This is a genomic window from Acidovorax sp. NPDC077693 (assembly GCF_044542805.1).
In the GTDB taxonomy this organism is placed as follows: domain Bacteria; phylum Pseudomonadota; class Gammaproteobacteria; order Burkholderiales; family Burkholderiaceae_C; genus Acidovorax.
The window spans coordinates 1-109,987 of sequence record NZ_JBITVD010000023.1 but is presented as its reverse complement, the minus strand read 5'-3'; the positions used below and the strand labels follow the sequence as shown (position 1 = coordinate 109,987).

Here is a 109,987-nt window from a genome sequence, read left to right as displayed (position 1 = left end):
TTCTCGCCTCCCATGGCCTGGTCTGCAGCGCAGGCCATGTGGTGCAACTGCGCGCGGTCATTGCCGACGTTAGTGACCTCGTGCGCGACGATCAGGTGGTGCCTGACATCGACAGCGGTCTGCACGTTGTAGCCCACCAGGCCTGATCCCTTGGCCTGAGTGGCCATCGACCGTGCATCAGGATCGGTGAGGGAGACCTGGCCATCGGGCAGGCCCTTCAATTGCTCTTTGAGCCCATCGAGTTGCCGCATCTGCTCACGCAACTTTCTTAGCTTCTCTTGCAGTCGTTCGGTCTTGGCTTCAACCTCTGTAGGCTGCGTGCGGTCGGCAGTCTCCAGCGCGTCTAGGTAACGCTGGATACTCTGCTCGATCTGCTGCTGGCGGGCTTCGATCTTGCCGGTTGTGAAGTGGCAGTCACGGCTGTTGACGGCCTTGAATTTGCTGCCATCGATCGCCACGATGGCCTGTGAGAAGAGGTCCAGTTGTCGGCACATGGCGATGAAGCGCTTGCAGACGTTGCGGATGCCAGCGCCGTTGCTTCGACGGAAGTCGGCGATGGTCTTGAAGTCTGGTGCAAGGCGCCCGGTCAGCCACATCAGCTCGACATTGCGCTGGGCTTCGCGCTCCAGGCGGCGGCTCGACTGGATGCGGTTCAAGTACCCGTAGATGTAGAGCTTGAGCAGTACGGCCGGGTGGTACGCAGGCCGGCCAGTGACCGCAGGATTGATCCCATCGAAACCAAGTGCCCGAAGATCCAGTTCGTCGACAAACACATCGACAACGCGCACCGGGTTGTCTTGTGCGATGTAGTCGTCCAGGCACTCCGGTAGCAGGGTGACCTGTTGTCGGTCTTCGCCTTCGATGAATCGCTTCATGGGCACCTCGCTCGGATCAGGTTCCGCAATTTTAGTTTTGGGTAGCGGTTTAGGGTTGGGTTTTCACACAGCCTCGGCCCGTTGCAGACTTTTGGCTTCCCCCCGGGAGCAGCCGTCTATGAGGCAGACGCCAGCTTGCCCGTGTCTATCCTCTCGATCGAACGGTTAGGCGTCACCGAGGTAACCCCTCTCCACCTGCTGCTGCTGATTCTTAAAGATGGCCATAGCAGTCTTCATCCGCATGAAGCCGAACTTACTATAGAAAGGCTCCTTGCCGGGGACCGCGTACAAGACGATTTTCTTGTGGTCGCACGACATTTCCACTAGGGCACTGACAACCTGTTTGCCAAGCCCTGTGCCTTGATGGCTCGGCAATACCGCAATGTCGCAGAGGTACGAGCAGTCTCCGCCATCAGCCAGCGCACGCCCCACCGCCACGAGCTTCGTATTCTCGTAAACGAAACACTTGAACATGCTGTTTGAGAAGATCTTCTGCAGGTAGAGCGGCTCCTTCTCGCCCAATGGGGCGGCCCGATACAAGGCAGAAAGTTCTTCCCAGTCGATTCCATCGGTGGAGTGTTTCCATTTGAATGTCACTTGTGGCTCCAATGTCAGCTTCTGGCCGGGTTGCGCCGCTAAAGCTCAAACGCCCCTTTGAACTGCTCAGGCCAAACAACAACGTACTTCTCGCTGGTCTTTAGGCGCTTTGCGACCACCGTATCGTTCAACACTCCCCTCAGCTTCAGAAATGCATAGACGCGCTCAAGAACCGGCGCCCACGTGCTCGTAGGGTAGATGAAAATGTTGAACTTGCTTGGCCCGATGTCATGGCCGTCGACCAAGGCAAAACTATTCTGGGAGAACGCCTGAATCAGCGTCTCTTCGATATGCAGCAACGAATCGAGGCTGGTGGACTCAGTTATCGGAAGCTGAACGATGAGCTGATTTCTAGGCATGTTGTTTTGCGTTGCGAGCGAGCTAGGCACCGTAGTGAATGACCGATGGTGGCCGGTTGGTGGCGCCGCCTTTATCACATGCAAGCGTCGTGCACCTCTCGCCCCAATGCCAAGCTCATCCTCGCACACAAGACTGTAAGCCATCCAATCCACAAATCCGTCTCGACCACTCCGGAAAATTGCATTCCGCCGGGCTCGACTGAGGCCCATATATGCCGGGCATCGCCCTCCCGACCGTACCAAGCGGGTCCATTCGTACTGTCTAGCCAGCCATCCATCGACTCATACACGGTAGTAACTTTGTCCCAGTTTTTCTGGGCGAGGTCGTACGAAATATTCAAAGTAATGTCTTGCTGCAATATTTCCCCCCTCTTTAAACAATGGCCGATAGCGGAAGTCTAGCCCTGTCGCCCGCCTGCCAGGCGGGAACAACTGTGCGCCGCCACCTCGCGAGGTACCTTTTTTCACGGTATGCCATCGCCAGCATGGATGTGGCCAGATGTGTGGGGCTGTTGTCGTTGCAGCCATCCAGGCAAACACCGACACTGGTTCCATGCCCCCATCCATCCGCACAGTCGCCTGCCTGATCTACCCCGACGTCATGAGCCTGGATGCGGTCGGGCCGTTGCAGGTCTTCGGCTCGGCCAATGCCGAGCGCGCGGGCCACGGCCTGCCGCCGGCGTATGCGCTGTGCCTGGTGGCGGAGGCCGCCGGGCCTGTCACCACGTCGGCAGGGTTTGCGCTGGTGGCCAATGCCGGCTGGCGCACGCTGGACGCGGCGCAGCTGGACACCGTGCTGGTCGCTGGCGGCGATGGCGTCATGGCGCAATTGGGCAACACCGCGCTGCAGCAATGGCTGCGCGGCGCAGAGCCGCAGGTGCGCCGCATGGGCTCGGTGTGCTCGGGCGCGCTGCTGCTGGCGCATGCCGGGCTGCTTGATGGGCTGCATGCCACCACCCACTGGTGCCGCACCGACTTGATGCGCCGCAACTATCCCGCGGTGAAAGTGGACGATGACTGCCTGCACACCTACGATGCGGCCAGTTCGGTGTACGGCCACCTGTTCACGTCGGCTGGTGTCACGGCGGGCATCGACCTTGCGCTGGCGCTGGTGGAGGCCGACCTGGGCCGGCCCATGGCGTTGGCCGTGGCGCGGCGGCTGGTGATGTTCATGCGACGCCCGGGCGGGCAGGCGCAGTTCAGCGCGCTGCTCGCGCCCGAGACTCGGCATGCGCCGCGGCTGGCGGCGCTGCTGGAATGGATCCCTTCACAGCTGGGCGGCGACCTGTCGCTGGATGCACTGGCCGAGCAGGCCTGCATGCCGCCGCGCACACTGACGCGCGTGTTCCAGCGCGAGCTGGGTACCACGCCCGGGCGGTATGTGGAGCGCGTTCGCGTCGAGGCCGCCTCAAACCTGCTTTCGCAGGCCCAGGCATCGGTCTCCACCGTCGCGCGGTTGTGCGGCTTCGAGCACCCCGAGAACCTGCGCCGCAGCTTTCACAAGCACCGCGCCGTGAGCCCGCAGGCGTATGCGCAGCGCTTTGGCGCGGGTGCGCTGCTCGACTGACTCTCGCCCCATCGCGCCCTCTCTCTCACCCACCGCCCTTGCTTTGCGCCCGTACGGCGCGCCATCGAAAGTCGATCCATGCTGCTCTTGCGCAATGCGTCTGTTCGCCTGCTGTTCGCGGGCCAGGCCCTGTACTGGGGCTGCTCCATCATCGGCATCACGCTGACCTCCATCGTGGGCGCGCGGCTGGCGCCCTGGCCGGTGCTGGCCACGCTGCCGCTGGCGCTGCTGGTGCTGGGCAACCTGGTGGCGGTGCAGCCGCTGTCGCTGTTCATGCAGCGCCGGGGGCGGCGTGCGGGGCTGCAGGCCGGCGCGCTCTTTGGCGTGGCGGGCGGGCTGGTGAGCATGGTGGGCGTGCAGTGGGGCAGCTTTGCCGTGTTCTGCGCGGGCACGCTGGCCATCGGCGCGTATCAGGCCTCGTCGGGCTACTACACCTATGCGGCGCTGGAGGCGGTCGACCCCATGCAGAAAGGCCGTGCCGCGGCCTGTGTGGTGGCGGGTGGCCTGTGTGCGGCGGTGTTTGCGCCGCCGCTCGCGCTGTGGTCGCGCAATGTGCTGGCCACGCCGCTGGCGGGCGCGTACCTGGCCATTGCGGTGCTGGCCGCGCTGGGCTGGGCGGTGATGGCGCTACTGCGCGAGGGCGTGGCGCCCAAGCCGGCGGCGGGCGGCATGGCAGCCATGCGCAGTCTGCTCGTGCGGCCCGGCCTGCGGGCAGCGGTGGTGATGACGGCCATCGGCCACGGATTGATGATTCTGGTGATGAACGCCACGCCGCTGGCGATGGAGGTGTGCGGATTTTCCGCAGCATCGGCGGCGCAGGTGATCCAGTGGCATGTGATCGGCATGTTCGCACCTGCGCTGTTCTCGGGTGTGCTGGTGGACCGCTTCGGCAGCCGCAGCGTGGCGGCGGTGGGCGCGGCGTGCCTGGCGGCCAGCGCGGTGGTGGCGCTGTCGGGCCTCTCGTTCACCGAGTTTTTGGCCAGCTCGTTCCTGCTGGGCACGGGCTGGAACCTGATGGTGATCTCGGGCACCACCCTGCTGGCGGAGAACCACGCACCCGGGGAGCGCGGGCAGGCCCAGGCGCTGATGCAGCTGGCCAACGGCATCGTGGCGGCGATGATGTCTTTTGCCTCTGGCGCGCTGCTCAGCGGCGTGGGCTGGACGGCCATCAACGCGGTGGCGCTGCCGCTGCTGGCCGTGGCGGCGGGCCTGCTGTTCGTGCGGGGGCGCGGCGCACCGGCTGCCGCGGGCTGATCAGGCCGCCATCGAACGCTCGCGCACGAAGTCGATGAAGCGCGCGAGGGCCGGGTTGTTGAGCGCGGCGGGCCACACCAGGCTGGTCTCGCACACGGGCAGCAGCGGCTCGGCTAGGGATTTCGCTGCGTTGACCCTGGTCTTGGTCTTGGCGGTTGCAGGCCCAAAAGCATCGGCCGCGCGGTACACCACGCCCTCGCGGCGGAACTGGGTCACGCTCTCGGGCACCCAGGCCACGCCCAGGCCGCCCCACACCAGGTTGACGATGGTCTGCATCTGGATGGCCTCTTGCGCCACCACGGGCACGCGGCCAGCCGCGTGGTACAGCGCGAAGACGGCATCGTGCAGCGAGGGGACGATGCGGCGCGGAAAGATCACCAGCGGCTCGGCCAGCACCTCGGGCAGATCCAGGCGCGGCGCCAGCGCCAGGGGGTGGCTGGCCGGTATCGCCAAGACCAGGGGCTCCTGCGCCACGGCCAGGCGCGCGAGTTCGGGCGGCGCGAAGCCCGGCGAATGCAGCATCAGCCCCGCGTCGAGTTCACCGCGCGAGAACAGCGCACGCTGCACGTCGCCTGTGGCCTCCACCAGCTCCAGCGACACCTGCGGGCACAGCACCCGAAAGTCGCGCACCCATTCGGGCAGCCGCTCAAAGCCGATGGTGGAGACGAACGCCAGCCGCACCCGCCCCACCTCGCCCGCCGCTGCCGCACGCGCGCGCACCGGAAGCGCCTGCGCGCGCTCCAGAAAGTCGCGCACATCGGGCAGCAGCGCCTCGCCCGCCGGTGTCAGCGCCACGCGGCGGCGCGTGCGGTCGAACAGCATCACGCCCAGCGACCGCTCCATCTGCGCGATGGCCTGGGTCAGCGGCGGCTGGGTCATGTGCAGGCGGATGGCCGCGCGGCCGAAGTGCAGCTCTTCGGCCACGGCCACGAACTGGCGCCAGGCGCGCACGTCGATGAGTGGTTCTTTCATTGCGCTGGTGATCGATTGATATGTTTTATATATTACTGAAGCCCGCGAAAGGGATTGGAAACACCCGTCCAAACCTCGCATACTTGCACCCCGACAGCCGAAGACCCGTGCGCCCGTCCCTGCGGCGTCTTCCCATTACAACGACTCACCCCCCACCAGGAACAACGCCATGGCAGACAGCAAGACCATTCCGATCCAGCCCATCAACCACCGCAGCGCCAACATCACGCAAGGCAAATCGCGCGCGCCCAACCGGTCCATGTACTACGCCATGGGCTACGAAGAGGGCGACTTCGTCAAGCCCATGGTCGGCGTGGCCAACGGCCACAGCACCATCACCCCGTGCAACAGCGGCCTGCAGAAGCTGGCCGACGCGGCCATCGCAGGCATCGAGGAAGCAGGCGGCAACGCCCAGGTGTTCGGCACGCCCACCATCTCGGACGGAATGGCCATGGGCACCGAAGGCATGAAGTACAGCCTGGTGAGCCGTGAAGTCATCAGCGATTGCATCGAGACCTGCGTGGGCGGCCAGTGGATGGACGGCGTGCTGGTGGTCGGCGGCTGCGACAAGAACATGCCCGGCGGCCTCATGGGCATGCTGCGCGCCAACGTGCCTGCCATCTACGTGTACGGCGGCACCATCCTGCCGGGCCGCTACCAGGACAAGGACCTGAACATCGTGAGCGTGTTCGAGGCCGTGGGCGAGAACGCCGCCGGCAAGCTCAGCGACTTCGACCTCAAGGAGATCGAAAAGCGCGCGATCCCCGGCACCGGCTCGTGCGGCGGCATGTACACCGCGAACACCATGTCCAGCGCCTTCGAGGCCCTGGGCATCAGCCTGCCGTATTCGTCCACCATGGCCAACCCGCACGACGAGAAGATGAACTCGGCCAAGGAATCGGCCAAGGTGCTGATCGAGGCCATCAAGATGGACCTGAAGCCCCGCGACATCGTGACCAAGAAGGCCATCGAGAACGCCGTGGCCGTGATCATGGCCACCGGCGGCTCCACCAACGCCGTGCTGCACTTCCTGGCCATCGCGCACGCAGCGGGCGTGGAATGGGACATCGACGACTTCGAGCGCATCCGCAAGCAGACCCCCGTGCTGTGCGACCTCAAGCCCAGCGGCAAGTACCTGGCTGTGGACCTGCACCGCGCAGGCGGCATTCCGCAGGTCATGAAGGTGCTGCTCAATGCTGGCCTGCTGCATGGCGACTGCATCACCATCAGCGGCAAGACGATTGCCGAAGTGCTCAAGGACGTGCCCGATGTGCCGCGTGCCGACCAGGACGTGATCCGCAACATCGACAACCCCATGTACGCGCAGGGCCACCTGGCCATCCTGAAGGGCAACTTGAGCCCCGAAGGCGCTGTCGCCAAGATCACCGGCCTGAAGAACCCTGTCATCACTGGCCCGGCCCGCGTGTTCGACGACGAGCAATCGGCCCTGGAAGCCATCCTGGCCGGCAAGATCAAGGCGGGCGACGTGATGGTGCTGCGCTACCTGGGTCCCAAGGGCGGCCCCGGCATGCCCGAGATGCTGGCCCCCACGGGCGCGCTGATCGGCGCCGGCCTGGGCGAAAGCGTGGGCCTGATCACCGACGGACGGTTCTCCGGCGGCACCTGGGGCATGGTGGTCGGCCACGTGGCGCCCGAAGCGGCAGCGGGCGGCACCATTGCCTTTGTCAACGAAGGCGACAGCATCACCATCGATGCGCGCCAGTTGCTGCTGGAGCTGAACGTGCCCGAAGAAGAAATCGCCAAGCGCCGCGCCGCCTGGACGGCCCCCGCTCCGCGCTACACACGCGGCGTGCAGGCGAAGTTTGCCTTCAATGCATCGAGCGCGAGCAAGGGTGCTGTCCTGGACGCCTATTGAGCGTTTATCGATGGATGGGCGGGTAGGCAGGCCTCGGGGCCAGCCCGCCGTGCACACCGGAAACAAAAAAACGCCCACGGCACGTTGCCATGGGCGTTTTGTTTTCTAGCGGTTGTTCGCGGCAGCCTTGCGCACTGCAACGGTAAGCAAAACTGCCCGACGGACGCGCGGCCCCGGGGCGAGACCGCAGCGCGCCTCAGCGAGGCTTGCGTGGACGAATGCCCAGGGCTTCCTTGTTCTTGTTGATCCGGTCCTGCTTGCGCTGGTCCATCTTTTCCATGGCTTTACGTTTGGTATATCCGGTGGAATCAGCCCAGGCCCACCATAGGACAGTGGCACCGAAAGGCGCCATGATCCACCACCAGGACCAGTTGGCGACAGGGCCGATTTCGAAGTATTTCAGCGCCAGCAAAATCAGTGAAAGGCCCAGCAGATACATCGCAATCTCCAGAAAATGCCATCAAAGGCTCGATTGACCGGGCACGCAGGCATGTCAACCCAAGTCACTACAATCCCATTAAAAGAACTGTAACCCAACCCACAGGAAAACCCACCATGAAGCGCACCCTGATCACACTCGCGATGACACTGTCGGTTGCGGCCCCCGCGATGGCCGACCAGGCGCTGGCCACGGCCAAGAACTGCATGGCCTGCCACGCGGTGGACAAGAAGCTGGTGGGTCCGTCGTACAAGGACGTGGCAGCCAAGTATGCAGGCCAGAAGGACGCCGTGGACAAGCTGGCGGCCAAGATCATCAAGGGCGGCGCGGGCGTGTGGGGCCCCGTCCCCATGCCCGCCAATGCGCAGGTCAATGATGCCGATGCCAAGAAGCTGGCGGCCTGGGTGCTGACGCAGAAGTAACCACCACTGCCGGTTTGACGGCCATCTTGAGCCCGATGGCCTGAGTTAAAAAACAGCCGCGTCACTTGAAAAGGTGACGCGGCTGTTTTCATGGTGGTTGGCCCTGTTGAGGTGGCTGGCCTCTGACCAGCCACACTTGCGGCTACACGATGGGCGTGACCACCTGATGGGCTTGATCGCGCGTGCGCAGTTGATGCTCCAGCTGGCCCACATAGGCGGCCGTGGCGTTGTCCGACTCTTCGACGCGGGTGGCCAGGCGCTGCTCCAGGGTGTCGAGCCGCGCGAGCACGGCCGTGTGGGCCTGGCCCTGCTGGATTTCCAGGAAGTGCCGCAGTTCAGTGAAGCGCGAGGCCTCGGCCTTGTCGGCCAGTTCACGCTGGACCTGCATTTCCTTGGTGTGGCGGCGCGTCTCCAGCAGCACGGAGCCCTGCAGCGACAGCACGTAGGCCACGAAGAAGATGGCAAGCAAGGTGGTGAGGCCGAGCATCAGCAGGCCCAGGGGCGCCTCGACCGTGGTCAGCCCGAGCGACACCGTGGTGGGGACGGCCAGCATCGGCCAGTTGAGGAAGGCCAGTGCGGCGATGGCCAGCACGACGAGAAACAGGACGGCAGAACGAAAGTGCATGGTGAAATCTCCGGTAGGCAGCGTGCGGCCTTGCCAGAATGGGCGGGCCGGTCACGCGGTGCCGCCGTTGTAACGCATGCCAATGGGGTTGGCGCGGCCGGGCCGGCGATTTCAGATGGTGTCCTACAGGGGATCCATGGGCTGCGGCTTCGATCACGTCCAGTAGGTGATTGACCCGGGTTTTGTGGCGACATCACATCGCTGCGCGATATGAGTGTCCACGAATCCTGCAAGCGCTGCGCGCGGGCGCTGTTGCACGGCGCCCTTCTCGATCAGTTGGCCTTGGCCAACTGATCGAGAATTGCAGGATTCTCCAACGTACTGGTGTCCTGCGTGATGGCCTCGCCCTTTGCAATGCTGCGCAGCAGCCGGCGCATAATCTTGCCGCTGCGGGTCTTGGGCAGGTTGTCGCCGAAGCGGATGTCCTTGGGCTTGGCAATCGGGCCGATTTCCTTGGCGACCCAGGCGCGCAGTTCGTTGGCGATCTGCTTGGCCTCCTCGCCGGTGGGGCGCGAGCGCTTGAGCACCACGAAGGCGCAGATCGCCTCGCCGGTCACGTCGTCGGGGCGGCCCACCACGGCCGCTTCGGCAACCAGGTCGGTCTTGGAGACCAGGGCCGATTCGATCTCCATCGTGCCCATGCGGTGACCCGACACGTTGAGCACGTCGTCGATGCGGCCGGTGATGCGGAAGTAGCCGCGGTCCGCACTGCGCACCGCGCCGTCGCCGGCCAGGTAGTAGCCCTTGAGCTCTTCGGGGAAGTAGGCCTTCTTGAAGCGCTCGGGGTCGTTCCAGATGGTGCGGATCATGCTCGGCCAGGGCTTCTTGATGACCAGGATGCCGCCCGCGCCGTTGGCGACGTCGTTGCCGGTTTCATCCACGATGGCGGCTGCGATGCCGGGCAGGGGCAGCGTGCAGCTGCCAGGCACCAGCGGTGTGGCCCCGGGCAGCGGGGTGATGACGTGGCCGCCGGTTTCGGTCTGCCAGAAGGTATCGACGATGGGGCAGCGCTCGCCGCCCACGTTCTTGTGGTACCACATCCAGGCTTCGGGGTTGATGGGCTCGCCCACGCTGCCCAGGATGCGCAGGCTCGTCAGGTCCGAGCGCGCGGGGTGCACCGCGGCGTCGCCTTCGGCGGCCTTGATCAGCGAGCGGATGGCCGTGGGTGCGGTGTAGAAGATCGAGACCTTGTGCGTCTCGATCATCTGCCAGAAGCGGCCTGCGTTGGGGTAGGTGGGGATGCCTTCGAAGACCACCTGCGTCGCACCCGCCGCCAGCGGACCGTAGGCCACGTAGGTGTGGCCGGTGATCCAGCCGATGTCGGCCGTGCACCAGAACACATCGTCGGGGCGCAGGTCGAAGGTCCAGTCCATCGTGAGCTTGGCCCACAGCAGGTAGCCGCCCGTGGCGTGCTGCACGCCCTTGGGCTTGCCGGTGGAGCCGCTGGTGTACAGGATGAACAGCGGGTGCTCGGCACTCACGGGCACGGGAGCGCACGCGGTGCTTTGCCCGGCCAGGATCTCGTCGAAGGTCTTGTCGCGCCCGGCCACCATGTTGCATGCGGTGGCAGTGCGCTGGTAGACGAACACGTTGCGGATGGTGTCGCAGCCGCCGGCAGCCAGGGCCTCGTCGATGATGGCCTTGAGCGGCAGTTCCTTGCCGCCGCGCATCTGGTAGTTGGCAGTGATCACGGCAACCGCGCCCGCGTCGATGATGCGCTCCTGCACGGCCTTGGCACTGAAGCCGCCGAACACCACGCTGTGCGTGGCGCCGATGCGCGCGCAGGCCTGCATGGCGATCACGCCCTCGATGGTCATGGGCATGTAGATCAGCACGCGGTCGCCCTTGGCCACGCCATGGGCCTTGAGCGCGTTGGCGAACTGGCTCACGCGGGCCAGCAGTTCCTTGTACGTGATCTTGGTGACCGTGCCGTCGTCGGCCTCGAAGACGATGGCGGTCTTGTTCTCGGTGGGCGTACCGATGTGGCGGTCCAGGCAGTTGGCGCTGGCGTTGAGTTCGCCGTCGTCGAACCATTTGAAAAACGGGGCGTTGGATGTGTCGAGCGTGCGGGTGAAGGGCTTGCTCCACTGCACGTTCTCGCGCGCCAGGCGGGCCCAGAAGCCTTCGAAGTCCTTGTCGGCCTCGGCGCACAGGGCGTCGTAGCCCGCCATGCCCGAGACGCGGGCGGCTTTGACGATGGCGTCCGACGGCGGGAACACGCGGTTCTCAACCAAAACGGATTCGATCGCGGATGTGGGCGCACTCATGGTGTTGTCTCCTGGTTTTTGATGGAATGGTCTGACAGGCACCGGCCGGCGGGAGCGGCTTTGCGCGCCCCGCGTCGCCCGCCCGGCCTGTCTTTTCTGTGAATTGGGCGGTACTGTCGGACGCCGCACTTACAAGCCACTGACTGGCACGAAGCTTACAGAAAGAGCGCCCCCTGCGCGCCGCGCCGCCATGAAAACTGCGTTGTGGCCTTCGCTGCCTGCGCCTTCGCCTCCAGCCGCTATCCCAAGGCCGGCGAGCGGTCATGCGCTTCTTCTAGAATCGCGCGACCCGATCCAACCCCACCGCCCATGTCCCTCCCCAAAAAATCCGGCACGCCGGTCGCTATGCGTCCCCTTCCTTCCTTGATCTTTGCCAGCCGCTGGCTGCAGCTGCCCCTGTACCTGGGGCTGATCCTGGCGCAGGCGGTGTATGTCTTTCACTTCTGGGTGGAACTGGTGCACCTGATCGAGGCGGCGTTCGGCAACACCGCCGCGCTCAAATCGCTGGTCTCCAGCATTGGCTACAAGAGCGACTTTGAAGTCACCGCGCTCAATGAGACCATCATCATGCTGGTGGTGCTGGCGCTGATCGACGTGGTGATGATCTCCAACCTGCTGATCATGGTGATCGTGGGCGGGTACGAAACCTTCGTGTCGCGCCTGCACTTGGAGGACCACCCCGACCAGCCCGAGTGGCTCAGCCACGTGAACGCCTCGGTGCTCAAGGTCAAGCTGGCCACCGCCATCATCGGCATCAGCTCCATCCATTTGCTCAAGACCTTCATCAACGCCGCCAACTACGACGTCAAGGTGCTGATGTGGCAGACCATCATCCACGTGGTGTTCCTGCTCAGCGCACTGGCTATCGCGGCAACCGACCGGCTGATGGCGCACTCCACACCGCCGGTTCGCCACTGAACGGCTGCTGCAGGCCGAGGCGCCTGCGTCTTCAACGCCTCCGGCGCGCTGGTGCGGCCCCAGGCGCTTTCCCCCGCGCGAAACTGCAACAGAACGCTTCGCCTTCCCGAAGCGTCGATCTCGACCTGAGCGCCCCGGACCGAACCGCCAATGCTGCTGACATGCAGCATCGGCCGGGATACCGGGGCGTTTTGTCGTCTCCGCAGCTCCTTGCCAAGCGCAGGCAACGCGCGGATTGCCGTACATCTGATTACGCATTGGCAGCGGTCGAGAGGAACTTTGAGCCTTCCTCAACGCAGAATTCTGGCGCCACGCCCATGACCATTGGACCTGGGCACGAGGCACCCGCCACCCTTTTCTGCGCTTTTCCTTGAATCCCATGCACACCAAGTTCTCTGCCCAGCGTTTCCTGGGTTTAGCTCCGCTTTTGCTGATCGCCTTGATGGGATGCGGCCCCAAGCCGGACGCGGCCACAGCCGACGCCCCGGCGGCCCCTTCCGCCAACCCAGCCGTTGCCAATTCGGCCACAGCCAACACCGCCGCCGAGCCCGCCCCGCCCGCTGCGGCAGACAACCTCAACGCCAAGCTGCAGACCTACATCAACTGCTACAACCGGCTGGACGAGCGCGCCCACCGCACCATCAGCCGGTATGCCAGCTGGGTCAAGAACATGCAGGCAGGCCCCACCGGCAACGAAATGGTGGTCTACGGGCTGTACTCCATCTCCAGCGACGACGTGACCGCCTGCGCGGCCCAGTTCACGCAAGCGGCCGCCCTGTCCCCGGCCCTGCCCGCACTCGACGCCGCTGGCAAGAACTACATGGCCTCGCTCTCGGCCATGGACAAGCTCGTGGCCGACGCCTACACCTACTACGACCGCGAAAACTACAAGGACGACAAGTTCGCCAAGGGCAAGGCCATCCACGGCCCCCTGGTGGCCAGCTTCGAAAGCTTCGACCAGGCCAGCACCGTGTTCTCGAAAGCGCTGGATGCCGAAAACGACAACCTGCTGGCCGCGCAGCTCGCGCAGATCGAAAAGACCCAGGGCCGCAAGCTGCCGTACTACCAGATGGCGTTGATGAACAAGGCCAAGGGCCTGGCCGATGTGCTGGGCGACGAGACCTTCGATGCCGCCGCTGCCGCACCGCGCCTGCAGGCCTACGAGGCCATGGCCGATGAAGCCATGGCGTTCGCCAAGCCGATCAAGGACGAGGTGCCGCACGGCTGGTCGAGCTTCGAGCGCAGCGCCGAAGAGTTCCGCAAGGCGTCCAAGGAGCGCTTTCGGCGCGTGCGCGACAAGGTGCCCTACAACGACGGCGAGCGCATGATGCTCAAGCCCGGCAGCGGCTGGATGGTGGAAGGCAGCAGCGAAAAGCTGGTCAAGGCCTACAACGACCTCGTGAACGCCAGCAACGCGCTGTAGCCGCAGCACCCGGGCCGGGCACCTGCGCACGCGGGCGGCCCGGCTCCCAGATTTCTCCGCAATCGGTGGGCACAGTGCAGGCCATACCCACTTGCAGGAGAACTACCATGGCCCGATTTTCTGCCGCCATTGCGCCCACCGCCACTTCGTCATCGCCGGCCGCGACAGTCGCACCACCGAGTTCAACACCCGCCAGCCGCCGTTTCGCCCTGAACGCCCTGGGCTCGCTGGGCATGGCCACCTTGCTGGGCTGCGGCGGCGGGGGCAGCGACAGCGAGTCCACCGACACCGCCGGTAGCGGTAGCGGCACCAGCACGGGCACCGGCACGGGAACGACCACCGATACGGGCACCGGCACGACAGGAACGGGCACCACGACCACCTGCTCGGTCGTGCCCGAAGAGACCGCCGGCCCCTACCCGGCCGATGGCTCCAACGCCAGCAACAACACCTACAACGTGCTCGCGCTCAGCGGCATCGTGCGCTCGGACATCCGCTCCTCCATCGGCTCGTCCACGCAGGTCAGCGGCGTGCCGTTCACCATCACCATCACGCTGACCAACACCAACGCCAGCTGCGCCACGCTGTCGGGCTACGCCATCTACCTGTGGCACTGCACGCAGGACGGCAACTACTCGGTCTACAGCTCCAACAACATCGCCGACAACTACCTGCGCGGCGTGCAGGCTACCGATGCCAACGGCACGGTCACCTTCACCACGATCGTGCCGGGCTGCTATGCGGGCCGCATGCCGCACATGCACCTGGAGGTCTACCGCAGCCTGTCTGCGGCCAGCAATGCCAGCAACAAGATCAAGACCACGCAACTGGCCTTCCCCACCGCGCTGCTGAGCACCATCTACAACGCCAATTCGGGCTACAGCGCCAGCGTGCGCAACCTCGCGTCCATGTCGTTCGCCACCGACAACGTGTTCAGCGACGGCACCACGCTGGAGATGACCACCATGCAGGCCAACAGCGGTGGCGGGTACTCGGCCCATATCACGATCTCTGTGGCTGCATAGGCTCCCCCTGAGTCGCCTTCGGCCCCCCCGGAGGGCGACGCGCCCGATCGCCCGGCAAAGCCGTTTCAGTCCCTGACCGCCCTGAGTCGCCTTTGGCGCCTTCCCCCGAGGGGACGCACCCGATGGCCCGGCGAAGCCGGTTCCATGGGTGCACGTGGCTGGGGCGCGCCGGTTTCGACCAGTGTGCGGAGCGTGCGGACCGTCGCTCCTCGCCAAGCGTCGCCAGCGCCGCTGCCGCCCACAACGGCTCACCAGTCACCAGTCCATGCGGGCCGCAACGGACTCGCTTTTTTCTTTTCTTCAACCACCTCAAGGAATCTGCACCATGCTTCTTCGTTCTCTTCACCACTGCAGCCTCGCACGCGCAGCGCTCGTGGCCGTGCTCGCCGCAATGTCCGCGACACCGGTGCTCGCGCAACCCCAGGGCCGCCAAGGTCCGCCCGCGCCGCCGCCCGAGGCGTATGCCGCCTGCCAGGGCAAGGCCGAGGGCGCCAGCGTCACGCTGACCATGCCGGACGGCAAGTCGCTCGCGGGCACATGCCGCACAATGGACGGCACCCTGGTGGCCATGCCTGCGGGCGGGCCCGGCGGTGCAGGCGGCCCGCCGCCCGCACGCTGACCTCCCTTTGAAGCCGTTTCGCTGTCCCGATGCCTTCACTCACCCTGCACCGCAAAGCCTTTCTGGCCCTGGCCGCCTTGCTGGTGGCCCTGCTGCTGATCTTTGCGGGGTTTTCGCGGCTGGGGCTGCAGCGCGGGCTGGGGCCGTACGTGGCCGAGATCGAACTCGCACGCATGGACTGGCTGGCAGAGCGCCTGCAGGCACACTACCTGCAGGTGGGTGGCTGGGACACGCTGCGCAACCAGCCCGGCCTGTGGGGCCGGCTCAGCCACCCGGGCGGCGGCCAGCGCAGGGCGGGTGGTGGCGCGGCCGACGGCTTCGCCCCGCCCCCGTCCATGGGCAACGCGCCCTCCGGCACCACTTCGTCGGCCGAGAGTGCCAACCCATTTGCGGGCCCGTACGGCGGCCCTCCCCGCGCCGTCACCGGCGAGCGCAGCGGTGGCTGGCAGCCCCCACCCCAAGGCGCCGCGCCGCCGGACGGGCCACCGCCCGACCAGCGCGGCAACAGCATGGGAATGACGGGCCCGTCGGCCGACGGCCGCCCGCCCCTGCCGCCGCAGCGCCACCCCGACGACCTCTACCCCCGCCTGGGCTTAGTGGATGCGCAGGACCGGCTGTTGGCGGGCACCGCACCACAGCCCGGCGGCGCACGCCTGGCCTTGCGGGGTGCCAACGGCGCCACCATCGGCCACCTGGTGCTGGCGCCACCCCAAGGCGTGCGCAGCGAAGCCGACCAGGCCTTTCTGGCGCAGCAGCTGGGCTTTGTGGTCTGGACGGGCCTCGCTGGGCTGGTGCTGGCGCTGCTGCTCTCGGGCTGGCTGGCACGGCGGTGGCTGGCACCGGTCGATGCGCTGGCCAGCGGCGCACGCGAGATCGCACAGGGCCACCTGCACACCCGCGTGCCGGTGCACGGCCACGACGAAATGGCCCAACTGGCCCGCACCTTCAACACCATGGCCGAACAGCTCGGCAGCATCGAGGCCTCGCGCCGCCAGTGGCTGGGCGACGTGGCCCACGAGCTGCGCACACCCCTGGCGGCGATGCGCGCAGAGATCGAGGCCGTGCAGGACGGCGTGCGCACCTTCGACGACAAGACCGCGCTGCGCCTGCACCGGCAGGTGATGCGCCTCATCCAGCTGGTGGGCGACCTGCGCGCCAGCCTGGACGCAGCGGGCACCAGCGCGCCGTCGGCCCAGGTGCCGGTGCACCCGCTCTCGCTGCTGTCCGAAGCCCTGGCCTCGATGCGCCCGCGCCTGGCGCAGGCCCGCATCGCCGTGGACACCATGGGCCTCGACGCGCTGGCCACGCAGTCGCCCGCGCCGCTGGTGCGGGGCGACGCGCAGCAACTGCACCAGGTGTTCCTGAACCTGCTGGAAAACAGCCTGCGCTACACCGATGCGGGGGGCCTGCTGCGCATCGCGGCGTTCGAAGCCGAGGCCCCGGGCGGCGCACCGCTGCTGCGCGTGCAACTGGACGACAGCGCGCCGGGCGTCGCCGCACACGAGCTGCCCCGCATCTTCGAGCGCCTGTACCGGGCCGACACCTCGCGCAACCGCGACCACGGCGGCTCAGGCCTGGGCCTGGCCATCTGCCGGGCCATCGTGCTGGCGCATGGCGGCACCCTGGCGGCCGAGGCGTCGCCCCTGGGCGGCCTGCGCATCACGCTGGACCTGCCCCTGCTGGACAACTCCCCATCCACCCCGTGACATGACCCACCGCATCCTCGTCGTTGAAGACGAACCCGACATCGCCACCATCGTGGTCGACTACCTGCGCCACGCGGGCTACGCCGTCGAGCACCACGCCGACGGCCGCACGGCGCTGGCCAGCATGCTGGCGGCGCCGCCCGCGCTGACCCTGCTGGACATCATGCTGCCCGGCATGGATGGCCTGGAGGTGCTGCGCCAGGCCCGCCGCCACACACAGCACCCCATCATCATGCTGACCGCCCGCGTGGAAGAGGTGGACCGCCTCATCGGCCTGGAGCTGGGCGCCGACGACTACATCTGCAAGCCGTTCTCGCCGCGCGAGGTGGTGGCCCGCGCCAAGGCCGTGCTGCGCCGCGCCGCGGCCGCGCCGCCGCCGCCGCCGGGCACCACCACCACCGTGGCGGCGCTGGTACTCGACGAGCTGCACTGGCAGGCCACGCTGCACGGCACGCCGCTGGGCCTCACGCGGCGGGAGTTTCGGCTTCTGCAGGTGCTGGCCCGCCACCGCGGCCGCATCTTCTCGCGCGCGCAGCTGCTGGACCAGGCGTACGACGACACGCTCGATGTGAACGAGCGCGCCATCGACAGCCACATCAAGAACCTGCGCAAGAAGCTCAAGGCCGCCAGCGCCGACGGCAGCGACTGGATCCGCTCGGTGTACGGGGTGGGCTTTGCGCTGGACCCGAGCGCGACTGCGGGTGACTGACAGGACGCGCATCAGGACGCACAGGCCGCGGCGTGCAGGCAGGAGCGCCTGCGCAGGGGCTGCTTGCGCAGACCCGCCCACACAGCACGCATCCCATCGACGCTGCCGCATCCAGGTTTGCTATCAATTAAATAGCTGGTAGCGCCCGTCCATCAAGCGGCAGGACCATTTTTTACTCGAATGGATGGCGCCATCAGCCAAGAGTCCGGCCGATGTCTCACTTTGCCGCACGCAGCGCACCTACACCGCCGCAGACCAGGCACGGGTCTGATCGGGCCACCCATTGGTCCATCCTCCATACCGCCCCGATGCCCGCTACATCCTCTTCGACCCGCGCATCTGCGCCCCCCAAAGCCACAACCCCCCGCCAGCCCAGGCTACCCGGTGGCCTGGTGTACGTCACGCCCGACATGCCCGGTCTGTCGCGGGTGCCCAGCGGCGAAAAGGCGTTTCGCTACCGCCAGCCCGACGGGCAGTGGCTCAAGGATGCGGAAGAGATCGCCCGCATCCAGCGCCTGGCCATCCCGCCGGCGTACACCGACGTGTGGATTTGCCCGCGGCCCAACGGCCACCTGCAGGCCACCGGGCTCGACGCGCGCGGACGGCGCCAGTACCGCTACCACGCGCAGTGGCGCGCGCAGCGCGACGAGGGCAAGTTCGAGCACATGCAGGCCTTCGGGCGTGCGCTGCCGCGCATCCGCGCCCGCGTGGCACGCGACCTGGCCGCGCACCGCAGCGGCCAGCCGCTGTCGCGCACGCTGGTACTGGCCACACTGGTGCGCCTGCTGGACACCACCTATCTGCGCGTGGGCAACGAAGAATACGCCGCCACCAACAAATCGTACGGCCTGACCACGCTGCGCACGCGGCATGTGCAGGTCAAAGGCAGCCAGCTGACGCTGCGGTTTCGCGGCAAGAGCGGCGTGCAGCAGGAGGCCGAACTCAGCGACCCCCGTGTGGCCCGCGTGGTGCGGCACTGCCAGCAGTTGCCGGGGCAGGAGCTCTTCCAGTACGAAGATGAGGACGGCACCCCGCGCACCGTGGGCTCGGGCGACGTGAATGACTACCTGCGCGAGATCACGCACGGCGCGTCCGACACCGACGGCGATCACTTCACCGCGAAGGACTTTCGCACCTGGCACGGCACCACGCAGGCGCTGGAGCTGACGCGCCTGGCGTGCACACAGGCCGACGCCGCAGACCCCACCGACAAGAGCGTGCGCTACACCGCCAAGACCATCCTCGCCGAGGTGGCGCGCCAGCTGGGCAACACGCCCGCCGTGTGCAAGAAGTCGTACGTGCATCCCGCGGTGCTGGAGCTGGGCTCGCGCCTGGCATCCGACGCCGGGCCCGGCATGCAGGACGTGTGGGACCGCATCGGCGGCAGCGCGTCGCCACGCGGCCTGAGCGCGGCAGAGCGCCGCTTGCTGGCGTTCTTGCGCAAACCGCGCAAGACACCCAAGACGCCGAAAGCCTCCAAAGCCGGCAAGGTACAGGTGCGCGCACAAGCCAAGGCATAGGTGACACGCGGGAGGCAGGCACGCAGGCAATTTTCGTCAACAGGCTGCGGGGTGTCGCGCAGGTGCCGCGCGCCCCCTGATGCCGCAAGCCGCATCGCTAAACTGCGAAGCTGCGCTTTTCTCCACCGCCCTTCAGCCCGGCCCTGCGCACAGGCCGGCTCCGTTCATCTGCAGCCTGCCGCCATGTCCACAGACACGCTTTCCACGCCAGAGTCCGCGAATCTCCTGGCCGACCGCCACCAGCAACGCCCCTTCCTGAGCCTGCCCGAACGCGAAGCCATCAACCGCGGCCGCTGGTTCGCCGCGCTCACGCCATCGCTGCGGCACGACATCTTTCGGCTGGGCCGCGTCACACGCTACACCCACGGCCAGATGATCGTAGAGCAAGGCGACCTGGCGCAGGACTGGTTTGCGTGCGCAAGCGGCGCCATCCGGTTTCGGCGCACCACGCCGTCGGGCAAGCAGGTGACGCTGGCCTATGTGGAGCCCGGCATCTGGGTGGGCGAGGCCGAGGTGCTGCACCGCGGCCCCAACACCTACGACGCGCACGCCCATGGCCCCACCACGGTGCTGAGTGTGGCCGAGGACGTGTTCCGCCAACTGCTGCGCGAACATTCGGAGTTCGGTGAGGCGCTGCTCACGCTGCAGGCGCGCCGCATGCGCTACCTGTACTGGATGATGGAAGACATGGCCACCGTGCCCCTGCGCGCGCGGCTGGCCAAGCAGTTGCTGCACGTGCTGCGCCGCTTTGGCGAGCGCGCCGCCGTGCCCGGCCAGCGCGGCGCCATCGGGCTGTCGCTGGTGCAGGACGAGCTGGCGCAACTGCTGGGCGGATCGCGCCAGCGCATCAATGTGGAATTGAAGTGGATGGAGCGCGAAGGCATCATCGGCATCCACCAGCGCAGCATCGTGGTCTACCAGCAGGAGCAGCTCGAAGCGCTGGCGCAGCAGGAAGCGTCGCAGCACGGTGACTGACGGTCACGGCACTGCACGAACGCAGGACTGGCGAGGATGGCGGATATCGGGCCAACAGTGTTCGGCTCCGATACTCTGGCGCTTGTTGCGTCCCCCGGCCTGCGATCAACGCCCGACCATGTGGCCCGGCACCACCCACTGGTCGAACTGCTCGCCCGTCACGTGGCCCGAGGCCACAGCCGCTTCGCGCAGGCTCGTGCCTTCCTTGTGCGCCTTCTTGGCAATATAGGCCGCCTTGTCGTAGCCGATGTGGGTGTTGAGCGCGGTCACCAGCATGAGCGAGCGGTCCACCAGCTCGGTGATGCGCTCGCGGTTGGGCTCGATGCCCACGGCGCACTGGTCGTTGAAGCTCACCATGCCGTCGGCCAGCAGACGCACGCTCTGCAGGAAGTTGTGGGCCACCATGGGGCGGAAGACGTTGAGCTCGAAGTTGCCCGAGGCACCGCCGAAGTTGATGGCCACGTCGTTGCCGAACACCTGGGCAGCCAGCATGGTCACCGCCTCGCTCTGCGTAGGGTTGACCTTGCCGGGCATGATGGACGAGCCAGGCTCGTTCTCGGGGATGCTCAGCTCGCCGATGCCGCTGCGCGGGCCGCTGGCCAGCCAGCGCACGTCGTTGGCGATCTTCATCATGCTGGCCGCCAGCGTCTTGAGCGCGCCGTGGGCGTGCACCAGGCCGTCCACCGAGGCCAGGGCCTCGAACTTGTTGGGCGCGGTGACGAAGGGAAGGCCCGTCAGGCGCGCCAGCTCGGCTGCGGACTGCTCGGCATAGCCCTTGGGCGCGTTCAGGCCCGTGCCCACCGCGGTGCCGCCCAGGGCCAACTCATACAGGTGGGGCAGCGCGGCGCGCACATGGCGCTCGCCATGGTCCAGTTGCGCCACGTAGCCCGAGAACTCCTGGCCCAGCGTGAGCGGGGTGGCATCCTGCAGATGGGTGCGGCCGATCTTGACGATGCCGTCGAAGTCCTGCGCCTTCTTCGCCAGCGTAGCGCGCAGCTTGGCGATGGCGGGCAGCAGCTTGTGCGTGAGCGCCTCCACCGCGGCCACGTGCATGGCGGTCGGGAACACGTCGTTGCTCGACTGGCTGCGGTTCACGTCGTCGTTGGGGTGGACCAGGCGGCCTTCGCCGCGCTCGCCGCCCAGGATCTCGCTGGCGCGGTTGGCCAGCACCTCGTTGACATTCATGTTGGTCTGCGTGCCCGAGCCCGTCTGCCACACCACCAGCGGGAACTCGCCCGCGTGCTGGCCGGCGATGACCTCATCGGCCGCAGCCACGATGGCGTCGGTCTTCTTCGCATCCTGCAGGCCCAGGGCCTGGTTGACCACGGCCGAGGCACGCTTGACCTGGGCCAGCGCCTTGATGATCTCGCGCGGCTGCTGCTCGCCCGAGATGTCGAAGTTCTGCAGCGAGCGCTGCGTCTGCGCGCCCCAGAGCTTGTCGGCAGGGACCTCGATAGGGCCAAAGGTGTCGCGTTCGGTACGGGAGGTCATGGGCAGCGGTTCTCCAAGAAAAAAACAGAAAGCGGGCGGGCAGACGGCGCGGCCCCGGCGAGGCCGCGATGGGGACCGGGGGGAGGGCTTGCGTCTGACGCCCAAGAGCAGCCGGAACACCGGCGCGCCCGGCAGCATAATGCAAAAACGAACCATTCTCATTTGTTAGCCTGGATGGCCTGTGCACGAGCATGGCGCGGCCAGTGTGCGTCAAGCCCCGCCGCAGCGGGCAGCCGACCGCGCCGCCACCACTGCTGGTGGGGGCATGGCCGGCGAACGGTCCCTTCAGCACCACCCAGCCCGCCAAGCCCGCCAAGCCCGCCAAGCCCTCAAGCCCCCACGCCAGCGCGCCTTGGCACCGGTCGATACACTTCGACGCGCGCGGCCGTGCCCTGCCCCCTGCATGGCGCTGCCGCTGCGTATCTGCCCTGGGCCCCTTGACGGCGCCGCGCGCCCGATGCACCCTGCCCACTCCATCACAGCTTTCTTCGCACCATGAACGCGTTCATGCCCTCCAGCTACAACCTGTTCGTGGTGGCCGCCTCCTTTGCCATTGCCATGCTGGCGTCGTACGTGACGCTGGACCTGGCGCGCCGTGTGCGCACGGCACAGCGCCGCGTGGGGCTGGCCTGGTGGGCCGCAGGCTCCATCGTCATGGGCACGGGCATCTGGGCCATGCACTTTTTGGGCATGCAGGCGTTTCGGCTGCCCATCGAGATCGGCTTTGCCGGCGGCCCCACCCTGCTGTCGTGGCTGGCCGCCGTGGCCGCGTCGGCCATGGCCCTGCAACTGGCCAGCCGCGAAAACTTTGGCCGTGTTCAACTGGCCATGGGTGCGCTGGTGATGGGCGCGGGCATCAGCGGCATGCACTACATCGGCATGGCGGCGATGGAGATGGCGCCGGGCATCGTGTGGGACCCGCTGCTGGTGGCGTTGTCGGTGCTGATCGCGGTGCTGGCATCGGCCACGGCCTTGCTGATCTTCAAGCTGCTGCGCCGCGTGCAGCCCGGGCAGCGCCTGGCGTACCAGATGGCCGCATCGTTCGTGATGGCGGTGGCCATCTGCGGCATGCACTACACCGGCATGGCGGCGGCCAACTTTGCCAAGGGTGCGGTGTGCCTGAGCGCGGGCCAGCTCGGCGGCCCGGGTCTTACGGCCATGGTGCTCATGGCCACGGGCATGCTGTTGGTGAGCACGCTGTTCACCTCCATCCTGGACGCGCGCCTGCAGGCCACGGCCGAGCGCCTGACGAAGTCGCTGACCGACAGCAACACCCGCCTGCAGGCCGCCAATGACGAGCTGCAAAAACGCGCTTTCGCCGATGCGCTGACCGGCCTGCCCAACCGGCTGCTGTTCGAGGACCGCTTGATCCACGCGCTGCTGCGGCTGGACCGCACCAACCACCACCGTGTGGAAGACCGCCTGGCGGTGCTGTTCGTGGACCTGGACGGCTTCAAGCCCATCAACGACTCGTTCGGCCACGCGGCGGGCGACGTGATCCTGCGCAGCGCGGCCGAGCGGCTGCAGCGCCAGGCGCGCGAGTCCGACACGGTGGCCCGCGTGGGCGGCGACGAATTTTTGATCCTGCTCGAAGACGTGACCGACGTGGCCGCCTGCGTGACCATGGCCAACCGGGTGCTCGCGGCCCTGTCGGAGCCGTTCGAGGTCTCGGGCAAGAAGGTGCAGATCGCGTGCTCCATCGGCATCGTGGTGCATCCCGACCATGGCGAGCGCGGCAAGCTGGTCGCCAATGCCGACGCGGCCATGTATGCGGCCAAGCGCGCCGGCGGCGGCTGTTATGCGCTGTTCGAGCCCCACATGGGATCGGACGCGTCTGAACAGCTGGAGCTGCAGAACGACCTGCGCCAGGCCATCGACCGCGGCCAGCTGGCCCTGCACTACCAGCCCAAGATCGACGGCACGCGCGGCCAGATCAGCGGGGTGGAGGCCCTGCTGCGCTGGAACCACCCCAAACACGGCATGGTCAGCCCGCTGGTCTTCATCGCGCTGGCCGAACGCTTCGGGCTGATCGGGCGGCTGGGCAACTGGGTGATCAACGAAGCCTGCCGCCAGACCGCAGAGTGGGCCGACAGCGGCCTGCGCATGCGCGTGGCCATCAACCTGTCGGTGCACCAGCTGCGCGAGGCCGGGCTGGCCGAGCGCATCGAGCAGGCGCTGCTGCGCCACGGGCTCGACGCCTCGCAGCTGCTGTGCGAGATCACCGAATCGGTGGCCATGGAGGACATCAAGGCCACGCAGCGCACCTTCGAGGGGCTGGCGCGCATCGGCGTGTTCCTGTCCATCGACGACTTCGGCACCGGGTATTCGAGCCTGAACTACCTGCGCCAGTTGCCGGCGCAGCAGCTCAAGATCGACCGCAGCTTCGTGAACGACCTGGAAAGCAGCGAAGACGCCCGCGCCGTGGTGGCGGCGGTGGTGAGCCTGGCGCATGCCCTGGGCTTGCGCGTGGTGGCCGAGGGCGTGGAGACCAGCGGCCAGCGCGACATTCTGCTGGGCATGGGCTGCGATGAACTGCAGGGCTTCTTCTACGCCCGCCCCATGCCGGCCGACACCCTGCTGGCCTGGTCGCAAGGCGACAAGCCTGCCGGCGGTGCGGACTTCACGCCATCCGTCATCGGGTCGCTGCCGGACCTGTAACCCGCCCTGCCCCGGGTCTGGCGGAGGCTCCGGCGAAGATGGACGACGCCCATGTCAGCGGCGCCTGACATGGCGCGGCGCGTGGCAGACCGACGATGAACTGATGGCGGTTTTCCCGCCCCGCAGCGCGCCCTACCCGGGCCCGCGGCGCATCACCCATCCATCGGAGCACACCATGGCCACCAGCAGCCTTCTCGGCATCGACAGCGACAACCTTCCGCCCGCGCACAGCGCGACCGGCATCGACAGCCTGGGGCCCAGCGATGCGTCCGATTCGGGCAGCGACAGCGCAGGCGCCTACAGCGCCGACTCCGACAGCGACACCGACCGATTCGGCACCGGTGAGCGCAGCAGCGTGAACCCCGACACCGAAGCCACGGCCCGCGACATCCTGCCCGACCATGTGGAATCCATGGCCACCGGCGGCCCCGGTGAAGACGACGCCGATCCCGATGACGGCATGGTCGGCGACGACGAGGGCCAGGACGTGGACACCGAGCGCGGCGGCCGCGAGGCCCAGGCCCCCTTGAGCGCGGACGACCTGCCCGGCGGCAACGACACCGATGACGCGGTCGAGGCCGACGAGGACGACGCCAACGGCACCGCCTGAAGCCCCGCCCGGCGCGGTGGCAAGGGCCACCGGCGACCACCGTGGGATCTCACCAAAGGCCGAACGCAGGCGGCGGCCTTTGGCATCGCGCAGGGCGCCTGCGGTGGGGTCTGTCAAAATACGGTCCGCCTGCCTTCGGCAGTGCGGTCTGCGGCCCAGCGCTGGTTGCCGGACGGCGCTTGCGGGGGGTGGGAGAGGGGTGCGTCAGCGCCCTCCATAAAAGACTCCCCACGAACCGCCATGACCACCTCCATCCGCCAGGACGATCTCATCGAATCCGTAGCTGCCGCGCTGCAGTACATCAGCTACTACCATCCCACCGACTACATCGCCCACCTGGCCCGCGCCTACGAGCGCGAGCAAAGCCCCGCGGCCAAGGACGCGATCGCGCAGATCCTCACCAACAGCAAGATGAGCGCCACCGGCCAGCGCCCCATCTGCCAGGACACCGGCATCGTCAACGTGTTCCTGAAGGTGGGCATGGACGTGCGCTGGGAAGGCTTCACGGGCAGCCTGGACGACGCCATCAACGAAGGCGTGCGCCGCGGCTACAACCACCCCGACAACACCCTGCGCGCCAGCGTGGTGGCCGACCCGCAGTTCGACCGCAAGAACACCAAGGACAACACGCCCGCAGTGATCTTCACCGAGATCGTGCCCGGCAACACCGTGGAAATCACCGTGGCGGCCAAGGGCGGCGGCTCGGAGAACAAATCCAAGATGTACATGCTCAACCCCAGCGACAGCGTGGTGGACTGGGTGCTCAAGACCGTGCCCACCATGGGCGCCGGCTGGTGCCCGCCCGGCATGCTCGGCATCGGCATCGGCGGCACGGCGGAAAAGGCCGTGCTGATGGCCAAGGAAAGCCTGATGGACGACCTGGACATGTACGAGCTGCAAGCCAAGGCCGAAGCCGCCAAGACCGGCGGCCCCGCGCTCGACAAGGTCGAGGCGCTGCGCCTGGAGCTGTTCGAGAAAGTCAACGCGCTGGGCATTGGCGCACAGGGCCTGGGCGGCCTGACCACCGTGCTGGACGTCAAGATCAAGATGTACCCCACGCATGCGGCCAGCAAGCCCATCGCGATGATCCCCAACTGCGCCGCCACGCGCCACGCGCACTTCGTGCTGGACGGCTCCGGCCCCGTGTACCTCACGCCCCCCAGCCTGGACCTGTGGCCCAACGTGAACTGGGCGCCCGACTACAACAAGAGCAAGAAGGTCAACCTCGACACGCTGACCAAGGAAGAAGTGGCCGGCTGGAAGCCCGGCGACACGCTGCTGCTCAGCGGCAAGATGCTGACCGGCCGCGACGCCGCGCACAAGCGCATCCAGGACATGCTGGCCAAGGGCGAGAAGCTGCCCGTGGACTTCACCAACCGCGTCATCTACTACGTGGGCCCCGTGGACCCGGTGAAGGACGAGGCCGTGGGCCCGGCCGGCCCCACCACCGCCACGCGCATGGACAAGTTCACCGACATGATGCTGGAGCAGACCGGGCTGATCGCCATGATCGGCAAGGCCGAGCGCGGCCCGGTCGCCATCGAGTCCATCAAGAACCACCAGAGCGCCTACCTCATGGCCGTGGGCGGCGCCGCCTACCTGGTCAGCAAGGCCATCAAGACCGCCAAGGTCGTGGGCTTCGAGGACCTGGGCATGGAAGCCATCTACGAGTTCGACGTGGTGGACATGCCCGTGACCGTGGCGGTGGACTCCGGCGGCACCAGCGCACACATCACCGGCCCGGCCGAGTGGCAAAAGCGCATCGCATCCGGCGAGTTCAAGGGCATCGGGGTCGCCGCCGCCTGACGCCTGACGCCTGGCGCGTGACGCTTGGCGCTTGGCGCTTGGCGTCGCTGTATTGCAGCGAGCCACCACCTTGCGCAGCCCGCACGCAGCGCGCAGACCAAAAGACCGCCTTCGGGCGGTCTTTCTACTTGTGGCCGCTCCAGGCCGCCGTGCCGGCACGGGGCCGGTGCCAACCTTCTGCGCTGCCCCGTGGGCCCCGCCGGTCAATCCATGCTGCCGTGCTCGCCGGGCCTGTCTTTTCTACAATCGTGCGTTATGTCCCCCCTTTGCACCATGCCATGCCGCTGACCTCTTCTCCCATCGGTGTGTTCGACAGTGGCGTGGGCGGGCTGAGCGTGCTGCGCGCCCTGCGGGCTGCCCTGCCCCATGAAAGCTTCGTGTACCTGGCGGACAGCGCCAATGCCCCGTACGGCGAGCGCGGCGATGCCTACGTCAGCGCACGCACGCACGCCATCACCCGGTACCTGCGCGAGCAGCACCACATCAAGGCGCTGGTGGTGGCCTGCAACACCGCCACGGCGGCTGCCATTCATGAAGTGCGCAGCAGCTACCCCGACCTGCCCCTGGTGGGGCTGGAGCCGGCCATCAAACCCGCGCTGGCTGTGACCCAGACCGGCCGCATAGGCGTCATCGGCACCCGGGGCACGCTGACCAGCAGCAAGTTCGGCAAGCTGCTGGCATCGCTGGACGGGCAAGCCCAGTTCGTGGTGCAGCCGTGCGACGGCCTGGCCCATGCCATCGAGCGGGGCGTGGACCTGCTCGAGCCCGCCCCGGGCAGCGCAGTCGGTGCCACCGAGACCGGCGCCCTGTGCGAACGGTACATCCACGCGATGGGCGCGTTCGGCACCGCGCCGGGGCAGATCGACACCTTGGTGCTGGGCTGCACGCACTACATCTTCGTGGCGCACGAGTTGCGCACGCTGGTGGGGCCTGGCGTGCAGTTCATCGAAACCGGCGAACCCGTGGCACGGCAGACCCGGCGGCTGCTGGAGGCCGCGGGCCTGCTGCGTGCGCCGGTGCAGGCCTTGGCGGGTGCGGGGGCCTCCGGCACCGAAGACGACGCGCAGGACGCACCCGAAACACGCCTGCTGACCACCGGGCCCGTGGCCATGCTGCAGGCCGGCGCGCGCCGCTGGCTGGGGCTGCCTGCGGATTGCTGCGAGACGGTGTCGGTGCCCTGAGCCTGAGCGCCCGGCCAGGGTCCGCACAGCGACCGGACTCCAAGGCTTTTTCAGCACCTACCGCTCGATGGACGGACGCAAGCAGCTATTAAATTTATAGCAATACGTAGGGCGTCGCTTTGATGTGATGCCCGTCGCTCACGCAGCAGGCTCCGCCGCGCCCCACAGCCGCTCCCCCGACTGCTCCACGTGCGTGAGGTACAGCCGCAGGTCGAACTCGTACTGGTGGTAGTTCGGCTCCATGTGCGCGCACAGCTGGTAGAAGGCCTTGCCGTGGTCCTTTTCGCGCAGGTGGGCCAACTCGTGCACCACGATCATGCGCAGGAACTCGTCCGGCGCCTGCTTGAACATCGCCGCGATGCGGATCTCGTGCTTGGCCGCGAGCTTGTTGCCCTGCACGCGGGACACCGCCGTGTGCAGGCCCAGGGCGTGGCGCACCACATGGATCTTGTTGTCGAACAGCACCTTGTTGATGGTGCCCGCGTTGCGCAGATAGCGCGCCTTGAGCTCCTGGGTGTAGTCGTACAGGCCCTTGTCGCTGCGCACCGCATGGGGCCGCGGGTACTTGCCCAGCAGCACGGCGCCCAGCCGGCCCTGCACCAGCAGCGACCGTGCCTGCTCCTGCAGGGATTCGGGGTAGGCGCGCAGGTAGGGAAGATCAGTGGTCATCGTAAAAAAACCTCGGGCTGTGCAGGGGCGATCAGGGGCCATCAAGGGCCATCAGGCGCCATCGCCAGAGCGGCCCGGGGACTCCGACGATTCATCGCCAGGCCGCTGCACGGCCCCACAAAGCACAATGGCGCTGCCTGTCGCAACGCCATCGTTGGGCGGCCCGCGCTGTCGTGCGACGGGTCAGCGCAGCGCAGCTCAGCTCAGTGCAGATGCCGCGGACGGCGGCCACCGCCGCCGTGGCCGCTGCCGCCCGCGCCGCCACTGCCGGGGCCACGCGGTGGCTTGCCGATCTCCAGCGAATTCACGAGCGCATCGAAACGCTGGCTGAAGAGCTTGTCGATCTCGGCCACCACGCCGCCGAGCTCGGCGCCATCGAAATGGCGCTCCATCATGTTCACCACGTCCTGCACCAGCAGGTCTCGCTGCACCTGCATGATGGCGGCGGGCGTGGGGCCCACGAACAGCATCACGAAGTCGTCGCGCGACTCGGCGCCCTCGCCCTCTTCTTCCTCGTCGAAGTCGGCGTCGTAGAACGTGACCTCGATGGCCGCGCCCAGCTCGGCCAGCTCGTTGAGCGACATGCACATCTCGTCCAGCGACTGGCGAAAGTCCTCGTCACCGCGCACCGTCCAGCAGATCTGCAGCAGATGCTCCTGCGCGTCGAACTTGATGCCAGGCTCTTCCTCGTAAGCGCTGGCGGCACCATCGGCCAGCGAGCGGGCTCCGGCGTACTTCCACAGGGGCTTGAGCGCCTCCTGCAGCTGCTCGAAACTGGTATCGGCCCGCAACTGGACCTGCCCGTGGACATGGATTTCGAAGGGAGCGTTGTAACTTGACATGGGTTTAGCCTAGAAACGGCAGTGGGGTGCGCGAGCCGGTACGGCTGTCGGAATGCAGGCGAGGCACAGGCACCACGGCGCGGCGGACGGCGCCGCGCGAAGAGGCGCAACACCGCTGCAGGGCGCCATGTGCTTCACGGAGGAAGGCGATCGACACAGGCGAAATGGGCAGCCATGCGGCCTGTGGGAGGTGAGCAAGCAAGCGGTCCATTGCCATTTTCAGGTTCATCGTCGTGGTGCCCCGAGCCGGGGTCGAACCGGCACGCCCCTTTTCAGGAAAGCGGCGGATTTTAAGTCCGCAGTGTCTACCAATTTCACCATCGGGGCGCCGGTTGCCCAACGCACACCTGCGTTGCAGCGTAACCCGGGCGACGCATGCGCGCAATGCCCTGTTTCTTGGAGTTGCAGGTCTGTAGCAACATGCCAGGACCTGCACCGACCAAGAAAAAAGGGAAGCCGAAGCTTCCCTTTGGAATATGGAGCGGGAAAAGAGTCTCGAACTCTCGACCTCAACCTTGGCAAGGTTGCGCTCTACCAACTGAGCTATTCCCGCATTTGCTGTGATTCTTGACGCTTCCGTCAGTGCGAATCAGCAAGCCTCAAATTATATCGCCATTTTTCAGCACTGCAAATCTGCCTGCCAAAAAATTTTCCAATCTCTTTCTCCGACCAGCTCCTGCCTGAGGCAAGGGCCAGATCCGACCCGCACAGCGAACGCTGCAGAGCCCGGAATATCTGGAGGCGCGGTCCGGAGTCGAACCGGACTAACCGGATTTGCAATCCGGGGCATAACCGCTTTGCTACCGCGCCAGGAATTCGCATTCCTCTGACAAAAAAGGGAAGCAGATGCTTCCCTTTTTGTGGAAATTGGAGCGGGAAAAGAGTCTCGAACTCTCGACCTCAACCTTGGCAAGGTTGCGCTCTACCAACTGAGCTATTCCCGCATTTACCGAAGCCTAACATTCTACAACGTTTGCTGCGATGGAGTGAATTGTAGCGCATTTTTTGGGGCTCTCCAAAAAATTTGCATCAATGTTTGAGTCCATCGCCTGCAGGTGCCGGAGCACGGGCTTTTTCGGCCGCTGCGGCGGCCACTTCGGCCACCTCTTCGTCCGTCAGCGGCTCGGGCTTGCGCTCCAGGGCCACTTCCAGCACCTTGTCGATCCAGCGCACCGGCACGATCTCGAGACCGCTCTTCACGTTGTCTGGAATCTCCTGGAGATCCTTCACGTTCTCTTCGGGGATCAGCACGGTCTTGATACCGCCGCGCAGCGCGGCCAGCAGCTTTTCCTTGAGGCCACCGATCGCGGTCACTTCACCGCGCAGCGTGATCTCGCCGGTCATCGCCACATCGCCACGTACCGGGATGCCGGTCAGCGCAGACACGAACGCCGTGGTCATGGCAGCGCCGGCACTTGGGCCGTCCTTGGGCGTGGCTCCGTCGGGCACGTGGATGTGGATGTCGCGCTTCTCGAAAATGTCGTCCTTGATGCCGAGCAGCCGGGACCGGCTGCGCACCACGGTGCGGGCGGCCTCCACCGATTCCTTCATCACATCGCCCAGCGAGCCGGTGCGGGTGATCACGCCCTTGCCGGGCATGGTGGCGGCTTCGATGGTCAGCAGATCGCCGCCCACCTCGGTCCACGCCAGGCCCACGACCTGGCCCACCTGGTTTTGCAGCTCGGCGCGGCCGTAGGTGTACTTGCGCACACCCAGGAAGTCGGGCAGGTTGTCGGCCGTCACCACCACCTGGGGCGTGAGCTTCTTGAGCTGCAGGCCCTTGACGACCTTGCGGCAGATCTTGGACAGCTCGCGTTCCAGCGACCGCACGCCCGCTTCGCGGGTGTAGTAGCGCACCATGTCGCGCACGGCAGGCTCGGTGATCAGCAGCTCTTCGTCCTTCACGCCATTGTTCTTGAGCTGCTTGGGCAGCAGGTACTTCATGGCGATGTTGGTCTTCTCGTCCTCGGTGTAACCCGACAGGCGGATCACTTCCATGCGGTCGAGCAGGGCCGGCGGAATGTTCATCGAGTTTGACGTGGCGACGAACATCACATCAGACAGGTCGAAGTCCACCTCGACGTAGTGGTCGCCGAAGGTGTGGTTCTGCTCGGGGTCCAGCACCTCCAGCAGCGCACTCGATGGGTCGCCCCGGAAGTCCGTGCCCAGCTTGTCGATCTCGTCCAGCAGGAACAGCGGATTGCGCGTGCCCACCTTCGACAGGCTCTGCAGCACCTTGCCCGGCAAGGCGCCGATGTAGGTGCGGCGGTGCCCGCGGATCTCGGCCTCGTCACGCATGCCGCCCAGGGCCATGCGCACATACTTGCGGCCGGTGGCCTTGGCGATCGACTGGCCCAGCGAGGTCTTGCCCACGCCAGGAGGGCCCACCAGGCACAGGATGGGCGCCTTCACCTTGTCCACGCGCTGCTGCACTGCAAGGTACTCAAGGATGCGGTCCTTGACCTTGTCGAGGCCGTAGTGGTCTTCGTTCAGCACGTCCTCGGCGTTGAGCAGGTCGTGCTTGATCTTGGTCTTCTTGCTCCAGGGCAGGCCCGTGAGTACGTCGATGTAGTTGCGCACCACCGTGGCTTCGGCCGACATGGGCGACATGAGCTTGAGCTTCTTGAGCTCCGCATCGGCCTTCTTGCGCGCCTCTGCAGACATCTTGGCGAGCTTGATCTTCTTCTCGATCTCCTCGATGTCGGCGCCTTCGTCGCCCTCGCCCAGTTCCTTCTGGATGGCCTTGACCTGCTCGTTCAGGTAGAAGTCGCGCTGGTTCTTCTCCATCTGGCGCTTCACGCGGCCGCGGATCTTCTTGTCGACATTGAGGATGTCGACTTCGCGGTCCAGTTGCTCGAACAGGTTTTCCAGGCGCGCCTTCACGTCGGCCAGATCCAGCACCACCTGCTTGTTCTCGAGCTTGAGCGGCAGATGGGCGGCAATCGTGTCGGCCAGGCGGCCCGGGTCGTCGATGCTGGAGATGGAGGTGAGGATCTCGGGCGGGATCTTCTTGTTCAGTTTGACGTACTGGTCGAACTGCTGCATCACCGCGCGGCGCAGGGCCTCGATCTCGCTGGGCTTGTTGGCGTCGGGAGTGGCCTCGACCGGCGTCACCGTGGCGGTGAAGTGGGTCTCGCCGTCCTCGATGGATGTGACCACCGCGCGCTGCTGGCCTTCGACCAGCACCTTGACGGTGCCGTCGGGCAGCTTGAGCATCTGCAGGATGGTGGAGACGCAGCCCACATCGAACATGTCCGAGACGGAAGGCTCGTCCTTGGCGGCGGCCTTCTGGGCCACCAGCATGATGCGGCGGTCGGCCTCCATGGCCATCTCAAGCGCCTTGATGCTCTTGGGGCGGCCCACGAACAGCGGGATCACCATGTGGGGGAACACGACCACGTCACGCAGCGGCAGCAGCGGCAGGTCGAGTGGGGTGGCAGGCAGGGGGGTATGTCCGGACATGGAAATCCTCAGTTAACTCAGTGGAATATGGTCCACCAGTGGGGATTTTCAACCCCTTCTTCCGGCCGTACCGCAAGAAGGGTTGAAGGGCAGCACCAGCGGCCACCCCGTGCAGTGCATGCCTTCGATGGCGTGCACCGCGGAGACGTCAGACATGAAGGACGCCGCGCGTCATTCATCACAGCGCGTGAGCCTGGCGCGAAGCAGGCCATTGGCCGCCGCGCCAGGGCTGCCCCGCCGCGTTGGCGGGGTTCCCTGGAGGGGAACGCCGCTGCGCGACTCAGGGCGGGCGCCATGTCTTTCAGGCCTTCTTGGCCGCCTCGCGGTACACGAGCAGCGGCGGCTTGTTTTCTTCGATGGTGGACTCGTCCACCACCACCTTCTCGACGTTGCTCGTATTGGGCAGGTCGAACATCGTGCCGATCAGCGACTGCTCCAGGATCGAGCGCAGACCACGGGCACCGGTCTTGCGGGCCAGTGCCTTGCGGGCGATGGCCTTGAGCGCCGCAGGACGGATCTCCAGGTCCACGCCTTCCATGGACAAGAGCTTGCTGTACTGCTTGACCAGCGCGTTCTTGGGCTCGGTCAGGATCTCGACCAGCGCGTCCTCGCTGAGCTCGGCCAGTGCCGTCACCACGGGCATGCGGCCCACCAATTCGGGGATCAGGCCGAACTTGATCAAGTCCTCGGGCTCTATCTCGGTGAACACTTCGGTCAGCGAGCGCTGCTTCTTGCTCTTGACCGATGCGCCAAAGCCGATGCCCGATGCCTCGGTGCGGTTCTCGATGACCTTCTCCAGGCCCGCGAAAGCGCCGCCGCAAATGAACAGGATGTTGGTCGTGTCGATCTGCAGGAAGTCCTGGTTCGGGTGCTTGCGCCCGCCCTGGGGCGGCACGCTGGCCATGGTGCCTTCGATGAGCTTGAGCAGCGCCTGCTGCACGCCCTCGCCCGACACGTCGCGGGTGATGCTGGGGTTGTCCGACTTGCGCGAGATCTTGTCGATTTCGTCGATGTAGACGATGCCGCGCTGCGCGCGCTCGACTTCGTAGTTGCAGCTTTGCAGCAGCTTCTGGACGATGTTCTCCACGTCCTCGCCCACATAGCCGGCTTCGGTCAGCGTGGTGGCGTCGGCCATCACGAAAGGCACGTCCAGCATGCGCGCCAGCGTCTGGGCCAGCAGCGTCTTACCCGAGCCCGTGGGCCCGATCAGCAGGATGTTGCTCTTGGACAGTTCGACATCGTCCTTGTGGGCCTTGTCCTTGTGGCGCAGGCGCTTGTAGTGGTTGTACACCGCCACTGCCAGCGTGCGCTTGGCGACGTCCTGGCCGATCACGTAGTTGTCCAGGTTGGTCTTGATCTCCACCGGCGTGGGCAGATCGCTGCGGCCTTCACGCGCCACGTCACCGGCCGGCAGCTCATCGCGAATGATTTCGTTGCACAGGTCAATGCACTCGTCGCAGATAAAGACGGACGGACCGGCGATCAGCTTCTTCACTTCATGCTGGCTTTTGCCGCAGAAAGAGCAGTAGAGGGTTTTTTCGCTGGAAGAGCCTTTTTTCTCGGCCATGGGGGCAATGCCTTGTTACGTACGGAAAGTTGTCGGGATGATAACCAAATAAAAAACGGCGTCTTCCCCGGGGGAAAACGCCGCCGCGCCGCCTGGGCGAATCAGGAACGCTTGTTGATCACCTGGTCGACCAGGCCGTATTCCTTGGACTCCTCGGCCGACAGGAAGTAGTCGCGCTCGGTGTCGCGCTGGATCTTTTCCAGCGGCTGGCCGGTGCGCTCGGCCAGGATCTTGTTGAGCTGCTCGCGGGTCTTCAGGATCTCGCGCGCATGGATCTCGATCTCGGTCGCCTGGCCCTGCATGCCGCCCAGGGGCTGGTGGATCATGACCTTGGAGTTGGGCAGCGCGAAACGCTTGCCCTTGGCGCCTGCGGCCAGCAGGAACGCGCCCATGCTGGCGGCCATGCCGGTGCACAGCGTCGACACGTCGGGCTTGATGAAGTTCATGGTGTCGTAGATCGCCATGCCCGCGCTCACCGAGCCACCGGGGGAGTTGATGTAGAACGACACGTCCTTGTCGGGGTTCTCGCTTTCGAGGAACAGCAGCTGCGCCACGACGAGGTTGGCGGTCTGGTCATTGACCGGGCCCACCAGGAAGATCACGCGCTCCTTGAGCAGGCGCGAGTAGATGTCGTAGGACCGTTCGCCACGGCCCGACTGCTCGATGACCATCGGGACCATGCCCAGGCCTTGTAATTCCAATGCGCTCATTTTTTCTCCAGTCAAGCAGGTACTGTACCCAGAAATGAATTGGGGCTTGTGCCCGAAAGCACAAGCCCCTGGTGTGTCGCCCACCACCGGAAACTCCGACAAGGAGACACCGGCGGGGTGTGGCACAGGCTATCAGCCTTGTTGAGCCATCAGTTCGTCGAAGGATACGGCCTTTTCCACCACCTTGGCCTTGCCCAGCACGAAATCGGTCACGTTGTTTTCGATGACAACGGCTTCGACTTCAGCCAGGCGCTGACGGTCGCCGAAGTACCAGCGCACGACGTCTTCGGGCTTCTCGTAGCTGGCAGCCAGCTCGTCGATGTGGGCCTTGAGCTGCTCGGGCTTGGCCTGCAGGTTGTTGGCGCGCACCAGTTCGGCCACCACCAGGCCCAGGCGCACGCGGCGCTCGGCTTGGGGACGGAACACGTCTTCAGGGATCTCGGCCTTGTCGGCGTCCTTGATGCCGCGCTGCTTGAGCTCGGCACGGGCGCCTTCCAGCAGGCGGGCGATTTCAGCCTGCACGCTGGCGTTGGGCAGATCGAGTTCGGCCTTGCCGACCAGGGCGTCCATCACGGCCTGCTTGTTGCGGGCCAGCAGGCGGAACTTGACTTCGCGCTCCAGGTTCTTCTTGATGTCGGCGCGCAGGCCGTCCACTGAACCGTCGGCGATGCCCAGCGACTTGGCCAGGGCATCGTTCACTTCGGGCAGGTGGGCGGCTTCGATCTTCTTGACGGTCACGAGGAAGTCGGCGGTCTTGCCGGCGACGTCCTTGCCGTGGTACTCAGCGGGGAAGGCCAGGGGAAAGGTCTTGCTTTCGCCCGACTTCATGCCACGCACTGCGTCTTCGAATTCCTTGAGCATCTGGCCTTCGCCGACCAGGAACTGGAAGTCTTCTGCCTTGCCGCCGTCGAAGGGTTCGCCGTCGATCTTGCCTTCGAAGTCCACGGTCACGCGGTCGCCGTCTTGCGCAGCGGCGTCGATGGCGCGCTGGGCGAAGCTGCGGCGCTGCTTGCGCAGGATGTCGATGGTCTTGTCGATGGCGGCATCGGTCACTTCGGCCGACAGCTTTTCGACTTCGGCGTCCGACAGGTCGGCGATCTGGACTTCAGGGAACACTTCGAAGATGGCATCGAACGTGACCTGGCCTTCGGGAGCGCCTTCCTTTTCGGTGATGCGGGGCTGGCCGGCCACGCGCAGGTTGGCTTCGTTGGCAGCCACGGCAAAGGCTTCACCGACCTTGTCGTTGAGCACTTCGTACTGCACCGAGTAGCCGTAGCGCTGGGCCACCACATTCATGGGCACTTTGCCGGGACGAAAGCCATCCATCTTGACCGTGCGGGCCAGGCGCTTGAGGCGCGTGTCGACTTCGGACTGGATCAGGGTGACGGGCACGCTCAGCGTAATCTTGCGCTCGAGCTTCTCAAGGGTTTCAACAGTAACGGCCATGGCTATTCCTCTTATGGATGTGGATCGTGCTGGCTGCAGCGCAGCAGCGCCGTGTTCCGCAAAGTCTCACAGGGGTGGTGCGCGGGGGGGGACTCGAACCCCCACAGTATTGCTACCGTCAGGACCTAAACCTGGTGCGTCTACCAATTTCGCCACCCGCGCGGTTCTACAACAAACAAACAGGCGGCAACCGGAGCTGCCGCCTGTGTGAAATCGGTCAACCTTCTATTTTACCCTGATGCGGGCAGGCTGGGAATCATCTCCCTCCAAGAAGCTCCGGCGCGGGTCGTTTCACACGGAACCACGCAGCGTACATCGCAGGCAGCGCGAGCAGGGTGAGCACGGTGGCCACCACCAGCCCGCCCATGATGGCCACGGCCATCGGGCCCCAGAACACGCTGCGCGACAGCGGGATCATGGCCAGCACCGCGGCGGCCGCCGTCAGCACGATGGGACGCAGGCGGCGCACGGCCGACTCGACGATGGCGTCCCACGCGGGGATGCCCTTGGCGCGGTCCTGCTCGATCTGGTCGATCAGGATCACCGAGTTGCGCTGGATCATGCCCATGAGCGCGATCACGCCCAGCAGCGCCACGAAGCCGAACGGACGGTTGAGCAGCAGCAGTGCGGCCGAGACCCCCGCGATCCCCAGGAACCCGGTGATGTACACCAGGAACGCACGGCTGAAGCTGTGCAGCTGCAGCATCAGCAAGGTGAACACCAGGAACAGCATGACAGGCACTCCCGCCATGATGGAGCTGGTGCCCTTGGAGCTTTCCTCCACCGCGCCGGCCACTTCGATGCGGTAGGCGCCCTGCCCTGCAGCGTGCCATTTGTCCTCGATGGCCTTGAGTGCCGGCTGCAGCGCCGCCGTCACGGTGGCGCCCTGCAGGCCTTCGGTCACGTCGCCCTGCACGGTGATGGCGTAGTCGCGGTTCTCGCGCCACATCACGCCTGGCTCCCAGGTGAACACGGGCTTGGCGATCTGCGTGAGCGGGATCGACTTGCCCGAAGCCGTGGGCAGGTAGGCGTTGGCGATGTCGGTGATCGCGTTGCGCTCGTCCAGCGGCTGGCGCAGCACGATGTCGATCAGCTTGTCGCCCTCGCGGAACTGGCCCACCTGCGTGCCCGACAGGATGGTCTTGGAGGCCTGCGCGATGGACTGGCTCGTCACGCCCAGAGCGCGCGCCTTGGCCTGGTCGACCTCCAGGCGCAGCACCTTCACGGATTCGTTCCAGTTGTCGTTCACGCCACGCATGTCGGCGTTCTGGCGCAGCACGGCCTTGACCTCGTCGGCCCGCTCGCGCAGCACCAGCGGCTCGGGGCCCACCACGCGGAACTGCACGGGGTATGGCACTGGTGGCCCGTTGGGCAGCAGCTTCACGCGGCCGCGCACTTCAGGGAACTCCTCGGCCAGCAGGGCCGGCAGCTTGACGCGCAGCGATTCGCGCAGCGCCAGGTCCTTGGGCAGCACGATGAACTGCGACACGTTGCTTTGCGGGAACACCTGGTCCAGCGGCAGGTAAAAGCGCGGCACGCCCGACCCCACCCAGGTGCTGACCGACGTCACGCCGGGCTCGGCCATCAGGCGCTGCTCCACGCGCTTGGTGACCTCTTCATTGCCCGCGAACGACGTGCCCTCGGGGAACCAGATGTCCACCAGGATCTCGGGCCGGCTCGAATCCGGGAAGAACTGCTGCTGCACCTTGCCCATGCCGACGATGCCCAGCACGAAGATCAAAATGGTGATGCCGATGGTGATCCAGCGGTGCAGTACGCACCAGTTCACCAGCCGGCGGAACGCGCGGTAGAACGGGCTGTCGAACACCTCGTGCGCGCCCTCGGCGGTGCCGTGGTGCTCCTGCGCATGCAGCACGTGCTCGGGCACCTTCAGCAGCAGCGTCCCCAGGTAGGGCACGAAGTACACCGACACGATCCAGCTCAGGACCAGCGCGATCACGGTCACGGCGAAGATGGCGAAGGTGTATTCGCCCGTCGTCGACTTGGCCAGGCCGATGGGCAGAAAGCCCGCGGCGGTGATCAGCGTGCCGGTGAGCATGGGCATGGCGGTGATCTCGTAGGCGAAGGTGGCGGCGCGCACCTTGTCGTAGCCCTCTTCGAGCTTGAGCACCATCATCTCGACCGCGATGATCGCGTCGTCCACCAGCAGGCCCAGCGCGATGATGAGCGAGCCCAGCGAGATCTTGTGCAGGCCGATGCCCCAGTACCACATGGCCAGGAAGGTCACGGCCAGCACCAGCGGAATGGTGATGCCCACCACCATGCCCGGGCGCGGGTCGATGTACCAGCGCTTCCACAGCGGCTGCTTGCCCGGCCGCCGGTGAAAGCCCAGCGCGATGAAGCTCACGGCCAGCACGATGACCACGGCCTCGATCAGCACCTTCACAAACTCATTGACCGACGTGGAGACCGCCGTAGGCTGGTCCTGCACATTGACCAGCTTGACCCCGGCGGGCAGCGACGCGGCGATGCGGTCGGTGGCCGTGTGCAATGCCTTGCCCAGGGCGATGATGTCGCCGCCCTTGGTCATGGAGACACCCAACGCGATCACCTCGCGTCCCTGGTGGCGCACCTTCACGGTGGCCGGGTCCACATAGCCGCGCTTGATCTCGGCGATGTCCGACAGGCGCAGCTGCGCGCCCGAGGGGCCGCGGATCGGCATGGCGGCCAGGTCTTCCACCGCATTGAACTGCCCCTCGACCCGCACCTGCACCTGGTCCTGCGGCGTCTGGATGGCGCCGGCGCTTTCCACGGCGTTCTGCTGGCCCAGCTGCGACAGCACCTGGTTCATGTCCAGGCCCAGCTGCGCCAGGCGCTTTTGCGAGATCTCGATGAAGAGCTTCTCGTCCTGCACGCCGAACTGCTCCACCTTGGCCACGTCGGGCACGCGCAGCAGCTGCTGGCGGGCGTCGTCGGCAAATTGCTTGAGTTCGGCGTAGCTGAAGCCCTCGGACTCCAGCGCGTAGATCACGCCGTACACATCGCCGAAGTCGTCGTTGAAGAACGGGCCCTGGAGCCCCTCCGGCAGGGTGTAGCGCATGTCGCCCACCTTCTTGCGCACGCTGTACCAGACATTGGCCACGTCGCCGGGCTTGGAGGAGTCCTTGATCTGGAAAATGATCTGCGACTCGCCGGGCTTGGAATAGCTGCGGATCTTGTCCGCATACGGCACCTCTTGCAGCGTGCGCTCGATCTTGTCGGTGACCTGCTCGGCCACCTGCTGCGCCGTGGCGCCGGGCCAGTAGGTGCGCACCACCATCGCGCGGAAGGTGAACGGAGGGTCTTCGTCCTGCCCCAGCTGGAAGTAGGCCATGAAGCCCAGCAGCATCAGCACCAGCATCAGGTAGCGCGTGAGCGCGGGGTGGTCGAGCGCCCACTTGGAGAGGTTGAACCCCTCCTTCGGTTGTACTTGCGTCATGGCAGCGGCCCTTACTTGGCGTTCGCGCTGGCGGCGGGCGCCGTGGCGGGAGCCGCGGCCGGGGCCGGCACCGCGGCCGGTGCAGGGGCTGCTACGGTATTGGTAGCTGTTTGCGCTTTACTGGCGGGCGCTGCAGCCGTTTTTGGCTGGTACACCACCACTTTCTGCCCCGGCGACAGCACGTGCACGCCCGTGGCCACCACCTGCATGCCCGGGGTGAGGCCGCCGGCCACCACCGCCTCGTTGCCATCGGCCGTGGCGATCTGCACCGCCTGCGACTTGACGGTGCCGCTGGCGGCGTCGTAGACCCACACCGCCGTGGTCTGGCCCTCCTGGCGCAAGGCGCTGGTGGGCAGCTTGATGGCGGGAATGCCCACATGGCTCAGCGCCTTGGGCTTCACATACACGGTGGAGCCCAGCGGCGGCACGTCGGCGCCGTCGATGGCCACCTTGACCTGGTAGGTGCGGGTGGCAGCGTCGGCGCTGGCGGCCACTTCGCGCACGCGGCCCACCAACTCGGCCCCGGTGGACCAACCGCGCACCGTCACCTCGGAGTCCGGAGCGATCACGCCGACCTTGTCCTCGGGCACCGCAAACACCACATCCCGCGGCCCGTCCTGCGCAATGCGCACCACCGGCGTGCCGGCGGTCACCACCTGGCCCGGCTCGGCGTCGATGCCGGTGATCACGCCCGACACATCGGCCACCAGCGTCGTGTAGGCGGCCTGGTTGCCCTGCGACGACAGTTGCGCGCGCGCCTGGTCCAGCGTGGCCTGCGCGGCCTTGAGGGTGGCATCGCGGCGCTCCAGCTCGGCACCGCTGATGAAGTTCTGGTCCTTGAGCGCCTGGTAGCGCTTGTAGTCGGCGGCGGCCAGGTCGCGCTGCGTGGTGGCCGATGCCAGTTGCGCCCGCGCGGCGTCGGTGGCCAGTTGGTAGTCCTTGGGGTCCAACTGCGCCAGCACCGCGCCCGCGCGCACCCGCTGGCCCAGCTCGGCCTGGCGCTTGACGATCTTGCCCGCCACCCGGAACCCCAGGCGCGACTCCACGCGCGCGCGCACTTCGCCCGAATACTCGAGGCTCGACTGCAGCGCCCCCACACCCACCGTCAACAGCTTGACGGAGCGCACAGGCTCCTCAGGAGGGGCCGGGCGTGAGCAAGCGGCTAGCAAGGCCGCGGTGGCCAGCACCAGCAGCGACCTGCGGGGCCATGGGGAAGACCGCTTGGCGGAGGGAGTGCGCATGGGAGATCCGTTGAAATTGATGAAAGCAGCCAGGAATTGCACGCACAGCGCAAAGCAGACAGCCCGCGCCGAAGGGCGGACGAACGATCCGCTCAGGATGTGTTTTTGTTTAATGACTGACCGGTTAGTAATCTATGAGAACCGCCCCCGTCTTGTCAAGCGACAATTCGGGGTGTGAACGACCGCCCCAGCCCTCCCCCCTCGCCCGCCCAGGCCGCAGCCACGATTGCGGCCTCGCCATCTGCGGCCAACGCTGCCGACGCCGTGGCAGCCCCCGTCACGCACTACGAGAACTTCCCCGTCGCCTCGGTGCTGTGCCCGCCCCACCTGCGCCAGCCGATTGCCGCCATCTACGGTTTTGCCCGCACGGCCGACGACATCGCCGATGAAGGCGACGCCCCCGCCGCCGACCGCCTGGCCGACCTGGCCGCTTTTCACGCAGACCTGATGGCGATTGCACAGGGCCAGCCGGCATCGCCGCGCTGGGCCAGCGTCTTCCTGCCGCTGCAGGCCGTGCTGCGCAGCCACCAGCTGCCAGTGCCGCTGTTGGCCGACCTGCTCAGCGCCTTTGCGCAGGATGTGGAAAAAACGCGCGACGCCGAGGGCTACGCCGACCGTGCAGAGCTGCTGGACTACTGCCGCCGCTCCGCCAACCCGGTGGGCCGGCTGCTGCTGCACCTGTACGGCGTGCACGGCGACGAGGCGCTGCGCGAGAGCGACGCCATCTGCACCGCCCTGCAGCTCATCAACTTCTGGCAGGACCTGTCGGTGGACATCCCCCGGGGCCGCCACTACCTGCCGCGTGCCGACTGCGTCACCCACGGCGCCAGCCAGGCCGACCTGCTGGCACTGCGCAGCACGCCCGAAAACGTGCGGCTCATCGTGAACAGCGCCCGGTGGGCCCGCGCCAGCATGCACAGCGGCGCGCCCCTGGTGCACCGGCTGCCCGGCCGCGCGGGCTGGGAGCTGCGCCTGGTGGTGCAAGGCGGCCTGCGCATCCTCGACAAGGTCGACGCACTGCAGGGCGGCAGCCTGCACACCCGCCCGCGCCTGAATGCGTGGGACTGGTGCGTGATGCTGGCGCGCGCCGTGGTGATGTGATGGGACCGGAGGCGGCGGCTCGGCGCAGGGCCGCGCCCGCAGCCTCAGGCTGCCGACAGCCAGTCGCAGAACGCCACCGACGCCGGGTCCTGCGCGGCGCGGGCGGGCCGCAGCCAGTAGTACTTCTTCTCGCCCGACAGCACGTCGGCGAACGGCATCACCAGCAGCCCGCTGGCCAGCGCGTCGCCCAGGAAACGCGGGTTGCCCAGCGCCACGCCCAGGCCCTGGATGGCCGCCTGCACGCTCAGGTGGGCATGGTCGAACACCAGGTCGCCCGCGGGCTGCAGGCCGGGCGCGCCCGCCTCGCCCAGCCACTGCTGCCACACCAGCGGCGTGGAGCGGCTGTGCAGCAGCGTGAAGCGCGCCAGCCCCTCGGGCGACGCCACGGCCCGGCCGTCCGCCAGCAGCGCGGGGCTGCACACGGGCGTGAGCGCGTCGGGGATGAAGGCGCCCAGGCTCACATCCCGCCACCCGCTACGCTCGGGCAGCGCCGCCAGGTCGGCATCGGCAAAGCAGCGGATCGACACGTCGTACTGCGCCGGCTCGAAATCCATGAACCCCACCGTCGTGACCAGTTGCACATCCAGCCCCGGCATCTGCGCGCAAAAGCCCGCCAGGCGCGGAATGAGCCACTGCGACGCCAGCGTGGCCGTGGCGTTCACCACCAGCGTGTTGCGGCGGGTGAGCCGCTCGATGCCGGCGGTGGACTGCGCCATCAGGTCGAGCGCGCTGGTGATGCCCGGCAGCAGCGCGGCGCCCGGCGTGGTCAGCGCCAGGCGCCGGCCGTCGCGCCCGACCAGCGCCACGCCCAGCCACTCCTCCAGCGCCTTGATCTGGTGGCTGACGGCGCTTTGCGTCACGCTCAACTCGCGCGCCGCGTGGGTCACGCTGAGCAGCCGCCCGGCAGCCTCGAAGGCGCGCAGCATGTTCAGCGGCGGCAAGCGGCGTGCGGCGCTGCCTGCAATCGGGGTGTACGCGGCAGACCCAGCGGCCAGCCGCGCGTCGGTCACATGAGATGAATTCATGATTGACGGAAATATTGTCGATAGTCGCGCGCCGCACTGCTTCGTACGATGAGGCCCATGCATGGAAACACGCCGACCGACTGGATAGATTTACTCATTATGTGCCGTGCCTGCACGGCCCCGCTGCGGCCGGCCCGCAGTCCGAGCGGGCCCGGCCCCGCGCAGCGTGCTGCAGGCCCTGATCAGCGCACACGGCCTGTGGGTTGGGCGATGTGGGCGATGTGGGCGGGGGCGGTGCGCACGCCGGCAGCCATGCCCCGGGCCCCTGCTGCATGACGGGCATCGCAACGCCCCTGCCCCCAAGCGCGGCCCGGGTACCGCTGTGCGTGGGCGTGCGGCACACGCCCGGTGCGCTGTCCGTGCGCGTGGCGTACATCGCAGGGGGCGCACCGGCCGGGGCGGACCCGCAGGATGCCCCGCGCCAGTTCGCCCAGGTGCTGGCAGCCACGGAGCGCCTGGTGCACGAGGCCGGCGCCAGCCTGGACCGGATCGTGTCGTGCGAAGTCTTCGTGCGCGAGCCTGCCGCCTGCCCGGCGGTCGAGGCCTTGCTGCGCACCTGGGCCGCACGCCGCTCTGGCTGCGCCCGCCTGGTGCGGCAACCACCCTGCGCCACGCCGCACGCCGACCTGGGGATGGCCCTGGTGGTCGCCCGGCCCGCCACCCCGGCGGACTGACCGGCTGCTGACGGCTGAACGACCGATCAGCGTCCCCGCCGGCCGACTGTAAGAAACATTCATGGGCGGCAAGCGCGGCCATTCGGCGGCCGATTTGCGCTGGAAATATTGATCAAAAACCGCCGCTACCGCGCTCCTGGAAAGCGCTAGCTGCTATCATTTTTGACATTTTGATGGGATGCGCTAACAGCATCCGGCGGAACGCCTGCGCCCCACTCAGGGTTTGCGCGTGTGCCGGCCAGCCCCGGCGCAGTTAGCCTCGCGCCCACTCCAGCACCAAGAGCGCTGGCGGTACGAAGGATGTTGTTTCAGACCCTGTTCTCAATGACAGACAGACAGACCGGCGGTGGCGCCACCCGCGCCACCGCTGCTTTCCATGCCCGGCATGGCATCCACGCAGCCTCGGCCCTACCCGGACCCCCCGGACACCCGCACACCACCATGTCTGTCAGCGTTTTCGACCTCTTCAAGATCGGCATCGGCCCGTCCAGCTCCCACACCGTGGGGCCCATGATCGCGGCGCGGCAGTTTGCGTGCAACCTGCAGGCCGGCCCGGGCTTGGCCGCGGTGCAGGGCATTGCGGTCGAACTGTTCGGCTCGCTGTCAGCCACCGGCGTGGGCCACGGCACCGACAAGGCCGTGCTGCTGGGCCTGGCGGGCTTCGAGCCCGACACCATCGACCCCGACCAGATCGACCCGACCATCGCCGCCATCCGGGCCAGCCAGACGCTGAACCTGCTGGGCGAGCGCACCGTGCCCTTCATCGAAAAAGAGCACCTGCTCTTTCGCCGCAAGAGCCTGCCCCTGCACCCCAACGGCATGTGCTTTCACGCGTTCGATGCCCAGGGCACGGAGATCGCCCAGCGCGAGTACTACTCGGTAGGCGGCGGCTTCGTCATCGACGCCGCTGGTGAACGGGTGCTGAACCAGGCCGGCAGTGCACAGCCCGGCAGCGCCGGCCACGCGCAGGGCCTGCCCCACCCCTTTCGCACCGGCGCCGAACTGCTGGCCCAGTGCCAGGCCACCGGCCTCACGCCGGCGCAACTCATGGCCGTCAACGAAGCGCACTGGCGCAGCGCCACCGAGGTGCGGCGCCAACTGCTGGCCATCTGGCGCACCATGGCCGGCGCCGTGCAGCGCGGCTGCGCCAGCACCGGCCACCTGCCCGGGCCGATGCGGGTACGCCGACGCGCGGCCGAACTGCACCGCAACCTGAAGGCCCACCCCGAGGCCGCGCTGCGCGACCCGCTGTCCATGCTGGACTGGGTGAACCTCTACGCCATGGCCGTCAACGAAGAAAACGCCGCGGGCGGCCGCGTCGTGACCGCCCCCACCAACGGCGCCGCGGGCGTGATCCCGGCGGTGCTGCACTACTACGTCAACTTCTTGCAAGGCGCCCGGGAAGGCAGCGCCGCCAACGAGGACGGCATCGCCACGTTTTTGCTCACCGCAGGCGCCATCGGCATCATCTACAAGGAAAACGCGTCCCTGTCAGGTGCCGAGGTGGGCTGCCAGGGCGAGGTGGGCGTGGCCTGCTCGATGGCCGCAGGCGCCCTGGCCGCCGTGATGGGCGGCACGCCCGAGCAGATCGAGAACGCCGCCGAGATCGGCATGGAGCACAACCTGGGCATGACCTGCGACCCCGTGGGCGGCCTGGTGCAGATCCCCTGCATCGAGCGCAACGCCATGGGTGCCATCAAGGCCATCAACGCCGCCCGCATGGCGCTGCGCGGCGACGGCCAGCACGTGGTGTCGCTCGACAAGGTCATCAAGACCATGATGCAGACCGGCGCCGACATGAAGGTGAAATACAAGGAGACCTCGCGCGGCGGCCTGGCGGTGAATGTTGTGGAATGCTGACGCCCGCCACCGGCCACGCATACAACTGACGCGGCGCCGGTACACAATCCGCGCTCAGCACACCGGTCACTCGGGCGCAGGGTGTCCCATCAGGCGCCCTGCGGCGCCGTTCACAGCTTCGCTGCTTCTTCTGCTTCTTCTGCTCCTTTTTCCTCCGTTGGTCTCCTTCATGAAAATCTCCTCGATGCTGCGCCCGTGGGCGCTGATGGCCGCCCTGGCGTGCGCCGCCGCCGCACCCGCCTGGGCCGAAGACACCCTGGGCCGCATTGCCAGCGCGGGCGAACTGCGCCTGGGCCACCGCGAAAAGTCCCTGCCGTTCTCGTACAAGGACGCCAACTCGGGCAAGGTGCAGGGCTACACGGTGGACATCTGCCTGCAGATCTTTGAAGAGATCAAGAAAGAGCTCAAGCGGCCCGACCTCAAGCTGACCTACCTGCTGGTGGACGGCAAGAACCGCATCACCGACGTGAAGAACAACGTCGTGGACCTGGAGTGCGGCGGCACGGCCAACACCGCCGCGCGCCAGAAGGAAATCGCCTTCAGCCACCACATCTTCGTGGCGTCGTCCGCGTTTTTGGTGAAAAAGACCTCCGGCATCAAGACGCTGGACGACCTGCAGGGCAAGAAGATCGCCGTGCAGGGCAAGACCACCAACGAAAACCTGCTCAAGGCCAACGAACGCACCTTTGCGCGCAAGTTCAACTACGTGCCGGTCGACAGCACGCTCGACGCAGTGAACGCCCTGGTCAAGGGCGACGCCGACGCCGCGTTCGCTGACGACGCGGGCATCTGGATTCCGCTCACCCGCCTGGGCAAGTCCATGGACGAGTACCAGTTCCTGGAAAAGCGCCTCTCGGTCGAGCCCTACAGCATCGGCCTGCGCCGCGAAGACCCCAAGTTCAAGGAACTCGTGGACCGCGTCACCCGCCGCATGATCCAGAACGGCGAGTTGACCGCGCTGTACAAGAAATGGTTCAGCTCGGAACAGGGCACGCTGCTGCCCATGAGCGTCTTCATGAAGGAAGCCCTGCGCCGGCCGAGCGACATCGGGGTGGAGCAGATCGCGTTCTGAAGCCCCCCTGAAAGGCGTCGACTCCCCCTGAGTCGCTTCGCGCCTTCCCCCGGGGGGGACGCACCCGGTGGCCTGGCGAAGCCAGTTCCACGGGTGCACTGGCCTGGAGAGTGCCAGTTTCGTAGGCGGCGCGCTGAACGAAGCCTCCGCCACCAAACGGGACGCATCCTGTCTCTGGCACCGCCTCCTTTCCCACGAGAACACGGGCTGCCGGCAATTTGGCTCACCAGCCGCCGCGCCGGCCCATGGGACAATCTCACCCCATGACCCCACAGCAATACGTACAGCAAAAAGCCGTGGCCTCGGGCAGCAGCTTCTACTACGCCTTCCTGTTCCTGCCGGCGCCGCGCCGCGCCGCGATCACGGCGTTTTACGCGTTCTGCCGCGAAGTGGATGATGTGGTGGACGAAGTCTCCGACCCGGGCGTGGCCCGCACCAAACTCGCCTGGTGGCAGGCCGAAGTGGCCAAGTCCTATGCCGGCCAGCCCACCCACCCCGTGATGCAGGCGCTGATGCCGCACACGGCCGAATACGGCATCGAGCAACGCCACCTGCAGGCCGTCATCGACGGCTGCCAGATGGACCTGGAGCAGACGCGCTACCTCGACTTTGCAGGCCTCAAGGGCTACTGCCACCTGGTGGCCGGCATCGTGGGCGAAGTCACGGCGCGCATCTTCGGCCAGACCGACGAGCGCACCACGCAGTACGCCCACACCCTGGGCCTGGCCTTCCAGCTCACCAACATCATCCGCGACGTGGGTGAAGACGCCATGATGGGCCGCATCTACCTGCCCGTCAGCGAACTGCAGCAGTTCGACGTGAAGGCGCACGAGATCTTGAAGCGCACGTATTCCGACCGCTTCACCGCGCTGATGCGCTTTCAGGCGGAGCGTGCGCACCGCCTCTACGACGAGGCCCTGGCCCTGCTACCCACTGCCGACCGCCGCGCGCAAAAGCCCGGCCTCATGATGGCCAGCATCTACCGCACGCTGCTGCGCGAGATCGAGCACGAAAACTTCCAGGTGCTGCACCAGCGCATCCGCCTCACCCCCCTGCGCAAGTTCTGGCTGGCGTGGAAGGTGCAGGCCCTGGGCCGGATGTGAGCGCGTCCCCTCCATCTGAACGACTGGAAGTACTGAGATGAAAGTCGCCGTCATCGGCGCCGGCTGGGCCGGCATGGCTGCGGCCATCGCGCATGCGCAGGCGGGGCGCGATGTCACGGTGTTCGAAGCCGCTCGCACCGTGGGCGGCCGGGCGCGTGCCGTGCCCGCCACCCTGCCAGGGGGCAAGGCTGCCACGCTCGACAACGGCCAGCACATCCTCATCGGCGCCTACGCTGAAAGCCTGCGCCTGATGCGCTTGGTGGGGGTGGACGCCAGCACCGCACTGCTGCGCCTGCCGCTCACGCTGCAGTTCCCAGACGGCCAGGGGCTGCAGTTGCCCGACCTGCCACCACCGCTGGACGCGCTGCTGGGCATCGTGCGCGCCAAGGGCTGGAGCCTTGGCGACAAGCTGGCGCTGCTGCGCACTGCCACCGCGTGGCAGTTGAAGGGCTTCCGCTGCGCGCCCGCGACCTCGGTGGCCGACCTGTGCGCGCCGCTCACGCCCCGCCTGATGGCCGAGTTCATCGACCCGCTGTGTGTGTCGGCCCTGAACACCCCCGCGCACCAGGCCAGCGGCCAGGTGTTTCTGCGCGTGCTGCAAGACAGCCTGTTCAGCGGGCGCGGCGGCTCCAACCTGCTGCTGCCACGCGTTGACCTGGGCGCGCTGTTCCCCGAGCCTGCCGCACGCTGGCTGACGGCGCAGGGCCGCCACCAGGTCATCACCGGCCAGCGTGCACTGCGGCTGCAGCCGCAGCCCGGCGGACGCTGGCAGGTCATCGGCGCGGCCGGCCTCTTGGGTGCCGCTGACGACGCCCCCGACGTGTTCGACCACGTGACCCTCGCGTGCCCGTCGTGGGAGGCCGGCAGGCTCGTGGCGGCTGTCGCCGGTGAGGCCGGTTTGGCGAGTGCCCGCCCGTGGAGCACGTTGGCAGGCGCCCTGCTTTTTGAGGCCATCACCACGGTCTACGCCCATGCCCCAGGCGCACGCCTGCCCCAGCCCATGCTGGCATTGCGCAGCACGCCGCACAGCCCCGCGCAGTTCGTTTTCGACCGCGGCCAGTTGGACGGCCAGCACGGGCTGCTGGCCTTCGTGGTGAGCGCCAGCGACGGCGAGCGCTCTCACATCGAGCAACAGGTGCTGCAGCAAGCCGCCGCGCAGCTGGGCATCAGCGCCTTGCAGCCCGTGCAGACCGTGGTGGAAAAACGCGCCACCTTCGCCTGCACCCCCGGCCTCGCGCGCCCGGGCCTGCAGGTGCTGCCCGGCCTGACGGCCTGCGGTGACTATGTGGACGGCCCCTACCCCGCCACGCTGGAAGGCGCGGTGCTCAGCGGCACTGCGGTGGCGGCCAGCGTCTGACGGCCGCGCCCCCCGGGAAAACCCCAGGCCGACTGACAGCATTCCGAAAGCCCGCAGCGCGCACCATCGCGTTCTGTCATGCCTACCTGGCTTTCTCGGAGACACACATGCCCATCGACCCACAATTCCCCCACCACCTGCACCCCACCCGGCGCCACCTGCTGGGCGCTGGCGGCGCCCTCGCGCTCGGCGGCATGCTGCCCACGCTGGCATCGGCCCAGGCCGCCTGGCCCGCCAAGTCGATCCGCTTCGTCGTGCCATTTGCACCGGGCGGCAGCTCCGAGATCGTTGCGCGCTCCACCGCGGCCGAGCTGACCAAGACGCTGGGCCAGAGCGTGTTCGTGGACAACAAGCCCGGCGCCGCCGGCAACATCGCCATGTCGGAAGTGGCGCGCGCAGACGACCAGCACACGGTCATCCTGGGCCACATCGGCACGCTGGCCGTGAACCCCTACATCTTCGACAAGCTGCCCTACGACGCCAACAAGGACTTCAAGCCTGTGAGCCTGCTGGCCAAGGTGCCCAGCCTGTACGTGGTGCACCCCGATGTGCCGGCCAAGAACCTCAAGGAGTTCATCGCCTACGCCAAGAAGAACCCCGCCAAGCTCAGCTACGGCTCGGCAGGCAACGGCAGCGCGGGCCACCTCGCGTTCGAATACCTCAAGATGACGGCCGAGATCTTCATGCTGCACGTGCCCTACCGCGGCACTGGCCCCATGATGACCGACCTGCTCTCGGGCCGCCTCGACGCCGCCGCCGTGGGCGCCGCGGCCCTGCTGCCTTTCATCAAGTCGGGCAAGGTGCGCTGCATCGCCACCGGCTCGGCCCAGCGCCTGCCCCAGCTGCCCGACGTGCCCACCGTGGCCGAGCAGGGCTTCCCGGGCTTTGAGATGACGCAGTGGTACGGCATGCTGGCCCCGGCCACCCTGCCCAAGGAGCACCTGGACAAGCTGGCCATCGAAACCGCCAAGGCCGTCAAGGCGCCCGACTCGCTCAAGCGCCTGAACGGCGACGCGGCAGAAGCCATCGGCGGCACGCCCGCACAGTTTGCGCAGTTCATCGCGGCCGAGCAGGCCCGTTGGCAAAAGGTGCTCAAGCGCGCGCAAGTGAAACCAGACTGACCCGGGGCCTTGGCAGTGCCCTGGCCTCAACGCAGCAGAGTCCAGAGAATGCTGAGCGCCACCGCATACAGCGCACCGAAGACGGCGCAGGCCGTCAACCAGCCATCGTTGCGCGGCGCCTCGGGCGGTTCACCACCGCCCCAGGCCGCGATCCACCCCATCAGAAAATACGACAGGCCCGCGATGGCTTTGATCAGCATCTCGGGCGCTGCCGCACCGCCTGCGGCGCCGGCCAACGCACCAGCGAGCAACAACGACTGCATCCGCGCAAAAGACTGACCGATGCTCATCCCTACGGCGACGATCAACAACGCCATCACCAACCCGCACGCCAGCCCCAACAGGCTGCAGGCAGCGCGGAACACCAGGCCCGATGCCCACCAGGTCGCGGTGTCAACCTCACCCGGTACCGCCGACTGGCGCCGCCGAACCTTCGATACCAATCCGTCTTCCTTGCCCATCCGCTGCTCCTGCGCCGTGATCGACAGAGTATGTCCGGTCTCGGCTTTCATGGGCTGCGGTTTCAAGGTGCCGCGTTAGCATCCCACCCATGCGCATCCTCCTGGCCGAAGACGAACACAGCCTGGGCACCTGGCTCAGCCGGGCGCTGGAGCATGCGGGCATTCAGGTGGAATGGGTGAGCGACGGCCGCGTGGCCGACAAGTCGCTGCAGCAGCACGACGACTACGACGCACTGGTGCTGGACCTGGGCCTGCCGGGCATGGACGGGCATGCGGTGCTGCAGCGTCTGCGCGACCGGGACCAGCGGCTGCCCACGCTGATCCTCACCGCGCGCGATTCGCTGGACGAGCGCGTGCGGCTGCTCAACGCGGGGGCCGACGACTTTCTGGCCAAGCCCTTCGAGCTGGCCGAGCTGGAGGCCCGGCTGCACGCGCTGGTGCGCCGCGCGCGCGGCACCGACCCACCACGCCTGGCCTGCGGCCCGCTGGCCTACGACACCGCCCGCAAGCAGTTCGTGCTGCACGGAGAGCCTCTGGCCCTGTCGCCGCGCGAGCAGGGTGTGCTGCGGGTGCTGGTGCAGCGCAGCGGCGAGCCGTTTTCCAAGCAGCAGATCCTGGACCGCGTGTTCGTGGGCGATGAAGACGTGCACCCCGAGGCGGTGGAAGTGTTCGTGCACCGCCTGCGCAAGCGGCTCGACGGCAGCGGCGTGCGCATCGTCACGCTGCGGGGCCTGGGCTATGCGCTGGAGGCTGGTGATGTTCCCCCCTGAGCCGCTGCGCGTCTTCCCCCCTGGGGGTGGACGCCACCGGTGGACTGGCCGAGCCAGATCCACGGTGGCGCTCGCAGGGACTGCGCGCGCATCGACGGCTGCTGCTGATCGCCATCACGGGGCGTCGCTGTGCCCCTGATGCAGCGCCTTCGCCGTGCCAGCCTCTGGCGCCTTCTCGCCTGCCTGCTGCTGCCGCTGCTGGCGGTGGTGACCGGCGTGGAGCTGTGGATGACGCGGCACGACGCGCTGGAGGCCGCCAACGCGGCGTACGACCGGTCGCTGCTGGGGGCGCTCAAATCCATCGATGCCAACATCTCCACCGCGTCCGGCGGCCTGTCAGCCGAGCTGCCCTACACCATGCTCGAATTCTTTGAGCTCACGGCCAGCGGGCGCGTGTACTTTCGTGTGGCGTCGTCCGATGGACTGGTGGAGCTGGGCAACGCCGACCTGCCCCTGCCGCCGGGCGCGCTGGAGACCGGCGTGCCGCGCTTTTACGACGCCACCTACTTCGGCGAGTCGGTGCGGCTGGCCGCGTACCGCCGCGCGGTGGACGGGCCTGCCGCAGCCACGGGCTCGAACCCCGGCGCGACCACCGCGTCGCCCCCTGAGTCCGCCAGCGTGCTGGTGCAGGTGGCCGAAAGCACGCAGTCGCGGCAGGACTTCACCCGCCGCTTCGTGCGCCGCGCCGCGCTGCGCGATGGCCTGGTGCTGGCGCTGATGGTGCTGGGCACAGGGGTCACGCTGGCCCTGGCGCTGCGTCCCCTGGCCCGCCTGGCCCGCGAGGTCCAGGCCCGCAGCCCCGACGACATGACGCCCATCGCCGGCGATGACCTGCCCGCCGACATCCGCCCGCTGGTCACCGCCGTCAACGCGCAGATGGGCCGCACGCAAGGCCTGGTGGCGCAGCAGCGGCAGTTTCTGGACGACGCATCGCACCAGTTGCGCACGCACCTGACCACGCTGCAGATGCAGATCGACTACGCGCGCCGCGAGCCCGACGCGGCCCGGGTGCAAGACACGCTGGCGGCCCTGGGCAACGAGATCGCGCGCGCCACGCGCAGCACCCAGCAACTGCTGGCCCTGGGCCGCAGCGACACCGCCGCCGTGGACCTGGCCCCGTGCGACCTGGCCGCGCTGCTGCGCACCGTGGCGCTGGAGCTGCTGCCGCAGGCCCGCGCCAAGCAGATCGACTTCGGCATCCACACCGCCACGGCCGACATCGCCGCGGTGGCCGACAGCGGCCTGCTGCGCGAGGCGCTGACCAACCTGGCCGCGAACGCCATCGCCTACACCCCGCAGCGCGGCACCATCACGGTGTCGGCCGCCGGCGACAGCCTGGGCTGGAGCCTGAGCGTGGAAGACAACGGCCCCGGCCTGTCGCCCGAAGAACGCGACGCGCTGGGCCACCGCTACCGGCGCGGCTCGCAGGCCGTGGCCGGCGGATCGGGCCTGGGGCTGGCCATCGCCCGCTCCATCGCCGAGCGCCACCGCGGCCGCCTGCGGCTGGAGGCGCGCAGCGACGGCCCAGGCCTTTTGGCCATACTCTGGTGGCCACGTTCATGAAACATATGGCCCCCACGCTCCCTACCCTGTCGGATTCGCTGCCCGCGAGGACGCCGTTTTCATCCTGGGGCGGGCCGAACCCGGGCGATACCACCGCGCTGCCGAGCCGCCGGCAGGTGCTGGTCGCAGCGCTGGCTGCGGGCGCAGGCGCCGTCGGCGCCGTGCCGGCCCTGGCGGCGGTGGCCGACGCCTCCACCGAGCCCGCCGAATGCATCGCCCCGTCGCGCCCCGGCGGAGGGTTCGACCTGACCTGCGGCCTGGCCGGGCAGGCGCTGCAGGCCGTGCGGCCCACGCGCACGCCGCTGCGCACCCGCTACCTGCCCGGCGGCATCGGCGCGCTGGCGTTCGACCAGGTGGCCACCGGGCGGCTGGGCGGGCCCGGCACGCTGGTGGCTTTCTCCAGCGGGTCGCTGCTCAACATCGCGCAGGGCCGGTTCGGCCCGCACCCCGTCAGCGCCGTGCGCTGGATCGCCACGCTGGGCACCGACTACGGCGTGGTGGCGGTGCACCGCGATGCGCCCTACCAGCGCCTGCAGGACGTGGCCGCTGCGCTGCGCCGCGACACCAACCGCGTCGTGTTCGGCGCGGGCGGAACGCTGGGCAGCCAGGACTGGATCAAGGCCGCCCAGCTGGTGCGGTCTGCGGGGCAGGACCACAAGCGCATGCGCTTCGTGTCGTTCGAGGGCGGCGGCGAGGCGCTCAAGGCCCTGCGCGGCGGGCACATCGACGTCTTCACCGGCGACGCGGCCGAGGCCATGCAGGCCGCGGCACAGGGCGCACCGCTGCGCGTGCTGGCCGTGTTGTCGAAAGAACGGCTGGCGGGCAACCTGTCGGGCCTGCCCACGGCCCGCGAGCAGGGCGTGGACCTGGTCTGGCCCACCGTCCGGGGCGTGTACATGGCCGCCAGCGCACCAGACGCCGCGGTGCGCGCCTGGACGGCGGCACTGCACGACGCCCTGGCCGCCCCGGGCTATGCCGCCCTGTGTGCCCAGTACGGGCTGTACCCCTTTGCGCTCACGGGCGCAGACCTCGAGGCCTTCGTGCAGCGCAGCCTGGCGGACTACCGGCGCCTGGCGCAGGACCTCGGCCTGCGGACCTGGGTGCGCTGAGGCCGCGCGATGGCAGCCGTGTAGCGGCGACGTCGCGGCGGCGTGGCAGCGTGGCGGTGCGCAGCCGCAGCCCTGAAGGACTGCGCCTGCACGGCACTACAGGCTTTTCCTACCTGCCGCCTGGGCGCACCGGGCGAGGCTGCAAGCACAGACAGCCCCACGCACACGCCGACCACCGGAGACGCCCATGTCCGACCATCTGACGCCGGCCACCGAACTGGCCCGCCACGCCCACACCCCCTTCCCCGGCGCATCGCCGCAGTACGAGTCAGCGCGCCGCGCCCTGCTGGCCGACGAGATCGAATTGCGCCGGCACATGACGCGCGTGGCCGAGCAGCGGCGCGCCCTGCCACCCGGCCCGGTGATCCGCAAGGACTACCGCTTCAAGAACGAGCATGGGGCCGATCAGGGCCTGGCCGACCTGTTCGGCGACAAGACCACCCTGATCACCTACTTCTGGATGTACGGACCGCAGCGCGAAAGACCCTGCCCCATGTGCACCAACTGGCTGGGCGCGGTCAACGGCAATGCCGCCGACGTGCAGCAGAAGGCGGCCCTGAAGGTGCTGGGCCGCTCACCGGTGGAGCGCCAGCTGGCGTTTGCGCAGGAGCGCGGCTGGCGGGACCTGCGCTTTGTACAGACCGTGGGAGACGACTACGCCCAGGACCTGGGCATCTTGCTGCCGGACGGCAGCGAGTACCCGGCGCTCATCGTGTTCCAGCGCACAGGCAGCGAGGTGCGCCTGTTCTGGGCCAGCGAAATGACGCGTGAGATGGCAGACCCCGGCCAGGACCCGCGCGACGCGCCGGACATCGCTGCGCTGTGGTCGCTGCTGGACCTGACGCCCGAAGGGCGCGGCACGGACTGGTACCCCAAGCTCAGCTACTAGCGAACTTGACTGCCTGCCCTCAGCCACCGTCCACCCGCCGTTCACCGGCCTCTCGCTTGCCACACCACCCCACCACCGGCACCGCACTACGTCGCCGGAGCCCGCACCCGCCATGCCAAGAATTCGCTACCTGCCCCCCACCCTGGCAAGGCTCCACGGCCCGCCCGGCCGCCGCCGTGAACGACCGCGCGGCCAGGTACCGCAGTCGCACCTGGGCGCGGGCTGGTGGGCACCCCGCACCAGCCAGTTGGCACGGCACGCAGTGCATGCCGACGGGCTGCCCGCCAGCGCCTACTGGCCTGCGCCCCAAGGATGGCGGGGCCCTGCCCAGCCGCGGGTGGCCGCGACGGCCGGGCTGTTGCGGCAGGCCGCGCGCCAGGCACACCATCGGCATGTATCCACCCAGAGCCCGTCCTCCAGCCGGCCGGTGCGTGCCGCACTGCGCAGGCCCCGGGTCGCCTGAGTACAGCCTGCGACGGGGTGCAGGGCCGGCCTACCTTTCAAGCCACCACTGAATCACCACCTTGGCCAGGAAGCCGATGAAGCCCACGCCCAGCCCCAGGAAGAGCACGAAGGTGCCGAACCGGCCGGCCTTGGACTCCCACGCCAGCTGCCCAATGATGAACAGCATGTACGCGATGAACGCGCCCACGCCGTAGGTCAGAAAGAAGCCCGAGATCTGCGCCTCGGTGAAGCCGAAGATCACGGTGCCACCCCGCCGCCGCGTGCTGCACTGGGGGCGGCATCCCGCTCGGGCAGGCTCGACGCATCGACCAGGTCCCGGTACGCATGCCAGCTGGCGTGGCCCAGCATGGGCATCACCGCCACCAGGCCGAGCAGCAGCGAGCCCAGCCCCAGCAGCGTGAAGCCCAGGATCAGCGCCGCCCAGAACGCCATGGGCAGCGGGTTGCACAGCACGGCCTGCCAGCTGGTCAGCACCGCCTGCCGCAGCGTGGCGCGCCGGTCCAGCAGCAGCGGCATGGCGACCACGCTGGACGCGAAAATCGGCGCCGCCATCAGGCTGCCCAGCGCCAGCCAGATCTCGAACAGCCAGCCCTCGCGGGCCAGCACCACATGGCGCAGAAAGTCGAGCGGCGTGGCGATAGGTACCGGCGCCAGCAGCGTGATGAGCGCGGCCGACGTCATCACCCAGCCCGTGGCCGCCAGTGCCAGCAAGGCGCCAAACTGCAGCATGCACCAGTAGTCGCTGCCCCACTTGTTGACGTGGTGGTTCTGCCAGTGGAGCCAGGTCTTGAGCACCACGCCCCGGTCAGCGGGCTCGCCCCGCTCCAGCGCGCGGCTCAGCGCATACAGGCTGGTGGCCAGCACCGGCGCCACCACCAGAAAGCCCGACAGCGCCCCGGCCAGCAGCCAGAACCGGTGGTGGCCCACCGCCAAGATCGCGGCGCCGAACAGTGCCAGCACCAGCCCATGCGCAAAGCTCACCCAGCCCGCGCGGGCCATGTCGCGCCAGGCCAGCACCAGCCAGGTCATGGGCTGCATGAGCCCGATGGTGCGCACGGCAGGCAAGGCAGGCTGGTCAGGGGGGTTTCGCGGCATGGCCTGCAGTGTGGCCGGGCCGGTGACCGCGATCAAGGCGGCGGATACGGCGTCTGGCGTGTTCTTGACCTGGGACAAGAAAATGCCCCGTCGCGCGGGGCATGGTGCATTGACGGCGCAGCTACAGCGTCACGCCAGCAGCCGGCACAGTTCGGTCAGGCTGCTCACCGTGGCGTGCGGCGGCGTGTCGTACGGCCAGGCGGCCTCGGCGGGGTTGAGCCACACGGCCTGCATGCCGGCATCCATGGCGCCGCGGGCATCCAGCGTGGCGTCGTCGCCCACGTGCAGCACCTCGTGCGGCTGCACCTGCACGGCCTGCGCAGCCGCCTGGAAGATGCGTGCATCGGGCTTGGCCACACCCAGCACCGATGCGCTCAGGCTGTCCTTGAAGTACTGGCCGATGCCCACCTTGTGGATGTCGGCATTGCCGTTGGACACCGCCACCACCGGGTAGCGCGACGACAGGAAGGCCAGCGTATCGTGCGCATCGTCGAACAGCGTCACGCGCTGGCGCTCGGCAAAGAACAGATCGAACGCAGGCTCGGCCAGTGCGCCATCGTCGCCCGCCTGGGTCAGTGCCAGGCGGATGGATTCGCGGCGCAGCGCGCTCAGGTCGTGCTGCAGGTCGGGCCGCAGGTTCACCATCTGGTTGCGGATGGCGCGCAGCGCCTCGGTGCTCTGAAACAGGCGCGCCGTGGCGGGCGCGTGCTCGGTCATCCACTGCAGCAGCACGGCTTCGGCCCGCTCGATGGTGGGCCAGATGGGCCACAGCGTGTCGTCCAGGTCGATGGTGATGGCACGGATGCGGGGGATGTCCAGGGAGGGGGTCAGCACGGGGGCGCACCTGCAGAAAATCAGCGTGGGTGGAGGGCCCGGCGGGGGGCCGGACTGCGATGGCACAGCATAACGCAGCGATTTGCTGCGGCGGATGGACTGCGCTGTGCGAGGCTTCGACCAGCTCAGCCCGAACGGTATGGGGTGAACGGTATGGGGCGGTGGTATGGGCCAAGCTGGCACCGGGTAGGCGGTATGCAATCGAATGACGGACCGCCAATCCCGATCACACGCCCAGTGACGAACCCCGCACGATCAGCGTGCCCGGCAGCAGGTTCTCACGCACGGCGCCCTGCAGCCCGCCGATGCGCTCCAGCAGGCACTGGGCGGCGCGCTGGCCGATGGCGTCGGTCGGCTGGGCCACGGTGCTCAACCCCGGGCGAATCAGCGGCGCCCATTCGGGGTCGTCGAAACCCACAAAGCCCAGCTCCTGCCCGAAGGTCCACTGCAGCCTTGCCACCGCCGCCGCCACGCGCAGCGTGACGACCGAGTTGCCGGCCACCACGGCGCAGCGCCCCTTTGCAACGTTTGCAACGTTTGCACCGGCACGTTCGCGAAAGTCCGCCAGCGCCCGGGCCAGGGCGTCCTCGCCCTGCTGCGCGTCGATCTCCAGCACCTCGCCGCGCACCTTTGGACCCTGCGCCGAAATGCACGCCCGAAACGCCGCGGTGCGCTCCAGCCGCGAGCTCACGCCCTGCAGGGGCTGGGTGACGTACAGCAGGCTCTGCCAGCCCTGCGCCACCAGGTGCGCGCAGGTTTCGCGCATGGCCGCTTCATTGTCCAGCGCCACAAAATCCGCGTCGAGGCCCGCGTGCCGGCGGTCCACCAGCACCGCGGGCTTGCCGTGCAGCGTGTTCACGTCGGCCAGGCCCTCGCCCTGCCCCAGCGTGTTGAGGATGAATCCGTCCACCTGGTAGCTCGCCAGCGCATCGATGGCCGCGCGCTCGCGTTCGCGGTCGTTGCCCAGGTTGAACAGCATCACCAGGTAGCCTGCCTCCTGGCACGCCTTTTCGGCGCCGCGCAGCACGGCCACCGAATAGGGGTTGGTGATGTCGGCCACCACCAGGCCGATGAGGCGCGAGCGGCCGTGGCTGAGCGCCTGGGCCATGGGGCTGGGCACGTAGGCCAGCTTGGCGATGGCGGCCTCGACGCGGGCTGCGATGTCGGGACTGAGCAGGCGCTCGCGGTGGTTGAAGTAGCGCGACACCGTGGCCTTGGACACGCCCGCCTCGGCCGCGACATCGGCGATGGTGGGGCGGGCGCGGGGCGTGGTCGATGCTGCGGGTGTCGGTGAGGTCATGCTTGCGCGGCGTTATACACGGCGGCGGGCCGCTCACCGGCCAGCGCCTGCAGCAAGCTGGTGGTGGCCAGCACGGCCATGGCGTGCCGCGTGCCGTGCGTGGCCGAGCCGATGTGCGGCAGCGGCGTCACCCGCGGGTGGGTGCGCAGGGGCGAGTCGAGCGGCAGCGGCTCGGTGGCAAACACATCCAGGCCCGCTGCGCGCAGCGTGCCGTGGTCGAGAGCGTGCAGCAGGTCCTGCTCGACCACCGTGGCGCCGCGCCCGCCGTTGATGAAGATGGCGCCGGGCTTCATGGCGGCAAAGACGTCGGTATTGACCAGGCCCCGCGTGCTGCCAGACAGCGGCAGCATGGCCACCACAAAGTCGGACTGCGCCAGCAGCTCGGCCAGCGGCAGGTGCGCAGCCTTGCCCACCAGTTCAGGCGCAGTGGCGGCCAGGTCCACCGGCCGGCGCGCGTGGTAGACCACGGGCATGCCAAAGCCCAGCGCCGCACGGCGCGCGATGGCCTGGCCGATGCGGCCAAAGCCCAGCAGCCCCAGCGTCTTGCCATGCACGTCGCTGCCGAACAGGTCTTCGCCGATGTTCTTGGTCCAGCGGCCCTCGCGCACCAGTTGCGCCAGCTCCACCATGCGACGGCTGGTGGCCATGAGCAGGGCGAACACGGTGTCGGCCACGGTTTCGTCCAGCACGCCGGGCGTGTGGCACAGCACGATGCCGCGGGCCTGCAGTGCGTCGAGCGCATAGTTGTCCACGCCCACGGACACGCTGGAGACCACCTCCAGCCGGGGCGCCCGCGCCAGCAGCGCGGCATCGACGGGGTAGCTCGACCCGATCAACCCCTGCGCCTGGCCCAGCGCTGCGTCAAACAGTGCGCGCTCCTCGGGCTTGCGCGGGTTGGCCTCCGTCACGTCGTGCAAGGCCTGCAGGCGCGCCAACTGGTCGGGCGGCAGTTCACGAAAGACCAGCACCTTCTTGCGCTCGGGCCTGCCCTGCACCGCCGGTGCGGACACGTTCACAGGCCGGCCTCCTGCAGCTGCGCCCGCGTGGGCAGGCCTTCGGTGTCGCCCAGCACCTGCACCGCCCGCGCGCCAATCCAGGCGCCGCGGCGCACGGCGGCGGGCACGGGCAAGCCTTCGAGCAGTGCGCTGATGACGCCCACCGCAAAGCCATCGCCCGCGCCCACGGTGTCCACCACCTGGGCCACGGGCACGCCGGGCACGCGGCCGGTGCCGGCCACGTCGCTGTCGTAGTAGGCGCCCTCGGGCCCGAGCTTCACGACCACCAGCCTCGCGCCGCGCTCGCGGTAGAAGCGCGCCACGCCTTCGGGCGTGGTTTCGCCGGTCAGGAACACGCCCTCTTCCAGGCCCGGCAGCACCCAGTCGGCATAGCCGGCCAGGGTGTTGATCCAGTGGCGCATGGCCTCGGGCGACGCCCAGAGCGTGGGGCGCAGGTTGGGGTCGAACGAGATGGTGCGACCCGCGGCGCGCGTGACCTCCAGCGTGCGGATGGCCGCCTGCAGGCTAGTGTCCGAGATGGCCGCGAACACGCCCGTGGCGTGCAGGTGGCGCGCAGACCGCAGCCAGGGCTCGTCCACATCGGCCGGCCCCATCTGGCTGGCGGCCGAGCCCTTGCGGTGGTATTCGACCTGCGGGTCGCGCCCGTCGGTCACGCGTTCCTTGAACTGAAAGCCCGTGCGCTGGGCCGCATCGCACACCACGTGCGAGCAGTCGATGCCTTCGCCGCGCATGGCGGCCAGCAGCGCGCGGCCCATGGAGTCGGTGCCCAGGCGGCTGGCCCAGCCCACCTTCAGCCCCAGGCGCGCCAGGCCAATGGCCACGTTGGTCTCGGCCCCCGCGGTGCGCTTGTGAAAGCCCGTGGCGTTCTCCAGCGGGCCGGGCTCGTTGGCCACCAGCAGCAGCATGGCCTCGCCGAACAGCGCCACGTCGAAAGCGGTGTCGCCGGATTTGGAAACAGCGTCGCTCATGCAGCACCTCGCACGGCACGGATGAAGTCCACCTGCTCGCGCGTGACGGCCACCAGGTCGTCGCCCACCAGCGGGTATTCGATGGCATGCGGCGCATCGGCCGGCAGCGCGCGCAGCACGGCGCGCCAGGGCGCCACCGACTCGGCCAACGGCACCGCGATCCACTTGGCCGGCAGGCGCTGCACGCCCTTGCAGTGCACGTAGCGCACATGGGGCGCCAGGGCCTGCGCGGCCTGCAGCGGGCATTCGCCCTGCCAGTGCCAGTTGCCCATGTCGAAGGTCATGCCCAGGTCGAGCCCGGCCTGCGCCTGCGCGGCAAAGAACGCCTGCAGGGCGGCCAGGGTGCCGGCCGTGGCGGTCTGGTCGTTCTCGATGACCAGCTCCACCTGCGGGGCCGCTGCCAGCAGCGCCTTCAGCTGCTGCAGCGATGTCTGCGATGTCTGCGATGTCTGCGATGTCTGCGATGTCTGCAAGCTCGCACCAAAGCCGCCGATGGACATCTTCAGCCGCGGTGCGTGCAGCACGCGCGATGCGTGAATGCCGCGCTGCAGGGCGGCCTCGTCCAGCAGACCGTCATGGGTCCACAGCCCTTCGGGGCTGGAGTACACCGCGGCCCGGCCGGCCAGCGCGGGCAGCTCGGTGGCTGCGTCGCGCAGCAGCTCGCCGCGCACTTCCACGCCGTCGGCGCCCGCCTGGCGGGCCAGGTCGGTGCACCACAGCTGGCCGTGGCGCCCGGTTTCGGCCGCGCCGAAGGAGGACAGGGAAATCAATACCTTCATGGGTGTTCTTTCAAGCCCGTGGATCGGGCTTTCACAGGGCTTGGCGTCTGTCGGGACTTGCGCCACCAACGCTCAGCCCATTCAGTGGGCGTTGTGCGAGCTCAATATCTGGCCCAGGAACTGGCGGGTCTTCTCATGCTGCGGCTGGCCGAAGAACTGCGCAGGCGGGGCCTGCTCCAGAATTTTTCCTTCGGCCATGAAGATCACGCGGTCGGCCACGCTGCGCGCAAAGCCCATCTCGTGCGTCACGCACAGCATGGTCATGCCGTCCTCGGCCAGGCCGATCATGGTGTCCAGCACTTCCTTGACCATCTCCGGGTCCAGCGCCGACGTGGGCTCGTCGAACAGCATCACCTTGGGGGCCATGCACAGCGCGCGCGCAATGGCCACGCGCTGCTGCTGCCCGCCCGACAACTGGCTGGGGTATTTGTGCGCCTGCTCGGGGATGCGCACCCGCGTGAGGTACTTCATGGCGACCTCTTCCGCTTCCGCCTTGCCCATGCCGCGCGAGCGCATGGGCGCCAGCGTGCAGTTCTCGAGGATGGTGAGGTGCGGGAACAGGTTGAACTGCTGGAACACCATGCCCACCTCGGCACGCACCGCGTCCACGTTCTTGCCGCCAGCGGTCAGCTCGATGCCGTCGACCACGATGCGGCCCTTTTGCACCGTCTCCAGCCGGTTGATGCAGCGGATCAGCGTGGACTTGCCCGAGCCCGACGGCCCGCAGATCACGATGCGCTCGCCGGCGCGCACCGACAGGTCGATGTCGGTCAGCACCTGAAAGCTGTCGTACCACTTGTTGACACCCTCCATCGTGATGATGGGGGTTGCATCGGCGATGGTCGTCGTCGTGGCTGCGTCCGTCATTGTCAAAGGCTCCTGGGGTGGCTGGGGCTCACGCTCAAGCGATATGGATTACTGAAGCTTGGGCAGATCCGCGCCCAGCCACTTCTGATACAGCTTGTTCAGCTCGCCGTTGGCCGTGTTGCGCGCCACGAAGTCGTTCACTGCGCGGGTCAGCTCGTCCTGGCCGGGGCGCAGGGCGATGCCCATGGCCTGCTGCAGCAGGTTGAACTTGTTCTCGAAGGTGTTGGCGGGCACGCGCTTGGCGATCTGTGCTGCCACGGTGACCGAGCAGCCGATGGCATCGACCTGGCCGGAGATCAGCGCCTGCATGGCCGATGCGTCGTCGTCGAAGCGGCGGATCTCTGTGCCCTCGGGCGCGGCCTTGGTCACGGCCACATCCTGCGTGCTGGCACGGGCCACGCCCACGCGCACGCCCTTCAGGTCCGCCGCGCTCTTGATGGCGCTGCCGGTCTTGCCGTACAGCACGATGGTGGCGGCCGCGTAAGGCTGCGAGAACTGCACCTGCTTGGCGCGCTCGGGCGTGATGGCGAGCGACGCCACCAGCACGTCGACCTTGTTGGTCAGCAGGAAGGGAATGCGGTTGGGGCCGGTGACGGGCACGATGTTGGCTTTGACGCCCAGCTCCTTGGCCAGCAGCTTGGCCACGTCGGCGTCGTAGCCGTCGGGCTGGTTCTGCGCGTTGGTCGTGCCGTAGGGCGGAAAGTCCACCAGCATGCCGATGGTGAGCTCACCCTTTTTCTTGATGTCGGCCACGGACTGTGCCGAGGCCAGCGGCGCAAACGCCGTGAGCGCGGCGCCCAGGCCCAGTGCGGCCAAGGCGGTGGTGACGGTGCGGCGGTGCAGAGAAAAGGTCATGGCATGTCTCCAGGTAGTGGTTATGAACGAGAGATAAAAAAGCAATGAATGAACGAAGGCGCTGTTGGCGTTGGCGGCGCTGCCGTCAGCGCGCGAGCGCCCGGGCCCGCTTGCGCTCCATGCGCGCCGCCAGCAGCGACAGCGGCCAGCAGATCACGAAGTACAGCGCCGCCACGGTCGTGAACACATGCAGCGGCTGGAAGGTCGCGTTGTTGATGATCTGCCCGGCCCGCGTGATCTCGGTGAAACCGATGATGGCGGCCAGCGAGGTCCCCTTGATGATCTGCACCGTGTAGCCCACGGTGGGCGGCAGCGCGATCTTGAAAGCCTGCGGCAGCACCACGAAGCGCATGCGGTTGATGTAGCTCAGGTTCAGGGCCTGCGCGGCCTCCCACTGGCCGCGCGGCACCGCTTCGATGCAGCCGCGCCATATCTCGGCCAGGAACGCCGCGCTGTTGAGCACCAGCGCCACACCCGCCGCCACCCAGGGGTTGATGTCCAGGCCCAGCACCGGCGCGCCGAAGAAGATCAAAAACAGCTGCAGCAGCAGCGGCGTGCCCTGAAACACCTGGATGAACACCCGCGACGCATTGCGCGCCAGGGCGTTTTCAGACGTGCGCGACAGCGCCACCACCAGGCCCAGCAGCGCGCCGCCCACGAACGCGATGGCCGACAGCGCCAGCGTCCACTGCGCGGCCTGCACGATGAAGAGGAATTCGGAGAGTCCGAAGGTACGCATGACTAATTTCCTCAGCGACGGTCGGGGTAGTTGAGCGCGCGCTGGTAGATCAGCTTGAACAGCGCCGAGAACGACAGCGCCAGCGCCAGGTAGATCACCGCCACCACGATGTAGATCTCGAAGCTGCGAAACGTCTGCGACTGCAGGTTGGCCGCCACCGACGTCAGGTCGTCCGCCGAGATCACCGACACCACGGCCGAGCTGAGCATCAGCAAAATGAACTGGCTGGTGAGCGCGGGGTAGATGGCCTTGAGCGCGGGCTTCAGGATGACGAAGCGAAAGATCTCCCAAGGCTTCAGGTTGAGCGCCTTGCCCGCCTCGATCTGCCCCTTGGGGATGGACTCGATGCCCGCCCGCACGATCTCCGCCGCGTACGCCCCCAGGTTGACCACCATCGCGGTCAGCGCCGCCGTGTAGGGCGACCAGCGCAGGCCGATGGAGGGCAGCGCGAAGAAGAAAAAAAACAGCTGCACGATGAACGGCGTGTTGCGGATGACCTCGATGTACGCATTGATCAAGAACCGCAGCCACGCGGGCCCGCCCGTCTTGCCCCAGGCGCAGAACACGGCCACCACCAGCCCCAGCACCGTGGCGGTGAGCGACAGCTGCACGGTGATCCACGTGCCTTTGAGCAGCAGCGGCCATGCGGCAAAAACGGCGTCGAACTGGAACTGGTAATTCACGGCGTGGGTGGTTCGGATGGGATGCGCAGAGTTTATGAAACCGGTTTCATAGCCGCATCGGGGATTACCCGACTGCCGTCAAAACGGCCCCTGCGATGACGTTGAAGCCCTGTTGGACACCAGGCACCACGCGTGGGCGAAAATGCCGCATGCCCTCCTTCCGCCCCGAACCCCCTTACACCCACGGCCAGGCCGAGCGAACCGCAGTGCTGCTGTGCAACCTGGGCACGCCCGACGCAGCCACCGCGCCCGCCGTGCGGCGTTACCTGGCGCAGTTCCTGGGCGACCACCGCGTGGTGGAGATCCCCAGGCTGGCGTGGCTGCCCATCCTGCACGGCATCATCCTTCGCACCCGCCCCGCCAAGTCGGCCGCCAAGTACGCCAGCGTCTGGACGGCCGAGGGCTCGCCCCTGGCGGTGTGGACGGCCAGGCAGGCCACGCTGCTGCGCGGCTGGCTGGGCGAGGCCGGGCACGCGGTGCTGGTGCGCCACGCCATGCGCTACGGCAACCCCTCCATCGACAGCCAGCTCGACGCCTTGAAGGCCGAAGGCGCCACGCGCATCCTCATCCTGCCGCTGTACCCGCAGTACTCCGGCACCACCACCGCCAGCCTGTTCGACGCGGTGTACGCCTGGGCCGCACGCACCCGCCACGTGCCCGAGCTGCGCTTCGTCAACCGCTACCACGACGCCCCCGGCTACATCGACGCGCTGGCCCGCACCATCGAAACCCACTGGAAGCACCACGGCCAGCCCGACCAGCTGGTGATGAGCTTTCATGGCGTGCCCGAGCGCACCCTGCACCTGGGCGACCCCTACCACTGCGAGGCGCGCAAGACCGGCCGCCTGCTGGCCGAGCGCCTGGGCCTGCGCGAAGAGCGCTACCGCATTACCTTCCAGTCGCGCTTTGGCAAGGCCAAGTGGCTGGAGCCCTACACCCAGCCCACCATCGAGGCGCTGGGCAAGGCCGGCACGCGGCGCGTGGACGTGGTGTGCCCGGGCTTTACCAGCGACTGCCTGGAGACGCTGGAAGAAATCAACATGGAAGTGCGCGAGGCTTTCCTGCACGCGGGCGGCCAGGAGTTTCACTACATCCCGTGCCTGAACGACAACAACCACTGGATCACCGCCCTGTCGCGCATCGCCCAGCAGCATCTGGCGGGCTGGCCCACCGAGATGCCCGGCGCCGCAGCCCTGGCCGACGCTAGAAGCCGTGCGCTGGCCGGTGGCGCCCCTGCGGGCCAATGCCCGGTGGCGCGCGGCTGAGGTCCAGGCCCGCACGCGGTCTGACCGTGGCCCGCTCAGACCAGCGCCCAGACCGCCCTTCGGATTACTATTATTTTGATAGCTGCTACCGCCCTACCATCCAGCGGCAGGCAGCTATTTGACTTCATAACCCCAAGCAGGCACCGTGTGACGCACCTACCTGCCGCCCGCCCGCCCCCATGCCCGCCTTGCCCCTTGCTCCCCACCAGCTGCGGCTGACCATCGACCCCTCCACCCTCGGCTTTGCCAGCACCGCCGAGCTGCAGGACCTGCCCCTGCCCTGGATCGGCCAGGAGCGCGCCCACGCCGCCGCGCAGTTCGGGCTGAACATGCTGCAGCCCGACTACCACCTGTTCGTGCTGGGCGAAGTGGGCAGCGGCCGCGCGTCGCTGCTGCGCCAAGCCATTCAGACGGCCGCCGCCGCGCGGCCCGTGCCGCCCGACCTGTGCTACCTGCACAACTTCGACCAGCCCGACCGCCCCCGTGCCCTGCGCCTGCCGCCCGGCCAGGGCCGCGTGCTGCGCCAACGCATGGCCGACATGGGCAAGAACCTGCAGGCCGACATCCCGCGCCGCCTGGCCAGTCCCGACTTCAAGGCCGACGCCGAACGCATCGAGCAGGCCTGGCAAGAGCAGGAGCGCAGCGCGTTCGCCACGCTCGACGCCTTTGCCGAAGCCCGCCAGGTGCGCCTGTCGCGCGAGAACGGGCAGATGGTGTTCACCCTCATCGGCCCCGGCGGCCTGCCGCTGTCCGAAGCCGAAGCCCGCGCCCTGCCCCGCGAGCGCCGCGCCGAGATCGACACCGCCGAACACGCGCTGCGCGCCGAGATCACCCGCTTCATCGAGACCACCCGCCCGCTGGAGCGCGCCCGCGACGAGGCCCTGGCCCAGCTGCGCCGCCAGACCGTGCAGCCGCTGGTGCAGCACGCCCTGCACGACATCCGCCAGGGCCTGAGCGAGCCTGTCATCAAGGACGCCGTGAAGCTGGGCCAGTGGCTGGACCAGGTGGAGCACGCCGTGCTGCAGAACATCGACCTCTTCGAGAGCGGCGACGACAGCGATGCCGGCGACGACCGCAATGACCGGAACGGCAACGACGGCAGCAGCAGCAACAACAGCGAAGACACCGAGCAGGACCGCCAGGACGCGCTCGACGACCTGCTGGCGCGCTGCAGCGTGAACCTGGTGGTGGACCACCACGGCCAGACCACCGCCCCCGTGCTGGTCGAAGACCACCCCACCCAGCGCACCCTGTTCGGCGGCATCGAGCACGGCAGCGAGTCGGACACCGTGCAGGCCGACCACGCCGCCATCCACGCGGGCAGCCTGCTCAAGGCCCACGGCGGCTTCATCCTGCTGCACCTGTACGACCTGGCCGCCGAAGAAGGCCTGTGGGCGCGCCTGCGCCGCTTTCTGCGCTGCGGCCGGCTGCAGATCGACGAGGGCAGCCCCGGCGCCCACGCGGGCGGCGGTGGCGGTAGCGGCGGTGCTGCCGCGGCCCTGCAGCCCGAGCCCGTGGATGTGGACGTCAAGATCGTGCTCATCGGGTCGGTGGACGAGTACTACGCCATGCAGGAGTCCGACCCCGACGCCGCACGCCGCTTTCGCGCCAAGGTGGACTTTGCCGAGCGCTTTGCCGCCACGCCCGCCACGCGCCAGGCCACCGCGATCTTCGTGGCGCACAGCTGCCAGCGGCGCGGCCTGCCCCACTTTGCGGCCGGCGCCGTGGCCCTGCTGCTGGAGCAGACCCACCGCGACGCCGACGACCAGGGCCGCCAGAGCGCGCTGTTCGCCCACACCGAGGCCCTGCTCATGGAAAGCGCCGCGCTGTGCCGCGCCCGCGGCGGCGCGCTGGTGGAGGCGCCCGACGTCGCGGCCGCGCTGGCCGCCCAGCGCCTGCGCCACAACTACCCCGAAGAGCAGCTGCACGAATCCATCATCGAGGGCGAGCGCCTGATCACCCTGCAGGGCGCCGTCACCGGCCAGATCAACGCCATGACGCAGATCGACCTGGGCGACTACCGGTTCGGCTTTCCGGTGCGCATCACCGCGCGCACCTTTGCCGGTCAAGAGGGCCTGCTCAACATCGAGCGCGAGGTCGACATGTCCGGCCCCATCCACGACAAGGGCGTGCTCATCCTGCACAGCTACCTGACCGCGTTGTTCAGCCACGTGGCGCCGCTGGCGCTCAATGCGTCCATCGTGTTCGAGCAGGAATACAGCGGCGTGGAGGGCGACTCCGCATCGTGCGCCGAGCTCTACGCCCTGCTGTCCAGCCTGTCGGGCCTGCCCCTGCACCAGGGCATTGCAGTGACCGGCGCGCTCAACCAGCACGGCGAGGTGCTGCCCGTGGGCGGCATCAACGAAAAGATCGAAGGCTGGTTCCAGGCCTGTGTGGCCGCCGGCCTGGACGGCACCCAGGGCGTGCTGATCCCCAGCCGCAACCGCCGCCACCTGATGCTGGACCGCAGCGTGCTCGACGCCGTGGAGCGCGGCCTGTTCAGCGTGTACACCATGGGGCATGTGAGCGAGGGCATTGCGTTGCTGACCGGCGAGGCATCGGGGATGAGCCCGGCGGAGTTGCTGAGCCCCGTGGCCGATGCCCATGGGAATGCCCGTGAGAATGCCGCCCATGCCCCCCAAGCTGCGGGCGCTGCGGGCGCTGCGGATGTGCAGGCGACGGCCGTGGAAGCCACGGTGCTGCAACGGGCCGAGCAGACGCTGCGGGCGTACCGGCGGGCGTGCCAGACTGCGGGGTACACCCGGCGGGCAAGGGGCCAGGGACGGTGAATGGATGCCCGGCGTGTGCGATAAAGTCGTCACTCGACCTTCCCGATACGCCATGAGACCCACACCCCTCGACGCCCCAGCGCGGGACACCGCGCGTGAGCAGGAGCGCATCTACGTCCTCGAGTGCACGCAGCTTCTGGACACGGAAGACAGCGAGACATTCGATCGCATCACCCGGCTGGCAACGCATGTGTTCGACGCGCCCATCGCCCTGGTGTCCCTGGTGCATCAAGACCGCCAGTGGTTCAAGTCACGCTGCGGGTTCGACCTGAGAGAGACGGACCGAGACTCCGCGTTCTGCGACCGCACCATCGAGCTGGGCAGCGTGCTGGTGGTGGAGGACACGACCCAGGACGCGCGCTTTCACGACAACCCGCTCGTCGTGGGCCGCCACGCCATCCGCTTTTACGCCGGGGCGCCCCTGGTGCTGAACTCCGGCCACGCCCTGGGCAGCCTGTGCATTCTCGACCGGCGGCCCCGCACCTTCGACCGTGCGCAGCGCCAGCGGTTGGCAGAGATGGCCGCCATGGTCGTCACGCAGATCGAGCTGCACCAGCGCGCGGGCCGCGTCAACGAAGTGACCCGGCTGCCCAACCGCGCACAGCTGGTGGACGACCTGGAGCACCTGTGCCGGGACTACCCCGGGCAGCAGCGCGTGCTGATGCTGGTGGACGTGATTGGGCAGGCAGCACTGCACGCCGCCGTGCGGGCCATGGGCATCGAGCCCCTGGAGCATGCCCTGCGCAACATCGCGGCACGCCTGGCAGCTGCGCTGCCGCCCGGCACCATGCTCCACCACGTCAGCGAAACCCGGTTCTCGATCCTGCTCGGCGCCGGGCCGCGCGAGTCCAGCGAGCGCGCCGCCATCGACCTGCTCAACCACATGCGGGAGCGGTTTGACAGCGGGGGCGTGTCCATCGAGCTGCGCGTGCAGGCGGGCCTGGTCGAGTTCGACCTGAACGCCGCCAGCGCAGCCGACGCCCTGCGCAAAGCCAGCTCGGCCATGCACGAGGCCGCGTCCAGCGAGCAAAGCCACATGTGGCACGACCCGTGTTTCGACACCGCACACCGGCGTGCCTTCAATCTGGCCCGGGGCGTCTCGGCCGGGTTGGTGCGCGGCGAATTCCGGCTGGTCTACCAGCCCAAGCTCAACCTCTCCCTGGGCGCCTTCTCTGGCGTGGAAGCCTTGGCGCGCTGGACCCACCCCCGGTACGGTGTCGTGCCCCCGGGCGACTTCGTGCCGCTGGTGGAAGAAACCGCCCTGATCCACGAATTCACCGAATGGGTCTTGAATACCGCCCTGGCGCAGCTGGCCCTGTGGGAGCGCAGCGGCATCTCGCTGACGATGGCAGTGAACGTCTCGTCGAAGAACCTGGAACGGCCCGGTTTCGTGGACTTTGTCCGCGAGGCCTGCGCACGCCACGCGGTATCGCCGACGCATCTGCACATCGAATGCACCGAGAACGCGATCATGACCAGCCAGGCGACGCTGGATGCCCTGGGGCGCCTGAAGGCCCTGGGAATCCAGATTTCGCTGGACGACTTCGGCACGGGCTACTCCAACCTGGCGTGCCTGTTCGATTTGCCCGTGGGCATGTTGAAGCTCGACCAGTCGCTGGTCATGCCGATCGAGACCAGCCCGAGGGCGCTGAAGCTGGTGCGATCGCTCATAGACCTGGGCCACTCGATGGGCTACCGCATGCTGGCGGAGGGCGTCGAGACACAAGGCGTCCTCGACCTGCTGGTGGCGGCCGGGTGCGACGCCATCCAGGGCTACTTCCTGTCCAAGCCATTGGAGGCAGACAGCATTCCCACGTTTCTCGGCACCCACCGGGTGGGCGACCTGCTCCAAGCCGCCGGCAGCTCACCCCGATCTCCGCGCCCCAACACCTGATCGCCCAGGGCCGGCGTAGCCCGGCCGCCTGTGCAAGGGCTTTGGCAAGGCGTCCGGTTCAGACCCACTGATCGTTGGCCACGGTGCGTGCCCCCGGCGCGCCGTCGCCCGTGTTCACCACGCCCCGCGGCTCGATCAGCAGCATCTTCACTTCGGCATCTGCGGAGGGCTGGTGCTCCACGCCTCTGGGCACCACCGCCATCTGCCCCGCGCGCAGCACGATGACCGCTTCGCCGCCCGCACACTCGCCGTCGCCGTCGCCAGCGCGATCGCCATCGCCATCGCCATCGCCAGCGTCAGCGCGACCGCGGGTCGCGATCTTCAGCTCGCCTTCCAGCACGACGAATGTCTCGTCGGTGTCGGCATGCACATGCCACGGAAACTCTCCCTGCACCTTCACCACCTTGAACTGGTAGTCGTTCATCTCTGCGACGACGCGCGGCTGCCAGTGGCCATCGATGCCGTCGATCTTCCGGACCAGGTCAATGGCCTGGCTTTGACCGCGCCCGGCCGGTGCCGCCGTGGGGTTGAGGGGCATGGACATGGGTCGCTCCTTCCTTGGAAAAAGAAGCCGAATCTACGCAGCGTTGTTCACCCTGTATTGAACGTTCGTGGCTCGCCCCTTCATCCATCCATCCGTTCATTCATCCATTCATCCACCCATCACTGCGCAACCCGTCCGCCGGAGGCCATGCGCAGCCACCGCCCCGGGGTCAGCCCGAAGGTCTTGGTGAAGTGGCGGGTCATGTGGCTCTGGTCGGCAAACCCGGCGGTCGCGGCAGCGTCGGCCAGCGACGCACCGCCCATCAACATGCGGCGCACCACATCGAGCCGCCGCATCGTCTGAAAGCGATAAGGGCTCGTGCCGAAGAAGATGCGAAAGTCGCTCGACAGACTCCACCGGTCACGGCCCGTGGCTGCCTCCAGCTCGTCCAGCGCAATGACCCGGGCCTGGTGGGCATGCAGATAGTCGTAGGCACGCTGCGCGGCCAGAAAGTCGCCCTGGGGCAGCCGCGCAGGGGCGCCCGCCACGGCTTGCAGCGCATGCGCCAGCTCGGCCACGGCATGGCTGTGTTCCAGCGGCTCCGGCACCGTGTCGATGTGCCGCAGCAGGTGGTGGGTGGCCAGCGCCAGGCGCGGGTCGGTGGTCACGCCCCCTTCGATGAACGGCAACGCGCGCCCCTGGAGCACCGCCTGGATGAGCGCGGGCTCCACATAGACCATGCGGTACTGGAAGCCCTCGTCGGTACCGGCCTGACCATCGTGGACCTCATCGGGGTGCAACACCATCGTGTGGCCCGGCAGGCTGTCGCGCCGGCTGTGGCGGTAGTTGAAGCTTTGGACACCTGCCAGCGTGCTGCCGATTGCGTAGGTGTCGTGGCGGTGCATCGCATAGGCCTTGCCATGAAAGCGCGCCTCGATGCGCTTCATGCCGTCGATGGGTTCGGCGTGCCTGACCCACTCGAGGGGTGCGGGTGCTGGGGGCCGGCTCATCACGGCATTGTAGGCAGGGCATGGGGGCAGCGATGTCGACAAGCCAACGCGTACCGAGCAAGGTGAAGGGCGACACCCGTGCACAGTCGTGCATGAACGCATGCAGAGTCGCCCACCCAGCTTGCACCGGTAGATCGGTACCGCCACGCCACAGGCCGGTTCACCCCCGGCATTCGACACGAGGCGGCTGCGAGCACTGCACGACGACCACACCCTGCACCCGCTGTGCTTTCTGCTCGGTCTGGTGCCGCGTGTGAAGCCCCGAAGACCGGTGGCGCCCTTCATAATCCAGCGCCGCCCCCGCCCGTTAGAGATGCCGACTTTTGATGATCATCATGGATAAATTCTTGCTGCAGCAGCAGGTACTGGAACGCCTCGCCGAAGACCTGCTGCAAGCCGAGGAGGCCGTGCGGGCGGCCCATGAAACCGCGACCCACGAAGAGAACATCGCCGAGAACAAGTACGACACCTTGGGCCTGGAAGCCGCCTACCTGGCCACCGGCCAGGCCCGCCGCGCCGAAGCCATCCGCCAGGCGATGGCCCATTGGCGCCAGTTCCGCCCGCACCCTTACGACGCCCGCCAAGGCATACAGCTGGGTGCACTGGTCTGCCTGGTCGATGCCGATGACCAGCAGCAGCAGCAGCGGCAGCAACAGTTGCTGCTCTTTCTGGGCCCGCAGGGAGGCAGCATGAAGCTGGCCTGCGCCGGTCACACCGTGCAGGTGATCAGCAGCGATGCCCCGTTGGGCAGGGCTGTGCTGGGCAAGTGCGAGGGGGATGCAGTGTGGATACAGGTTGCACTGGTCCGGCAGGAGTTTGAGGTGCTGCGGGTTGATTGAGCGGACGGTAAGCGCACGCCGGATTGATCAGCAATGCGGGTCTTGAATGAGATGGGGCGTGAATTGAGCCACGTCACAAAAAAGTAGTCCCGTGGACCAATGGAGGTGTGCTGGCTGAACATCGACCGCGACGATATCTGCAGTGCAGCGATTGCAGACCTTGACGGTCAGTCCCTGTGTACAGCATTGTTCGCTGAAAGCCGTCCTTGCAAGACGCCGGTGCGTTGAGCTTCCGATCCGTCCGGCTCAACAGTGAGCGGTGCAACCGCCACAGATCGATGGCATGCATACCTGGGCGTGCCTGGTTCAAAGAGTCGTGTGTCTATCAATGACGACTAAAGCTGATACACGCCGACAGGGACTGATTCCTGCGCCGACGCGGCACTGGGCAAACACCACACAGCCCCCTTCAACTCTTTGGTTGACGACCGCTTGAAACTGGTCGAACCGGCGTCACAGGTTCTTGGCATAGAAAGGGGCCAGCTTGGCCAAGACAGCATCCACGTACTTGGGGACCCAGTAGGTCTCGATGTGCGTGGCGCCCTCAACGAGAAACAGTTCCTTGTTTTTCGCGCCCGTTGCCTTCGCAAACGCGGCCTCGGTCATGTAGAGGCTGTCGGCCCTGCTGCCGGCAATCATCAGCAAGGGCTGCTCGATCATGTCGATCTGGTCCGTCGCGTCCCAACGCATCAGGTCCAGCAGGCTGCTGGTGGTGTACTTGAAGGTCGAACCCGGATGGGCATGGGTGCGCCAGTAGTATTCGTAGCCTTGCCGGTACATCTCGAAGGGCAAGGCAGCGATCTGCGCATCCGTCATATCGGCGTCGCCGGAGTAGAGAAGCTTCCCGCCAGCCATCTGCTGGGCGCGTGCGTCCGAAGCCTGCTTCAGACGCTGCTGAATCGTGGCGAGCTGCGAGTCGGCGAAGCCGTTGCGACGGACCCGACCCGAGTTGAACATGCTGAGCGTGGCCACCGACTTGAAGCGTTTGTCGGTCTTTGCTGCGGCCAGCGAATAGCCGCCACCGCCGCAGATGCCCAGCAACCCAAGGCGCGCCGCGTCGACGCCGGGGTAGCGGGTGATGAAGTCGGCGGCGCCATGGATATCCTCGGTGCGGTTTCCCGGCGTATCCACCGAGCGTGGCAGCCCGCCGCTGCCGCCCTGGTAGGCGGCATCCATGGCCATCGCGACGTAGCCCAGCTCGGCCAGCCGCTGCGCATACAGGCCGGCGGTCTGCTCTTTGACCCCGCCATTGGGGTGTGCGACCACCACGGCGGGGTACTTCTTGGCCGGATCGAAGTTTGCGGGGGTATAGACGTTGGCGACGATGTCCAGGCCATTGAGCTTGTACGTCACCGGATGGATATGGACCTGACCCGGCTCGTTGGCGGTAATGGCATCGCCGTACACCAGTGTGAAGGGGTTCTTCTTGTAGTCGGCCGCGGCTGCCGAGGTCGAGAGGGTCATTGCTGTAACGCCCAGGCTTGCTGCGGAAATTGCGAGTGCCGAAGTCCCGAGGAAATCGCGGCGCTTTGCGTTGAAGGCTTCGTGGGTCATAGAGGTTCCAATCGTGTGAGTGAACGGGGCTGGGCGCGGGCGCCATCGAGCTTCTTCTGCGCCAGGAAGGCAGACACCAGGTCGGCGATCTGCACGTTGTTCAGGTCGGACATGACGAAATGGGTGTTCCCGCGGATGCCCGTCTCCGGCAGGTGCACCACGCGCGCATCGCCGCCATGCTTGTTGACGGCGTCCGCCCAGAGGCGAGCCATGGCGAGTCGCACCCGCCAGTTGTCCTGGCCGCGTTCCGTCGTGGGCTCGGTCGGGAAGTTGTCGCCGTAGTAGATGACGATGGGAACCCGGGTCAGCTTCTGGAAGTCCTCGGCCGACACCGCCTCCGGTGCCAGGGTTCCCGCCGCGCTGGGCATGGCTGGCGGCAGTTCACCCGGTGGAAAGATGAATCCACTTCCAGGCTCGAACGCAACGATGGCCTTCACGTTGGGGCTCTTGATGGCTGTCAGCCAGCCTGGCCCGCCGCCCTGCGAGTGAGTGAATAGAACGGCCGGGCCGGTCTTGACCAGCAGCGCCGACATGGCATCCGCAATCACAGTGGCGTCGTAAGGCCCGGTGTTGGGCGTGACCGAGCGGAAGAATTGGTCCAGCGTCTGCGGCTTGCGGTCGAACTGGACGTTGTCGAAGTAGCTGGGCCACTTGCCGATGCGGAACTGGTCGAAGAACAGCTGGTCGTTGGGGGCGGGCGCGAGCGAGGCGGCCACCGTGCTGTTGCCCGCGCGTCCACGGCGCGGCTGATCGACCAGATAGACCGGCCAACCTCGGCGCACGAACAGGGTCTGAAAGCCCTCCCGGCCATCCGGCGTGGACTCCCAGCTGCGTGCCGACTGGAAGGCGCCGTGGAGCATCACGATGGGCAGGGGCCTGGGGTGCAGCGGGACCTGGTAGAAGGCGTAGAGGTGGTCGCCGTGAAAGCTCTGTCCAGCCGCAGTGGGCTGATTGTTGTCATACGTGCCGGGTGTCTTCAGCACCGTGCCGCCGACGGCGAAGCTGCCTTGCGACTGAAGAATGACCAAGTCGCCACGGCCGGCGCCTCCAGGCGCCGCACAGCTGGCGAGCAGGCTGGCAATCACCAAGGTCGAGGCGAAGGTCGAGGCCAAAGTCGAGCTGAAACGGGGGCGGGTGATGTTCATGCTCATCCTTTCGATGCCAGAGCCAGTGCGTGTGTGAGGGCTTCGCGCGCGCGCAACGCAGCTTGGTCGCCGACCTCTTCTGCCAGCGCTTGCGTGAGCTGCTGCAGCTGGGCGGGCGCCAGGCCCACGCGCAAGCTGGCGCGCATGTGCGAGCGCAATTGCGCCTCTGCGCCCGGCGTGGCGGCCAATGCACCGACGGTGGCCAACTCGCGGCTGGGCCAGTCGAGGTTGTCGCGCTCGAAGATGTCGCCGAACAGATGGGCCTGAAGGAACTGGTTGATGACGGGCGCAAAGTCGAACACCGGGCCTTGAACCGGCCCGCCGGAGATTTCCGTCTGATTGGCCCGGCCGGCTCGCAGCAACTCGTCACCGGTGGACACGGCGCGGCTGGGTTCTCGTCCCGGTGCGTCCTGGATGCCGCGCTGCCGGCGTACCTCGACCACCTTCAGCAGTTCACCCAGCGCATTGAGGCTGCGCGGGAAGCCGGCATAGGCATAGAGTTGCACGAGCACCTCCTTGGCCTCGCCGACGCTGAGACCTGCATCCAGGCCTTGGTTCAGCGCGGCGCCGAGCCTGGGCATGTCGCTGCTCGCCGCGAACGCCGCGATCAGCGGGATGGCGCGCTGCCTGGGCGACAAAGTCCCGGCGGGCGCCTGCGACTTGACGTGGCTGCGCTCAAGGCCCAGCCCGGTACTAACCCAGGCAGCCCGGTAGTCCGCGTCAGCGACCTTTTCCTGCCAGCGAACCGAGATGCCGTTGTCCTTCTCGGCGATGGCCACATGCGTCATCACGGTCTCGGGCGCGGCACCATGCCAGTGGCGAACGTTGGCAGGAATGGTGACCACGTCGCCGGGGCGGATGACCTGTACCGGCTGACCTTGCTGCTGCACCAAGCCCAGGCCTGCCGTGACGATGAGGGTCTGTCCTAGCGGGTGGGTATGCCATGCCGTGCGCGCGCTGGGCTCAAAGCTCACGGTCGCGCCGCCGGCCCTGCCGGGGGACAGCGCCTTGAAGGGAGAACTGATGCGGGCGACCCCACTGAAGTTCTCGGCGGCACCGGTGGCAACCGGCGCGGACGACGCGGCCCGCACCTGCACCACGGGTGCAGCGGTAGCGGTGCCGTCGGCAGGCTGCGCACCAGCAGAGGCGGCTGCGGCGCCCATGGCCAAGCAAAGCAATGTTTTCACGAAAGTACCTCCTGAGCTTGTTGTCGCGCGTGGCGACCGGGCAAGAAGATGAAGGCCCAGGACACGAGCAGGGCCAGGCCGAGCAACAGAGCGCCCACATCCATCACGGCAGAAATCCGCTGTGCCAGCGCGGCGCTGTCCTGTGCGCCGACGACCGGCGCCGAATGGGCAAAGACGAGCACCAGCAGCCCCAGCCCCAAGGCCCCGCCCAGTTGGTGCGCGATGTTGACCATGCCGGAGGCGGCACCGGCATCTTCACGGGCCACCCCGGCGACACCGGCAGCGGTCAAAGGGGCCAGCAGCAGGCCCTGGCCCAGGCCGATGAGCAGCATGGGCGGCGCCACGTCGGCCCAGTAGCTGGCATCGGCACCGGCCAGGCCGAGCCACAGGAGGCCGATGACACCCAGCAGCAGGCCCACGAGCAGCAGGCGCTCGTTGCCAAAGCGGCGTGCCAGCTTGGGCACGGCCAGGGCCGACACCAAGTTGGGCAGGGTCACCGGCAGGAACGCGATGCCCGCCTGCAGCGGACGCAGGTGCAGCACGCCCTGCAGGAACTGCGTGGAGAAGAACCAGAAGCCCACGGCGCCGCCCAGGAAGAGCATGCGCGCGAGATAGGCTCCCGCGCGCTCCCGGCTGGCCAGCAGGCGCATCGGCAGGATCGGCTGGCTGACGCGGCACTCGATCCCGATGAAGGCAACCAGCATCAGCACGCCAGCGACCAGAGCCACTTGCGCTTGCGCATCCGACCAGCCCGCGTCGGCCGCTCGAACCAGCCCATAGACCAGCGCCGTCATCCCCAGGGTGGAGCTCAGCGCACCACCCAGGTCGAAACGGCCCCGATGACGCGGCGTCTCCGCGATATGCCGGCGGGCCGCGACGATCAGCAGCAGCCCGATGGGCAGGTTGATGAAGAAGCCGGCGCGCCAGGACAGCAGGTCGGCGAACAAGCCGCCCAGCACCAGCCCCAGCGTGGCACCAACGCCAGCCGCTGCGGCGTACAGGGACAGAGCGCGGGTACGCGCCGGGCCTTCGGCGAAATGCGTGGACAGCAGGGCCAAGGTGGAGGGCGCCAGGACCGCTGCGCCGACGCCTTGGACGGCGCGGGCCGCGAGCAGCCAAGCGGCCGATCCGGCCAGACCGATCGCCACCGAGGCCAGCGTGAACAAGGCCAGTCCCAGGATGAACATGCGCCGGCGACCGAGGATGTCGCCGGCACGGGCCCCCAGCAGCAGCAGGCCGCCGAAGGCCAGGGTGTAGGCATTGGTCACCCAGCACAGCTGGGCCGCGCTGAAACCCAGACTGGCTTGGATGCGAGGCAGGCCGGTGATGACGATGGAGATGTCCACCACGATCATCAGGTAGCTGGCCACGATGATGGCCAGCACGGTGCCCGCCTTGCCGGAGTGTGCTGGAGGTGCCGACGTGTTCACGCAGCGCCTCAGAGGTCCAGCCTGCGTTCTGACATCCACTTGACCATGGCCGGATCGCGGTGCGAGAAAAAGCTGCTGGTATTGGTGTCGAGCGCCGCGATGCGGGCCATGTCCTCATCGTCCAACGAGAAGTCGAAGATGGCGATGTTCTCGGCCATGCGCTCCTTGCGAACCGACTTTGCCAGGGCGACGATACCGCGCTGCACCAGCCAGCGCAGCACGACCTGGCCGGCCGACTTGCCGTAGCGCGCGCCTATGGCCAGCAAAACCTCGTTCTGGAACAGGCCGTTGCGCCCTTCGGCGAAGGGCGCCCAGGCTTCGGCCTGCACACCGATCTCCTTCATGAAAGGCACACTCTCAAGCTGCTGCTGGAAAGGGTTCACCTCGACCTGGTTGACCGCTGGCGCAATCTCGTTGAAGGCCTCAATGTCCATCAGCCGGTCCGGATGGAAGTTGCTGACGCCGATGGCGCGCAGCTTGCCGGCGCGGTAGGCCTCTTCCATCGCACGCCAGGCGCCGTGGACATCGCCGAAGGGCTGGTGGATCAGGTAGAGGTCAAGGTAGTCGGTCTGGAGTCGGCGCAGCGACTTGTCGATGGCCTGCCGGGTGCGATCGTAGCCGGCGTCCTGCACCCAGAGCTTGGATGTGACGAAGAGCTGGTCGCGGGCGACGCCGCTGGCCTTGAGACCCATGCCGACGGCCTCTTCGTTCATGTAGGAAGCGGCGGTGTCGATCAGCCGGTAGCCCGTCTCGATGGCATCGACCACGCTGCGCGCGCACTCCTGAGCATCGGAGATATGGAAGACGCCAAAGCCCAGGATGGGCATCTGGACACCGTTGTTCAGGGTGACGTGTTGCATGGCGGGTTCTTTGGGATTCAATGGAACGGACTGTAGGCACTCAACTCGCATCCGAATAGTGACAAGAAGGTTGTTTGATTGGCATCAGAATGGTGACAATTCAGGCAGGAGGCAGCATCCCATGGCCATCAACGAGCTTCGTTCCATCTCCACCTTCATCCAGGCGGCCGAGCTGGGCAGCCTGCGCAAGGCCGCACTGGCGCTGAACATCAGCCCCCAGGCGGCCAGCAAGGCGCTGGCTCAGCTGGAGGAGCACTTGAACGCGCGGCTGTTTCACCGCACGACGAGGGTGATGTCATTGACCGATGCGGGACAACGCCTGCTCGATGACGTACAGCCGGCGCTCATGGGCATGCAGCGGGCGCTGCAGAACGCCCGCATGGCACGGGATGAGTTTGCCGGGCCTCTGCGCATCGCCGGACCACGCACGACGTTCCAGCCCATACTCTGGCGCCTGGTGGAGGAGTTCTGCGAGCGCTACCCCGGCATCCAGCCCGACGTGCTGCTGGACGACCGCGTCGGCAACTGGGTCGAAGACCGTGTGGACGTCGGCTTCAGGCTCGGTCCTTCGCCCCACGAGGGCGTCATTGCGCGCAAACTGTTCCCGCTGCAGTTGCTCATCTGCGGTGCACCGGCCTACTTCGAACGGCATGGCGTTCCCGACTCATTGGGCGCACTCGCTTCTCACCGCTGCAGCGCCTTTCGCCACCCTGGCACGGGCAAGGTCGCGCCGTGGCACGTCAAGCTCGACGAGCAAGTGGTCGACCAGCCGGTGGTGCCAGCCATCTGCAGCAATGACGAAGTCTTCGAATTGCAGGCCGTGCTGGCAGGCAAAGTGCTGGGGCAGTTGGCCGGAGTGACGGCCGCACCATACATCCGGGCGGGTCAACTGGTTCCCATCCTGGTCGACCACATGCCAGATTACGCCAGCTACTTCGTGTACTTCGGCAGCAGGACCTCGCAGCCCGCGCGCGCGCGGGCCTTCATCGACCTGGCCGTGCAACGTCTGACCGAGAACTCCGAGTACGTGTTGAGCAGCAAGGAATTGCTTGGTGGTCGACGCGAGCCCCGAGGCTCGGCGTCAAGGGCCAAGTTGTCTGCAAAGAGCAAACGCGGCGAGTCCTAGTCGAACAGAGGGCAGGCGGCGCGCAATGTCCCGCCGTCTGGTCGCCGTCTTCGAGGCTGCGAGGCTGCAAGGCGGCCGTTGGCGACATCGCCTATCAGCCTTAAACCGCCCTCCCCTCACCAAGGCAGCAGCTCACCGCCATAGCCATAAAAACCGCCCGTCTCCCCCGCCTCCAACCCATCCATCACCCGCAACATATCGCCCGCCGCATCGCTGGCCCGGCGGCCGATTTCCGCACCATTGAACGGTGCCGACAGCGCCGAATCGACGGTGCCCGGGTGCAGCGCCACCAGCACGGCCTGCGGGTGGGTGCGGGCCACTTCGATGGACGCCGTCTTGAGCAGCATGTTCAGCGCGGACTTCGAGGCGCGGTAGCTGTACCAGCCGCCCAGGCGGTTGTCGCCAATGCTGCCCACCTTGGCCGAGAGCACGGCCAGCAGGCCGCGCTCTTGCTTGGGCAGCAGCGGCGCAAAGTGGGCCAGCACCAGCGCAGGGCCGAAGGTGTTGGCGCGGAAGGTGGCCTCCATCTGCGCGTAGTTCATCTGGCCCAGGCGCTTTTCAGGCAGGCCGTGGGGGCCATGCAGCATGCCGGCGGCGTGGATGATGCAGTGCCACGGGCCCTGGGCCTTGAGGTGTTGGGCGGCGTTGGCGATGGTGGCCTCGTCGTCCAGGTCGATCGCCGGGCTGGTGTGGCGCCCCAGGCCCAGGGCCAGGGCGCAGCGCGGGTCGGCCAGCAGGTGCGCCAGAAAGGCGCTGCCGATGGCGCCGGTGGCACCGATGACGATGGCGCGGTAGCCCTTGGGCAGGGACTGCAGGGAGGTGAAAGGCGTGGCAGGGTAGTGTGCGTGAGACATGGCGCAATCCTGCGGTTGGCATAGCGACTGGTTGAAGTAGCGACGTGTTCCAGCGCATCGAGATGCCTACGCAAGGCGGACCACGGCGTTGCGTGGTCGAGGATCGCCGCCAAAGCGAACGAGCCCATCGACTGCCCGACCAAGAGCAACGGCAGGTCGTCATGCTACCTTTTCAGCAAGGTACCGAACACTGCCACGTCAGCATTCATCCCTTCAAAGCCAACAGTACCGCCTTGCGGCGGGCGCCGGCTCAGCAGCGAGCAAGCTCCTAGTCGATGGCAGAACGCGGCTCCCACGCTGTCCCCTAAAGACTCGTTCGATACCATCGTCACAAAGGGGGCACCATGCCATCACTGTTGATTCGACTCGAACCTCACCTCCTGGTCAATCCCGACCTTGACCTTCGGTATGCACTCCCTGACCGGTTGAACAAGCTCTCGGACGGCTTGTTACGCGACAGTGGCTTCGACTACGAAGACGGCACCCATGCAATGCTGATCTTCTTGGCTGCTGACAACGTGGAGGCAGGCGTTCCGCTGGTCATCCACGTATTGGAGACGGAAGAAATCTATGGCAACAGGCTTGCGGACGCTGCGACGGTGGGCACATCGATAGGTGACGAAACTGACGCCGCTGCAGATTTCGTCGTTGTCTATCCAATCGCAGCCGCAGGCACCCGAATGGGCTGATTCGCGACTGAGCAATAGCCTCTTTGGAAACCAGCTACCGACGGGCCTACGGCTTTCATCATGCAGCGCATTGGAGGGCGTGGTGAGCCCAAAAGCATTGGGCGCGGCTACATGCTTGGCACCGAGGGCCGCTCCACCTTCGCCCGCCAATTCCGACTGATGCTGACCAATGAAGACGAGCGGATCGCATCACTTCGCAGCCCGCCGCTTGTCCATCACACGCCCGCATCGCGCATAGTCTCCACATCCAGCGACGCGGCGATATCCACCAACTGCTGCCTCACCCACGCATGCGCCGGGTCCCCGTGAAAGCGTTCGTGCCAGATCATGGCCGGTGACAAAGACGCCACCGGTAGCGGCAAGTCCAGCAGCGCAAGCGGAAGCCTCTTGGCCATCAAACGCGCAAACCGGCTGGGCAGGGTCAGGACCATGTCGCTGTCCGCGACCAGCATGGCCGCCGCCAGAAAATGCGGCACCCGAAGTGCGACATGGCGGGTAAGCCCCTGGGCTGAAAGAGCGACATCCACAGCGCTCTCCCCCACGCCAGAAATCGTCACCGCAACCTGGCGCAGGGCCACGTAACGGCCCAGCGTGAATGCTCCTTGGGCCGCAGGGTGGCCGGCCCGCACCACGCACACCAGGCTGTCGGTATAGAGTCCCCGCCGATGCAGGCTGCCCGGCAGCGCATCAAAAATGCCCAGCGCCAGGTCTGCGGCGCCTTGCTCGATCAGCCGCACGTTGTCGCCGGCCGGCTGGGCGATGTGTAGGCTCAAGGCGGGCGCCTTTTGCTCCAAACGCGATACCAGGCCCGCCAACACCACGATGCTCAGGTGGTCGTGCGCGGCGATGGTGATGCGGCCTGTGGCCGCGGCGGGGTCGAAGACTGCGGGCGACACGATGCCCCGTGCGTCGTCCAGCAACTTGCTCACGGGGCCTGCCAGTGCTTCACCGCGCGGCGTCAGGTCCAGCCCAAGCCTGCCGCGCACCACCAGTTGGTCGCCCAGCATGCTGCGCAGGCGCCCCAGTGCCCGGCTGGCGGCCGGTTGACTCAGGCCCAGGCGCAGGCCCGCCTGGGTCACGCTGCGCTCTCGTACCAGCGCCTCGAAGAGTTTGAGCAGGTTGAGGTCGATCATTGACAAATCCACTTGGTGCATTCTTGCTATGCCTTCCATACCATTGATGCATTGCGGGCCATCATCCACCATTTCTGTTCATCTTGAGTAGGAGTTTTTGCATGACTGTTTCTTCATTGCCGTATGCCGTGTTTGGCGTGACAGGACGCACCGGCGCTGCCGCCGCCCACGCGCTTCTGCAGGCCGGCCAACCGGTGCGCGTGGTGGTGCGCGACCCGGCCAAAGGCCGCCCGTGGACCGACCGTGGCGCAGAGGTGGCTGTGGCCGACCTGACAGATCCGGCGGCCATGACCGGAGCGCTCCGCGGTGTGCGGGGCGCCTACGTCGTCTGCCCACAGCACTACGGTCGTGAAGATCTGTTCGAAATGGCTGCCTTGATAGCCGACACCGTGGCGCGTGCATCGCTGGCGGCAGGCGTGCCCAAACTCGTGGCCCTTTCTTCGGTGGGCGCAGACCGTGACAGCAAGATCGGGTGGATCGGGATGAACCGAATGTTGGAGCAGCGGCTGGGCGAAGCGGGCGTGCCCACCCTCTTCCTGCGCGCAGCGTATTTCATGGAGAACTGGACGCCGCTGGTTCAACAGGCGGTGCGCAGCGGCACCCTGCCCACGTTTTTGGCACCACCGCAACGGCGGCTGCCGATGGTGGCCACGGTGGATGTCGGCAGCGCTGCCGCTGCTTTGCTGCAAGAAGAGTGGACGCAGACCTGTGCGGTGACGCTCTCGGGGCCCGCAGACTACAGTCCGCACGATGTAGCGGCCGTGGTCTCAGCCACGATCAAGAAGCCGGTCGATGTGGCGGTGCTGCCGCAGGCGGATTGGCCGCTGGCGCTGGCGGGTGCCCAGTTTTCCACGGCGGCGCTTGCGGGGTTTACCGAAATGACGGTGGGGCTCAATAGCTCGCATATCGACATCAAGAGCGATGCCAGCGCTATGCAGCGGGCAGGAACGACTGCGCTGGAGCAGGTTATCTCTGCCATCGCACAGTCGCAAACGGCGTAGGCGGCTGGCACTTGGCAGGCGGCATCTCACGCCGAGGCCATCGAGCGGTGCGCGGTGGGGGCCAAGGAGAGTTTGATCGTGCGGAATCAGCTTGGCACCCCATTCGATGGAGCGGCCAGCCCCTCGCACGATCGAACTGCTCACGTAGCCGCGCGGTGGTGCCGCCCAGCGCAAGCAACCGTGCCCGCCGGGCCTGCGATCAGAGCTCGTCCAGCCGCCCCCTTACCAGCGCCGCATGCTCGCGCAGCGCATCCAGCTGCGGCCCTTGCATCTTCTCCACCTGCCGATAAACCATCACCAGCCGCGGGTTCTTGCCCAGCACTGCTTCGTTGCGCGCAAAGAAGTCCCAGTACAGCGCGTTATACGGGCACGCACGCTCCCCCACCTTCAGCTTCTTGTCGTAGTGGCAACCGGTGCAGTAGTCGCTCATGCGGTCGATGTACGCGGCGCTGCTCACATACGGCTTGGTGGCCAGCAGGCCGCCGTCGGCGAACTGGCTCATGCCCACGGTGTTGGGCACCTCCACCCATTCGAACGCGTCGATGTACACGCCCAGGTACCAGCGGTGCACGGCGGCGGGGTCAAGCCCTGCCAGCAATGCGAAGTTGCCGATGACCATGAGGCGCTGGATGTGGTGGGCGTACGCATGCTCCAGCGACTGGCCCACGGCGTGCTGCATGCAGCGCATGCGGGTGTGGCCGGTCCAGAACCAGTCGGGCAGGGGCGCGGTGTGGCCCAGGGCGTTGCGCTCGTCGTACCCGGGCATGTGGGCCCAGTAGATGCCGCGCACGTATTCGCGCCAGCCCAGGATCTGGCGGACGAAGCCCTCCACCGCCGGCAGCGGGGCGGTGCCTGCGCGGTAGGCGGCCTCCGCGCGCTGCACCACCTCGCGCGGGTTCAGCATCTTGGTGTTGAGCGCAAACGACAGCAGCGAGTGGAACAAGCGCGCGCTGCGCGTGCTCATGGCGTCTTCGTAGGCGCCAAAGTGCGGCAGCGTAGCGGTGATGAAGTGGTCCAGCCACGCCAGCGCCTCGGCACGATTGACGGGCCAACGCAGCTGCGCGGCCTGGGGGTTGCCAAAGCTTTGCACGCCCGCGGCCACGATGGTGACCCACAGCGCGCTGTGGTCGTGCGTGGGGCGTGCATCGGGCGGGGTGGCGGGCGTGCCGGGCCAGGGCTTGCGGTTGTCGTGGTCGTAGTTCCAGTGGCCGCCTTCGGGCTCGCCCACGTCGTCCATCAGCACGCGGTGGCGCTGGCGCATGCGGCGGTAGAAGTGCTCCATGAGCCACTGCGGGCGGCCCCGGAACGTGTCGGCCACCTCGGTGCGCGATGTGTAGAAGTGCTCGCTGCCCACGGCCTCGACGGCAAAGGTTTGCTCCGCGCCCCAGGTGCGCAACTGCTTGTCCAGCCGCCATTCGTCGGGGTGCTGGTACTGCAGGCGCTGCGCGCCGTAGTGCGCCATGAGCGCGGCCAGGTTGCCGGGCAGGGACTGGCGGTTGCTGGCGTCGTCGATGGCGACGTAGCGCACGCGGTGGCCGGCCGCGCGCAGCTGGCGCGCCAGGTCGCGCAGGGCGGCGAAGATGGCCAGGATCTTTTGCGCGTGGTGCAGCACATAGTCGGTCTCTTGCCGCACTTCCATCAGCACGTAGACCACGCCGGCATCGTGCTCGGCAAACCAGCTGTGCAGGGGGTTGAGCTGGTCGCCCAGCACCAGGCGCAGGGTGTGGGCGCGGGGCGGGGGTGGGGTCATGGATGTGGTCAAAGGGGCGTGGTGTGGCGCTGCCACTGGATTATGTTCGGGCGGCGCCGCGGGGCGCGATGGGCAGGCCCAGTTGCACACGCGCGGGCAGCCAGGACGCGGTCCGGGGCCAGTCTCCAAGGTGACGCGCGGGGCGGTGCAGCCAGTGTTTTCCCCGACCGGTGCGGGCCGGGCCGCGCTGGATACTGGCCGCGCCGCCAGCGGCGGGTGCGCCCTGTGCGGGCCCGGCTGGCCGGACACATAACGACAGGAGACCCGGCCCATGCCCACCCTTCCAACCCCTTGCGCCCCGCCGCCACTCACGCGCCGCCGGTTGCTTGCCGCTGCGGCGGCCTCGGCCGCCACGGCCCCTGCGTGGGTGCACGCGCAGCCTGCCGAGGCCTGGCGCATCGGCCAGACGGCGGCGCTCAGCGGGCCGCTGGCGTTTCCGTTCGTGGAAATGAACAAGGGCATCAACGCCGCGTTCATCGAGGCCAACGACAAGGGCGGCGTGGACGGGCGCAAGCTGGAGCTGGTGAGCCTGGACGACGGCGGCGACCCAGCCAAGGCCACGGACAACGCCCGCAAGCTCGTCGAGCAGGAGCGCGCCTTTGCGCTGCTGGGCTGCGGCGGCACCACCAGCGTGATGGGCGCGCTGCCGGTGGCCATGGCCGCCAAGGTGCCGGTGATAGCGCCGGCCACGGGGTCGGACGCGCTGCGGCCCTTCAACCCGCTGGTGTTCCATGCGCGCGCCAGCTATGCGCAGGAGCTGAGCAAGATCGTGCAGCAGCTGGGCTCCACCGGGTTCACCAAGTGCGCGGTGGCGTACTTTGACAACCCGTTTGGCAAGGCGACGCTGGCGGCGTTCGAAGCGGCGGCCAAGGCGCATGGCAACACGGCGTGGAAGGCGTTCCTCGTGACCGAGACACCCGAGGGCATTGCCCGTGCGGTGGACGAGATTGCAGCGTGGCAGCCCAACGCGCTGACGTCGCTGTCGGTGGGCGCGATGGGCATTCCGTTCTACAAGGCGCTGCGTGCGCGGGTGAAGGCGCCGGCGTTTTCGATTTCGTTCCTGGGCTCGCGCCCGCTGCTGGCCGCGCTGGGCGAGTCGGCCAAGGGCATCACGGTGGCGCAGGTGGTGCCCAACCCCGACAGCGTGGCGATACCGCTGGTGAAGGCCTACCAGGCCGCGCTCAAGCGTGTGGAAGGCAGCGCGCCGGGGTATTCGTCGCTCGAAGGCTATGTGAGCGGCCGCCTGATGATCGAAGCGCTGCGCCGCGCGGGCCGCGCCGCGTCGCGCGAGAAGCTGATGGAGGCGCTGCACTCCATGCGGCCGTACGACATGGGCGGCTTCGAGCTGCGGTATGGGCCGCAGGACCACAACGGCACGGATTTTGTGGAGCTGACGTACTTCAATGGGGATCGGTTCAGGCGCTGATGCCGTCAGGTGGTGAAGCGGTGCAGCGGCGAGGCGACCAGGCTTCCATCTGCGAAACGATCCATCGGCCGGTGTGGGGGCTGACCGCCGCCGCGGGCTGGCCGGTCAGGGGCCGGTGCTGCCGCCACCGGCCGGGCGCTGGCGCTTGTGTTCGCTGCGGCAGCGGTCCGAGCAGTATTTCACCTCGTCCCACACCTTCTCCCACTTCTTGCGCCAGGTGAAGGGCAGGCCGCAGTGCAGGCAGGTCTTGTGCGGCAGGTCGTGCTTCTTGCGCATGCGCATGGGTGTGCAGAGATACCAGGGTACGGGGGCTGGGCGCGCGGATTGAACAGACAGTTGAACGGGGCGGCTGGCTGCGGTGACGGCGGGTGGTGCCTGGCGAGCCCGGCACCAGGCCGCAACCCCCCTGCCGCCGCCATTGTGCCGCAGCGGGCAGATGCCCCCAGCCGCGCAGGCGGGCAGCGGCGCCCGTAAACTTGCGCCCATGACGCTCAAAATCACCGTGTATTCCAAGTCCGCCTGCCCGCAGTGCGACTCCGTCAAGAAGCTGCTGCAGTCGCGCGCCCTGCCCTTTGAAGAGATCAAGATCGACGACGAGGCCGAGCGCCTGGCTTTCTATGCCAAGTGCGGGCCGTCGGTGCGGCAGATGCCGCAGGTCTTCATCAACGACCAGCGGGTCGGTGGCCTGGCGGGCGTGCAGGCTGCCCTGGCGCAACTGGCCCAGCAGCAACCGTAACCACCGCTGCGGCAACCGCCAAAGCCCCGACAGCCACCTTCGGGTTGCGCACCGCTAGCGGTACTGCGCTGCGGTGATGAACTGGCCGAAGGTCTCGCACCACACGACCACGGTGTTGAACCTGGCAGGGTCTGCGCCCTGCGGCACCGGGACGATGAAGTTGTCGAAGGTCTTGACGTCGCCGATGCGCAGCATCTGCGGCTTGATGCGCAGAAAGTCGGCCTCGGTCTCCACGAACTGGGGCGACAGGTACAGCTTGTAGTCGGGCCCGGGGGCCAGCCGGCCCTGCAGGCTGATGCTGTGCGGGCCGATGTGGACCGTGCCCTCGCCCCAGTGCAGCGCGTCGCTGCCTTTGAGGTCGCGGCGCAGCGTGGCCGTCCACTGCGCGGTGGACGCGCTGGGCTGCAGGTCTTGCGGCGTGGGGCTGGCCGGCGCAATGAGGATGGGCAGCACATACACTCCCGCGCCAAAGCCCATCGCCCCGGTCAGCAGGTGCGAGGCGGTCAGCGCCAGCAGTTTCTTCATCGCTGTGCCACAGTCATCACAGTCATCACGGCCACTGCAGGTGCGTGGCGGCGCGGTACTGCACCGGCGCCTTCGCATGCAGGCCCGCACCGCCGGCAGACCGCACGACGGCGGGCTCGGCCGGGCCGGGGTCCTTCACGCCGTGCACCAAAAACCGGTCGACCAGCGCGTAGTGCGCGGGCACGTTCAGCGCCGGGGCATGGCCGCAGCCGGCCACTTCGATCACCTGGACCTGGCCGCGCGCGCCGGGGCCGCGGGTCAGCATCTCGGCGGTGACGTCGCGCAGCACCAGGTCGGACTGCTCGCCGCGCAGGCACAGCACGGGGATGTCCAGCGCGTCGTAGTGGTCCCAGATCAGGTAGTCGTTGGTGTGGTGGGTGAACTGCTGCACCATGGCCGGATCATAGTGCGGCGTCACGCGGCCGTCGGGCAGGCGGCGGGTGGAGGTCTCGGTCAGGCGGCGCCACTGCTCGTCGCTGAGCCAGCCGTAGGGCTGGTACACCTGCCGGAAGAACGCTTCGAGCTCCTGCACCGTGCCGAACGATGGCGGGTGGCCCGCATAGGCCTTGATGCGTTCGAGCGCCGCATCGGCCAGGCGGGGCGCGTTGTCGTTGAGCAGCAGGCTGGTGATGCGCCCCTTGAGCTGCGGCTCGAACAGGCCCGACGCGCACACCGTGCCGATGGCCCCGCCCATCGATGTGCCCACCCAGTGCGCCTTGTCGATGGAGAGCTGGTCGAACAGATCGGCCGCGATGCGCGCGTAGAACGACAGCTGGTATTCGTCCCCTGGCACGCGGGCCCACTGGCTCAGGCCCCGGCCGATGGTGTCGGGGCAGATCACCCGAAAGCGTGGCGCCAGGTGGGCGGCCAGCTCGTCCATGTCGCGCCCGGTGCGCGCCAGGCCGTGCCAGGCGATGACCACCGGCGCATCGGGTGCGCCCCCGCCCCACTCCATGTAGTGGATCTCATAGCCGGCGCAGGTGGCGTAGCGCGAAGTGGGGGACATGGTGGCAACCTTTGGGGACGAAAACGAAAATGGAAAACGGCGGGCGGCTGCGTGGGCGGCGCGGCATGGACGGATGTGCATTCGACCGTTCAACTAGGCGGGAGCCGCAGACAGTGCTGTAGCACGGCAAGGCGAACCAACGACGTTCAACGGTTGAAGGCATATCCGTACTATTTCATCAGGCGGCCGTTGCTGCCGATGACGGTGACCTCCACATAGCGCGAGCCGATGCGGTTGGTGGGCGAGTAGCCGAGCGTGATGCCGCCCAGGTCGTAGCTCTGCAGCGACTCCAGCGCCTTGACCACCCGGGCGCGCGAGGGCGCGGGCCCCGCGCGGCGCAGCGCCTCGACCAGCACCTTGGCACCCAGGAACTGCTCGAAGCTGGTGTAGTTGACCTCGGCGTCGGGCGCGTATTTCTTGAGCAGCGACTGGTATTCGCGCACCACGGGCAGCTGGGGCCGGTAGGGGTAGGGCACCACCTGGCTGATGCCCAGGCCGTGCGCGTTCTTGATGCCCGCGAGCTTGACCAGCTCGGTCGGGTCCACCACCGAGATGTTGTACAGCTGCGCGCCGCCGCCCTGCTCGCGATAGCGCTGGATGAACGCGGCGGCGGGCTTGTTGATGGCGATCATGATGACAGCGTGCACATCGGCGGCCTTGATGGCCTTGACGGCACCATCGACCTGGTCGGTGTTGCGCTCGTAGCCCGCGGCCACCACCAGCTTGAGGTTGCGCTTGGCCAGCGCCGCCTCCACGCCCGCCAGGCCCGCCTTGCCGAAGCCGTCGTCCTGGTACATCACGGCCACGCGGTTCATGCCCAGGGTGGTGAGCTGCTGCACCATGTGCTCGGTCTCGTCCACGTAGCCCGCACGCACATGAAAGATCCAGGGGTTGAACGGGCTGCGCAGCGACTCGCCGCCCGTGTACGGCGCGACCAGCGCGGCGCCGCCCTGCTCCAGCACGCCGTCGGCCAAGAGCTGCGTGATGTTGGCGGTGCCCGCAAAGCCGTACAGCGCCACCACGTCGGGGCGCGCCAGCATGCCGCGGGTCAGGCGCACGGTGTCTGCGACCTTGTACGCGTCGTCCACCACCTCCTGGCGGATGGTGGCGCCGTGCACGCCGCCCTGGGCGTTGACCCAGTCGAAGTAGATCTTGCCGCCCAGCACCATCTGCGCGCCGGTGCTGGCCAGCACGCCCGACAGCGGGGCCACCTGCCCCACCACGACCTCGGCCGCGTGCAGCGGGGGCGCCAGGGCGGCGCTGCACACGGCCACCGTCATTGCCGCCATTGCCACCATTGACGCCAGCCTGGAGGCTGCGCAGCGGCTCCATCGTTTGAGCTTTTCCATCGTGTCGTGTCTCCGTTCGGATGTCGTTCGCGCAGCCTTCCGGTGAGCGCGGGCACGGGGCCTGTGCTCAACCCGGGGGGGCTGGACTGCGGTGGTCTTGCGAAGCTCCTTGCGGTCAGTCGGGTATGGTGATGGCGCCTGCTGCCGTGACGGCAATGGCGTTGGCGGCCACGGGGGTGGCGGCCAGTGGCGGTACGTTGGCCGCGGTGATGGCGGGCGCGCTGCCGGCCACGCCGCCGCGCGGCACGGTGCGCACCACCTGGCTGGCAGGCAGTGCCTTGCCGTTGGCCAGGTGCTCGTACACCGCGTCGAGCGCGTGGTTCAGGTACACGTGCAGCGGCACGTAGCGGGTGTCGTAGCCGGGCAGCACCGTGGGCAGGCCGATGAAGCTGTCGAAGTGCTGGGCATTGGCCACTTCCACATAGCTGAGCTTGCTGCCCGCGCCCTCGACCTTCTTGTTCAGCGCGGCGTAGGGGCGCGAGGTGTGGCTCACGGGCAGCAGCGCATCGGCGCGGCCGTGCACGATGATGGCGGGCTTGCCGCGCAGGTTGCCGTTGCGGCGGGTTTCATCGACACCGGCCTGCAGCTTCTTGGCGGCGGCGTCGGTGCCGGTGACCAGGTTGCGCAGGCACAGCGCGCCCGGCGTGTTCCAGTCGGCCACGCCGGACTCGGACACCGACAGGAAGTCGCGCGCCGCGCCCAGCCTGCCCTGGTTGTTGATGAGCTGGATGCCGCCCGATGGCGGCACGCCGTTGCCCGTGGCGAACATGCCCGCCAGCGCGGCGGGTGCGAGCGGCGCCACCGCACCGGCCGCCGTGGCACCGGCGTAGCTGAAGCCGCACAGGTGGTCCTTCACGCTGGCGCGCGAGAGGCTGTTGGCAAAGGTCACGGCCACGGCGGGCGCGACTTCGAACGCGGCCAGCGATGCGTGCAGGTCGTTCGACTCGGGCTCCCAGCCGTAGTCGCGCAGTTTTTGCAGCGCCTCTTCGGCCTGCGTGGCGGTGGTGGAGGCCGACAGCAGCCCGGCGTTCTTCAGTGCCGCGCAGCGGTTGGGCGCAATGGGCAGCGCCGCGCTGGCAAAGCCCGCAGCGTACGCAGCCGCATAGGGGCTGGTGCTGACCGAGGCGGCCAGCGACGCGCAGGCCTGGTACAGGTTGGCGTAGGTGGTGAAGTCCACCAGCGTCTTGCCCGTGACGGCGACGGTGGTGCCGCCGCGGCGCACGGTGACGCCGGGGTTGGCCGGCAGCTCGAGCGCCGGCTCGGACACGGCCACGCCGCTGATGAGGCCCTGCGTGTCCTGCTCGGCCGCGGCAATGGCGGCGCCGCCGCCGTTGGAGATGCTGGACGCGATGACGATGGTGTTGGCGGGCGTGAGTGTTTTGAGGCGCTGGCCGGCGGCGTCGGTGTTGCCGTAGCGCTGGTTGAGCACGTAGTAGCCGAACTCCACCGCCTGCAGCGTGGTGGTGCCCCAGTCCTTCTCGGAGTTCTGGCCCGAGTGCGCGTGCTTGAAGGCGAAGCGGTTGGGCGTGGCGGTGTTGAAGGCGGCCAGCTCGGTGGCCGTGAGGCCGGCGTTGAAGGCCGCGTTCTTGCCCGCCGCGGCGGCGGTGGCGCGCGTGCCGTCGATCAGCGGCACGGTGTCGTTTTGCAGGTCGTGCGGCGCGCCGCCCGTGCCCTTGTCTGAGTAGGCCACGGCGCAGCCCTTCTTCAGGCCCCATTCGCCGGTGGAGATGCCGCCGTACACGCCGCGCGAGCCCGAGGTGGTGGCCGTGATCATGCAGGGCTTGGCCGGGTTGAACGTGGTGGGCACCTGCACCATGAGCGTGACGTTCTTGCGGCCCGTGCCGTCGTCGGCAAAGGCGATGTACTCGGTGCCCGCCACCTTGCCCTCGCCCGTGGTGACCTTGCCTTGCGCATCGACGTTGGGGCCGTACAGCAGGCCGTAGCCGCCCGCGGCTGTCATGTCGAGCATGCCGCGGTAGTTGGTGTGGATGGCCGTGCGGCGCAGCTCGGCCGCCGTGGGCTTGAGCGGGTCGGCAGAGGCCGGCGGCAGGGCTGCGGCCAGGCCGCTGGCCCCGAGGCCTGCGGTCAGCAGGTCGTTGCTGGTGCCGTCGTAGCTGGTCTCGCTGATGGTGCCCAGGTACGCGGGCTTGGCGTTCAGCGCGGGTGCGTTGTTGTTGCTGTTGTCACCGCCATTGCCGCCGCAGGCCGCGAGGACCGCTGCCGCCAGGGCCGCGGGGACGAAGGGGCGCAGGCCCCCGTGGATGCTTTTCTTCACCATGTGCTTGTCTCCTGTTTTTGTCTTCACTTTTTTACACAGCTACCCCGCACCTCACCCACGCCCGCTCCTGCGGGCGCCACCCACGTCCGCGCTGGCGGACGTGTGGTGCTCAGGCCTTGCGCGCCGCGGCCGCGCGCAGGCGCCCCACCACACCGGTGGGGAAGTAATAGACCGACAGGACGAACAGCACGCCCAGCCACAGCAGCCAGCGGTCGGGCGACAGCAGCCCCGACAGCCAGGGCAGGCCCGACGCGGCCTCGCTGCCCAGGCGCAGCAAATCCTGCAGGTAGCTTTGCGCCACGAGGAACAGCACGGCGCCGATGGCCGAGCCGTAGATGGTGCCCATGCCGCCGATCACGACGATGAGCAGGCAGTCCATCATGATCTCGAAGCTGAGCGAGGTGTCCGGCCCGTTGTAGCGCAGCCAGAGCGCGAGCATGGCGCCCGCGCAGCAGGCGAACAGGGCCGACAGCACGCTGGATGTGGTGCGGTACACCACCACGCGGTAGCCGATGGCCTCGGCGCGGAACTCGTTCTCGCGGATCGCCTGCAGCACGCGGCCGAAGGGCGAGTTCACGATGCGCAGCAGCGCCAGCACCAGCGCCACGGCCACCACGAAGAGCAGGTAGTAGCACAGCAGCCGCCCATCCAGCGTCACGCCCAGGAAGGGCTCGTCGAACGGCTCGAAGCTGGGTGACAGGATCTCGGGCACCTTGAAGGTCAGGCCGTCTTCGCCGCCGGTGATGTCCGACAGCTGCGACGCCAGCGTCTGGAACGCCGCGGCCACGGCCAGCGTGATCATCGCGAAGAAGATGGCGCGCACCCGCAGCGAGAACAGCCCCACGGCCAGCGACAGCAGCAGCGAGAGCACCAGCGCGCCACCCAGGCCCACGCCCAGTGCGGTCCAGGTGGGCCCCATGCGCGTGGTGGCCACCGCAATGCCATAGGCCCCGATGCCGAAGAACATGGTGTGCGCAAAGCTCACGATGCCGGTGTAGCCCAAGAGCAGATCGAAGCTGGCGACGAGCACCACGAAGATCAGCACCTTGGCCGCGACGGACAGCGCCTTGACGCCCGGGAACAGGAACGGCGCGAACGCCAGCCCCAGGAAGATGGCCACGAGGATCACCGCCAGCACCTTGCTGCGCGGGTAGTCGCCGGAGAGAAGTCGGTTCAGCATGTTGTGGGCTCCTCTTCAGCGGTTCGCTACTGGATACACCCCTTGCGGGCGCCAGAGCAGGATCGCGACCATGAGGGCGATGTTGGAGAACAGCGCCACCTTGGGCACCAGAAAGCCGGTGTAGTTGGCCATCAGCCCCACCAGCAGCGCGCCGATGAGGGCGCCGCCCGTGGACCCCAGGCCGCCGATGATGATCACGATGAAGATCAGCACGTTGACCTGCGCGCCCATCTGCGGGATCACGTTCTGCTGGTACAGGCCCCACATCACCCCGCCCAGGCCCGCCAGGGCCGAGCCCACGACGAACACGCCCACGAACAGGCGGCGGATGCGGTAGCCGAGCGACTCGACCATCTCGCGGTCCTGCACGCCCGCGCGGATGAGCAGGCCGACCTTGGTGCGCGACAGCGTCCAGGCCAGTACGCCGAAGGCCACCAGGCCCACCGCCACGGCGATCAGTCGGTATTTCTCGATGGCGGCGTCGCCCACGAGCAGCGAGCCGCGCATGCCTTCGGGCAGCGGCAGCGGGATCTGCGCGGGGCCCCAGATGACCTTGATCAGCTCTTCGCCGATGATCATGCCGCCCATGGTGATGAGGATCTGCTTCAAGTGCTGGCCGTACACGGGCCGCACGATGAAGCGCTCGAACGCCAGGCCCACCGCCCCGGCGACGGCCATGGCCACCAGCATGGCGGGCAGCACCGCCATCAGGTTGCGCCACAGGTCGGCGCTTTGCGTGTAGTCGCCCATGGCGCCCAGCACGCTGGTGGCCACGAAGGCACCGAGCGCGATGAACACGCCGTGGCCGAAGTTGAGCACGTCCATCAGGCCGAACACGAGCGTGAGGCCCGAGGCGATGATGAAGATGATCATGCCCATGGCCAGGCCCGCCACCGTGAGCGTGAGCCAGGTGCTGGGCGAGCCGATGAAGGGCAGCACCAGCAGCGCGAGCGCCGGCACCAGCGCCAGGGGTTTCCAGTCGAAGTCGCGGGCGATGATGCTCATGCCGGGCCTCCTGGGCGGGTGGGTGCTGCGACAGCGTTCGCTACCATTTCGATAGCTGCTTGCGCTTTCCCATCCAGCGGTAGAGCACCAAAAGGCTTGAAATTCAGAGTGTTTGTCATAGTGCCAGCCCCAGCAGCGACCGCTGCAATGCCTCGTCTTGCGCCAGCGCGGCCATGCTGCCTGCATGCACCACCTGGCCGTTGTCCATCACGGCGACGGTGTCACCCAGCCGCTTGGCGAAGTTGATGTTCTGCTCGACGAGCAGGATGGTCACGCCGCTCTTCTTGAGCTGGTCGAACGCCTCGATCATGTTGTTGATGATGGCGGGCGCGAGGCCCTTGCTGGGCTCGTCCACGATGAGCAGGTCGCGCGGCTCGACGATGGCGCGGCTCACGGCCACCATCTGCTTTTGCCCGCCGCTGAGCTTGCCCGCGGGGTGGTTCCAGAACTTCTCCACGGCCGGGAAGAGCCGGAAGATCCATTCGAGCCGGGCCGTGTCCATCTGCGCAGCGTTCTTGGCGCCGCGCGCGGCCAGCAGCATGTTTTCCTTCACCGTGAGGTCCGCGAAGATGCCCATGTTCTCGGGCACGTAGGCGATGTTCATGCCGGCAATGGCGGGCGTGTTCATGGCCGTGATGTCGCGGCCCGCGAAGTGGATGCTGCCCTGCGACGCATGCCACAGGCCCATGATGGTGCGCAGCGTGGTGGTCTTGCCCGCGCCGTTGCGGCCCAGCAGCATGGTGAGCTGGCCCTTGGGCACGGCCAGGTCGACGCCGTGCAGGATGTGGTACGCGCCGATGTGGGTGTGCACGCCTTTGAGTTCGAGCAGGTTGCCCGCGTTGTTGTGGGTGTTGGGGGTCGTCATGCGGCCGCCTCCTTCGTCACGCCGAGATAGGCTTCCTGCACCACGGGCGATGCGATGACTTCGGCGGGCACGCCGTCGGCCACCAGGGTGCCGTTGGTCAACACGATGATGCGGTCGGCCAGCTCGCGCACCACGTCCATCTTGTGCTCCACCAGCAGGATGATCTTGGTCTTGTCCTTCTTCAGCTCGCGGATCAGGTTCAGGATCACGGGGGCCTCGTCGTGGCTCATGCCGGCCGTGGGTTCGTCGAACATGTAGACCTGCGGCTCCAGCGCCATGAGCAGCGCCACTTCGAGCTTGCGCTGGTCGCCGTGCGGCAGGCTCGCCACAGGCGTGTCCTGGCGGTCGAGCATGGCCACCGCCTGCAGGATGGCGCGGGCGCGGTCGGTCAGGTCGCGGTGGTCGCTCCAGATGCTCCACAGGTTCAGCCCCCGGCGGTGCTTGCCCTCTTGCGTGGCCTGCACGGCCAGGCGCACGTTCTCCAGCACGCTGAGGTTGGGGAACAGGTTGGTGAGCTGAAACGCCCGGCCCAGGCCCGCATGTGTGCGCGCCGAGACGGACTGCCCCGTGAGGTCCTGCCCACCCAGCGTGACGCTGCCCGCCGTGGCGCGCAGCTGTCCCGAAATGAGGTTGAAGTACGTGGTCTTGCCCGCGCCGTTGGGGCCCACGATGGCGGTCAGCGTGCCGGGCTCGAAAGAGCAGGTCACGGCGTTGACCGCCACGTGGCCGCCGAAGCGGATGGTCAAGTCCTTGGTGGACAAGGTGCTCATGGGTAGTGCGTCACTTTCACGGTCGTCGTCTTTCAGGGGTACCGCGCGCCCTGCCCTGACATGGACAGAGCGCGCGGTGTTCAGCGCATGGTCAAGGGCATGTGCCGATGACGTAGTAGTTGGGACTGGTCTGCTTCAAGGTGTTGTTCACGAAGATGTTCCACAGCCCCATGCTCTGGTTGGAGCCCAGCGCGAAGGTGTAGCCGCCATACACGTACGCCCGGCCGGCCATGGTGTGGGCGTAGTTGCTGGCGGTGGTGCAGGTGGCGCCGCCTCCCGGTGCAGCGAGCGTGGTGCCCGTTGCGGCGGCCGATGCAGCGCCCTCGGCGCCGTTGGCGTCGGCGGCGCGCACCGTCCAGCTGTAGGTGGTGGAGGCGGCCAGGCCGGTGTCGGTGTAGCTCGTGCCGCTCACCGGCAGCGCGTTGACCTTGTTGGCATTGCGGTAGACGTTGTAGCTGGCCGCGCCCGAGACGGCGCCCCAGCCCACCACCATGGAGCTGGCCGTGGCGCCCGAGGTGCTCACGCCCGTGGGGGCGGGCAAGGCCGGGTTGGTGGGCGGGTTGGTCGTGCCGCCGCCGCTGGAGACCTGGTCCACCATGGCCTTGATGGCGGCCATCTGCGGGCCGGACTTCTTGGCGTAGTTGGCGTTGTCGTAGCCCCACCAGTCAAAGCAGCTGTTGGTGGCTGCGGTGCTGGTCTGGGGGTAGAGCATCACGATGTTGTTGGTCTCGGCCCAGCGGTTGTAGCCGGTGTTGCGCACGTACTGCTGCTGCACGTCGCTGATGTTCTGCTTGCAGCCGTGCAGCACCACGTGCAGCTTGCAGGTGGCCGTGCCGCCCGCCTGGCAGGCCTGCGGAATGTAGGCCCAGCCGGTGGTGGCCATGCCGTGGTTGGTGATGAACTGGTTCTGGTTGAACTCGACGTAGTTGCCCGTGGGCAGCGCAGCAGTGCTGCGCGGGCTCAACGTGCCGTACAGGTGCTGCAGCATGGCGCCGGCCAGGTCGAAGTTGCAGTCGCTGATGTAGGGCGCGCCCTTGGTGGAGCAGCCGTTGCCGTAGTCGTCGGTGACCATGGCGTGTTCGGCCGCGATGTCTTTCTTGTAGACCACGTTGGCCGCGGGCACGAAGCTGTTGTAGTAGGTGCGCAGTGCGTCCATCACGCCGGTCTTGACCACGCTGTCGAGCGTGCCCGAGAACAGGTAGACCTTGGAGGCCTGCAGGTTGGCCACCGGGTCGATCAGGCCCTGGCTGGCCCAGGTGTTGGTGGTGCTCACCAACGTGCTGGTGGGGATGCTGGCGGGGCTGGCCATGCAGCGCCCGGTGGCGTTGACAATGGAGCCTTCGGCGCAGTAGAACGGCCCGCCGGCGACCACGCCCGCGCCTTTGGCAAAGGTGGCCGAGTACGCCACGTGCAGCTGCACGGCCATGAAGCCGCCGGCCGACAGGCCCGACACGGTGGTCTGTGTCTTGTCGATCTTGAGTGCGGGGAGGTTGACGGCAGCGTGAGCGCCGCCCGATGCGCACAGTGCCAAAGCAGCCCCTGCTGCAGCCGCCCGGATGAAATTGAAAGCCATGTTGTCTTGTCTCCAAATAATTTTGAGAAAGTCTGACCCAGCCTCCGTGTAGACCCGGAGGTTCATGCATCAATCCACTGGAAAAAAAGGGGCGGCCGCCCCCGCGAGGATGGATCCCCGCCGGACTGAACGGACGTCAGCCAGCGGGGCCACGCAAACCGTTTATCGCTTGTTGCGAATCGGCACTTGCATCTCTTCAGGCTTGATCTCGCGCACCAGCTCGGGCACGCCCCAGGCAAAGGCCGGGTCCACCTTGATCTTGAAGTGGTACATGCTCTGCATGGCCTGGTGGTCTTCCTTGCGGAAGGTCATCTTGCCCTTGGGGGTCTCAAAACTCATGCCTTCCATGGTCTTGATGAGCTTGTTGGTGTTGGTGTCGCCCCCCGTGGCCTTGAGCGCGGTGACCAGCGCCATGGCCGAGCTGAAGCCGCCGGCGGTGAAGAAGTCCGGCGGGGTCTTGAACTCCTTGTAGTGCGCGGCCACCATGGCTTCGTTCACCGGGTTCTTGGGGATGCCGAAGTAGTAGTAGGTGGCGCCTTCCATGCCGGGGAAGTTCTTGTAGCTGGCCATGGCCGGCAAGATGTTGCCGCCCGTGGCGATCTCGATGCCGTAGCGCTTCAAGTCCAGGTCGGCGATCTTGAACGGGTTGCCGGCGCCGGCCCAGACGATCCAGATGATCTTGCGGCCGGGCTGGTCTTTGAGCTTGTCGATCAGGCGCTGGGCACCGGCGGTGAAGTCGGTGGTGGCGGCGGGCAGGTATTCCTCGTGCGAGAGCTTGGCCTTCTTGATGGAGTCCTTGAAGGCCTTGACGCCGTCGCGGCCGAAGGCGTTGTCCTGGGCCAGCGTGGCCACCGTCACGCCTTCCTTGTCGATCGCCACGGCGTTGGAGATGGCGTCCTGGCTGCTGTTGCGGCCGGTGCGGAAGATGTACTTGTTCCACTTGTCGCCGGTGATCGAGTCGGCCACGGCGGGCTCGACCAGCAGGATCTTCTTGTATTCCTCGGCCACGGGCAGCAGTGCCAGCGCCACGCCGGACGACGTGGGACCCACGGCGATGTCGGCCTTGTCGTCGGAGTACGCGGTAGCCAGCAGACTCTTGCCCAGGTCAGGCTTGCCCTGGTCGTCCTTTTCGATGACGACGAGCTTCTTGCCATTGACGGTCATGGTGCCGCCGGTAGCGTAGTTCAGGCCCATGATCAGGCCGGTCTGGGTCTGCTTGCCATAGGCCTCCAGCGGGCCGGTCTTGCTGTAGATGTGGGCGATGCGGATCTCGCCGGACGACTGGGCGAACGCGGGGGCGGACAGCGTGGCGGCTGCGGTGACTGCGGCGGCAGCGAGGGCGACCAGGGTGCGACGGTGCATGGCGATGTCTCCTTTGTGTTGATGCCTGAACATTGCACAGTTCGTGCCAAGGCACAAGCCGTTGATTCTTAAGAAAATTTCCTCAGCGCCGCCAAGGTCATGCCTGAAATCAATACAGTCAAATTGCCTGAATTTCAGACACTTGCCTGAAATTTATTCAGGGTTTTCCAGACGTCCATAGAGCGTTGCGCGCGAGATGCCCAACTGCCGTGCGGTGGCCAGCTTGTTGCCGCCATGGGCCTTCATGGCGGCGTGGATGGCGCGCTGCTCCAGCTCGGCCACCTGCTCGGCCAGGGGGCGCAGGTAGCGCGATTCGTCCTCGGCCTCGACCACCACGGCGGTGGTGTCCTGCACGGGTGCTGCGGGCTCCACGCCGGCCTCGCGCAGCACGCGCTCGAGCTGCGCGGCGTCGATGGACTGCGAGTCCGAGCGCATCACGGCCTGCTCCAGAACGTTGCGCAGCTCGCGGATGTTGCCGCGCCAGGGCTGGCCGGCCAGCAGGGCCAGCGCGTCGGGCAGCAGCTCGGGCGGGGGCGTGCCGTTGCGCAGCGCCAGGTCTTCGCCCAGGGCTTCGACCAGCGCGGGGATGTCGCTGCGCCGCACCCTGAGCGGCGGCACGCGCACCGGCAGCACGTGCAGGCGGTAGAACAGGTCTTCGCGGAACTTGCCCTCGCGCACCAGCGCGGCCAGGTCGCGCGAGGTGGCGGCCAGGATGCGCACGTTGAAGGGCACGAGCTTGTTGGAGCCCAGGGGTTCGATCTCGCCTTCCTGCAGCGCCCGCAGCAGCTTGGCCTGCAGGCTTTGCGGCATGTCGCCGATCTCGTCGAGGAACAGCGTGCCGCCATCGGCCAGCTTGAACTTGCCGTCGCGGCCCTTGCGGTCGGCGCCGGTGTAGGCGCCGGGGGCCACGCCGAAGAACTCGGCCTCCAGCAGGGTGTCGGGCACGGCGGCGATGTTGACGCTGACGAAGGGGCCGCCCGCGCGGCTGGACGCCGCGTGGATGGCGTGGGCCAAGAGTTCCTTGCCGGTGCCCGTCTCGCCCAGCAGCAGCACGGGGCTTTGCGACTGCGCCGCGCGCCGCGCCTGGCGCTTGACCTCGGCGGCGGCGGGGCTCGATCCGATGAAGCTGGCAAAGGTGTACTTGGAGCGCCGCTCGCCATCGCCCGCCACGGCCAGGCTGCGCCGGCGCTGGCTGGCCAGCTCGCGCCGCGCGTCGTCCAGGTCGCGCTGCAGCAAAGCGAACTTGCTGATCAGCGGCTGCAGCGTGGTCTCGGGGTGGTCGAACAGCACGATGCCGATGGCACCGATCACGCGGTCGGCATCGTCGCGCAGCGGGATACGGCTGACCACGAAGGTGCCGGCCTTGTTGGTCAGCAGGTCGATCAGCACGGGCTGGCCGGTCTCCAGCACGCGGCGCATCTGCGTGTTGGGGATCACCTCTTCGACCGTGCGGCCGACAAACTGGTCGACCGACGAGAACCCCAGGTCAGGCAAAAAGCGCTGGTAGCCCTCGTTGACCCACACGATGCGCCCGCTGCGGTCCACCAGGAACATGCCCTGGCTGACGCTGGAGAACAGCTGGAACATGGAGCGCGCCGCCAGTTCCAGGATGCCCTGGGCGTCCAGCGGCAGAGCGGGGGCGTCATCGGTGAGCAAAGACATCCGCGGATGGTAGCGCGGCGGCGCTGGGCGGGGCCGCACCACCGCGGCGGCGAGTGCAGGTACTGCAAGCACCATTTGCTATACAAAATATAGCTGCTGGCGCTTTACCATCCAGCGCTAGGTGGCATTTTCATTCAAAAGTGCAGATCCCTCGATGCCTCCGTCCACCCCCGCCGGATACTGCGACCGCGTCATCCGCAGCACCACCATGGGCTGGATCGCCGCGAGCACCTCAGCCTCGCGCACGGCCAGGGGTTGGTCTACCAGGATGCAGGGCTTGCCGGTGCGGCGGCAGTGGTCCTGCACGCGCCAGTACTGGTCGTGGCTGATGCAGCCGGTCTGGCAGATCACCAGGTCGGCAGCGGCGAGGTTGGCGTCCAGGGCCATGTGTTCGGCCGCTTCGGTATCGTCGCGCGCGATGGTGTGGAGCGTGGGGTGCAAGGCATGCACCGCAGGGGGGAGTGGTGCGGCATGCAGCGGCGCGGGGACGTGCGCTGCTGCGGTGGATGGCGGATGGACCAGCCCTGCCCTGTCAGCCTCACCCTGCCTTGCCGTGCTGGCGTCCTGCGCCGCCGCCTGGCGCCAGCGCAGGCACTCGCGCGACAAGGCGGTGATGCGCTCTGCCAGCTGGCCGATGTGCCGCGCCATGGCCTTGCGGCGCGGCAGCCCGGGGTGCGCGGCTTGCAGCTGCTCCAGCTCGTCCCGGGCAATGGCCAGGCGCGTGTCGCGCAGCACGACCGCCCCGCGCAGGCGCACCACCTCGGCGGTCAAGGCATCGATCTGCGCAGCCTGCGCCGCAATGGCGGCACTGCAGCGCTGTTGTGCGTCACCCAGCTGGCGGCACAGCGCCAGAAACTCCTGCGGAAGTGAATGCATGCACCACCTTTGCAAATAAGAACTATTCGCATTTTATGATAGAATCTGCCCTCGTTGAGCAAGCCTCCTGGTGGGGAGGGCATCGAAGGACGTCAGTGCCTTGGGTGTCTGGCTTGCGATGACTTTGCTGCTGACCCATAAAAAAACCGCGCTGGGAGGCGCGGTTTTTTTGTTGCTGCAGCGCAGACTGCAGAGCGCGTCTGCGCCCGGGCCTAGCCCTGCGCCTGCGCGAGTGCCAGCTTGCGGGCAGCCCAGCGGCGTGCCAGGCGGGGCAGGATCAGCACGGCCACGACGATGATCATCAGCGTGAGCGAACCGGGGCGCTCGAAGAAGATGGTCCACTTGCCTTCGCCGATGGCGACCGCATTGCGCATCTGCGCTTCGGCCAGCGGGCCGAGGATCATGCCCACCACCACAGGCGCTGCAGGGAAGTCGAAGCGGCGCATCACCACGCCCAAGAGGCCGATGGCGTACAGCAGCACCAGGTCGAACGCGCTCTGGCGCATGCCGTACACGCCCAGCGTGGCGAACACCAGAATGCCCGCGTACAAATACGACTTGGGGATCTTGAGCAACTTGACCCACAGGCCCACCAGCGGCAGGTTCAGGATCAGCAGCATGACGTTGCCGATGTACATCGACGCGATCAGCGCCCACACCAGTGCGCCGTTGCTGCTGAACAGCTGCGGGCCGGGCTGGATGCCGTAGTTCTGGAACGCGCCCAGCAAAATCGCCGTGGTGTTCGACGTGGGGATGCCCAGCGTGAGCAGTGGGATCAGCGTGGCCGTGATGGCTGCGTTGTTGGCGGCTTCGGGGCCGGCCACGCCTTCGATGGCGCCGGTCGTGCCGAACTCTTCCTTGTGCTTGCTCAGCTTCTTCTCGGCCGCGTAGCTCAGGAAGGTCGGGATCTCGCTGCCGCCAGCCGGCACGGTGCCGAACGGGAAGCCGATGGCCGTGGCGCGCAGCCAGGCGGGCCAGGAGCGGCGCCATTCCTGCTTGGTCATGTGCGTGCTGGTCAGCTTGTTCTGCGTCTCTTCGGTCTTGCCCTCGTACATCACGTTGTACAGGGCTTCGCCCACGGCGAACAGGCCCACCGCGATCAGCACCACCTCGATGCCGTCCATCAGCTCGGGCACACCGGCGGTGTAGCGGGCTTGCGCGGTCAGCTGGTCGATACCGATCAGGCCCAGGGCCAGGCCGACGAACAGCGCCACCATGCCGCGCAGCGTGCTCTTGCCCAGCACCGCGCTCACGGTGGTGAAGGCCAGCACCATGAGCATGAAGTACTCGGGCGGGCCCAGGCGCACGGCGTATTCGGCCACCACGGGGGCGAAGAAGGTCACGAGCACGGTGGCGATGGTGCCCGCCACGAACGAGCCGATGGCCGCGGTGGCCAGCGCCGCACCGGCGCGGCCGTTCTTGGCCATCTTGTTGCCCTCCATGGCCGTCACCATGGACCCGGCCTCACCGGGCGTGTTGAGCAGGATGGAGGTGGTGGAGCCACCGTACATGGCGCCGTAGTAGATGCCCGCGAAGAAGATCATCGATGCGGTGGCTTCCACCTTGACGGTGATGGGCAGCAGCATGGCCACGGCCACTGCGGGGCCGATGCCGGGCAGCACGCCCACGGCGGTGCCGATGACACAGCCCACGAAGGCCCACATCAGGTTGATGGGAGTGGCTGCAGTGATGAAGCCCTGCAGCAGAAGGTTCCAGGTATCCATGGTGTGCGGGCTTTACAGCCATCCCGTGTTCGTGAGGCCGGGCAGATTGATCGCCAGCAGTTGGGTAAACATCCAGAACACCGGCGCGGCCACGGCCACACCGATGAAGAGGTCCTTGATCCAGGCCTTGGCGCTCAGGTCGAGCCGGCCCTCGGAGCTCTTGAAACCCCGCACCGCGAGCACGAAGCACAGCGCACAGCTCAGGATGAAGCCGATGGTGGTGATCAGCAGCGCATTGAGCAAGAGGCCTGCGGACACCCAGACGAAGCCCTTCCAGTGGGCCTGCTCGTCGCCAGAAGCCTCTTCCAGGTCACGAAAGCCGCCCGTGCGGGCATGCAGGATGGACAGTGTCCCGCAGAACACGAGCACGATGGCGACTACCCAAGGGAAGAAATTGGGACCCACGCCGCCATAGCCGGCCTCGGAGCTGATGGAGGTGGCGCCCCAGGCCAAGAGGCAGCCCAGCACCAGAACGCCGGCACCGACCACGGTCTGCAAGCCCGTGGAGCGAGAGGAATGTTGTTGTGTCATGTTTTTATTCCGCGAAAACAACGACAGGGCTGCGTGGAGCCCTGAATGGCGCGCTGCCCGGAGCGGCGGCGCGGCGCAGTGCGTGCGCCGCCCCCGGGCGTGCAGCCGGTCAGATCATTCCGGACTTGGCCATCGTGGCGCGCAGGCTGGCGAACTCGGCATCCACGAAGTTGGCGAAATCGTCGCCCGCCAGCCAAGCCGGCGTCCAGCCGTTCTTTTCCATGGCGTCCTGCCAGGACTTGTGCTTGTAGGTCTTGGACAGCGCGTCGACCAGTTCCTTGCGCTGCTCGGCGGTGATGCCGGCTGCGCCGTACACGCCGCGCCAGTTGCCGATCTCCACATTGATGCCCTGCTCCTTGAGCGTGGGCACGTTCACGCCCTTCAGGCGCGTGGCAGAGGTCACGCCCACGGCGCGCATCTTGCCGGCGGTGATGTATTCGGCGAACTCGCTGTAGCCGCTGCCGCCCACGGTGACGTTGCCGCCCAGGATGGCCGCAGTGGCCTCACCGCCCCCACGGAAGGCCACGTAGTTGATCTTGGCAGGGTCCACGCCCACTTCGCGGGCGATCATGGCCGCTGCGATGTGCTCGGTGGATCCGCGGGAGCCGCCGCCCCACTTCACGCTGCCGGGGTCCTTCTTGAGCTGGTCGACCACGTCCTTCATCGACTTGAAGGGCGAGTTGGCCGGCAGCACGAACACGTTGTATTCGCTGCTCAGGCGCACCAGGGGGGTCACCTTGTCCAGGCCGACCGGTGGCTTGCCGGTGATGATGCCGCCCAGCATCACGGCGCCCATGGTCATCAGCGCGTTGGGGTCGCCCTTGCTGGCGTTGGCGAACTGGGCCAGGCCGATGGCGCCGGCAGCGCCGCCCTTGTTGTCATAAGTGACCGAGCTGGCCACGCCGGCATCCTGCATGGCCTTGCCCAGGGCACGGCCCGTGGTGTCCCAGCCACCACCAGGGTTGGCAGGAATCATCATCTTGATGGCTGCCGCGGCATGGGCAGACAGCGGCAAGGCACCCACGGCCGCCATGGCGGCCAGGGACTTGAGGAAGGTATCGCGACGCATCAGAGTCTCCTTATGGTTTGTCGAACCTGTCGATGATGCGCGCCCTGCCTGTCAAACGGCTGTCCACAAAGTAAGGGAAAACCCCCTGAGGCGCTGCGCGCCTTACCCCCTGAAGGGGGACGCACCCCGCGGCCTGGCAAAGCCAGTTCCACGGGAGTGATTGAATCCCCCTGTGGCGCTGCGCGCCTTCCCCCTGAAGGGGGACGCACCCCGCGGCCTGGCAAAGCCAGTTCCACGGGAGTGATTGAATCCCCCTGTGACGCTGCGCGCCTTCCCCCCTGAAGGGGGACGCACCCGGTGGCCTGGCAAAGCCAGTTCCACGGGTGCACTGGCCTTGCGGCGCGCTGGTAACGCAGCCAAGGCTGTCGGTAGATAGACTCCTTGATAGGCTGCAGAAATGCATTTTTTGCAAATCTGGCTGGATGCACACAGCCAGCCCGTCACAGTGATATGGTCCCGCGCATGAAATTGCTGCTCGTAGAAGACGACCCCACCATGCAGGCCACGCTGCACCGGGCCCTGACCCGGCGCGGCATGGAGGTGACGCCCGTGGGCGACGGGCGGGCTGCGCTGGCGCAGTGGGCCGCCCAGCCGCCCGATGCGGTGGTGCTGGACCTGACCCTGCCCGGGCTCGACGGCCTGCAGGTGCTGCAGCAGGCGCGCACGCGCGGCCTGCGCACGCCGGTGATCATCCTCACCGCCCGCGGCACCGTGGGCGACCGCATCATGGGGCTGAACTCGGGCGCCGACGACTACCTGCCCAAACCCTTCGACCTGGACGAACTCGAGGCCCGGCTGCGGGCGCTGGTGCGGCGCAGTGCGGACCCGGTGGCCAACACCGCCCTGCCCCCCAGCATCCTGCAGATCGGGGCCATCCGCTACGACACAAACAGCGGCGCCATCTACCTGAACGGCGAGGTCATGGAGCTGACCCCGCGCGAGCTGGCCCTGATGCACGCCCTGCTGGCCCAGCCCGGCCACGCGGTGACCAAGGAGCGGCTGTACGAGCTGGTCTTCCCCGGCCAGCTCGACGTGCAGTACGAAGCCATCGAGGTGGTGGTCTACCGGCTGCGCAAGAAGCTGGTGGGCACGGGCCTGACGCTGATGACGCTGCGCGGCCTGGGCTACCTGCTGCGGACGGACGCATGACGGACCGCGAGGCACCCACCGCCACGGCCCGCACGCCGCGGGAGCCCCGACCGCATTCGCTGCGCCGGCGCCTGCTGCTGGGCATCTTGGTGCCGGTGGCGGTGTTCATCACCTACAACACCTACAGCCTGTACCACCAGACCCTGGCCTCGCTGCACACGGCTTACGACCGCACCCTGCTGGCGTCGGCCAAAAGCATCAGCGAGCAACTGGACGTGACGGGCTACGACGACAACGCCCACCTGCGCGCCACCGTGCCCTACTCGGCGCTGGAAGCGTTCGAGGCAGACAACCAGAGCCGCATGTACTACCGCGTCTCCAACCTCAAGGGCGAGGTGATCTCGGGGTTCGACGAACTGCCGCTGTGGCGCGGCACCATCCCTACCCGCCCGCCCTATGCCGCGCTGGTCGATTTTTATGACGACACCTTTCGCGGCCTGCCGGTGCGCGTGGCCGTGCTGCTGCAGCCGGTGGCCAGCTCCAGCGGGCGCGCCATGGCCGTGATCCAGGTGGCGGAGACGCTGGAGGTGCGCGAAACCCTGGCGCTGCAGATCCTGCGCAACACCCTGCTGCGCCAGGCGCTGCTGATCGCCGTGGTGGCCTTGACCGTGGCACTGGTCGTGCAGCGCGCCACCAACCCGGTGCGCCAGCTCAGCCACCAGCTGCAGGCCCGCAGGGAGGGCGACCTGAGCCCCATCGCCGCTCCGTCCGCCCCCCGCGAACTGCAGCCGCTGATCGACGCGACCAACGAAGTCATGCAGCGCCTGCGCCACCTGCTGCGGCACCAAAAGCGCTTTGTGCGCGACGCATCACACCAGTTGCGCACGCCGCTGGCCGTGCTCAAGACCCAGGTGCAATCGGCCCTGCGCGGCGACGTGGAGCCGCGCCAGGCCCTGCACGAGATCAGCGACACGGTCGACCGCGCCACGCAGCTGGCCAACCAGATGCTGGCCCTGGCCAAGGTGGAGCAACTGCGCCAGCAGAGCGCGCCGCCCATCACGCGCATGGACGAGATACTGCGCACGGTCGCGCTGGAAATTTCTCCGCTGATCGCCCAGCGCGACCTGGACTTCGGCATCCACACCGAGGTGGCGCGCGTGCAGGCGCACGAATGGATGCTGCGCGAGCTCAGCCGCAACCTGCTGCACAACGCCGTGCGCCACGCGCCGCCGGGCAGCGAACTGACCGTGGACCTACGCACCGACGGACGCCATGTGGCGCTCACGGTGAGCGACCACGGCAGCGGCATCGACGACGAACTCGCAGCGCGCCTGTTCCAGCCCTTCTCCGCCGGTGACGTGCGCACCGGCAGCGGCCTGGGTCTGGCGATCTGCCACGAGATCGTGCAGGCGCTGGGCGGCAGCATCGTGCTGACCAACCGCATGGCCGGCAGCCGCGTGGCAGGCCTGGACGCCGTGGTGCGCCTACCCCTGTCGCAACCCTCGGCTGACAATGCTGACGCCGCACACACGGCACAATCTGCTGCATGACGACCATGATGGAGACAATGCGCCTGGACAAGTGGCTCTGGTGCGCCCGCTTTTACAAGACACGCAGCCTGGCCACGGAAGAGATCGTGAAAGGCCGCGTCACCGTCAACGGCCAGGCGGTCAAGCCCGCGCGCGACCTGCGCTGCGGCGACACGGTGGCCCTGCGTCAGGGCCCCGTGGCCCGAACGGTGCTGGTGCGCGGCCTGAGCGGCGCCCGGGGCCCCGCGCCCGTCGCACAGCAACTCTACGAAGAAACCCCCGACAGCATTGCCACCCGCGAGCAGGCGGCAGAGCAGAGGCGCCTGGCACCGGAACCCGCAGCCACCCTGCAGGAAGGCCGTCCCACCAAACGCGACCGCCGCGAGATCGCTCGCGTCGGAGCCCGGGGCTGGGGTGATCGGTGGAGTGCTTCGATCGAAGAGTGATGGCGGGCTGATGCCCTCTGGCAGCAGAAGCCCTTTTTCGTTCGAAGCCCTTGGGGTTGAATCACGGCGAATGCGTCGTGGGCCGTTGGGCCAATAAACACGTGCAAACGTGGACACGAACGCTGCGGGTCAAGCTGCGAATCATTCGACGGCTTGATGGCGTGGCGTGCTGCACGCCCCATCTCGCGCTCCACCTCGCCGCAACGCCAACCCCTTACCAAGCGCCAACAGCAAAGCCCTGCGCATCGACTGCGGCAGGGCTTGCATCGTCATGCTCCAGGACAAGGTCCCCGAAGCATGCAGTTCAAATCAAGGTTACTTCGCAGCGTCCTTGATCGCTTCCTTGGCGTCGCCATAGTTCTTCTGCACGTTGCCTTCGACTTGCTTGGCGGCCCCCTTGGCTTGTTGCTCGGGGCTGTTGATCACTTCGCCCGTCTTTTGCTGAACCTTGCCAGCTACTTCCTTCAGTGCGCCCTTGACTTGATCGGTGTTCATGGTGATTCCTCCAGAGTTTGTGCAAAGCAAAATGGCCTTGCATCACCGACAGGTTAGGTGCGGGCGGGCTACCACGAAGCGAGTCAAAACCGCTGGGTGACGTCAGCTTGAGCCTACGCCCTTGTGGGTCTGGCTTGACGTAGCTCTGGGCGAAGGCAATCTGCATCCAATGGATCGGGAATGCCGCTGCGCGGACGCCGCGCAACAAATGCCCTGTGACCCACGATTCACAGGGCATGTTCTGGCGGAAACGGAAGGATCGGTCAGCTCCATTGTGGTGAGGAGCCGAACGGATCGACACCAGTTTGTGGGCCATATGCAGTTGCTGGCTACCGATCCGTCAATCCCTTGCCTCATATACTCGCCGCTGCATAAAAATGGGATCAAGAAATGCAGTTCTCGCGCGCAATTGAATCGCCCCGGCTTATCTAGACACTTTTGAGCCGTTGGGAATGTCGCTGTTCGAACTCTACAGGGGATAGTCCTGCCGCCGATGAATGACGGC

The 109,987-nt window shown here is 67.4% G+C and carries 96 protein-coding genes and 5 tRNA genes; 40 read left to right on the top strand and 61 right to left on the bottom strand.

What is annotated here, in order from left to right; genetic code table 11:
* The 3 genes from ACIGHN_RS25640 to ACIGHN_RS25630 form a co-directional block, all read right to left on the bottom strand.
* Positions 1-875, bottom strand: an 875-nt coding sequence (locus tag ACIGHN_RS25640; protein ID WP_396506959.1) for a transposase, incomplete at its 3' end; no start/stop codon positions are given.
* Between the two features lie 165 nt (positions 876-1,040).
* Entirely contained in the window at positions 1,041-1,472 is a 432-nt protein-coding gene (locus ACIGHN_RS25635) for a GNAT family N-acetyltransferase (protein ID WP_396506958.1), read from the bottom strand.
* Positions 1,473-1,510: 38 nt separating this feature from the next.
* Positions 1,511-1,771 (bottom strand): hypothetical protein, encoded by a 261-nt coding sequence (locus ACIGHN_RS25630; RefSeq protein ID WP_396506956.1) that lies wholly within the window; start codon positions 1,769-1,771, stop codon positions 1,511-1,513.
* Between the two features lie 613 nt (positions 1,772-2,384).
* On the opposite strand from ACIGHN_RS25630, the gene ACIGHN_RS25625 reads away from it, so the two are divergent.
* Both ACIGHN_RS25625 and ACIGHN_RS25620 read left to right on the top strand, forming a co-directional pair.
* Entirely contained in the window at positions 2,385-3,398 is a 1,014-nt protein-coding gene (locus ACIGHN_RS25625; protein WP_396506954.1) for a GlxA family transcriptional regulator, read from the top strand.
* Positions 3,399-3,476: 78 nt separating this feature from the next.
* Positions 3,477-4,652 (top strand): MFS transporter, encoded by a 1,176-nt coding sequence (locus tag ACIGHN_RS25620; protein ID WP_396506953.1) that lies wholly within the window; start codon positions 3,477-3,479, stop codon positions 4,650-4,652.
* Here ACIGHN_RS25620 and ACIGHN_RS25615 read toward each other — a convergent pair whose 3' ends face one another.
* Positions 4,653-5,624, bottom strand: a complete 972-nt coding sequence (locus ACIGHN_RS25615; protein WP_396506951.1) for a LysR family transcriptional regulator — start codon at positions 5,622-5,624, stop codon at positions 4,653-4,655.
* Between the two features lie 169 nt (positions 5,625-5,793).
* Here ACIGHN_RS25615 and ilvD point away from each other — a divergent pair, with 169 nt between their 5' ends.
* Positions 5,794-7,500 (top strand): dihydroxy-acid dehydratase, encoded by a 1,707-nt coding sequence (ilvD, locus tag ACIGHN_RS25610; RefSeq protein WP_056418630.1) that lies wholly within the window; start codon positions 5,794-5,796, stop codon positions 7,498-7,500.
* Between the two features lie 196 nt (positions 7,501-7,696).
* Here the strand turns inward: ilvD and ACIGHN_RS25605 are convergent, their stop codons facing one another.
* The gene (locus ACIGHN_RS25605; protein ID WP_056418634.1) at positions 7,697-7,939 is read right to left on the bottom strand and encodes a TIGR04438 family Trp-rich protein; all 243 of its coding nucleotides are present in this window, start codon (positions 7,937-7,939) and stop codon (positions 7,697-7,699) included.
* A 116-nt stretch (positions 7,940-8,055) separates the two neighbouring features.
* Here ACIGHN_RS25605 and ACIGHN_RS25600 point away from each other — a divergent pair, with 116 nt between their 5' ends.
* Positions 8,056-8,361 (top strand): c-type cytochrome, encoded by a 306-nt coding sequence (locus tag ACIGHN_RS25600; RefSeq protein ID WP_056169700.1) that lies wholly within the window; start codon positions 8,056-8,058, stop codon positions 8,359-8,361.
* A 142-nt stretch (positions 8,362-8,503) separates the two neighbouring features.
* Here ACIGHN_RS25600 and ACIGHN_RS25595 read toward each other — a convergent pair whose 3' ends face one another.
* The gene (locus ACIGHN_RS25595; RefSeq protein WP_056169702.1) at positions 8,504-8,986 is read right to left on the bottom strand and encodes a hypothetical protein; all 483 of its coding nucleotides are present in this window, start codon (positions 8,984-8,986) and stop codon (positions 8,504-8,506) included.
* A gap of 272 nt (positions 8,987-9,258) precedes the next feature.
* The gene (gene acs, locus ACIGHN_RS25590; protein WP_396506948.1) at positions 9,259-11,253 is read right to left on the bottom strand and encodes an acetate--CoA ligase; all 1,995 of its coding nucleotides are present in this window, start codon (positions 11,251-11,253) and stop codon (positions 9,259-9,261) included.
* Between the two features lie 309 nt (positions 11,254-11,562).
* On the opposite strand from acs, the gene ACIGHN_RS25585 reads away from it, so the two are divergent.
* The 8 genes from ACIGHN_RS25585 (at position 11,563) to ACIGHN_RS25550 (ending at position 20,148) form a co-directional block, all read left to right on the top strand.
* Positions 11,563-12,171 (top strand): TIGR00645 family protein, encoded by a 609-nt coding sequence (locus tag ACIGHN_RS25585; protein WP_056418639.1) that lies wholly within the window; start codon positions 11,563-11,565, stop codon positions 12,169-12,171.
* Positions 12,172-12,550: 379 nt separating this feature from the next.
* Positions 12,551-13,594, top strand: a complete 1,044-nt coding sequence (locus tag ACIGHN_RS25580) for a YiiG family protein (RefSeq protein WP_396506946.1) — start codon at positions 12,551-12,553, stop codon at positions 13,592-13,594.
* Positions 13,595-13,701: 107 nt separating this feature from the next.
* On the top strand, positions 13,702-14,619 hold the full coding sequence (locus tag ACIGHN_RS25575; RefSeq protein ID WP_396506944.1) for an intradiol ring-cleavage dioxygenase: 918 nt from the start codon (positions 13,702-13,704) through the stop codon (positions 14,617-14,619).
* A 325-nt stretch (positions 14,620-14,944) separates the two neighbouring features.
* Entirely contained in the window at positions 14,945-15,238 is a 294-nt protein-coding gene (locus ACIGHN_RS25570) for a hypothetical protein (protein WP_056418648.1), read from the top strand.
* Between the two features lie 29 nt (positions 15,239-15,267).
* Positions 15,268-16,944, top strand: a complete 1,677-nt coding sequence (locus ACIGHN_RS25565; RefSeq protein WP_396506943.1) for an ATP-binding protein — start codon at positions 15,268-15,270, stop codon at positions 16,942-16,944.
* A 1-nt stretch (position 16,945) separates the two neighbouring features.
* Positions 16,946-17,653: a response regulator gene (locus ACIGHN_RS25560; protein WP_396506941.1), complete on the top strand. Its 708-nt coding sequence runs from the start codon at positions 16,946-16,948 to the stop codon at positions 17,651-17,653.
* Positions 17,654-17,961: 308 nt separating this feature from the next.
* A complete protein-coding gene (locus ACIGHN_RS25555) occupies positions 17,962-19,173 on the top strand; it encodes a DNA topoisomerase IB (protein WP_396506939.1) in 1,212 nt (403 codons plus the stop codon).
* A 183-nt stretch (positions 19,174-19,356) separates the two neighbouring features.
* Entirely contained in the window at positions 19,357-20,148 is a 792-nt protein-coding gene (locus tag ACIGHN_RS25550; protein WP_396506938.1) for a Crp/Fnr family transcriptional regulator, read from the top strand.
* A gap of 105 nt (positions 20,149-20,253) precedes the next feature.
* Here the strand turns inward: ACIGHN_RS25550 and fumC are convergent, their stop codons facing one another.
* The gene (fumC, locus tag ACIGHN_RS25545) at positions 20,254-21,639 is read right to left on the bottom strand and encodes a class II fumarate hydratase (protein WP_056418662.1); all 1,386 of its coding nucleotides are present in this window, start codon (positions 21,637-21,639) and stop codon (positions 20,254-20,256) included.
* 495 nt (positions 21,640-22,134) lie between these two features.
* Between fumC and ACIGHN_RS25540 the strand changes: the two genes are divergently transcribed.
* The 4 genes from ACIGHN_RS25540 to murI all read left to right on the top strand — a co-directional run bounded on the left by ACIGHN_RS25540 (position 22,135) and on the right by murI (position 27,894).
* A complete protein-coding gene (locus ACIGHN_RS25540) occupies positions 22,135-24,297 on the top strand; it encodes a putative bifunctional diguanylate cyclase/phosphodiesterase (RefSeq protein ID WP_396506936.1) in 2,163 nt (720 codons plus the stop codon).
* A 175-nt stretch (positions 24,298-24,472) separates the two neighbouring features.
* Positions 24,473-24,907 carry a hypothetical protein gene (locus ACIGHN_RS25535; RefSeq protein WP_396506934.1) on the top strand — a complete coding sequence of 145 codons (435 nt, stop codon included), beginning with the start codon at positions 24,473-24,475 and terminating at the stop codon, positions 24,905-24,907.
* Positions 24,908-25,147: 240 nt separating this feature from the next.
* The gene (locus tag ACIGHN_RS25530; protein ID WP_396506933.1) at positions 25,148-26,713 is read left to right on the top strand and encodes a fumarate hydratase; all 1,566 of its coding nucleotides are present in this window, start codon (positions 25,148-25,150) and stop codon (positions 26,711-26,713) included.
* A 278-nt stretch (positions 26,714-26,991) separates the two neighbouring features.
* On the top strand, positions 26,992-27,894 hold the full coding sequence (murI, locus tag ACIGHN_RS25525; RefSeq protein WP_396506931.1) for a glutamate racemase: 903 nt from the start codon (positions 26,992-26,994) through the stop codon (positions 27,892-27,894).
* A 138-nt stretch (positions 27,895-28,032) separates the two neighbouring features.
* Here murI and ACIGHN_RS25520 read toward each other — a convergent pair whose 3' ends face one another.
* The 13 genes from ACIGHN_RS25520 to ACIGHN_RS25460 all read right to left on the bottom strand — a co-directional run bounded on the left by ACIGHN_RS25520 (position 28,033) and on the right by ACIGHN_RS25460 (position 41,270).
* On the bottom strand, positions 28,033-28,563 hold the full coding sequence (locus ACIGHN_RS25520; protein WP_056418669.1) for a M48 family metallopeptidase: 531 nt from the start codon (positions 28,561-28,563) through the stop codon (positions 28,033-28,035).
* A 203-nt stretch (positions 28,564-28,766) separates the two neighbouring features.
* Positions 28,767-29,405 (bottom strand): DUF6806 family protein, encoded by a 639-nt coding sequence (locus ACIGHN_RS25515; protein WP_056418672.1) that lies wholly within the window; start codon positions 29,403-29,405, stop codon positions 28,767-28,769.
* A 234-nt stretch (positions 29,406-29,639) separates the two neighbouring features.
* Positions 29,640-29,732, bottom strand: a tRNA-Leu gene (locus ACIGHN_RS25510).
* 150 nt (positions 29,733-29,882) lie between these two features.
* Positions 29,883-29,958, bottom strand: a tRNA-Gly gene (locus ACIGHN_RS25505).
* A 183-nt stretch (positions 29,959-30,141) separates the two neighbouring features.
* Positions 30,142-30,215: transfer RNA gene (locus ACIGHN_RS25500), tRNA-Cys, on the bottom strand.
* Between the two features lie 58 nt (positions 30,216-30,273).
* A tRNA-Gly gene (locus ACIGHN_RS25495) sits at positions 30,274-30,349 on the bottom strand.
* A gap of 85 nt (positions 30,350-30,434) precedes the next feature.
* A complete protein-coding gene (gene lon / locus ACIGHN_RS25490; RefSeq protein ID WP_056418675.1) occupies positions 30,435-32,867 on the bottom strand; it encodes an endopeptidase La in 2,433 nt (810 codons plus the stop codon).
* A gap of 301 nt (positions 32,868-33,168) precedes the next feature.
* On the bottom strand, positions 33,169-34,434 hold the full coding sequence (gene clpX / locus ACIGHN_RS25485; RefSeq protein WP_056169758.1) for an ATP-dependent Clp protease ATP-binding subunit ClpX: 1,266 nt from the start codon (positions 34,432-34,434) through the stop codon (positions 33,169-33,171).
* Positions 34,435-34,535: 101 nt separating this feature from the next.
* Positions 34,536-35,144 carry an ATP-dependent Clp endopeptidase proteolytic subunit ClpP gene (gene clpP, locus ACIGHN_RS25480; protein ID WP_056169761.1) on the bottom strand — a complete coding sequence of 203 codons (609 nt, stop codon included), beginning with the start codon at positions 35,142-35,144 and terminating at the stop codon, positions 34,536-34,538.
* A gap of 132 nt (positions 35,145-35,276) precedes the next feature.
* The gene (gene tig / locus ACIGHN_RS25475) at positions 35,277-36,590 is read right to left on the bottom strand and encodes a trigger factor (RefSeq protein WP_056418677.1); all 1,314 of its coding nucleotides are present in this window, start codon (positions 36,588-36,590) and stop codon (positions 35,277-35,279) included.
* A 75-nt stretch (positions 36,591-36,665) separates the two neighbouring features.
* Positions 36,666-36,752, bottom strand: a tRNA-Leu gene (locus ACIGHN_RS25470).
* 94 nt (positions 36,753-36,846) lie between these two features.
* Positions 36,847-40,029 (bottom strand): efflux RND transporter permease subunit, encoded by a 3,183-nt coding sequence (locus ACIGHN_RS25465; RefSeq protein ID WP_396506927.1) that lies wholly within the window; start codon positions 40,027-40,029, stop codon positions 36,847-36,849.
* An 11-nt stretch (positions 40,030-40,040) separates the two neighbouring features.
* The gene (locus ACIGHN_RS25460) at positions 40,041-41,270 is read right to left on the bottom strand and encodes an efflux RND transporter periplasmic adaptor subunit (protein ID WP_056418681.1); all 1,230 of its coding nucleotides are present in this window, start codon (positions 41,268-41,270) and stop codon (positions 40,041-40,043) included.
* 225 nt (positions 41,271-41,495) lie between these two features.
* On the opposite strand from ACIGHN_RS25460, the gene hpnC reads away from it, so the two are divergent.
* Positions 41,496-42,371 (top strand): squalene synthase HpnC, encoded by an 876-nt coding sequence (gene hpnC, locus ACIGHN_RS25455; RefSeq protein WP_396506965.1) that lies wholly within the window; start codon positions 41,496-41,498, stop codon positions 42,369-42,371.
* Between the two features lie 44 nt (positions 42,372-42,415).
* Here the strand turns inward: hpnC and ACIGHN_RS25450 are convergent, their stop codons facing one another.
* Positions 42,416-43,396, bottom strand: a complete 981-nt coding sequence (locus ACIGHN_RS25450; protein ID WP_396506925.1) for a LysR substrate-binding domain-containing protein — start codon at positions 43,394-43,396, stop codon at positions 42,416-42,418.
* A 272-nt stretch (positions 43,397-43,668) separates the two neighbouring features.
* Here ACIGHN_RS25450 and ACIGHN_RS25445 point away from each other — a divergent pair, with 272 nt between their 5' ends.
* The 6 genes from ACIGHN_RS25445 to ACIGHN_RS25420 all read left to right on the top strand — a co-directional run bounded on the left by ACIGHN_RS25445 (position 43,669) and on the right by ACIGHN_RS25420 (position 50,583).
* Positions 43,669-44,070: a RidA family protein gene (locus ACIGHN_RS25445; RefSeq protein WP_396506924.1), complete on the top strand. Its 402-nt coding sequence runs from the start codon at positions 43,669-43,671 to the stop codon at positions 44,068-44,070.
* A 441-nt stretch (positions 44,071-44,511) separates the two neighbouring features.
* A complete protein-coding gene (locus tag ACIGHN_RS25440; RefSeq protein WP_396506923.1) occupies positions 44,512-45,930 on the top strand; it encodes an L-serine ammonia-lyase in 1,419 nt (472 codons plus the stop codon).
* A 169-nt stretch (positions 45,931-46,099) separates the two neighbouring features.
* Positions 46,100-47,002 carry an amino acid ABC transporter substrate-binding protein gene (locus ACIGHN_RS25435; RefSeq protein WP_235504066.1) on the top strand — a complete coding sequence of 301 codons (903 nt, stop codon included), beginning with the start codon at positions 46,100-46,102 and terminating at the stop codon, positions 47,000-47,002.
* Between the two features lie 263 nt (positions 47,003-47,265).
* Positions 47,266-48,105, top strand: a complete 840-nt coding sequence (gene hpnD, locus ACIGHN_RS25430; protein ID WP_396506921.1) for a presqualene diphosphate synthase HpnD — start codon at positions 47,266-47,268, stop codon at positions 48,103-48,105.
* 37 nt (positions 48,106-48,142) lie between these two features.
* Positions 48,143-49,462 (top strand): hydroxysqualene dehydroxylase HpnE, encoded by a 1,320-nt coding sequence (gene hpnE, locus ACIGHN_RS25425; protein WP_396506919.1) that lies wholly within the window; start codon positions 48,143-48,145, stop codon positions 49,460-49,462.
* Between the two features lie 107 nt (positions 49,463-49,569).
* A complete protein-coding gene (locus tag ACIGHN_RS25420) occupies positions 49,570-50,583 on the top strand; it encodes a tripartite tricarboxylate transporter substrate binding protein (protein WP_056169784.1) in 1,014 nt (337 codons plus the stop codon).
* A gap of 26 nt (positions 50,584-50,609) precedes the next feature.
* On the opposite strand, the gene ACIGHN_RS25415 is transcribed toward ACIGHN_RS25420, so the two are convergent.
* Entirely contained in the window at positions 50,610-51,095 is a 486-nt protein-coding gene (locus ACIGHN_RS25415) for a hypothetical protein (RefSeq protein ID WP_396506917.1), read from the bottom strand.
* 38 nt (positions 51,096-51,133) lie between these two features.
* On the opposite strand from ACIGHN_RS25415, the gene ACIGHN_RS25410 reads away from it, so the two are divergent.
* The 5 genes from ACIGHN_RS25410 (at position 51,134) to ACIGHN_RS25390 (ending at position 55,838) form a co-directional block, all read left to right on the top strand.
* Entirely contained in the window at positions 51,134-51,814 is a 681-nt protein-coding gene (locus ACIGHN_RS25410) for a response regulator (protein WP_056169787.1), read from the top strand.
* A gap of 138 nt (positions 51,815-51,952) precedes the next feature.
* Positions 51,953-53,377, top strand: coding sequence for a sensor histidine kinase (locus ACIGHN_RS25405; protein ID WP_396506915.1), 1,425 nt, complete (start codon positions 51,953-51,955; stop codon positions 53,375-53,377).
* 5 nt (positions 53,378-53,382) lie between these two features.
* Positions 53,383-54,486 carry a Bug family tripartite tricarboxylate transporter substrate binding protein gene (locus ACIGHN_RS25400; protein WP_396506963.1) on the top strand — a complete coding sequence of 368 codons (1,104 nt, stop codon included), beginning with the start codon at positions 53,383-53,385 and terminating at the stop codon, positions 54,484-54,486.
* 187 nt (positions 54,487-54,673) lie between these two features.
* On the top strand, positions 54,674-55,375 hold the full coding sequence (locus ACIGHN_RS25395) for a DUF899 family protein (protein ID WP_056169794.1): 702 nt from the start codon (positions 54,674-54,676) through the stop codon (positions 55,373-55,375).
* Between the two features lie 112 nt (positions 55,376-55,487).
* Positions 55,488-55,838, top strand: a complete 351-nt coding sequence (locus ACIGHN_RS25390) for a hypothetical protein (RefSeq protein ID WP_396506914.1) — start codon at positions 55,488-55,490, stop codon at positions 55,836-55,838.
* Between the two features lie 30 nt (positions 55,839-55,868).
* On the opposite strand, the gene ACIGHN_RS25385 is transcribed toward ACIGHN_RS25390, so the two are convergent.
* From ACIGHN_RS25385 to ACIGHN_RS25335, 11 genes are all read right to left on the bottom strand, one after another.
* Positions 55,869-56,081, bottom strand: a complete 213-nt coding sequence (locus tag ACIGHN_RS25385) for a DUF2788 domain-containing protein (RefSeq protein ID WP_007859622.1) — start codon at positions 56,079-56,081, stop codon at positions 55,869-55,871.
* On the bottom strand, positions 56,078-56,935 hold the full coding sequence (locus tag ACIGHN_RS25380; RefSeq protein WP_396506962.1) for a DUF2189 domain-containing protein: 858 nt from the start codon (positions 56,933-56,935) through the stop codon (positions 56,078-56,080). Before ACIGHN_RS25380 ends, ACIGHN_RS25385 begins: the two co-directional genes overlap by 4 nt.
* A gap of 129 nt (positions 56,936-57,064) precedes the next feature.
* The gene (locus tag ACIGHN_RS25375; RefSeq protein ID WP_396506913.1) at positions 57,065-57,769 is read right to left on the bottom strand and encodes an HAD-IA family hydrolase; all 705 of its coding nucleotides are present in this window, start codon (positions 57,767-57,769) and stop codon (positions 57,065-57,067) included.
* Between the two features lie 226 nt (positions 57,770-57,995).
* Complete coding sequence (locus tag ACIGHN_RS25370) at positions 57,996-59,069, bottom strand: LacI family DNA-binding transcriptional regulator (protein ID WP_396506912.1); 1,074 nt, start codon at positions 59,067-59,069, stop codon at positions 57,996-57,998.
* Positions 59,066-60,079: a 2-hydroxyacid dehydrogenase gene (locus ACIGHN_RS25365; protein ID WP_396506961.1), complete on the bottom strand. Its 1,014-nt coding sequence runs from the start codon at positions 60,077-60,079 to the stop codon at positions 59,066-59,068. Before ACIGHN_RS25365 ends, ACIGHN_RS25370 begins: the two co-directional genes overlap by 4 nt.
* Before the next feature lie 2 nt (positions 60,080-60,081).
* On the bottom strand, positions 60,082-61,053 hold the full coding sequence (locus tag ACIGHN_RS25360; RefSeq protein ID WP_396506910.1) for a sugar kinase: 972 nt from the start codon (positions 61,051-61,053) through the stop codon (positions 60,082-60,084).
* Positions 61,050-61,832, bottom strand: a complete 783-nt coding sequence (locus ACIGHN_RS25355) for a sugar phosphate isomerase/epimerase family protein (protein WP_396506909.1) — start codon at positions 61,830-61,832, stop codon at positions 61,050-61,052. Before ACIGHN_RS25355 ends, ACIGHN_RS25360 begins: the two co-directional genes overlap by 4 nt.
* An 81-nt stretch (positions 61,833-61,913) precedes the next feature.
* Positions 61,914-62,699, bottom strand: coding sequence for an amino acid ABC transporter ATP-binding protein (locus ACIGHN_RS25350; protein ID WP_396506908.1), 786 nt, complete (start codon positions 62,697-62,699; stop codon positions 61,914-61,916).
* A gap of 48 nt (positions 62,700-62,747) precedes the next feature.
* On the bottom strand, positions 62,748-63,554 hold the full coding sequence (locus ACIGHN_RS25345; RefSeq protein WP_396506906.1) for a transporter substrate-binding domain-containing protein: 807 nt from the start codon (positions 63,552-63,554) through the stop codon (positions 62,748-62,750).
* Positions 63,555-63,639: 85 nt separating this feature from the next.
* Entirely contained in the window at positions 63,640-64,293 is a 654-nt protein-coding gene (locus ACIGHN_RS25340; protein WP_396506905.1) for an amino acid ABC transporter permease, read from the bottom strand.
* 11 nt (positions 64,294-64,304) lie between these two features.
* Complete coding sequence (locus ACIGHN_RS25335; protein ID WP_056418724.1) at positions 64,305-64,976, bottom strand: amino acid ABC transporter permease; 672 nt, start codon at positions 64,974-64,976, stop codon at positions 64,305-64,307.
* A 149-nt stretch (positions 64,977-65,125) separates the two neighbouring features.
* Here ACIGHN_RS25335 and hemH point away from each other — a divergent pair, with 149 nt between their 5' ends.
* The 3 genes from hemH to ACIGHN_RS25320 all read left to right on the top strand — a co-directional run bounded on the left by hemH (position 65,126) and on the right by ACIGHN_RS25320 (position 70,924).
* Positions 65,126-66,241, top strand: coding sequence for a ferrochelatase (gene hemH / locus ACIGHN_RS25330; protein ID WP_396506903.1), 1,116 nt, complete (start codon positions 65,126-65,128; stop codon positions 66,239-66,241).
* A gap of 179 nt (positions 66,242-66,420) precedes the next feature.
* A complete protein-coding gene (locus ACIGHN_RS25325) occupies positions 66,421-69,030 on the top strand; it encodes a Lon protease family protein (protein WP_396506901.1) in 2,610 nt (869 codons plus the stop codon).
* Positions 69,031-69,082: 52 nt separating this feature from the next.
* On the top strand, positions 69,083-70,924 hold the full coding sequence (locus ACIGHN_RS25320; protein WP_396506899.1) for a putative bifunctional diguanylate cyclase/phosphodiesterase: 1,842 nt from the start codon (positions 69,083-69,085) through the stop codon (positions 70,922-70,924).
* Positions 70,925-70,982: 58 nt separating this feature from the next.
* Here ACIGHN_RS25320 and ACIGHN_RS25315 read toward each other — a convergent pair whose 3' ends face one another.
* Positions 70,983-71,468 carry a cupin domain-containing protein gene (locus ACIGHN_RS25315; protein WP_396506897.1) on the bottom strand — a complete coding sequence of 162 codons (486 nt, stop codon included), beginning with the start codon at positions 71,466-71,468 and terminating at the stop codon, positions 70,983-70,985.
* 119 nt (positions 71,469-71,587) lie between these two features.
* The gene (locus ACIGHN_RS25310; RefSeq protein ID WP_396506895.1) at positions 71,588-72,418 is read right to left on the bottom strand and encodes an AraC family ligand binding domain-containing protein; all 831 of its coding nucleotides are present in this window, start codon (positions 72,416-72,418) and stop codon (positions 71,588-71,590) included.
* A gap of 335 nt (positions 72,419-72,753) precedes the next feature.
* On the opposite strand from ACIGHN_RS25310, the gene ACIGHN_RS25305 reads away from it, so the two are divergent.
* On the top strand, positions 72,754-73,257 hold the full coding sequence (locus ACIGHN_RS25305) for a transcription elongation factor GreAB (protein WP_396506893.1): 504 nt from the start codon (positions 72,754-72,756) through the stop codon (positions 73,255-73,257).
* Positions 73,258-73,710: 453 nt separating this feature from the next.
* On the opposite strand, the gene ACIGHN_RS25300 is transcribed toward ACIGHN_RS25305, so the two are convergent.
* Genes ACIGHN_RS25300 through ACIGHN_RS25280 form a run of 5 tightly spaced genes read right to left on the bottom strand, consistent with a single transcriptional unit; the run spans position 73,711 to position 79,433 of the window.
* Complete coding sequence (locus ACIGHN_RS25300; RefSeq protein ID WP_396506891.1) at positions 73,711-74,811, bottom strand: alpha/beta hydrolase; 1,101 nt, start codon at positions 74,809-74,811, stop codon at positions 73,711-73,713.
* Positions 74,808-75,956 (bottom strand): alpha/beta fold hydrolase, encoded by a 1,149-nt coding sequence (locus ACIGHN_RS25295; RefSeq protein ID WP_396506890.1) that lies wholly within the window; start codon positions 75,954-75,956, stop codon positions 74,808-74,810. Before ACIGHN_RS25295 ends, ACIGHN_RS25300 begins: the two co-directional genes overlap by 4 nt.
* Positions 75,957-75,958: 2 nt before the next feature.
* The gene (locus ACIGHN_RS25290) at positions 75,959-77,143 is read right to left on the bottom strand and encodes a cupin domain-containing carboxymuconolactone decarboxylase family protein (protein WP_396506888.1); all 1,185 of its coding nucleotides are present in this window, start codon (positions 77,141-77,143) and stop codon (positions 75,959-75,961) included.
* Complete coding sequence (locus ACIGHN_RS25285) at positions 77,140-78,573, bottom strand: MFS transporter (protein WP_396506886.1); 1,434 nt, start codon at positions 78,571-78,573, stop codon at positions 77,140-77,142. Before ACIGHN_RS25285 ends, ACIGHN_RS25290 begins: the two co-directional genes overlap by 4 nt.
* Positions 78,574-78,581: 8 nt before the next feature.
* Complete coding sequence (locus ACIGHN_RS25280; protein WP_396506884.1) at positions 78,582-79,433, bottom strand: aldo/keto reductase; 852 nt, start codon at positions 79,431-79,433, stop codon at positions 78,582-78,584.
* A gap of 121 nt (positions 79,434-79,554) precedes the next feature.
* Here ACIGHN_RS25280 and ACIGHN_RS25275 point away from each other — a divergent pair, with 121 nt between their 5' ends.
* The gene (locus tag ACIGHN_RS25275) at positions 79,555-80,559 is read left to right on the top strand and encodes a LysR family transcriptional regulator (RefSeq protein WP_396506882.1); all 1,005 of its coding nucleotides are present in this window, start codon (positions 79,555-79,557) and stop codon (positions 80,557-80,559) included.
* Between the two features lie 116 nt (positions 80,560-80,675).
* Here the strand turns inward: ACIGHN_RS25275 and ACIGHN_RS25270 are convergent, their stop codons facing one another.
* Positions 80,676-81,413 carry an SDR family NAD(P)-dependent oxidoreductase gene (locus tag ACIGHN_RS25270; RefSeq protein WP_396506881.1) on the bottom strand — a complete coding sequence of 246 codons (738 nt, stop codon included), beginning with the start codon at positions 81,411-81,413 and terminating at the stop codon, positions 80,676-80,678.
* 344 nt (positions 81,414-81,757) lie between these two features.
* Here ACIGHN_RS25270 and ACIGHN_RS25265 point away from each other — a divergent pair, with 344 nt between their 5' ends.
* The gene (locus tag ACIGHN_RS25265; protein ID WP_396506879.1) at positions 81,758-82,102 is read left to right on the top strand and encodes a hypothetical protein; all 345 of its coding nucleotides are present in this window, start codon (positions 81,758-81,760) and stop codon (positions 82,100-82,102) included.
* A 215-nt stretch (positions 82,103-82,317) separates the two neighbouring features.
* Here ACIGHN_RS25265 and ACIGHN_RS25260 read toward each other — a convergent pair whose 3' ends face one another.
* Positions 82,318-83,235, bottom strand: a complete 918-nt coding sequence (locus tag ACIGHN_RS25260) for a LysR family transcriptional regulator (protein ID WP_396506877.1) — start codon at positions 83,233-83,235, stop codon at positions 82,318-82,320.
* 101 nt (positions 83,236-83,336) lie between these two features.
* Here ACIGHN_RS25260 and ACIGHN_RS25255 point away from each other — a divergent pair, with 101 nt between their 5' ends.
* Positions 83,337-84,236, top strand: coding sequence for an NmrA family NAD(P)-binding protein (locus ACIGHN_RS25255; RefSeq protein WP_396506875.1), 900 nt, complete (start codon positions 83,337-83,339; stop codon positions 84,234-84,236).
* 199 nt (positions 84,237-84,435) lie between these two features.
* Here ACIGHN_RS25255 and ACIGHN_RS25250 read toward each other — a convergent pair whose 3' ends face one another.
* Positions 84,436-85,986, bottom strand: a complete 1,551-nt coding sequence (locus ACIGHN_RS25250) for a cryptochrome/photolyase family protein (protein WP_396506873.1) — start codon at positions 85,984-85,986, stop codon at positions 84,436-84,438.
* A gap of 271 nt (positions 85,987-86,257) precedes the next feature.
* Here ACIGHN_RS25250 and ACIGHN_RS25245 point away from each other — a divergent pair, with 271 nt between their 5' ends.
* Positions 86,258-87,412, top strand: coding sequence for an ABC transporter substrate-binding protein (locus ACIGHN_RS25245; RefSeq protein WP_396506871.1), 1,155 nt, complete (start codon positions 86,258-86,260; stop codon positions 87,410-87,412).
* A 105-nt stretch (positions 87,413-87,517) separates the two neighbouring features.
* Here the strand turns inward: ACIGHN_RS25245 and ACIGHN_RS25240 are convergent, their stop codons facing one another.
* Positions 87,518-87,694 (bottom strand): DUF2256 domain-containing protein, encoded by a 177-nt coding sequence (locus ACIGHN_RS25240; protein ID WP_396506869.1) that lies wholly within the window; start codon positions 87,692-87,694, stop codon positions 87,518-87,520.
* A 202-nt stretch (positions 87,695-87,896) separates the two neighbouring features.
* On the opposite strand from ACIGHN_RS25240, the gene ACIGHN_RS25235 reads away from it, so the two are divergent.
* Positions 87,897-88,148, top strand: a complete 252-nt coding sequence (locus ACIGHN_RS25235; protein ID WP_056169887.1) for a glutaredoxin — start codon at positions 87,897-87,899, stop codon at positions 88,146-88,148.
* A 54-nt stretch (positions 88,149-88,202) separates the two neighbouring features.
* Here ACIGHN_RS25235 and ACIGHN_RS25230 read toward each other — a convergent pair whose 3' ends face one another.
* The 15 genes from ACIGHN_RS25230 to ACIGHN_RS25160 all read right to left on the bottom strand — a co-directional run bounded on the left by ACIGHN_RS25230 (position 88,203) and on the right by ACIGHN_RS25160 (position 105,923).
* The gene (locus ACIGHN_RS25230) at positions 88,203-88,673 is read right to left on the bottom strand and encodes a DM13 domain-containing protein (RefSeq protein ID WP_396506867.1); all 471 of its coding nucleotides are present in this window, start codon (positions 88,671-88,673) and stop codon (positions 88,203-88,205) included.
* 25 nt (positions 88,674-88,698) lie between these two features.
* Positions 88,699-89,679, bottom strand: coding sequence for an alpha/beta fold hydrolase (locus ACIGHN_RS25225; RefSeq protein WP_396506865.1), 981 nt, complete (start codon positions 89,677-89,679; stop codon positions 88,699-88,701).
* A gap of 170 nt (positions 89,680-89,849) precedes the next feature.
* A complete protein-coding gene (locus tag ACIGHN_RS25220) occupies positions 89,850-91,028 on the bottom strand; it encodes an ABC transporter substrate-binding protein (protein WP_396506863.1) in 1,179 nt (392 codons plus the stop codon).
* Positions 91,029-91,143: 115 nt separating this feature from the next.
* A complete protein-coding gene (locus ACIGHN_RS25215) occupies positions 91,144-93,306 on the bottom strand; it encodes a D-(-)-3-hydroxybutyrate oligomer hydrolase (RefSeq protein ID WP_396506861.1) in 2,163 nt (720 codons plus the stop codon).
* A gap of 109 nt (positions 93,307-93,415) precedes the next feature.
* Positions 93,416-94,486: a branched-chain amino acid ABC transporter permease gene (locus ACIGHN_RS25210; RefSeq protein ID WP_056418758.1), complete on the bottom strand. Its 1,071-nt coding sequence runs from the start codon at positions 94,484-94,486 to the stop codon at positions 93,416-93,418.
* Between the two features lie 15 nt (positions 94,487-94,501).
* Positions 94,502-95,491 carry a branched-chain amino acid ABC transporter permease gene (locus ACIGHN_RS25205; RefSeq protein ID WP_396506859.1) on the bottom strand — a complete coding sequence of 330 codons (990 nt, stop codon included), beginning with the start codon at positions 95,489-95,491 and terminating at the stop codon, positions 94,502-94,504.
* Positions 95,492-95,606: 115 nt separating this feature from the next.
* Positions 95,607-96,356, bottom strand: a complete 750-nt coding sequence (locus ACIGHN_RS25200; protein ID WP_056169906.1) for an ABC transporter ATP-binding protein — start codon at positions 96,354-96,356, stop codon at positions 95,607-95,609.
* Complete coding sequence (locus tag ACIGHN_RS25195; RefSeq protein ID WP_218384666.1) at positions 96,353-97,126, bottom strand: ABC transporter ATP-binding protein; 774 nt, start codon at positions 97,124-97,126, stop codon at positions 96,353-96,355. Before ACIGHN_RS25195 ends, ACIGHN_RS25200 begins: the two co-directional genes overlap by 4 nt.
* Positions 97,127-97,217: 91 nt before the next feature.
* Complete coding sequence (locus ACIGHN_RS25190) at positions 97,218-98,699, bottom strand: fibronectin type III domain-containing protein (RefSeq protein ID WP_396506856.1); 1,482 nt, start codon at positions 98,697-98,699, stop codon at positions 97,218-97,220.
* A gap of 162 nt (positions 98,700-98,861) precedes the next feature.
* Positions 98,862-100,061: a substrate-binding domain-containing protein gene (locus ACIGHN_RS25185; RefSeq protein WP_056169913.1), complete on the bottom strand. Its 1,200-nt coding sequence runs from the start codon at positions 100,059-100,061 to the stop codon at positions 98,862-98,864.
* Between the two features lie 153 nt (positions 100,062-100,214).
* Complete coding sequence (locus ACIGHN_RS25180; protein ID WP_056170676.1) at positions 100,215-101,723, bottom strand: sigma-54-dependent Fis family transcriptional regulator; 1,509 nt, start codon at positions 101,721-101,723, stop codon at positions 100,215-100,217.
* A gap of 117 nt (positions 101,724-101,840) precedes the next feature.
* Positions 101,841-102,599 (bottom strand): DUF2325 domain-containing protein, encoded by a 759-nt coding sequence (locus ACIGHN_RS25175; protein ID WP_396506853.1) that lies wholly within the window; start codon positions 102,597-102,599, stop codon positions 101,841-101,843.
* 212 nt (positions 102,600-102,811) lie between these two features.
* Positions 102,812-104,323, bottom strand: coding sequence for a tripartite tricarboxylate transporter permease (locus ACIGHN_RS25170; RefSeq protein ID WP_396506851.1), 1,512 nt, complete (start codon positions 104,321-104,323; stop codon positions 102,812-102,814).
* Between the two features lie 12 nt (positions 104,324-104,335).
* Complete coding sequence (locus tag ACIGHN_RS25165) at positions 104,336-104,854, bottom strand: tripartite tricarboxylate transporter TctB family protein (RefSeq protein ID WP_396506849.1); 519 nt, start codon at positions 104,852-104,854, stop codon at positions 104,336-104,338.
* Positions 104,855-104,963: 109 nt separating this feature from the next.
* Positions 104,964-105,923 carry a tripartite tricarboxylate transporter substrate binding protein gene (locus tag ACIGHN_RS25160; protein ID WP_056169924.1) on the bottom strand — a complete coding sequence of 320 codons (960 nt, stop codon included), beginning with the start codon at positions 105,921-105,923 and terminating at the stop codon, positions 104,964-104,966.
* A 450-nt stretch (positions 105,924-106,373) separates the two neighbouring features.
* Between ACIGHN_RS25160 and ACIGHN_RS25155 the strand changes: the two genes are divergently transcribed.
* The 3 genes from ACIGHN_RS25155 to ACIGHN_RS25145 are packed head-to-tail and all read left to right on the top strand — an operon-like array spanning position 106,374 to position 108,987.
* Positions 106,374-107,072, top strand: a complete 699-nt coding sequence (locus ACIGHN_RS25155) for a response regulator transcription factor (RefSeq protein WP_056169927.1) — start codon at positions 106,374-106,376, stop codon at positions 107,070-107,072.
* On the top strand, positions 107,069-108,562 hold the full coding sequence (locus ACIGHN_RS25150; RefSeq protein WP_056418788.1) for a sensor histidine kinase: 1,494 nt from the start codon (positions 107,069-107,071) through the stop codon (positions 108,560-108,562). Before ACIGHN_RS25155 ends, ACIGHN_RS25150 begins: the two co-directional genes overlap by 4 nt.
* Positions 108,559-108,987, top strand: a complete 429-nt coding sequence (locus ACIGHN_RS25145; protein WP_056418791.1) for an RNA-binding S4 domain-containing protein — start codon at positions 108,559-108,561, stop codon at positions 108,985-108,987. Before ACIGHN_RS25150 ends, ACIGHN_RS25145 begins: the two co-directional genes overlap by 4 nt.
* Positions 108,988-109,302: 315 nt before the next feature.
* On the opposite strand, the gene ACIGHN_RS25140 is transcribed toward ACIGHN_RS25145, so the two are convergent.
* On the bottom strand, positions 109,303-109,482 hold the full coding sequence (locus ACIGHN_RS25140; RefSeq protein ID WP_056418794.1) for a CsbD family protein: 180 nt from the start codon (positions 109,480-109,482) through the stop codon (positions 109,303-109,305).
* Positions 109,483-109,987 lie beyond the last annotated feature (505 nt).

Bases quoted from the DNA above. Each gene is read 5' to 3' on its own strand.
- ACIGHN_RS25625 (WP_396506954.1), top strand. From the start codon at position 2,385: ATGCCCCCATCCATCCGCACAGTCGCCTGCCTGATCTACCCCGACGTC.
- ACIGHN_RS25620 (WP_396506953.1), top strand. From the start codon at position 3,477: ATGCTGCTCTTGCGCAATGCGTCTGTTCGCCTGCTGTTCGCGGGCCAG.
- ACIGHN_RS25615 (WP_396506951.1), bottom strand. From the start codon at position 5,624: ATGAAAGAACCACTCATCGACGTGCGCGCCTGGCGCCAGTTCGTGGCC.
- ilvD (WP_056418630.1), top strand. From the start codon at position 5,794: ATGGCAGACAGCAAGACCATTCCGATCCAGCCCATCAACCACCGCAGC.
- ACIGHN_RS25605 (WP_056418634.1), bottom strand. From the start codon at position 7,939: ATGTATCTGCTGGGCCTTTCACTGATTTTGCTGGCGCTGAAATACTTC.
- ACIGHN_RS25600 (WP_056169700.1), top strand. From the start codon at position 8,056: ATGAAGCGCACCCTGATCACACTCGCGATGACACTGTCGGTTGCGGCC.
- ACIGHN_RS25595 (WP_056169702.1), bottom strand. From the start codon at position 8,986: ATGCACTTTCGTTCTGCCGTCCTGTTTCTCGTCGTGCTGGCCATCGCC.
- acs (WP_396506948.1), bottom strand. From the start codon at position 11,253: ATGAGTGCGCCCACATCCGCGATCGAATCCGTTTTGGTTGAGAACCGC.
- ACIGHN_RS25585 (WP_056418639.1), top strand. From the start codon at position 11,563: ATGTCCCTCCCCAAAAAATCCGGCACGCCGGTCGCTATGCGTCCCCTT.
- ACIGHN_RS25580 (WP_396506946.1), top strand. From the start codon at position 12,551: ATGCACACCAAGTTCTCTGCCCAGCGTTTCCTGGGTTTAGCTCCGCTT.
- ACIGHN_RS25575 (WP_396506944.1), top strand. From the start codon at position 13,702: ATGGCCCGATTTTCTGCCGCCATTGCGCCCACCGCCACTTCGTCATCG.
- ACIGHN_RS25570 (WP_056418648.1), top strand. From the start codon at position 14,945: ATGCTTCTTCGTTCTCTTCACCACTGCAGCCTCGCACGCGCAGCGCTC.
- ACIGHN_RS25565 (WP_396506943.1), top strand. From the start codon at position 15,268: ATGCCTTCACTCACCCTGCACCGCAAAGCCTTTCTGGCCCTGGCCGCC.
- ACIGHN_RS25560 (WP_396506941.1), top strand. From the start codon at position 16,946: ATGACCCACCGCATCCTCGTCGTTGAAGACGAACCCGACATCGCCACC.
- ACIGHN_RS25555 (WP_396506939.1), top strand. From the start codon at position 17,962: ATGCCCGCTACATCCTCTTCGACCCGCGCATCTGCGCCCCCCAAAGCC.
- ACIGHN_RS25550 (WP_396506938.1), top strand. From the start codon at position 19,357: ATGTCCACAGACACGCTTTCCACGCCAGAGTCCGCGAATCTCCTGGCC.
- fumC (WP_056418662.1), bottom strand. From the start codon at position 21,639: ATGACCTCCCGTACCGAACGCGACACCTTTGGCCCTATCGAGGTCCCT.
- ACIGHN_RS25540 (WP_396506936.1), top strand. From the start codon at position 22,135: ATGAACGCGTTCATGCCCTCCAGCTACAACCTGTTCGTGGTGGCCGCC.
- ACIGHN_RS25535 (WP_396506934.1), top strand. From the start codon at position 24,473: ATGGCCACCAGCAGCCTTCTCGGCATCGACAGCGACAACCTTCCGCCC.
- ACIGHN_RS25530 (WP_396506933.1), top strand. From the start codon at position 25,148: ATGACCACCTCCATCCGCCAGGACGATCTCATCGAATCCGTAGCTGCC.
- murI (WP_396506931.1), top strand. From the start codon at position 26,992: ATGCCGCTGACCTCTTCTCCCATCGGTGTGTTCGACAGTGGCGTGGGC.
- ACIGHN_RS25520 (WP_056418669.1), bottom strand. From the start codon at position 28,563: ATGACCACTGATCTTCCCTACCTGCGCGCCTACCCCGAATCCCTGCAG.
- ACIGHN_RS25515 (WP_056418672.1), bottom strand. From the start codon at position 29,405: ATGTCAAGTTACAACGCTCCCTTCGAAATCCATGTCCACGGGCAGGTC.
- lon (WP_056418675.1), bottom strand. From the start codon at position 32,867: ATGTCCGGACATACCCCCCTGCCTGCCACCCCACTCGACCTGCCGCTG.
- clpX (WP_056169758.1), bottom strand. From the start codon at position 34,434: ATGGCCGAGAAAAAAGGCTCTTCCAGCGAAAAAACCCTCTACTGCTCT.
- clpP (WP_056169761.1), bottom strand. From the start codon at position 35,144: ATGAGCGCATTGGAATTACAAGGCCTGGGCATGGTCCCGATGGTCATC.
- tig (WP_056418677.1), bottom strand. From the start codon at position 36,590: ATGGCCGTTACTGTTGAAACCCTTGAGAAGCTCGAGCGCAAGATTACG.
- ACIGHN_RS25465 (WP_396506927.1), bottom strand. From the start codon at position 40,029: ATGACGCAAGTACAACCGAAGGAGGGGTTCAACCTCTCCAAGTGGGCG.
- ACIGHN_RS25460 (WP_056418681.1), bottom strand. From the start codon at position 41,270: ATGCGCACTCCCTCCGCCAAGCGGTCTTCCCCATGGCCCCGCAGGTCG.
- ACIGHN_RS25450 (WP_396506925.1), bottom strand. From the start codon at position 43,396: ATGAATTCATCTCATGTGACCGACGCGCGGCTGGCCGCTGGGTCTGCC.
- ACIGHN_RS25445 (WP_396506924.1), top strand. From the start codon at position 43,669: ATGACGGGCATCGCAACGCCCCTGCCCCCAAGCGCGGCCCGGGTACCG.
- ACIGHN_RS25440 (WP_396506923.1), top strand. From the start codon at position 44,512: ATGTCTGTCAGCGTTTTCGACCTCTTCAAGATCGGCATCGGCCCGTCC.
- ACIGHN_RS25435 (WP_235504066.1), top strand. From the start codon at position 46,100: ATGAAAATCTCCTCGATGCTGCGCCCGTGGGCGCTGATGGCCGCCCTG.
- hpnD (WP_396506921.1), top strand. From the start codon at position 47,266: ATGACCCCACAGCAATACGTACAGCAAAAAGCCGTGGCCTCGGGCAGC.
- hpnE (WP_396506919.1), top strand. From the start codon at position 48,143: ATGAAAGTCGCCGTCATCGGCGCCGGCTGGGCCGGCATGGCTGCGGCC.
- ACIGHN_RS25420 (WP_056169784.1), top strand. From the start codon at position 49,570: ATGCCCATCGACCCACAATTCCCCCACCACCTGCACCCCACCCGGCGC.
- ACIGHN_RS25415 (WP_396506917.1), bottom strand. From the start codon at position 51,095: ATGAAAGCCGAGACCGGACATACTCTGTCGATCACGGCGCAGGAGCAG.
- ACIGHN_RS25410 (WP_056169787.1), top strand. From the start codon at position 51,134: ATGCGCATCCTCCTGGCCGAAGACGAACACAGCCTGGGCACCTGGCTC.
- ACIGHN_RS25405 (WP_396506915.1), top strand. From the start codon at position 51,953: ATGCAGCGCCTTCGCCGTGCCAGCCTCTGGCGCCTTCTCGCCTGCCTG.
- ACIGHN_RS25400 (WP_396506963.1), top strand. From the start codon at position 53,383: ATGGCCCCCACGCTCCCTACCCTGTCGGATTCGCTGCCCGCGAGGACG.
- ACIGHN_RS25395 (WP_056169794.1), top strand. From the start codon at position 54,674: ATGTCCGACCATCTGACGCCGGCCACCGAACTGGCCCGCCACGCCCAC.
- ACIGHN_RS25390 (WP_396506914.1), top strand. From the start codon at position 55,488: ATGCCAAGAATTCGCTACCTGCCCCCCACCCTGGCAAGGCTCCACGGC.
- ACIGHN_RS25380 (WP_396506962.1), bottom strand. From the start codon at position 56,935: ATGCCGCGAAACCCCCCTGACCAGCCTGCCTTGCCTGCCGTGCGCACC.
- ACIGHN_RS25370 (WP_396506912.1), bottom strand. From the start codon at position 59,069: ATGACCTCACCGACACCCGCAGCATCGACCACGCCCCGCGCCCGCCCC.
- ACIGHN_RS25360 (WP_396506910.1), bottom strand. From the start codon at position 61,053: ATGAGCGACGCTGTTTCCAAATCCGGCGACACCGCTTTCGACGTGGCG.
- ACIGHN_RS25355 (WP_396506909.1), bottom strand. From the start codon at position 61,832: ATGAAGGTATTGATTTCCCTGTCCTCCTTCGGCGCGGCCGAAACCGGG.
- ACIGHN_RS25350 (WP_396506908.1), bottom strand. From the start codon at position 62,699: ATGACGGACGCAGCCACGACGACGACCATCGCCGATGCAACCCCCATC.
- ACIGHN_RS25345 (WP_396506906.1), bottom strand. From the start codon at position 63,554: ATGACCTTTTCTCTGCACCGCCGCACCGTCACCACCGCCTTGGCCGCA.
- ACIGHN_RS25340 (WP_396506905.1), bottom strand. From the start codon at position 64,293: ATGCGTACCTTCGGACTCTCCGAATTCCTCTTCATCGTGCAGGCCGCG.
- hemH (WP_396506903.1), top strand. From the start codon at position 65,126: ATGCCCTCCTTCCGCCCCGAACCCCCTTACACCCACGGCCAGGCCGAG.
- ACIGHN_RS25325 (WP_396506901.1), top strand. From the start codon at position 66,421: ATGCCCGCCTTGCCCCTTGCTCCCCACCAGCTGCGGCTGACCATCGAC.
- ACIGHN_RS25320 (WP_396506899.1), top strand. From the start codon at position 69,083: ATGAGACCCACACCCCTCGACGCCCCAGCGCGGGACACCGCGCGTGAG.
- ACIGHN_RS25315 (WP_396506897.1), bottom strand. From the start codon at position 71,468: ATGTCCATGCCCCTCAACCCCACGGCGGCACCGGCCGGGCGCGGTCAA.
- ACIGHN_RS25310 (WP_396506895.1), bottom strand. From the start codon at position 72,418: ATGAGCCGGCCCCCAGCACCCGCACCCCTCGAGTGGGTCAGGCACGCC.
- ACIGHN_RS25305 (WP_396506893.1), top strand. From the start codon at position 72,754: ATGGATAAATTCTTGCTGCAGCAGCAGGTACTGGAACGCCTCGCCGAA.
- ACIGHN_RS25300 (WP_396506891.1), bottom strand. From the start codon at position 74,811: ATGACCCACGAAGCCTTCAACGCAAAGCGCCGCGATTTCCTCGGGACT.
- ACIGHN_RS25295 (WP_396506890.1), bottom strand. From the start codon at position 75,956: ATGAACATCACCCGCCCCCGTTTCAGCTCGACTTTGGCCTCGACCTTC.
- ACIGHN_RS25280 (WP_396506884.1), bottom strand. From the start codon at position 79,433: ATGCAACACGTCACCCTGAACAACGGTGTCCAGATGCCCATCCTGGGC.
- ACIGHN_RS25275 (WP_396506882.1), top strand. From the start codon at position 79,555: ATGGCCATCAACGAGCTTCGTTCCATCTCCACCTTCATCCAGGCGGCC.
- ACIGHN_RS25270 (WP_396506881.1), bottom strand. From the start codon at position 81,413: ATGTCTCACGCACACTACCCTGCCACGCCTTTCACCTCCCTGCAGTCC.
- ACIGHN_RS25265 (WP_396506879.1), top strand. From the start codon at position 81,758: ATGCCATCACTGTTGATTCGACTCGAACCTCACCTCCTGGTCAATCCC.
- ACIGHN_RS25260 (WP_396506877.1), bottom strand. From the start codon at position 83,235: ATGATCGACCTCAACCTGCTCAAACTCTTCGAGGCGCTGGTACGAGAG.
- ACIGHN_RS25255 (WP_396506875.1), top strand. From the start codon at position 83,337: ATGACTGTTTCTTCATTGCCGTATGCCGTGTTTGGCGTGACAGGACGC.
- ACIGHN_RS25250 (WP_396506873.1), bottom strand. From the start codon at position 85,986: ATGACCCCACCCCCGCCCCGCGCCCACACCCTGCGCCTGGTGCTGGGC.
- ACIGHN_RS25245 (WP_396506871.1), top strand. From the start codon at position 86,258: ATGCCCACCCTTCCAACCCCTTGCGCCCCGCCGCCACTCACGCGCCGC.
- ACIGHN_RS25240 (WP_396506869.1), bottom strand. From the start codon at position 87,694: ATGCGCATGCGCAAGAAGCACGACCTGCCGCACAAGACCTGCCTGCAC.
- ACIGHN_RS25235 (WP_056169887.1), top strand. From the start codon at position 87,897: ATGACGCTCAAAATCACCGTGTATTCCAAGTCCGCCTGCCCGCAGTGC.
- ACIGHN_RS25230 (WP_396506867.1), bottom strand. From the start codon at position 88,673: ATGAAGAAACTGCTGGCGCTGACCGCCTCGCACCTGCTGACCGGGGCG.
- ACIGHN_RS25225 (WP_396506865.1), bottom strand. From the start codon at position 89,679: ATGTCCCCCACTTCGCGCTACGCCACCTGCGCCGGCTATGAGATCCAC.
- ACIGHN_RS25220 (WP_396506863.1), bottom strand. From the start codon at position 91,028: ATGGAAAAGCTCAAACGATGGAGCCGCTGCGCAGCCTCCAGGCTGGCG.
- ACIGHN_RS25215 (WP_396506861.1), bottom strand. From the start codon at position 93,306: ATGGTGAAGAAAAGCATCCACGGGGGCCTGCGCCCCTTCGTCCCCGCG.
- ACIGHN_RS25210 (WP_056418758.1), bottom strand. From the start codon at position 94,486: ATGCTGAACCGACTTCTCTCCGGCGACTACCCGCGCAGCAAGGTGCTG.
- ACIGHN_RS25205 (WP_396506859.1), bottom strand. From the start codon at position 95,491: ATGAGCATCATCGCCCGCGACTTCGACTGGAAACCCCTGGCGCTGGTG.
- ACIGHN_RS25200 (WP_056169906.1), bottom strand. From the start codon at position 96,356: ATGACGACCCCCAACACCCACAACAACGCGGGCAACCTGCTCGAACTC.
- ACIGHN_RS25195 (WP_218384666.1), bottom strand. From the start codon at position 97,126: ATGAGCACCTTGTCCACCAAGGACTTGACCATCCGCTTCGGCGGCCAC.
- ACIGHN_RS25190 (WP_396506856.1), bottom strand. From the start codon at position 98,699: ATGGCTTTCAATTTCATCCGGGCGGCTGCAGCAGGGGCTGCTTTGGCA.
- ACIGHN_RS25185 (WP_056169913.1), bottom strand. From the start codon at position 100,061: ATGCACCGTCGCACCCTGGTCGCCCTCGCTGCCGCCGCAGTCACCGCA.
- ACIGHN_RS25180 (WP_056170676.1), bottom strand. From the start codon at position 101,723: ATGTCTTTGCTCACCGATGACGCCCCCGCTCTGCCGCTGGACGCCCAG.
- ACIGHN_RS25175 (WP_396506853.1), bottom strand. From the start codon at position 102,599: ATGCATTCACTTCCGCAGGAGTTTCTGGCGCTGTGCCGCCAGCTGGGT.
- ACIGHN_RS25170 (WP_396506851.1), bottom strand. From the start codon at position 104,323: ATGGATACCTGGAACCTTCTGCTGCAGGGCTTCATCACTGCAGCCACT.
- ACIGHN_RS25165 (WP_396506849.1), bottom strand. From the start codon at position 104,854: ATGACACAACAACATTCCTCTCGCTCCACGGGCTTGCAGACCGTGGTC.
- ACIGHN_RS25160 (WP_056169924.1), bottom strand. From the start codon at position 105,923: ATGCGTCGCGATACCTTCCTCAAGTCCCTGGCCGCCATGGCGGCCGTG.
- ACIGHN_RS25155 (WP_056169927.1), top strand. From the start codon at position 106,374: ATGGTCCCGCGCATGAAATTGCTGCTCGTAGAAGACGACCCCACCATG.
- ACIGHN_RS25150 (WP_056418788.1), top strand. From the start codon at position 107,069: ATGACGGACCGCGAGGCACCCACCGCCACGGCCCGCACGCCGCGGGAG.
- ACIGHN_RS25145 (WP_056418791.1), top strand. From the start codon at position 108,559: ATGACGACCATGATGGAGACAATGCGCCTGGACAAGTGGCTCTGGTGC.
- ACIGHN_RS25140 (WP_056418794.1), bottom strand. From the start codon at position 109,482: ATGAACACCGATCAAGTCAAGGGCGCACTGAAGGAAGTAGCTGGCAAG.